Origin of the sequence: Acinetobacter sp. S40, from assembly GCF_016624705.1 — a bacterium.
GTDB lineage: Bacteria > Pseudomonadota > Gammaproteobacteria > Pseudomonadales > Moraxellaceae > Acinetobacter.
Genome location: NZ_JACVTU010000004.1, coordinates 57672 through 173014, shown reverse-complemented (window position 1 = coordinate 173014; position 115343 = coordinate 57672). Strand labels below are relative to the sequence as shown.

101 protein-coding genes and 6 tRNA genes (2 of these 107 cut by a window edge) are annotated in these 115343 nt (G+C 39.0%); 59 read left to right on the top strand and 48 right to left on the bottom strand.

Going from position 1 to position 115343, the window contains the following annotated elements:
• Positions 1 to 993, top strand: the 3' portion of a protein-coding gene (gene ppk1 / locus IAE19_RS08100) for a polyphosphate kinase 1 (RefSeq protein WP_200460431.1). Its footprint begins 1101 nt before the window's first position; only the last 993 of its 2094 coding nucleotides appear in the window; its start codon lies beyond the left edge, outside the window; its stop codon occupies positions 991 to 993.
• A gap of 81 nt (positions 994 to 1074) precedes the next feature.
• On the opposite strand, the gene IAE19_RS08095 is transcribed toward ppk1, so the two are convergent.
• Complete coding sequence (locus IAE19_RS08095) at positions 1075 to 1518, bottom strand: universal stress protein (protein WP_200460430.1); 444 nt, start codon at positions 1516 to 1518, stop codon at positions 1075 to 1077.
• A 290-nt stretch (positions 1519 to 1808) separates the two neighbouring features.
• On the opposite strand from IAE19_RS08095, the gene IAE19_RS08090 reads away from it, so the two are divergent.
• Positions 1809 to 2117 carry an MGMT family protein gene (locus tag IAE19_RS08090; protein ID WP_200460429.1) on the top strand — a complete coding sequence of 103 codons (309 nt, stop codon included), beginning with the start codon at positions 1809 to 1811 and terminating at the stop codon, positions 2115 to 2117.
• A 21-nt stretch (positions 2118 to 2138) separates the two neighbouring features.
• Here IAE19_RS08090 and IAE19_RS08085 read toward each other — a convergent pair whose 3' ends face one another.
• From IAE19_RS08085 to carA, 4 genes are all read right to left on the bottom strand, one after another.
• Positions 2139 to 2573 (bottom strand): universal stress protein, encoded by a 435-nt coding sequence (locus IAE19_RS08085; RefSeq protein ID WP_200460428.1) that lies wholly within the window; start codon positions 2571 to 2573, stop codon positions 2139 to 2141.
• Between the two features lie 149 nt (positions 2574 to 2722).
• The gene (gene greA, locus IAE19_RS08080) at positions 2723 to 3199 is read right to left on the bottom strand and encodes a transcription elongation factor GreA (RefSeq protein WP_200460427.1); all 477 of its coding nucleotides are present in this window, start codon (positions 3197 to 3199) and stop codon (positions 2723 to 2725) included.
• A gap of 181 nt (positions 3200 to 3380) precedes the next feature.
• Positions 3381 to 6614 (bottom strand): carbamoyl-phosphate synthase large subunit, encoded by a 3234-nt coding sequence (carB, locus tag IAE19_RS08075; protein ID WP_200460426.1) that lies wholly within the window; start codon positions 6612 to 6614, stop codon positions 3381 to 3383.
• A gap of 14 nt (positions 6615 to 6628) precedes the next feature.
• Complete coding sequence (carA, locus tag IAE19_RS08070) at positions 6629 to 7783, bottom strand: glutamine-hydrolyzing carbamoyl-phosphate synthase small subunit (RefSeq protein WP_200460425.1); 1155 nt, start codon at positions 7781 to 7783, stop codon at positions 6629 to 6631.
• 319 nt (positions 7784 to 8102) lie between these two features.
• Here carA and IAE19_RS08065 point away from each other — a divergent pair, with 319 nt between their 5' ends.
• Positions 8103 to 8528 carry a hypothetical protein gene (locus tag IAE19_RS08065; protein ID WP_200460424.1) on the top strand — a complete coding sequence of 142 codons (426 nt, stop codon included), beginning with the start codon at positions 8103 to 8105 and terminating at the stop codon, positions 8526 to 8528.
• A 68-nt stretch (positions 8529 to 8596) separates the two neighbouring features.
• On the opposite strand, the gene IAE19_RS08060 is transcribed toward IAE19_RS08065, so the two are convergent.
• Together IAE19_RS08060 and yhbY are read right to left on the bottom strand one after the other, a co-directional pair.
• Positions 8597 to 9133 carry a DOMON-like domain-containing protein gene (locus IAE19_RS08060; protein WP_200460423.1) on the bottom strand — a complete coding sequence of 179 codons (537 nt, stop codon included), beginning with the start codon at positions 9131 to 9133 and terminating at the stop codon, positions 8597 to 8599.
• Between the two features lie 13 nt (positions 9134 to 9146).
• Positions 9147 to 9470 carry a ribosome assembly RNA-binding protein YhbY gene (gene yhbY / locus IAE19_RS08055; protein ID WP_200460422.1) on the bottom strand — a complete coding sequence of 108 codons (324 nt, stop codon included), beginning with the start codon at positions 9468 to 9470 and terminating at the stop codon, positions 9147 to 9149.
• Between the two features lie 220 nt (positions 9471 to 9690).
• On the opposite strand from yhbY, the gene rlmE reads away from it, so the two are divergent.
• From rlmE to IAE19_RS08030, 5 genes are all read left to right on the top strand, one after another.
• Complete coding sequence (gene rlmE, locus IAE19_RS08050) at positions 9691 to 10341, top strand: 23S rRNA (uridine(2552)-2'-O)-methyltransferase RlmE (RefSeq protein WP_200460421.1); 651 nt, start codon at positions 9691 to 9693, stop codon at positions 10339 to 10341.
• 134 nt (positions 10342 to 10475) lie between these two features.
• Positions 10476 to 12371: an ATP-dependent zinc metalloprotease FtsH gene (gene ftsH / locus IAE19_RS08045; protein WP_200460420.1), complete on the top strand. Its 1896-nt coding sequence runs from the start codon at positions 10476 to 10478 to the stop codon at positions 12369 to 12371.
• Positions 12372 to 12504: 133 nt separating this feature from the next.
• The gene (folP, locus tag IAE19_RS08040) at positions 12505 to 13356 is read left to right on the top strand and encodes a dihydropteroate synthase (RefSeq protein ID WP_200460419.1); all 852 of its coding nucleotides are present in this window, start codon (positions 12505 to 12507) and stop codon (positions 13354 to 13356) included.
• Between the two features lie 149 nt (positions 13357 to 13505).
• Entirely contained in the window at positions 13506 to 13703 is a 198-nt protein-coding gene (locus IAE19_RS08035; protein WP_227610959.1) for a hypothetical protein, read from the top strand.
• A gap of 54 nt (positions 13704 to 13757) precedes the next feature.
• Positions 13758 to 14072, top strand: coding sequence for a DUF5713 family protein (locus IAE19_RS08030; protein WP_200460418.1), 315 nt, complete (start codon positions 13758 to 13760; stop codon positions 14070 to 14072).
• 96 nt (positions 14073 to 14168) lie between these two features.
• Here the strand turns inward: IAE19_RS08030 and IAE19_RS08025 are convergent.
• From IAE19_RS08025 to IAE19_RS08010, 4 genes are all read right to left on the bottom strand, one after another.
• Positions 14169 to 14254, bottom strand: a tRNA-Leu gene (locus IAE19_RS08025).
• 91 nt (positions 14255 to 14345) lie between these two features.
• Positions 14346 to 15491: a glycerate kinase gene (locus tag IAE19_RS08020; protein WP_200460417.1), complete on the bottom strand. Its 1146-nt coding sequence runs from the start codon at positions 15489 to 15491 to the stop codon at positions 14346 to 14348.
• Positions 15492 to 15907: 416 nt separating this feature from the next.
• Positions 15908 to 15993 (bottom strand) — tRNA-Leu (locus IAE19_RS08015).
• An 11-nt stretch (positions 15994 to 16004) separates the two neighbouring features.
• Positions 16005 to 16078 (bottom strand) — tRNA-Cys (locus IAE19_RS08010).
• Between the two features lie 153 nt (positions 16079 to 16231).
• On the opposite strand from IAE19_RS08010, the gene folD reads away from it, so the two are divergent.
• Positions 16232 to 17080, top strand: coding sequence for a bifunctional methylenetetrahydrofolate dehydrogenase/methenyltetrahydrofolate cyclohydrolase FolD (gene folD / locus IAE19_RS08005; protein ID WP_200460416.1), 849 nt, complete (start codon positions 16232 to 16234; stop codon positions 17078 to 17080).
• A 1-nt stretch (position 17081) separates the two neighbouring features.
• The gene (locus tag IAE19_RS08000) at positions 17082 to 17750 is read left to right on the top strand and encodes a class I SAM-dependent methyltransferase (RefSeq protein ID WP_200460415.1); all 669 of its coding nucleotides are present in this window, start codon (positions 17082 to 17084) and stop codon (positions 17748 to 17750) included.
• 30 nt (positions 17751 to 17780) lie between these two features.
• Here the strand turns inward: IAE19_RS08000 and IAE19_RS07995 are convergent, their stop codons facing one another.
• Entirely contained in the window at positions 17781 to 18209 is a 429-nt protein-coding gene (locus IAE19_RS07995; RefSeq protein WP_200460414.1) for a hypothetical protein, read from the bottom strand.
• 229 nt (positions 18210 to 18438) lie between these two features.
• On the opposite strand from IAE19_RS07995, the gene glpD reads away from it, so the two are divergent.
• Positions 18439 to 19959 (top strand): glycerol-3-phosphate dehydrogenase, encoded by a 1521-nt coding sequence (gene glpD / locus IAE19_RS07990; protein ID WP_200460413.1) that lies wholly within the window; start codon positions 18439 to 18441, stop codon positions 19957 to 19959.
• Positions 19960 to 20015: 56 nt separating this feature from the next.
• Here glpD and IAE19_RS07985 read toward each other — a convergent pair whose 3' ends face one another.
• Together IAE19_RS07985 and IAE19_RS07980 are read right to left on the bottom strand one after the other, a co-directional pair.
• On the bottom strand, positions 20016 to 20384 hold the full coding sequence (locus IAE19_RS07985) for a hypothetical protein (protein ID WP_200460412.1): 369 nt from the start codon (positions 20382 to 20384) through the stop codon (positions 20016 to 20018).
• Positions 20385 to 20523: 139 nt separating this feature from the next.
• Positions 20524 to 22353 (bottom strand): phosphoenolpyruvate carboxykinase (GTP), encoded by a 1830-nt coding sequence (locus IAE19_RS07980; RefSeq protein ID WP_200460411.1) that lies wholly within the window; start codon positions 22351 to 22353, stop codon positions 20524 to 20526.
• Between the two features lie 396 nt (positions 22354 to 22749).
• On the opposite strand from IAE19_RS07980, the gene IAE19_RS07975 reads away from it, so the two are divergent.
• The 4 genes from IAE19_RS07975 (at position 22750) to groL (ending at position 26612) form a co-directional block, all read left to right on the top strand.
• Positions 22750 to 23685 carry a diacylglycerol/lipid kinase family protein gene (locus tag IAE19_RS07975; protein WP_200460410.1) on the top strand — a complete coding sequence of 312 codons (936 nt, stop codon included), beginning with the start codon at positions 22750 to 22752 and terminating at the stop codon, positions 23683 to 23685.
• Positions 23666 to 24457 (top strand): metallophosphoesterase family protein, encoded by a 792-nt coding sequence (locus IAE19_RS07970; RefSeq protein ID WP_200460409.1) that lies wholly within the window; start codon positions 23666 to 23668, stop codon positions 24455 to 24457. Before IAE19_RS07975 ends, IAE19_RS07970 begins: the two co-directional genes overlap by 20 nt.
• 167 nt (positions 24458 to 24624) lie before the next feature.
• Positions 24625 to 24915 carry a co-chaperone GroES gene (gene groES, locus IAE19_RS07965; protein ID WP_004939735.1) on the top strand — a complete coding sequence of 97 codons (291 nt, stop codon included), beginning with the start codon at positions 24625 to 24627 and terminating at the stop codon, positions 24913 to 24915.
• Between the two features lie 62 nt (positions 24916 to 24977).
• Positions 24978 to 26612, top strand: coding sequence for a chaperonin GroEL (groL, locus tag IAE19_RS07960; protein ID WP_200460408.1), 1635 nt, complete (start codon positions 24978 to 24980; stop codon positions 26610 to 26612).
• 590 nt (positions 26613 to 27202) lie between these two features.
• Here groL and IAE19_RS07955 read toward each other — a convergent pair.
• The 4 genes from IAE19_RS07955 to IAE19_RS07940 form a co-directional block, all read right to left on the bottom strand.
• On the bottom strand, positions 27203 to 29659 hold the full coding sequence (locus tag IAE19_RS07955; RefSeq protein WP_200460407.1) for a TonB-dependent siderophore receptor: 2457 nt from the start codon (positions 29657 to 29659) through the stop codon (positions 27203 to 27205).
• Between the two features lie 128 nt (positions 29660 to 29787).
• Positions 29788 to 30786: a FecR domain-containing protein gene (locus IAE19_RS07950; protein ID WP_200460406.1), complete on the bottom strand. Its 999-nt coding sequence runs from the start codon at positions 30784 to 30786 to the stop codon at positions 29788 to 29790.
• Positions 30787 to 30822: 36 nt separating this feature from the next.
• Positions 30823 to 31311 carry a sigma-70 family RNA polymerase sigma factor gene (locus tag IAE19_RS07945; protein ID WP_200460405.1) on the bottom strand — a complete coding sequence of 163 codons (489 nt, stop codon included), beginning with the start codon at positions 31309 to 31311 and terminating at the stop codon, positions 30823 to 30825.
• Positions 31312 to 31846: 535 nt separating this feature from the next.
• On the bottom strand, positions 31847 to 32227 hold the full coding sequence (locus IAE19_RS07940; protein WP_200460404.1) for a diacylglycerol kinase: 381 nt from the start codon (positions 32225 to 32227) through the stop codon (positions 31847 to 31849).
• Positions 32228 to 32593: 366 nt separating this feature from the next.
• Between IAE19_RS07940 and IAE19_RS07935 the strand changes: the two genes are divergently transcribed.
• The 3 genes from IAE19_RS07935 (at position 32594) to IAE19_RS07925 (ending at position 37924) form a co-directional block, all read left to right on the top strand.
• Positions 32594 to 35692, top strand: a complete 3099-nt coding sequence (locus tag IAE19_RS07935) for an efflux RND transporter permease subunit (protein WP_200460403.1) — start codon at positions 32594 to 32596, stop codon at positions 35690 to 35692.
• Positions 35693 to 35920: 228 nt separating this feature from the next.
• On the top strand, positions 35921 to 37273 hold the full coding sequence (gene mgtE, locus IAE19_RS07930) for a magnesium transporter (protein WP_413784488.1): 1353 nt from the start codon (positions 35921 to 35923) through the stop codon (positions 37271 to 37273).
• 72 nt (positions 37274 to 37345) lie between these two features.
• On the top strand, positions 37346 to 37924 hold the full coding sequence (locus IAE19_RS07925) for a DUF4112 domain-containing protein (protein WP_200460401.1): 579 nt from the start codon (positions 37346 to 37348) through the stop codon (positions 37922 to 37924).
• Positions 37925 to 37991: 67 nt separating this feature from the next.
• On the opposite strand, the gene htpX is transcribed toward IAE19_RS07925, so the two are convergent.
• Together htpX and IAE19_RS07915 are read right to left on the bottom strand one after the other, a co-directional pair.
• Positions 37992 to 38897, bottom strand: a complete 906-nt coding sequence (gene htpX, locus IAE19_RS07920; RefSeq protein WP_200460400.1) for a protease HtpX — start codon at positions 38895 to 38897, stop codon at positions 37992 to 37994.
• A gap of 149 nt (positions 38898 to 39046) precedes the next feature.
• Positions 39047 to 39904 carry a lytic transglycosylase domain-containing protein gene (locus tag IAE19_RS07915; protein WP_200460399.1) on the bottom strand — a complete coding sequence of 286 codons (858 nt, stop codon included), beginning with the start codon at positions 39902 to 39904 and terminating at the stop codon, positions 39047 to 39049.
• Between the two features lie 506 nt (positions 39905 to 40410).
• Here IAE19_RS07915 and ttcA point away from each other — a divergent pair.
• Complete coding sequence (gene ttcA, locus IAE19_RS07910) at positions 40411 to 41316, top strand: tRNA 2-thiocytidine(32) synthetase TtcA (protein WP_200460499.1); 906 nt, start codon at positions 40411 to 40413, stop codon at positions 41314 to 41316.
• 212 nt (positions 41317 to 41528) lie between these two features.
• Positions 41529 to 41912: an SCP2 sterol-binding domain-containing protein gene (locus IAE19_RS07905; protein ID WP_200460398.1), complete on the top strand. Its 384-nt coding sequence runs from the start codon at positions 41529 to 41531 to the stop codon at positions 41910 to 41912.
• A gap of 76 nt (positions 41913 to 41988) precedes the next feature.
• On the opposite strand, the gene IAE19_RS07900 is transcribed toward IAE19_RS07905, so the two are convergent.
• The 3 genes from IAE19_RS07900 to IAE19_RS07890 form a co-directional block, all read right to left on the bottom strand.
• On the bottom strand, positions 41989 to 43101 hold the full coding sequence (locus IAE19_RS07900; RefSeq protein ID WP_200460397.1) for a transglycosylase SLT domain-containing protein: 1113 nt from the start codon (positions 43099 to 43101) through the stop codon (positions 41989 to 41991).
• A 441-nt stretch (positions 43102 to 43542) separates the two neighbouring features.
• Entirely contained in the window at positions 43543 to 44016 is a 474-nt protein-coding gene (gene greB / locus IAE19_RS07895) for a transcription elongation factor GreB (RefSeq protein WP_200460396.1), read from the bottom strand.
• 354 nt (positions 44017 to 44370) lie between these two features.
• Positions 44371 to 44460, bottom strand: a tRNA-Ser gene (locus IAE19_RS07890).
• Positions 44461 to 44794: 334 nt separating this feature from the next.
• On the opposite strand from IAE19_RS07890, the gene modA reads away from it, so the two are divergent.
• The 3 genes from modA to modC are packed head-to-tail and all read left to right on the top strand — an operon-like array spanning position 44795 to position 46891.
• Positions 44795 to 45577, top strand: coding sequence for a molybdate ABC transporter substrate-binding protein (gene modA / locus IAE19_RS07885; protein WP_200460395.1), 783 nt, complete (start codon positions 44795 to 44797; stop codon positions 45575 to 45577).
• Positions 45577 to 46266, top strand: coding sequence for a molybdate ABC transporter permease subunit (gene modB, locus IAE19_RS07880; protein WP_200460394.1), 690 nt, complete (start codon positions 45577 to 45579; stop codon positions 46264 to 46266). The genes modA and modB overlap by 1 nt, the downstream gene beginning before the upstream one ends.
• Before the next feature lie 7 nt (positions 46267 to 46273).
• Entirely contained in the window at positions 46274 to 46891 is a 618-nt protein-coding gene (gene modC / locus IAE19_RS07875) for a molybdenum ABC transporter ATP-binding protein (RefSeq protein ID WP_200460393.1), read from the top strand.
• A gap of 95 nt (positions 46892 to 46986) precedes the next feature.
• Here modC and IAE19_RS07870 read toward each other — a convergent pair whose 3' ends face one another.
• The 5 genes from IAE19_RS07870 to IAE19_RS07850 form a co-directional block, all read right to left on the bottom strand.
• A complete protein-coding gene (locus IAE19_RS07870) occupies positions 46987 to 48165 on the bottom strand; it encodes a thiolase family protein (protein WP_200460392.1) in 1179 nt (392 codons plus the stop codon).
• 55 nt (positions 48166 to 48220) lie between these two features.
• The gene (locus IAE19_RS07865; protein ID WP_200460391.1) at positions 48221 to 49639 is read right to left on the bottom strand and encodes a short-chain fatty acid transporter; all 1419 of its coding nucleotides are present in this window, start codon (positions 49637 to 49639) and stop codon (positions 48221 to 48223) included.
• Positions 49640 to 49754: 115 nt separating this feature from the next.
• The gene (locus IAE19_RS07860; protein ID WP_200460390.1) at positions 49755 to 50396 is read right to left on the bottom strand and encodes a 3-oxoacid CoA-transferase subunit B; all 642 of its coding nucleotides are present in this window, start codon (positions 50394 to 50396) and stop codon (positions 49755 to 49757) included.
• 2 nt (positions 50397 to 50398) lie between these two features.
• Positions 50399 to 51103: a CoA transferase subunit A gene (locus tag IAE19_RS07855; RefSeq protein ID WP_200460389.1), complete on the bottom strand. Its 705-nt coding sequence runs from the start codon at positions 51101 to 51103 to the stop codon at positions 50399 to 50401.
• 160 nt (positions 51104 to 51263) lie between these two features.
• Positions 51264 to 52172 carry a LysR family transcriptional regulator gene (locus IAE19_RS07850; protein WP_200460388.1) on the bottom strand — a complete coding sequence of 303 codons (909 nt, stop codon included), beginning with the start codon at positions 52170 to 52172 and terminating at the stop codon, positions 51264 to 51266.
• 486 nt (positions 52173 to 52658) lie between these two features.
• Between IAE19_RS07850 and IAE19_RS07845 the strand changes: the two genes are divergently transcribed.
• Positions 52659 to 54092 (top strand): GntP family permease, encoded by a 1434-nt coding sequence (locus IAE19_RS07845; RefSeq protein ID WP_200460387.1) that lies wholly within the window; start codon positions 52659 to 52661, stop codon positions 54090 to 54092.
• A gap of 78 nt (positions 54093 to 54170) precedes the next feature.
• On the top strand, positions 54171 to 54956 hold the full coding sequence (locus tag IAE19_RS07840) for a 3-hydroxybutyrate dehydrogenase (protein ID WP_200460386.1): 786 nt from the start codon (positions 54171 to 54173) through the stop codon (positions 54954 to 54956).
• Between the two features lie 74 nt (positions 54957 to 55030).
• Here the strand turns inward: IAE19_RS07840 and IAE19_RS07835 are convergent, their stop codons facing one another.
• Both IAE19_RS07835 and IAE19_RS07830 read right to left on the bottom strand, forming a co-directional pair.
• Positions 55031 to 55504: a YbaN family protein gene (locus IAE19_RS07835; protein ID WP_200460385.1), complete on the bottom strand. Its 474-nt coding sequence runs from the start codon at positions 55502 to 55504 to the stop codon at positions 55031 to 55033.
• 1 nt (position 55505) lies between these two features.
• Positions 55506 to 56117 carry a biliverdin-producing heme oxygenase gene (locus tag IAE19_RS07830; RefSeq protein WP_200460384.1) on the bottom strand — a complete coding sequence of 204 codons (612 nt, stop codon included), beginning with the start codon at positions 56115 to 56117 and terminating at the stop codon, positions 55506 to 55508.
• A 193-nt stretch (positions 56118 to 56310) separates the two neighbouring features.
• On the opposite strand from IAE19_RS07830, the gene IAE19_RS07825 reads away from it, so the two are divergent.
• From IAE19_RS07825 to IAE19_RS07815, 3 genes are all read left to right on the top strand, one after another.
• Positions 56311 to 56856 carry a sigma-70 family RNA polymerase sigma factor gene (locus IAE19_RS07825; protein ID WP_200460498.1) on the top strand — a complete coding sequence of 182 codons (546 nt, stop codon included), beginning with the start codon at positions 56311 to 56313 and terminating at the stop codon, positions 56854 to 56856.
• Positions 56849 to 57838 (top strand): FecR family protein, encoded by a 990-nt coding sequence (locus IAE19_RS07820; protein ID WP_200460383.1) that lies wholly within the window; start codon positions 56849 to 56851, stop codon positions 57836 to 57838. The genes IAE19_RS07825 and IAE19_RS07820 overlap by 8 nt, the downstream gene beginning before the upstream one ends.
• A gap of 116 nt (positions 57839 to 57954) precedes the next feature.
• Positions 57955 to 60558 (top strand): TonB-dependent receptor, encoded by a 2604-nt coding sequence (locus IAE19_RS07815; protein ID WP_200460382.1) that lies wholly within the window; start codon positions 57955 to 57957, stop codon positions 60556 to 60558.
• Between the two features lie 70 nt (positions 60559 to 60628).
• Here IAE19_RS07815 and IAE19_RS07810 read toward each other — a convergent pair whose 3' ends face one another.
• The 6 genes from IAE19_RS07810 to IAE19_RS07785 form a co-directional block, all read right to left on the bottom strand.
• Positions 60629 to 61009 (bottom strand): PaaI family thioesterase, encoded by a 381-nt coding sequence (locus tag IAE19_RS07810; RefSeq protein WP_413784515.1) that lies wholly within the window; start codon positions 61007 to 61009, stop codon positions 60629 to 60631.
• 52 nt (positions 61010 to 61061) lie between these two features.
• Complete coding sequence (locus tag IAE19_RS07805) at positions 61062 to 62312, bottom strand: OprD family porin (protein WP_200460380.1); 1251 nt, start codon at positions 62310 to 62312, stop codon at positions 61062 to 61064.
• 82 nt (positions 62313 to 62394) lie between these two features.
• The gene (locus tag IAE19_RS07800) at positions 62395 to 63534 is read right to left on the bottom strand and encodes an acyl-CoA dehydrogenase family protein (RefSeq protein ID WP_200460379.1); all 1140 of its coding nucleotides are present in this window, start codon (positions 63532 to 63534) and stop codon (positions 62395 to 62397) included.
• Between the two features lie 76 nt (positions 63535 to 63610).
• Positions 63611 to 65497, bottom strand: a complete 1887-nt coding sequence (locus IAE19_RS07795) for a feruloyl-CoA synthase (protein ID WP_200460378.1) — start codon at positions 65495 to 65497, stop codon at positions 63611 to 63613.
• Positions 65498 to 65592: 95 nt separating this feature from the next.
• Complete coding sequence (locus tag IAE19_RS07790) at positions 65593 to 67044, bottom strand: aldehyde dehydrogenase (protein ID WP_200460377.1); 1452 nt, start codon at positions 67042 to 67044, stop codon at positions 65593 to 65595.
• A 35-nt stretch (positions 67045 to 67079) separates the two neighbouring features.
• A complete protein-coding gene (locus tag IAE19_RS07785) occupies positions 67080 to 67919 on the bottom strand; it encodes a p-hydroxycinnamoyl CoA hydratase/lyase (protein WP_200460497.1) in 840 nt (279 codons plus the stop codon).
• Positions 67920 to 68170: 251 nt separating this feature from the next.
• On the opposite strand from IAE19_RS07785, the gene mhpT reads away from it, so the two are divergent.
• On the top strand, positions 68171 to 69397 hold the full coding sequence (gene mhpT, locus IAE19_RS07780; protein WP_200460376.1) for a 3-(3-hydroxy-phenyl)propionate transporter MhpT: 1227 nt from the start codon (positions 68171 to 68173) through the stop codon (positions 69395 to 69397).
• A 60-nt stretch (positions 69398 to 69457) separates the two neighbouring features.
• The gene (locus IAE19_RS07775) at positions 69458 to 69934 is read left to right on the top strand and encodes a MarR family winged helix-turn-helix transcriptional regulator (RefSeq protein WP_200460375.1); all 477 of its coding nucleotides are present in this window, start codon (positions 69458 to 69460) and stop codon (positions 69932 to 69934) included.
• Between the two features lie 7 nt (positions 69935 to 69941).
• On the opposite strand, the gene IAE19_RS07770 is transcribed toward IAE19_RS07775, so the two are convergent.
• Positions 69942 to 70559, bottom strand: coding sequence for a TetR/AcrR family transcriptional regulator (locus IAE19_RS07770; RefSeq protein WP_200460374.1), 618 nt, complete (start codon positions 70557 to 70559; stop codon positions 69942 to 69944).
• Positions 70560 to 70941: 382 nt separating this feature from the next.
• Here IAE19_RS07770 and IAE19_RS07765 point away from each other — a divergent pair, with 382 nt between their 5' ends.
• The 6 genes from IAE19_RS07765 (at position 70942) to epmA (ending at position 77595) form a co-directional block, all read left to right on the top strand.
• Positions 70942 to 71904 (top strand): metal-dependent hydrolase, encoded by a 963-nt coding sequence (locus tag IAE19_RS07765; RefSeq protein ID WP_200460373.1) that lies wholly within the window; start codon positions 70942 to 70944, stop codon positions 71902 to 71904.
• Positions 71905 to 71951: 47 nt separating this feature from the next.
• Positions 71952 to 72779, top strand: coding sequence for an SDR family NAD(P)-dependent oxidoreductase (locus tag IAE19_RS07760; RefSeq protein WP_200460372.1), 828 nt, complete (start codon positions 71952 to 71954; stop codon positions 72777 to 72779).
• Positions 72780 to 72920: 141 nt separating this feature from the next.
• The gene (locus IAE19_RS07755) at positions 72921 to 74456 is read left to right on the top strand and encodes a flavin-containing monooxygenase (RefSeq protein WP_200460371.1); all 1536 of its coding nucleotides are present in this window, start codon (positions 72921 to 72923) and stop codon (positions 74454 to 74456) included.
• 107 nt (positions 74457 to 74563) lie between these two features.
• The gene (locus IAE19_RS07750) at positions 74564 to 75448 is read left to right on the top strand and encodes a class I SAM-dependent methyltransferase (RefSeq protein ID WP_200460370.1); all 885 of its coding nucleotides are present in this window, start codon (positions 74564 to 74566) and stop codon (positions 75446 to 75448) included.
• Between the two features lie 99 nt (positions 75449 to 75547).
• A complete protein-coding gene (locus tag IAE19_RS07745; RefSeq protein ID WP_200460496.1) occupies positions 75548 to 76609 on the top strand; it encodes a 4-phosphoerythronate dehydrogenase in 1062 nt (353 codons plus the stop codon).
• On the top strand, positions 76606 to 77595 hold the full coding sequence (epmA, locus tag IAE19_RS07740; protein ID WP_200460369.1) for an EF-P lysine aminoacylase EpmA: 990 nt from the start codon (positions 76606 to 76608) through the stop codon (positions 77593 to 77595). Before IAE19_RS07745 ends, epmA begins: the two co-directional genes overlap by 4 nt.
• Positions 77596 to 77666: 71 nt before the next feature.
• Here the strand turns inward: epmA and IAE19_RS07735 are convergent, their stop codons facing one another.
• Both IAE19_RS07735 and radA read right to left on the bottom strand, forming a co-directional pair.
• Positions 77667 to 78671 (bottom strand): Tim44 domain-containing protein, encoded by a 1005-nt coding sequence (locus IAE19_RS07735; protein ID WP_200460368.1) that lies wholly within the window; start codon positions 78669 to 78671, stop codon positions 77667 to 77669.
• Between the two features lie 105 nt (positions 78672 to 78776).
• Positions 78777 to 80165: a DNA repair protein RadA gene (gene radA, locus IAE19_RS07730; RefSeq protein ID WP_200460367.1), complete on the bottom strand. Its 1389-nt coding sequence runs from the start codon at positions 80163 to 80165 to the stop codon at positions 78777 to 78779.
• Positions 80166 to 80444: 279 nt separating this feature from the next.
• Here radA and IAE19_RS07725 point away from each other — a divergent pair, with 279 nt between their 5' ends.
• The 10 genes from IAE19_RS07725 to gyrA all read left to right on the top strand — a co-directional run bounded on the left by IAE19_RS07725 (position 80445) and on the right by gyrA (position 91653).
• On the top strand, positions 80445 to 81857 hold the full coding sequence (locus IAE19_RS07725) for an amino acid permease (RefSeq protein ID WP_200460366.1): 1413 nt from the start codon (positions 80445 to 80447) through the stop codon (positions 81855 to 81857).
• A gap of 124 nt (positions 81858 to 81981) precedes the next feature.
• The gene (gene lptM, locus IAE19_RS07720; protein ID WP_200460365.1) at positions 81982 to 82200 is read left to right on the top strand and encodes an LPS translocon maturation chaperone LptM; all 219 of its coding nucleotides are present in this window, start codon (positions 81982 to 81984) and stop codon (positions 82198 to 82200) included.
• Between the two features lie 24 nt (positions 82201 to 82224).
• Positions 82225 to 83475: a diaminopimelate decarboxylase gene (lysA, locus tag IAE19_RS07715; protein WP_200460364.1), complete on the top strand. Its 1251-nt coding sequence runs from the start codon at positions 82225 to 82227 to the stop codon at positions 83473 to 83475.
• A 3-nt stretch (positions 83476 to 83478) separates the two neighbouring features.
• Entirely contained in the window at positions 83479 to 84324 is an 846-nt protein-coding gene (gene dapF, locus IAE19_RS07710; RefSeq protein ID WP_200460363.1) for a diaminopimelate epimerase, read from the top strand.
• Between the two features lie 254 nt (positions 84325 to 84578).
• A complete protein-coding gene (locus tag IAE19_RS16715; RefSeq protein WP_265092539.1) occupies positions 84579 to 84704 on the top strand; it encodes a hypothetical protein in 126 nt (41 codons plus the stop codon).
• 154 nt (positions 84705 to 84858) lie between these two features.
• On the top strand, positions 84859 to 85488 hold the full coding sequence (locus IAE19_RS07705) for an alpha/beta fold hydrolase (RefSeq protein ID WP_200460362.1): 630 nt from the start codon (positions 84859 to 84861) through the stop codon (positions 85486 to 85488).
• Between the two features lie 45 nt (positions 85489 to 85533).
• A complete protein-coding gene (gene xerA / locus IAE19_RS07700) occupies positions 85534 to 86412 on the top strand; it encodes a site-specific tyrosine recombinase/integron integrase (protein ID WP_200460495.1) in 879 nt (292 codons plus the stop codon).
• 427 nt (positions 86413 to 86839) lie between these two features.
• Complete coding sequence (locus tag IAE19_RS07695) at positions 86840 to 87589, top strand: electron transfer flavoprotein subunit beta/FixA family protein (RefSeq protein ID WP_200460361.1); 750 nt, start codon at positions 86840 to 86842, stop codon at positions 87587 to 87589.
• 17 nt (positions 87590 to 87606) lie between these two features.
• On the top strand, positions 87607 to 88545 hold the full coding sequence (locus IAE19_RS07690) for an electron transfer flavoprotein subunit alpha/FixB family protein (protein ID WP_200460360.1): 939 nt from the start codon (positions 87607 to 87609) through the stop codon (positions 88543 to 88545).
• 396 nt (positions 88546 to 88941) lie between these two features.
• Positions 88942 to 91653, top strand: coding sequence for a DNA gyrase subunit A (gene gyrA, locus IAE19_RS07685; protein WP_200460359.1), 2712 nt, complete (start codon positions 88942 to 88944; stop codon positions 91651 to 91653).
• Between the two features lie 84 nt (positions 91654 to 91737).
• Here gyrA and IAE19_RS07680 read toward each other — a convergent pair whose 3' ends face one another.
• On the bottom strand, positions 91738 to 92127 hold the full coding sequence (locus IAE19_RS07680) for a MerR family transcriptional regulator (protein ID WP_200460358.1): 390 nt from the start codon (positions 92125 to 92127) through the stop codon (positions 91738 to 91740).
• A 97-nt stretch (positions 92128 to 92224) separates the two neighbouring features.
• Between IAE19_RS07680 and IAE19_RS07675 the strand changes: the two genes are divergently transcribed.
• A complete protein-coding gene (locus tag IAE19_RS07675) occupies positions 92225 to 95005 on the top strand; it encodes a heavy metal translocating P-type ATPase (RefSeq protein WP_200460357.1) in 2781 nt (926 codons plus the stop codon).
• A gap of 58 nt (positions 95006 to 95063) precedes the next feature.
• Here the strand turns inward: IAE19_RS07675 and IAE19_RS07670 are convergent, their stop codons facing one another.
• Entirely contained in the window at positions 95064 to 96035 is a 972-nt protein-coding gene (locus IAE19_RS07670) for an alpha/beta fold hydrolase (RefSeq protein WP_200460356.1), read from the bottom strand.
• A gap of 519 nt (positions 96036 to 96554) precedes the next feature.
• On the opposite strand from IAE19_RS07670, the gene IAE19_RS07665 reads away from it, so the two are divergent.
• Positions 96555 to 96630 (top strand) — tRNA-Glu (locus IAE19_RS07665).
• A 397-nt stretch (positions 96631 to 97027) separates the two neighbouring features.
• Here IAE19_RS07665 and uraH read toward each other — a convergent pair.
• A complete protein-coding gene (uraH, locus tag IAE19_RS07660; RefSeq protein WP_200460355.1) occupies positions 97028 to 97441 on the bottom strand; it encodes a hydroxyisourate hydrolase in 414 nt (137 codons plus the stop codon).
• Positions 97442 to 97796: 355 nt separating this feature from the next.
• On the opposite strand from uraH, the gene IAE19_RS07655 reads away from it, so the two are divergent.
• Positions 97797 to 100028, top strand: coding sequence for an NADP-dependent isocitrate dehydrogenase (locus tag IAE19_RS07655; RefSeq protein WP_200460354.1), 2232 nt, complete (start codon positions 97797 to 97799; stop codon positions 100026 to 100028).
• Positions 100029 to 100166: 138 nt separating this feature from the next.
• Here the strand turns inward: IAE19_RS07655 and IAE19_RS07650 are convergent, their stop codons facing one another.
• Entirely contained in the window at positions 100167 to 100970 is an 804-nt protein-coding gene (locus tag IAE19_RS07650; RefSeq protein WP_200460353.1) for an rRNA large subunit pseudouridine synthase E, read from the bottom strand.
• Positions 100971 to 101168: 198 nt separating this feature from the next.
• Between IAE19_RS07650 and icd the strand changes: the two genes are divergently transcribed.
• From icd to IAE19_RS07625, 5 genes are all read left to right on the top strand, one after another.
• The gene (gene icd, locus IAE19_RS07645) at positions 101169 to 102425 is read left to right on the top strand and encodes an NADP-dependent isocitrate dehydrogenase (RefSeq protein ID WP_200460352.1); all 1257 of its coding nucleotides are present in this window, start codon (positions 101169 to 101171) and stop codon (positions 102423 to 102425) included.
• Between the two features lie 229 nt (positions 102426 to 102654).
• Positions 102655 to 104046 carry an L-cystine transporter gene (locus IAE19_RS07640; RefSeq protein WP_200460351.1) on the top strand — a complete coding sequence of 464 codons (1392 nt, stop codon included), beginning with the start codon at positions 102655 to 102657 and terminating at the stop codon, positions 104044 to 104046.
• A gap of 138 nt (positions 104047 to 104184) precedes the next feature.
• Positions 104185 to 105417: a voltage-gated chloride channel family protein gene (locus tag IAE19_RS07635; protein ID WP_200460350.1), complete on the top strand. Its 1233-nt coding sequence runs from the start codon at positions 104185 to 104187 to the stop codon at positions 105415 to 105417.
• Positions 105418 to 105583: 166 nt separating this feature from the next.
• Positions 105584 to 108352, top strand: coding sequence for a M16 family metallopeptidase (locus tag IAE19_RS07630; RefSeq protein ID WP_200460349.1), 2769 nt, complete (start codon positions 105584 to 105586; stop codon positions 108350 to 108352).
• A gap of 130 nt (positions 108353 to 108482) precedes the next feature.
• Complete coding sequence (locus IAE19_RS07625) at positions 108483 to 108800, top strand: hypothetical protein (protein ID WP_200460348.1); 318 nt, start codon at positions 108483 to 108485, stop codon at positions 108798 to 108800.
• A 48-nt stretch (positions 108801 to 108848) separates the two neighbouring features.
• Here the strand turns inward: IAE19_RS07625 and IAE19_RS07620 are convergent, their stop codons facing one another.
• Complete coding sequence (locus tag IAE19_RS07620; protein ID WP_200460347.1) at positions 108849 to 109238, bottom strand: DUF3144 domain-containing protein; 390 nt, start codon at positions 109236 to 109238, stop codon at positions 108849 to 108851.
• A gap of 110 nt (positions 109239 to 109348) precedes the next feature.
• Between IAE19_RS07620 and IAE19_RS07615 the strand changes: the two genes are divergently transcribed.
• The gene (locus IAE19_RS07615) at positions 109349 to 109981 is read left to right on the top strand and encodes a hypothetical protein (RefSeq protein ID WP_200460346.1); all 633 of its coding nucleotides are present in this window, start codon (positions 109349 to 109351) and stop codon (positions 109979 to 109981) included.
• Positions 109982 to 110026: 45 nt separating this feature from the next.
• Here IAE19_RS07615 and IAE19_RS07610 read toward each other — a convergent pair whose 3' ends face one another.
• Positions 110027 to 111490, bottom strand: a complete 1464-nt coding sequence (locus IAE19_RS07610; RefSeq protein ID WP_200460345.1) for a CYTH and CHAD domain-containing protein — start codon at positions 111488 to 111490, stop codon at positions 110027 to 110029.
• A 227-nt stretch (positions 111491 to 111717) separates the two neighbouring features.
• On the opposite strand from IAE19_RS07610, the gene IAE19_RS07605 reads away from it, so the two are divergent.
• From IAE19_RS07605 to IAE19_RS07595, 3 genes are all read left to right on the top strand, one after another.
• Complete coding sequence (locus IAE19_RS07605; RefSeq protein ID WP_200460344.1) at positions 111718 to 112101, top strand: DUF962 domain-containing protein; 384 nt, start codon at positions 111718 to 111720, stop codon at positions 112099 to 112101.
• A 368-nt stretch (positions 112102 to 112469) separates the two neighbouring features.
• Positions 112470 to 113240 carry an OmpW/AlkL family protein gene (locus tag IAE19_RS07600; RefSeq protein WP_200460343.1) on the top strand — a complete coding sequence of 257 codons (771 nt, stop codon included), beginning with the start codon at positions 112470 to 112472 and terminating at the stop codon, positions 113238 to 113240.
• 154 nt (positions 113241 to 113394) lie between these two features.
• Positions 113395 to 113571 (top strand): hypothetical protein, encoded by a 177-nt coding sequence (locus IAE19_RS07595; protein ID WP_200460342.1) that lies wholly within the window; start codon positions 113395 to 113397, stop codon positions 113569 to 113571.
• A gap of 23 nt (positions 113572 to 113594) precedes the next feature.
• Here IAE19_RS07595 and IAE19_RS07590 read toward each other — a convergent pair whose 3' ends face one another.
• On the bottom strand, positions 113595 to 114038 hold the full coding sequence (locus IAE19_RS07590; RefSeq protein ID WP_200460494.1) for a DUF2726 domain-containing protein: 444 nt from the start codon (positions 114036 to 114038) through the stop codon (positions 113595 to 113597).
• A gap of 49 nt (positions 114039 to 114087) precedes the next feature.
• A tRNA-Asn gene (locus IAE19_RS07585) sits at positions 114088 to 114163 on the bottom strand.
• A 237-nt stretch (positions 114164 to 114400) separates the two neighbouring features.
• On the opposite strand from IAE19_RS07585, the gene IAE19_RS07580 reads away from it, so the two are divergent.
• Positions 114401 to 114826 carry a hypothetical protein gene (locus IAE19_RS07580; RefSeq protein ID WP_200460341.1) on the top strand — a complete coding sequence of 142 codons (426 nt, stop codon included), beginning with the start codon at positions 114401 to 114403 and terminating at the stop codon, positions 114824 to 114826.
• Positions 114827 to 114903: 77 nt separating this feature from the next.
• Here the strand turns inward: IAE19_RS07580 and IAE19_RS07575 are convergent, their stop codons facing one another.
• Positions 114904 to 115343: the end of a pyridoxal phosphate-dependent aminotransferase gene (locus IAE19_RS07575; protein ID WP_200460340.1), read on the bottom strand. Its footprint extends 793 nt past the window's final position; the window shows 440 of its 1233 coding nt (coding positions 794-1233); the start codon falls outside the window, past its right edge; it ends in the stop codon at positions 114904 to 114906.

Here is a 115343-nt window from a genome sequence, read left to right as displayed (position 1 = left end):
AACTTGCTACGTGAAGCAGCACGTGATCCTCAGGTCCTTGCAATTAAACAGACGTTATACCGTAGTGGCGCGGATTCTGAAATTGTACAGGTTTTGGCAGAAGCTGCACGTAACGGTAAGGAAGTTACAGCCGTCATTGAGCTACGTGCGCGTTTTGATGAAGAATCTAATATCGAAGTGGCTAACTTGCTACAAGAGGCAGGGGCGGTAGTCGTTTATGGTATTGTTGGTTATAAAACTCACGCCAAAATGATTATGGTGGTGCGTCGAGAAAATAATAAACTAGTTCGTTATGTGCATTTGGGTACAGGTAACTATCATGCGGGCAATGCTCGTATATACACTGACTATGGTTTACTGACCACAGATAAAGAACTGTGTGATGATGTGCATCGTATCTTTCAAGAATTGACAGGTATGGGCAAAATGGCAAAATTAAAGAAATTATTACATGCGCCATTTACTTTACATGCACAACTAATCAATTTTATCGACGATGAAATTGCCAATGCCAAAGCTGGAAAATCTGCTCAAATTATTGTCAAAGTTAATGCGCTAACTGAAATGCAATTGATTAATAAATTGTATGAAGCATCACAAGCGGGCGTTAAAATTGATTTGATCATTCGTTCCATTTGCTGTTTACGTCCTGGTTTACCTGGCCTTTCAGAAAATATCCGTGTGCGATCTATTGTTGGTCGCTTTTTAGAACATACGCGTGTGTATTATTTTAGCAATAACGGTGATGCTCGGATTTATTGTTCAAGTGCCGACTGGATGGATCGTAATTTGTTTAATCGTGTGGAAGCGTGTTTTCCCGTTGAAGATCCTGTGTTAAAGAAACGCATCTATCAACAGGGGTTAGTGAATTATCTTAAAGATAATCAACAGGCATGGTTATTACGGGGCGATGGTACATGGGTTCGCGCTCAATTAGCTGAAGGTGAAGAACCGCATAATGCCCAACAGACTCTATTAGAGCTTTTTAAATAGCATTCAATCATTTTTTAAAAAAATTGTATTAAAAAAAGAGAATCGCAGGATTCTCTTTTTTTATTTTTAAATTTTATCGTATTATTCACGGACGACTAAAACAGGTACATGAACTTCACCTAAAACTTTTTGTGCCACGCTACCCAGTACAAGTTTTTTGATTCCTGTGCGTCCATGTGAACCAATGACCACCAGATCTGCATTTAAATCGGTGGCGGCTTTTACAATTTCTTTATAAATTTCCTGTCCTTCCACAACTTTAGTCTTCGCGTCTATTCCTTGATCTGCAAACTTTTGTTTTGCTTCATCTAAAATGCCTTTGATCATGGTTTGACTATGATTTAAAGCATCTTCTTTTTGATTTTGTGCATTAATATATTCAACCCCTATAAATGGATCGATCGTAATGACTAATAAGAGAGTGACTTGGCTAGAATAGGTTTTTGCAAGATTGGCGGCCTGATTAACGGCGGCTAATGATGTTGGTGAACCATCTACAGGAACTAAAATATGTTGGTAGGACATAATAATGTACTCCTTTTTCGTTGTGAACTGTATGAAATATTTATTTAAAGTTATTTAAAATCAGAATGTTGTGAAATTAATACAATTGATCTGATTCATTCAATATTGATATTAAAATGTTGCTAATTCTACATTAGCATAAATTTGTGAATTATGATCTTGTCTAAAACTAAAGTTAAATTTTAATCGGAATTTTACGATGGCTGAGGTTTCGTCGTTTCATTTTAAGTATATGTGATAGTCGGTTTTATAATAAAATTAATGGCATAGTTCCTTAAAAATATATCTGTATGTCAAAAGAACTTTATCTACAAATACTGGAAGTGATTGCTCTGATTCCTTATGGGAAAGTAGCCACCTATGGACAGATTGCACAACTAGCAGGATTGCCTAAACATGCCCGGCTGGTCGGTTATGTACTTAAGCATCTTGATCCAGACAGTGAAATACCGTGGCACCGGGTAATTAACTCGCAAGGAAAAATTAGTACCACGCGACTAAACTTTCAGGGTGAAAATATTCAGCAGGTAAAGCTGCTTGAAGAAGGTGTAGTTGTACTCGATAGAAAAGTTAAATTAAAGAAATATCAGTGGAGTTAATTGTTAAACACTCTTTACTCTTTATTTAACAATTAAAACGGGTATAGAACTTTCATTAAGAACCTTCTGTGCAACGCTACCCAATACAATTTTTTTGATTCCAGTGCGTCCATGAGAACCCATCACAATTAAATCTACATGTAATTCTTGGGCCGCCTGATTAATCGCATCAGCAACCGAGAAACCTTCGAGTAATTGAGTCGATATTTCAAGGGTTGAAGCATATTCGGCCTTAATTGTGGCTAAAGATTCTAAAATATAATTTCTGGCCCGTTCAATATATTCATTGCTTTGTCCAGTTTTAACGTATTCTTCAGCGGTAATTGGATCTAACTGCATCACTTCTACAAGCGTGACTTTGCTGTTTAAATCTTGGGCAAGTTTGAGTGCTTGCTTTAATGCAATAACAGAAGGGGCAGAATCATCAATTGCGATGAGAATATGAGGGTAGCTCATGTGGATTAACCTTATTATAAAAATCATGGATCTAATAGTTTTGTAGCATATATTCAAATCGAATAGGTTATATGATTAATAAAAAGAATTTTTTTTGTAATAAATTACGTTTTAAATATAAAAAAAGCCTCCCTAAGGAGGCCTGATCATTAAATGTATTCTACATTCACGATTTCATATTCAACCTCACCTTGAGGCGTCACAATTTTGGCTTCATCGCCTTCACTTTTTCCTAAAAGACCACGTGCGATAGGTGAGTTCACTGAAATTTTATTTATTTTAAAATCAGCTTCATCGTCACCCACGATTTTATAGGTTTTGCGTTCTTCCGTGTCTAAATTTTCAATGGTCACGGTTACCCCAAAAACAACACGACCATTTTTTTCAAGTTCGTGAATATCAATAACCTGAGCTGCGCCTAATTTACCTTCAATATCTTGAATACGGCCTTCACAAAAACCTTGTTGCTCACGTGCAGCATGATATTCAGCATTTTCTTTCAAATCACCGTGTTCACGTGCTTCAGCAATCGCTTGAGTAATACGTGGACGTTCAACACTTTTCAGTTGGTGTAATTCTTTCTCTAGAGCTTCTTTGCCCTCGGGAGTCATTGGATAACGTTGCATTCTAGTCCCTCTAAATGAAATGGGAGTGAGTATTTATTGATAAATTCATATCTAAATGCATAATAATATTGCATTTTACGCTTTTGGCTCCTGCCGAAAGGTAGCGAAATATCAGTAAACTCTCTTTTAAAAAAAACAAAAAACCCGCCACCGATAAGATGACGGGCTTATCAGTAACGAATTAACCTACAGTTTGTAAATCTTGCAAACGATATACATCCATTGGCAATTGAATTGCAAAGGCTTGGCAAACCGCTTCAGCGCCATTAATCGTAGTGGTGTAATACACTTTGCCCTGTAGGGCAGCACGACGAATCATGGCAGAATCATACTGAGCTTGTTTACCTTCAGTGGTATTGACAATAAGGTGTATTTCACCATTTTTCAAGCGGTCAACAATATGTGGACGGCCTTCAGTTACTTTATTTACACGTTCGCATTCCAAACCTGCATCTTTAAGGACCTGATAAGTTCCACCTGTTGCTACTAGTTTAAAGCCATAATCAACCAGTTTCTTTGCGATATCAGCAATATATTTCTTGTCTGATTCTCGGACCGACAAGAAAGCATGCTTTACTTCGCCTTCTGTTGGTAAGCCCGGTAAACGTTCATTTGAGCCTAATACAGCTTTATAGAATGCTTCGCCAAAGGTTGTACCTACACCCATAACTTCGCCTGTCGATTTCATCTCAGGCCCAAGCATTGGGTCAACACCTTGGAATTTAGCAAACGGGAATACCGCTTCTTTTACTGCAAAGTGAGTCGGGATAATCTCTTTGGTGAAACCTTGCGATTCCAGTGATTGACCCGCCATACAACGCGCAGCAACTTTGGCTAAAGATTCACCGATACATTTAGACACGAAAGGAACAGTACGTGATGCACGTGGGTTGACTTCAAGAATATAAATATCATTGCCCTTCACGGCAAACTGTACATTCATCAAACCCACAACGCCAAGTTCTTTAGCCATTGCAACTGTTTGGCGGCGCATTTCATCTTGAACTTCTTGAGAAAGTGAGTATGGAGGAATCGAGCATGCTGAATCACCTGAGTGAATACCGGCTTGTTCAATATGCTGCATGATTCCACCAATCACCACATCTTTACCGTCAGAGACGCAGTCCACATCAACTTCGGTAGCATCATCAAGGAAACGATCCAGCAGGACAGGAGCTTCGTTAGATGCTTGTACTGCTTCACGAAGATAACGTTTAAGTTCATCTTCGTTATATACGATTTCCATAGCACGACCACCTAATACATAAGATGGACGGACAACGAGTGGATAACCAACTTTAGCTGCTTCAGAAATACCTTCTTCAGCAGACTTCACAATGCTGTTGTTTGGTTGACGAAGCTGTAGACGTTGAATCATTTGCTGGAAACGTTCACGGTCTTCAGCACGGTCAATTGCGTCAGGTGATGTCCCGATAATTGGAGTCCCTGCTTCTTCTAAAGCACGTGCCAATTTCAATGGTGTTTGACCACCGTACTGTACGATCACACCTTTAGGCTTTTCGGTACGTACGATTTCAAGAACATCTTCAAGTGTTACAGGTTCAAAGTATAAACGATCAGAAGTGTCATAGTCAGTTGAAACCGTTTCAGGGTTACAGTTGACCATAATCGTTTCATAGCCATCATCACGCATCGCAAGCGCCGCATGTACACAGCAGTAGTCAAACTCGATCCCTTGACCGATACGGTTCGGGCCACCGCCAATCACCATGATTTTGTCACGGTTTGATGGATTTGCTTCACACTCTTCATCGTAAGTTGAGTACATATATGCAGTTGAAGATTCAAACTCAGCCGCACAAGTATCAACACGTTTATAAACTGGATAAACGCCCAAGTTCCAACGTTGTTTACGGAATTGCTTTTGTGAAATTCCCATTAAGTTGGCAATGCGCAGATCAGATAAGCCTTTGCGCTTAAATGAACGAATATTGTCAGCGTTCAAATCACCAAAACCAAGAGTTTTAACTTGTTCTTCAGTTTTAACAATATCTTCGATTTGAACGAGGAACCAACGGTCAATTTTAGTTGCTTCAAAGACTTCATCCAGCGTGAAGCCGTGACGGAAAGCATCAGCCACATACCAAATACGCTCTGGACCTGGAACTTTCAGTTCTTGTAAAAGTTTTTCTTTTACATTAGTGGCACCAGCTTCAATTTTCTCATCAAAACCACACACGCCTACTTCAAGACCACGAAGTGCTTTTTGCACTGATTCTTGGAAGTTACGGCCAATCGCCATCACTTCACCTACAGATTTCATCTGAGTGGTCAATACAGGTTCAGCTTGTGGGAATTTCTCGAAGTTAAAACGAGGAATTTTAGTGACTACATAATCGATTGATGGTTCAAATGACGCCGGGGTTGTACCGCCAGTAATGTCATTTTTCAGTTCATCAAGGGTGTAACCTACTGCAAGTTTCGCTGCAATTTTGGCAATCGGGAAACCAGTTGCTTTTGATGCAAGAGCAGAGGAACGTGATACACGGGGGTTCATCTCAATGACAACCATTCGGCCGTCTTCAGGATTAATACCAAATTGAACGTTTGAACCGCCTGTTTCTACACCAATTTCACGAAGAACTGCAATCGATGCATTACGCATGATTTGATATTCTTTGTCAGTCAATGTTTGCGCGGGTGCAACAGTGATGGAGTCGCCTGTATGAACACCCATTGGGTCAAAGTTTTCAATGGCGCAGACAATAATACAGTTGTCGTTTTTATCACGCACAACTTCCATCTCGTATTCTTTCCAACCAATTAATGATTCATCGATCAATAATTGGTGAGTCGGAGACAGGTCAAAACCACGTTCACAAATTTCAAGGAATTCTTCACGGTTATACGCGATACCGCCGCCTGAACCACCCATAGTAAAGGATGGGCGGATAATGACAGGAAAACCAAATTTTGCCTGAATATCTAAAGCTTCTTGAATGTTTTCTGCAATCGCAGCTTTTGGACATTCCAAACCAATTTTACGCATTGCGATATCAAATAGCTTACGATCTTCAGCTTTTTCAATCGCTTCTTTAGTCGCGCCAATCAATTCAACGCCGTATTTTTCCAAAACGCCGTTTTCATCAAGTGCTAATGCACAGTTTAATGCTGTTTGACCACCCATAGTCGGGAGGACGGCATCTGGACGTTCTTTTTCAATGATTTGTGCAACCGTTTGCCACGTGATTGGTTCAATATAGGTTGCATCGGCCATTGAAGGGTCAGTCATAATGGTCGCAGGATTCGAGTTGACCAAAATAACGCGGTAACCTTCTTCTCGAAGCGCTTTACACGCTTGTGCACCCGAATAGTCAAACTCACACGCCTGACCAATCACAATGGGACCCGCACCAATAATCAAGATGCTTTTAATATCCGTACGTTTAGGCATTATTCGCTCCTTAATTACTTCTTAGCTGCTTCAATAAGTTCGATGAAATGATCGAACAACGGGGCACAGTCATGTGGACCTGGGCTAGCTTCTGGGTGACCCTGAAAGCTAAATGCTGGTTTGTCCGTACGATGAATTCCTTGGTTTGTACCATCAAACAATGAACGATGTGTCACTTTTAAGTTGGATGGTAAGGTACTTTCATCAACAGCAAAACCGTGGTTTTGGGAGGTAATCATCACGGTACCGTGATGTGGGCTAAGAGGATCAAGGTTTTGTACAGGATGGTTAGCACCATGATGACCATGATTCATTTTCATGGTTTTGGCACCTGAAGCAAGTGCTAAAATTTGATGGCCTAAACAAATACCAAATACTGGTAGATGTGTGGTTTCAACAATAGTTTTTACTGCTTCAATGGCATAGTCACATGCTGCTGGATCACCAGGACCATTTGATAAGAACACGCCATCTGGATTGAGTGCGAGTACTTTTTCAGCAGGGGTTTGTGCTGGAACCACAGTCAGTTTACATCCACGGTCGGCAAGCATACGCAAGATGTTGGTTTTGACACCGTAATCGTATGCAACGACATGATACTTTAATTCAGGTTGACTAAAACCTGTCCCTAATTCCCATGAACCTTCAGTCCACTCAAAACCAGTTGGATCGCAACATTCTTTGGCAAGATCTAGACCATTTAAACCACCAAAGGCACGTGCTTTTGCCAAAGCTTCTTCTTCAGTAATATTTTCACCAGCAAGAATACAGCCATTTTGCGCACCTTTATCTCGCAAAATACGTGTCAATTTACGGGTATCAATATCTGCAATCGCAACGACATTATTGTGTTGTAAGTAGTCGCCTAATGATTGCTCTGCACGGAAATTGCTATGGAGTAGGGGAAGATCACGAATGATTAAGCCATTAGCCCATACTTTATGAATACGTCCAGATTCAGTATCTTCAGTATTGCATCCAGTATTACCAATGTGAGGATAAGTTAATGTCACTAGCTGTTGTGCATAACTTGGGTCGGTCAGAATTTCTTGATAGCCAGTCATGGCTGTATTAAAAACGACTTCACCAGTCGTTGATCCCGTTGCACCAATAGACGTACCTTTAAAGATCGTTCCATCAGCAAGGGCTAAAATGGCGGGGGTGCTCAAACCAAAGCTCCTGAATTAAAACCACAAAAATAGGGCTGTAAAAAAGCGAGTAGACATAAAAAAAGGCCGGCTGTCTTTCAAAAACACGCCCTCCTTTTGGTCTGCTCGCTTATAACTTAACAGCGCATTATACGCATGAAGCCCTCACAAGTCTACGAGTTTTAACTGAAATCCATGCTTATTTCGGCATTTAAAAAAATCATGCTTTTTTATCGGAATTTTGTTGAAAGTAAAAATTGTCTAACAATTTACATGTTGAGTAAATGTTGATCGATTTACACTAGGGACTGTCATAATTCAAAAAGAAGAGGGTAAGCGTATGCCAGCAAAAAAACCATTAAAGGCGGTGGTTGAAGAACATCAACAACAAGTTGAACAGCTATATACTGAAACGACAGCTCAGGTTAAAGAAGTTCTAAATGAAACGCAGGAAAAAATTGAAGCTGAAGCGAAAGAATTGAATCAGACTTTTCAAACTCAATTTTCACATCTTAAAGAAGATGTGTTACAACGTGTCGATGTTATCAAATCTCAATTTAACAATTCACAAGGTGATCTAACTGAACTTGGGGATGTGATTAAAAAAGAGTTTGGAACATTGGTAGAGGATCTAGGCAAAGTTGGTCGTGAAATTAAAGATGATTTGAGTCAAATCACTTTAAAGCACAAAGATACTTTAACAGATGTCCTAAAACGCTCAAAAGAACATGCTGTTGAAGCATGGAATAAAGTACGCGAAGGCTAAACGCTCTAGCAACTGACCAGTAAGAGTACATGACTTTTACTGGTTGTTTTGCAAATAATCTCTAATGCTTAAAAATCATGCAGCCAATCACGTTTATTATGAAAATCAGCAGTAGGACTACTATGTTGCATGGCATAAAAATGCATGCCCTGTGAAGTATTGAGAACTGCGGATAAACCCACATATAGATCTGGCCATTTGAGTTGATACTTCTGCATAAACTCAGCTAAATCTAAACTGACATTCAAACCATAATGGGTTCTTTTAAGTTGATTTAACTCAATGTCATAAGCTGCTAGGGGCGGTAAATTTTCAGGATAACGATATTCTTCAAACTGATAAGCCTGCCATGCTTCAGATGGAGACAAATTAATCTCGCGATAATAATCCTGATTTTTAACCCCAATAAAAATTTCATAACAAGTTTGTTCCCATAAAAAATCACGACGCGGGTGAGCCGCAACCTTTTCAGGCCAAACCATCAAATGATTAGGATCACGTAGCCAATAACCAACATTGAGGGTAAAGGGAGATTGTTGTTCAATCGCTCCGACCAATGAAATTGAGTCAAAACGATCAAAGGACATCAATTCATAACTTGCCATAATGGGAATCGATTTATTTGGCTAAATGTGCGTGACGAACGAGATTGGATAAATTAGGATTCTGTTTGGGTGCTTTTTTATAGAGTAATACAATTTTACCAATTTTCTGAACAGCTTCGGCGCCTGTGGCTTTTGCCAGTTCATCGATCACCTGCGCACGGACTTCGCGATCTTCACCAGCAACTTTTACTTTAATCAATTCATGATCGTTTAAAGCACGGTGAGTTTCTTCGATAACGTTTTCAGTTAAACCTTGTCCACCAATCATGACCACTGGATTTAGTGCATGTCCGATTTGACGTAAACGTTTGCGCTCTTGGATAGATAAAGCCGCCATGAAAACTACCTAAATGTAAAAACAACCTAGTATAACTTGCATCCCGCATCTAAGATAGCAGCAAGACGCAGACAAGCCAGATAAAAATACAAAAATATCCGATCATGAACATTGAAAAAAATATAATCAAAGAGAGCTGTTTAGATACATATGCATACTGCAAAATCTGTATTTTTCACGTACAATGACAGGTCAGAAGTTTTTTAATATTTAGTGAGTTATGGCGACACGCATTACCAATCAGAAGTTATCTAAGAGTAGTCGTGCGTGGATGCGGGAACACCTTGATGATCCTTTTGTTAAAAGAGCCCAAAAGGAGGGATACCGTGCCCGTGCCGCATACAAACTTCTTGAAATTCAGGAAAAATATAAACTGATCAAGCCAGGCATGACAGTGGTTGACCTTGGTGCGGCTCCTGGTAGTTGGTCGCAAATCGCAGGGAAACTGGTTGGAAGTAAAGGTCTGGTCATTGCATCTGATATTTTACCTATGGATGCACTTCCTGATGTTACTTTCCTACAAGGTGACTTTCGCGAAGAAGAAGTCTTCGAAAAATTGTTAAATATTTTAAATGGACGTGTTGTAGACATTGTAATTTCAGATATGGCCCCCAATACATCAGGTAATAGGGCTGTAGATCAACCCCGTCAGATTTATTTATGTGAACTGGCTCTTGATTTCGCCCAGAAAGTACTCGGCCCAAATGGACAATTTGTGGTAAAAGTATTTCAGGGTGCTGGTTTCGATGAATTTCGAAAGCAAGTCGTCGACAGTTTTGATGTATTGAAAACTGCCAAACCAGAAGCTTCCCGTGCGCGTTCTAAAGAAGTATTTTTGATCGGGCAGGGTCGTAAAAAGGCAATGCGATAAAGTTTACTTGCCAAGTCGAGAAAAATTGTGCATTTTGTACAATTTCAACTTGTAGCAAGCATTAGACTTGCTGTTTACTAGGGTCTACCCCGTAATGGGCATGATCAAATTAGATTGATAATGGGAATAAAGCTTTGAGCGATCTCTTCAAGAATGCCGTATTGTGGCTAATAATACTTGGTGTTCTGATTTTGATTTTCAGTAACATCAGTGACCGCAATAAACCATCAGCAATGAATTATTCAGAATTCGTCGCTGCGGTGAATGCTGGTCAAATTAAGCAAGTCACTATTGATGGTTTAAATATTAGTGGTGAAAAAACCAACGGCTCTCATTTTGAGACAGTACGTCCGCAGGTTGAAGACACCGAGCTTTTACCAAGCCTGAACAAAAATAACGTTGTGGTTGAAGGAACAGCACCTCAACGTCAAGGCTTGTTGATGCAACTTCTCATTGCTAGTTTTCCTGTACTTCTCATCATTTTGTTATTCATGTTCTTTATGCGAAATATGGGTGGGGGAGCTGGTGGCAAGAACGGACCAATGAGTTTTGGTAAGTCTAAGGCCAAGATGCTTTCAGAAGACCAGATTAAAGTGACATTTAAGGATGTTGCTGGTTGTGATGAAGCTAAACAAGAAGTAGTTGAAATTGTTGACTTTTTGAAAGATCCTGCCAAATTCAAACGCTTAGGTGCAACTATTCCTCGTGGTGTACTAATGGTAGGACCACCGGGAACAGGTAAGACTTTATTAGCCAAAGCGATTGCGGGTGAAGCTAAAGTTCCATTCTTTAGTATTTCTGGTTCTGACTTTGTTGAAATGTTTGTGGGTGTGGGTGCATCTCGTGTGCGTGACATGTTCGAACAAGCCAAACGTCATGCGCCTTGTATCATCTTTATTGATGAGATTGATGCTGTAGGCCGTCATCGTGGTTCAGGTACAGGCGGTGGGCATGATGAACGCGAGCAGACGTTGAACCAAATGCTGGTTGAAATGGATGGTTTTGAAGGTAATGAGGGCGTGATCGTCATTGCTGCAACCAACCGTGCTGATGTTTTGGATAAAGCCTTATTGCGTCCTGGTCGTTTTGATCGACAAGTTATGGTGGGTTTACCTGATATCAATGGGCGTGAGCAAATTCTCAATGTTCATTTGAAAAAACTTCCTTCGGTTACAGGTGTAGACCTAAAAGTTTTGGCGCGTGGTACACCTGGATTTTCTGGTGCACAATTGGCAAATCTTGTAAATGAAGCAGCTCTTTTTGCAGCTCGTCGTAATAAAAATACGGTGGACATGCATGATTTTGAAGATGCTAAAGACAAGATATATATGGGGCCTGAGCGTAAATCGATGATTCTTCGTGAAGAAGAGCGTCGTGCTACCGCGTACCATGAGTCTGGACATGCGATTGTTGCTGAGACTTTGCCGGGTACCGATCCTGTGCATAAAGTAACGATTATGCCACGTGGATGGGCATTGGGTGTGACTTGGCAGCTACCTGAACAAGACCAGATTAGTCATTATAAAGATAAAATGCTCAATGAAATTTCGATTTTATTTGGTGGTCGTATTGCTGAGGAGATTTTTATCAATCAGCAATCAACGGGTGCTTCAAATGACTTTGAGCGTGCAACTAAAATGGCGCGTGCGATGGTTACCAAATATGGTATGTCGGATAAACTAGGTGTAATGGTTTATGAAGACGAAAATCAAAATGGTTTCTTCGGTAACGTTGGAAGTCGTACTATTTCGGAAGCTACTCAGCAACAGGTTGATCAGGAAGTACGTCGTATTCTTGATGAACAATATAAAGTTGCATGGGATATTCTTGAAAGCAACAAGGATAAAGCTCATGTTATGGTCAAAGCACTTCTGGATTGGGAAACGATTGATCGTGAGCAGGTACGTGACATTATGGAAGGTCGTGAACCACGTCCACCAAAAGTCTATGTTGCTGAAAATCCAGTGGTTGATTTGGATCCGCCTGGTAGTGGTCCCTCAACACCACCTCCATTACCCTCTATGAGTTAATGATCTGATGAATATATAAGAGCTGCTTCGGCAGCTCTTTTTATTTGGATATTATTCAGCTAGACGTTGAGTTAAATCCATCCTTTTATTGGAACATGCTGCTAAACTTTAGTTGGACTTTAGGAGTAAGAAAATGCGTTTAATGCCTTTACCTCAGCGAAAACTCAAGTGCGGCCGGCATCAACTTGATTTATCTCAACCAAAGGTGATGGGCATTTTAAATGTTACTCCTGACTCATTTAGTGATGGTGGTCAGCATAATCAAAAACAGCAAGCCTATGCATATGCTATGCAAATGATTGAAGATGGAGCTTCTATTATTGATATTGGTGGGGAATCTACACGCCCAGGAGCTTCACCAGTTGAGATTAAGGAAGAAATTTGCCGTGTAGTACCAGTGGTTGAACTATTGGCCAAAGAAGATGTCATTTTATCGATTGATACAAGCCAGCCTGAAGTCATCAAAGCCGCTGTTGAAGCTGGAGCACATATCTGGAATGATGTTCGTGCTTTAACTCGTCCAGAGGCCTTGGAGACTGCAACAGCATTAGATATTCCCGTCATGATTATGCATATGCGTGGAGAGCCGACTACGATGAATCAGTTGGATCACTATGTCGATGTAACCTTGGACGTGATGCAGGAATTACGGCAACGAATTGATGATGCACTGCTTGCAGGAGTGAAATCAGAAAATATTATTATTGATCCAGGATTTGGGTTTGCTAAAAATGCCCAACAAAACTTACAACTCTTAAATGAATTCTGGAAACTTAATGAGTTGGGGTATCCTATTTTATCTGCATTATCACGCAAACGTTTTATTGGTGAAGCATTGGGTGGAGCAAATGCTCAGCAACGTGCGGTCGGGAGTGTTACAGCACATTTGTTAAGTATTCAGCAGGGAGCCTCGATTGTGCGTGCACATGATGTCAAAGCAACGGTAGATGCTATTCGGGTTTGGCAGGCAATGCTAGAGGTTTAATAAAAACAAAGCATAATGAGGAATTTTATATATTTCAGAAAAACAATTCAGTTGTTTGAGAAGATGAAGTTTTGAGTGTTTGGAGATAAGGTTGAAAATTTAGCATATGTTAATTTACTGATCAATTCTTCAGTTGATTAGTAATATTTATGATGCAAATTCATCCTTTTGCTTTTATGATTTTTATTGCCTCTATTATTTTGGATATTTTTTTTCTTATTCTAGCGATTTTTTATGCAGATAGACTATTTGTATTTATTGCAATACTATTGCTTGCTGTTGCTTGGCTTATTTATAAAGAATATCAGTTATACCTTGAGCTTCTTGAAGATTGGGGGAGAATTTAATCTCAGGATATGTTATAAGCAGCGCGGAATTTTAATATTGTTAAGTATTTATTCATGTTGAACGATCTTCTTCTCCCTATGTTTGATGATGACTATTATCCCCAGATTTTGGTCGCTGAAATTAAGCAATATATCGTTGATTTCTCCAAAAAAATTCAGGTCTCTGTTAAAGAGGAATCTGAGATTTATCAATTTGCAAATTTGACCTTATTAAAAATTAATGAGATGAAGGCTGAATTTGAAGATCTGGATTCGAGTCTGGATGACACTGCAACTGATTATATTGCTGAAGCAATGATGATGGTTGTACAGAATGCAGGATATATGGATATAGATTTAGAAGAGCTGGTTGCTCGTAGAGAATGGTAATAACCACTCTCTATGTTATTTCTTTTCAATATTTTAGGCATAAAAAAACCAGCGCTTGCTGGATTCTTTATTAACACCATTTTAATTATTTTAAAATGGTGCCCGGGGCCGGACTCGAACCGGCACGCTTTGTGGGCGGGGGATTTTAAATCCCCTGTGTCTACCTATTTCACCACCCGGGCATGACGGCAATAATAGAGGAACTCCCTATTATTGGCAAGAATATCCTGAATTATTTGTAGATTTTTCAGGCAACTACTCCCTATTTAATCATTAGGGATTTAGTGCGCAGATGAGTCTGCCAATATTCTCACAACTTGTGCTAAGGTTTTTTGAACCATTTTCAAGTGCTGTTTCGAGATCGCTGCATTGATTCAGAATCCCAAAAATTGCCGTGATTCCTTCTTGATAAAGTGTTTCGATTCCTTTGCCAAGATATCCAGCGCAAACAAAGACGGGTTTGTTGTATTGTTTGGCAATACGGGCAACTCCAATTGGAGTTTTTCCAAATTTGGTCTGAAAGTCGATGGCACCTTCACCTGTAAAAACATAATCGGCTTGCTGAATAGCTTGTTTTAAATTTGTGTGTTCGATAATGGTTTCTACACCAGATTGAATTTTGGCTGGGGTAAATGCTAAAAGACCAGCAGCGAGGCCACCAGCAGCTCCAGCACCTGCTGTATCTTTAACTTTAATATTGAGCTGTTTTTCAATTAAATCAGCAAAATGGGTGAGATTAGATTCAAGTTTTTCAATCATTTCAGCGTTTGCACCTTTTTGCGGGCCAAAAACTCGTGTGGCTCCTTCATCACCGAGTAAAGGGTTGCTCACATCATTAGCAATGATAATTTCAACGTTTTTCAAGCGAGGATCAAGCTGATTAATGTCGATTGCTTGAATTTGGTCAAGGTAACCGCCTCCAAGATTTACTATTTGTTGATTGTGATCCAGAAATTTTGCCCCTAAAGCAACGGCCATTCCCATACCTGCATCATTAGTAACACTTCCTCCTAGGCCAATAATGATTTGAGTGACACCATGATCAAGTGCGGCACGAATCATTTCACCCGTACCAAATGTTGAAGTCAGTAAAGGATTGCGTTGTTTGGGGGAGAGTAGGTGAATGCCATTGGCCTTAGCCATTTCAATCACGGCAGTTTTTCCGTGATTAATTAAGCCAAAATAAGTCGAAATCTGTTGAGAAGTTAATGGACCTGATACGTTGAGATTGATTCTTTGGCCTTGTTTTGCATCAACCAGTGCATCTACAGTACCTTCACCACCATCCGCCATGGGACACAAAATAAAACGGGCGTCTGGAAATATGCTTTGTAAGCCTGTTTGCATGGCGTGACAGGCTTCAAGTGCTGTCATGCTTTCTTTAAAAGAATCTGGTGCAAGCACAAAGGTTTTGGGCATTTTCAAGACTACTAATTTTAGTGGGTATTCAGAATATAATCGAATTTAAGATAACATTGCTTCAATGTAATATTCAATTTTTTAATTGGGCTGTAAAAGTGAGTACAAATGATAAAGATTGAACAATGATCGATCGAGTAGTCTTTGCTGGGTGTTATGGGTGACTGAGTTTTGTTCTTGGCTTTACTGTGCCTTGTTGATTATGCAGTCTGTTAATACGGCATAAATTTCTTAATTATTGTATTTATCACGGGGAGTGTATGGTGTTATAAACATCGTTTTATCCTCATTTATGATTCGATTTTTATAAAAGTCTAGCGCTGGTTCTAATTATAAGAAAGCTGTTATAAATGCTAGGCATAAAAAAACCAGCGTCTGCTGGATTCTTTATTGACACCATCTTAATCATCTTAAGATGGTGCCCGGGGCCGGACTCGAACCGGCACGCTTTGTGGGCGGGGGATTTTAAATCCCCTGTGTCTACCTATTTCACCACCCGGGCTTGACCAAATTTGGAGGCGGAGGTCGGAATCGAACCGGCGTACACGGAGTTGCAGTCCGCTGCATGACCACTCTGCCACCCCGCCATCATTTGGTGATGCACATATTAGCAAGCTTCACAAAAAAAACAATAGTGATTTCAGCGAATATGCACAGAAAAACAACATCTAAAATAAAATTGGCTCAATTATCATGTATCATTTGCAAAATCGAATTCATATCTACTTTGGAGATGTGCTGTGGCATTGGTTCTTGATGGTCGTGCATTGGCAAAACAAATTGAAGCTGACTTGCTTACACGTGTAGAAGCATTAAAGGCAAAATCTGGACGTACCCCAATTTTGGCTACCATTTTGGTTGGAGATGATGGTGCATCTGCAACGTATGTGCGAATGAAGGGCAATGCTTGTCGCCGCGTAGGAATGGATTCACTCAAAATTGAATTAACGCAAGACACGACTACAGAGCAACTTTTAGCGGAAATTGAAAAACTAAATGCAAATCCAGATGTACATGGAATCTTGTTACAGCATCCTGTGCCTGCTCAAATCGATGAGCGTGCTTGTTTTGATGCTATTTCTCTGGCAAAAGATGTGGACGGTGTGACGTGTTTAGGCTATGGCCGTATGGCAATGGGCGAATCTGCATATGGTTCTGCAACACCCGCGGGAATTATGACTATTCTAAAAGAAAATAAGATCGAAATTGCAGGCAAACATGCGGTTGTGGTTGGTCGCTCAGCAATTTTGGGTAAACCAATGGCAGCGATGCTACTTGAAGCGAATGCTACAGTGACTATTTGTCATTCGCGCACTCAAAACCTCGCTGATTTTGTAAAACAGGCAGACATTATTGTGGGTGCAGTGGGCAAGGCTGAGTTGATTCAAAAAGATTGGATTAAACAGGGCGCGGTTGTGGTTGATGCTGGTTTCCATCCACGTGATGGTGGCGGCGTAGGTGATATTCAATTAGTAGGCATTGAAGAAGTTGCGTCTGCTTATACTCCTGTACCAGGTGGGGTAGGACCAATGACCATTACCACTTTGATTCGTCAAACTGTTGAAGCTGCTGAGAAAGCTTTAGCTTAAGATGAGCTGTTCATTTCAATTTTCAAAAGCGCCTCAGCATTTGCTTGAGGCGCTTCATCATGTCATTCCTCACTGTGAATTAATGGCACAACAGTTGCCTGAAACGCCTATTTCACTTTGGTTGATCCCACCTGTGTTTCCCACTGATCGATTGGATGATGAGGTGATTCGACGCATATGGAATGACACGCCCTATTGGATTTTCTGCTGGGCATCTGGTTTAGCGATGGCACAATGGTTGCTGGCAGAACCAGAACATGTCAAAGATAAAGTGGTCTTGGATTTTGGTGCGGGCTCGGGTGTCGTGGCGATTGCTGCAAAAATGGCTGGTGCTAAACGTGTGATTTGTTGTGATATTGATCCAGTAAGCCTAAATGCCTGTCGTGAGAATGCACTGCTCAATGACGTTGAGCTTGAGTATCTGGATGATTTATACAAGACAGAACAAGTGGATATATTGCTTGCTGCCGATGTGTTATATGACCAATGTAACCGTTTTTTTCTGGATGAGTTTTTAAAGTTTGCATCCGAAGTATGGGTGGCCGATAGCCGGGTCAAAAATTTTAGTCATCCTAAATATATTAAAATTGATGAGCGCAGCGCCACTACATGGCCTGATCTGGATGAGGCTAAAGAGTTTCGTAATGTTAGTTTTTATAAAACGCTGTAATATTTAAATTTACAGCGTTTTCTTTAGATTTTATGAGCAGGTATAGCGTACAACTTTAAGGGTACTTGGTTTGGTATCTAGCGCTTGACGGGTTGCGTAGCCTTCGCTGTTATTTAGGCTAGGAGAATCCATTAATCCTACAGACATTCGTGAATTGCCTACTTGTAAGCCATCAGGAGTTGATTGTGACGCGGCTGGATTTGCAATTTCGTTAATACTTAAAATTGATAATTTATACGTTTGTGTCGTGCCTAAAACTTGTTGGCAGGCGCGTTGTAATTTTCGCTCGTCAAGTTCCTGATTAGAGCGCCCTGCAAGTGTGTAAGCTAGCGTCGCAGACGTTGCTGTTTTATTTTCAACTTGATAGCCTGTATTACCATTGTATTGACGAGGTGTACTCTGACACGCACTTAATGCAATGACACTCCCTGAAATTAAAAATAATACTGTTTTTTTCATGAGGTTGTTCCTTCTAATCGTATTCAAATAAGCAGTCGTGTTTTTTATATTTTAAGCATTTACGCGTTTAAACAAACGATAAAATTGTATTAACTTTAAAACAAATAAAGATACATTAAAAATACACTCATCTGATCTCACTGAAATGCTTTTACTTTGTGTTCAAATTTGCTAACTTCAAATCATCTCGATTAAATACGATGATAATAATAAAAAAGGGGAATCGAATATGACATCTCATTTTAATGATCTTCCTTTTTATGATCTGGCGGTGATAGGAGGAGGGATTAATGGTGTAGGTATCGCCAATGATGCTGCAGGACGAGGATTATCTGTTTTTTTATGTGAAAAAGACGACTTTGCCAGTCATACTTCATCTGCCAGTAGCAAACTGATTCATGGCGGCTTGCGCTATTTAGAACATTTTGAATTTCGTTTAGTTCGTGAAGCACTTGCGGAACGTGAAATATTAATGGCAAAGGCTCCCCACATTATTCGTCCTCTGCGTTTTGTTTTGCCACATCGCCCACATTTACGTCCTGCATGGCTTATTCGGTCAGGATTATTTTTGTATGATTATTTGGGGAAGCGAGAAAAGCTGCCAGCCTCTAAACGTTTGGTATTGGATCATCATGGCCCATTAAAACACGATATTGTTTTAGGATTTGAATATTCAGATTGCGCTGTAGATGATGCGCGATTGGTTATTTTAAATGCCATTCAGGCTCGAGAAAAAGGCGCAGAATTGCAGATAAGGACTGAATGTATTGCTGCGGAAGTGATAGATGGTATCTGGTTATTAACTTTGAGACAGCAACAAACGCAATATCAAATACGAACCAAAGCCTTGATCAATGCAGCAGGGCCGTGGGTTGAACATTTTATAAAAGAGACGTTAAAGCTAAATTCACCTTATAAAATTCGTCAAATTCAGGGAAGTCATCTGATTGTGCCTAAACTTTATGAGGGCGATTATGCCTATATTTTACAAAATGAAGATCGGCGCATTGTATTTACTATTCCTTATCTGCATGAATATACGCTGATTGGAACAACTGACCAAATTTATCAGGGTGATTTAGAGCAAGTTGAAATCACGTCGAATGAAATTGAATATTTACTTGCCGTCGTGAATTTACATTTTGAGCAGAGTATCACCCAAGCCGATATTATTGAAACATTTTCAGGAGTTCGGCCCCTTTGCGATGACGAGTCGGATCAACCTTCAGCGGTAACTCGTGATTATACTCTGGCAATGACTACGTTGAATGGGTCGCCCCCGTTATTATCCATATTTGGTGGCAAGCTTACGACTTACCGGAAGCTTGCCGAAGCTGCGCTGGATGAATTGAGTCCTTATTTTTCAGAAATGCAGACACAATGGACTGAGCACGAGCCCTTACCAGGTGGTGAGCATTTTAAAGGTCTGGATAGCCTGATTCGAGGTATTCAATTACGAATTAAAAATATTCCAACCGAAATTGCAACACGTTGGGCGAGTAGTTACGGTACTCGTGTGTGGCAATTGCTTAGAGGAGTCGATTCTTTGGATGATTTTGGAATATATTTTGAACATAGTCTCTATCAACTTGAAGTGGATTACCTTATCAAAGTCGAGTGGGCGCAATCAGTAGATGATATTTTGTGGCGACGCAGCAAGCTAGGGTTAAAGTTTGATAAGACTCAAGTGATGGTATTAGATAATTATCTTCAAAATGTTTTGGGCAACCAACGAAGCAAGATTGCTTAAAGTGAAAGCGGCATAAAAATTTATTTATGCCACTATAAAACATAATGTATAAAGCGTTAGATCTCTTTGCCGCCGACGTTTTGGCAATTAACATTCGATGTCGTCCATCGCACCGCTGTACCAGTTGCTACAGGGCGGACAACACGCCATGGCCAAAAGCCAAAACGTTGACTCGCATTGTAGTCTACGATAGCGTCGGCATTGAGTTTTTTCGCTGTATTTCCTAATTTGGGATAAAGTTCTTCTACACTTCCATATGTGCCTTTTGCAACTTTTACACGCTTAACAACGACATATTGTTGTGATGGAATTCCATCAATGAGGCATACCCCAAAATGATGGTTTGCTTTTTCAGTTGCTGTTACTGCATGGGACGTGCCACAAAAAATAAATAAAGACAAAGTAGAAAGAATAAACTTTTTCATTGTTTGTTTCTCGTTGGATGTAAAAAAATAAATTTTAAATTATGAGTATTTTAAAGACTTTACTTCGAAATTTCTTAGCATATAACACATACTAAAACAGGCCATTATATGGCCTGTTTTATAGATTTTTGATCTTTATTTAGTGGTTTTTAACCGCATTTAATAACGCTTCTTGACGCTCTTTCAATGCTTGTGGTAAACGATCGCCAAGTTTGTTGAATAACTCAGTATGGCTCTCAATTTCGGTAATCCACTGATCTTTGTCTTGTGCTGTAATCAATTCAAATTCTTCTTTAGAAAAATCTGTACCAGCCCAGTTTAAATCATCGTAAGTTGGAACATAACCAATTGGTGTTTCAACAGCATTGGCACGACCTTCAACACGATCGATCATCCACTCAAGTACACGCATGTTCTGACCAAAACCAGGCCATACAAAGTTGCCTTCAGCATCACGACGGAACCAGTTTACGTTGAAGATTTTTGGCAATTTATTACCAGCAGCTTCAGCCTTTTCACCCACTTGCTGACCTACTTCTAACCAGTGCTGGAAGTAGTCTGCCATGTTGTAACCAGTGAATGGAAGCATTGCAAATGGGTCACGACGTACGACACCTTGCTGACCAACAGCGGCCGCAGTTGTTTCAGACCCCATAGTCGCTGCTTTATATACACCATCGATCCAGTCAAAGGCTTCAGAGACTAAAGGTACAGTATCGGCACGACGACCACCGAAGATGAACGCAGAAATTGGAACACCTGCTGGATTTTCCCAGTCAGCGTCAATTGAAGGACATTGGCCTGCTGATACAGTGAAACGTGCATTAGGATGAGCTGCCTTTTCACCGTTAACGTGTGGTTGGCCTTTCCAGTTGGTTAAATTTGCTGGAACTTCTTTAGATAAGCCTTCCCACCATACTTCACCGTTATCCGTCACAGCAACGTTGGTATAAATGACATCTTTATGCAATGTTGCCATACAGTTCGGGTTGGTCTTGGTATTTGTACCTGGCGCAACGCCGAAGAAACCAGCTTCTGGATTGATTGCATATAAGCGACCATCTTCACCTGGCTTGATCCATGCAATATCATCACCTACAGTTTCAATTTTCCAGCCTTCATAGCCTGCTGGTGGAATCAACATTGCAAAGTTGGTTTTACCACAAGCAGAAGGGAAAGCTGCTGCGATATAGTGTTTTTCACCTTTCGGGTTAGTTACACCTAAAATAAGCATATGTTCAGCTAACCAGCCTTGTTCACGACCCATTGCAGAGGCAATACGAAGCGCTAAACATTTTTTACCCAGTAGTGCGTTGCCGCCGTAACCTGAACCAAATGACCAGATTTCACGAGTTTCTGGATAATGCACAATATATTTTTCAGGGTTACATGGCCATGCAACATCTTTTTCACCATCTGCAAGCGGCGCGCCTACAGTGTGAACACATGGTACGAATTCGCCATCTGTACCCAATACGTCATAAACAGCTTTACCCATACGTGCCATTTTGCGCATGCTTACCGCAACATATGGAGAATCGGTTAGTTCAATACCAATTTGTGCGATGTGGCTACCCAATGGACCCATTGAGAATGGAACCACATACATGGTACGACCTTGCATTGCGCCATCAAACAAACCGTTTAATTTCGCGCGCATCGCTGCCGGTGCTTCCCAGTTATTTGTTGCGCCCGCATCTTCCTGCTTTTCAGAGCAGATAAAGGTACGATCTTCGACACGAGCAACGTCAGAAGGGTCAGAGTTTGCAAGATAAGAACCTGGATGTTTTTCTTGGTTGAGTGCTTGCATTGTGCCGTTTGCGATCATCAGGTCAATAAGACGCTGATATTCTTCTTCGCTACCGTCACACCACTCGATTTTTGCAGGTTTGGTTAATTTTGCAATTTCTTCAACCCATGCAATAAGCTTAGGATGACGAACGAATTCTGGTGCGTTCACTTGGGTCATGGTGAGGCCTATTTAAAAAACGTACTAAAGTACAAATCTAGATGCAGGGATACAGCAAATAGATGAAGTAAAAAAAAGTGGCGCTATTAAAGCATAAATTGATGAAAAAAATAAGACTAAAGACTAAATTAGAGTTTTAGGTCAAAAAACAGGTTAATTTTTTAAAAAACATGCATTTAACTTATTTAAGGTGCCGTTAATATATGTATTAATATGGGTAATATATATTATTTTAATTTAAAATATATTTAAAAATTAATAAGTTAATTTAAAATTAAACTTGAGAATAATTATCGATTAAATAAATGGTCATCATTTAAATTTTACATAAAGCGTATTTTATTTGACTAATTCTTGGACAAAAATAGGAGAAATCATCAGCTTAGAATGATAAAAATGCCGCCACTTCGACCACTATCCATCATTTATAACGAAAAGTCTGGGTTCCATGCAGCCAATAAAGAAGGAGTATATGAGCAAATTATGACGATTTTTACTCATCATGATTTCGAGATTCAAGTGTTTGAGCTCGGTGTCGAAGATAATTTTGATGATTTTATGCAGCAGGTTCTTGCTCGCCATACAGGAGAGGAGCGTGGTGTTGTCGTTGCTGCTGGTGGGGATGGAACTTTAAATGCTGTGGCCTCCAAACTAAAAAATACCGATATTCCAATGGGAATTTTACCCTTAGGCACTTTTAACTACGTGGCTCGTGTTTTGGGTATTCCGCAAGATTTACTTCAGGCAGCGCAGGTGATTGCTACAGGTGTACCACGTTCTGTTCATGTTGCTACAATTAATGATCGTATTTATTTAAATAATGCGAGTTTAGGTTTATATCCTTTATTTATTCAAAAAAGGGAACACTATAACCAACGCTTTGGGCGTTTTATTTTTAATGCCTATACCTCGGGTTTAGATGTGCTTATTCGTGATCATAAAGAGCTTAAATTATCAGTAACAGTGGATAAGCAAGTTTATCCGGTGAAAACACCCTTGATTTTTTTTGGTAATAATCAGTTGCAACTGCAAGAAATGAATTTACACATTGCTGAATGTGTGGCAGAAGGGCGTGTTGCAGGCGTTGTGGTAGCCAAAAGTGATAAATTAAGTTTATTTCGGATGCTCTTTCAATTGATCAAAGGAGATCTTGAGCATGCTAGAGATGTTTATAGCTTTAGTGCCGATCAGGTTATCGTGGAATCAAAAAGTAAAACTTTAACTGTTGCTATTGATGGGGAAATTGAAGAGTTAAGCACGCCATTAAAATTTGGTGTGGTAAAGAATGCTTTAAATATTATGGTACCTGATCATGTTATTGCATCTGTCTGATTTGCATTTTGGTACAGAAAAGCAAGAATGTCTGACTGCAATCCAAAAGTTCTGTCTGGAGCAACAACCAGAACTAATCGTAGTAAGTGGTGATTTAACCCAGAGAGCAAAATTTATTCAGTTTTATAGCTGTCGGCAGTTTTTGGATTCACTTCATATTCCTTATATTGTCGTTCCGGGAAATCATGATATTTCTTTATATAATTTGTGGAATCGTTTTTTTTCTCCATTTGTACGGTATCAATTCTTTTTTGGTGAACTCGAGCCTACTCTGGAAACTGAACATTTTTTTATTGTGGGTGTGAATAGTATTCGTCGACGTTACCATACACGTGGTTATATCTCATTGGAACAAATTCAGCGAACCAATGAAATCCTTAAACATGCACCTGATCAGAAGTTAAAACTGGTCGTTCTACATCAGCCTTTTTATACTCCGCCCGATGATCCACACGGGATTAAAGATTGTCCAGTTTTAGGGCGGATGGCATTAGAAAACTGGAGCAGAAGCGGTTTGTTTGGAGTGTTACATGGACATTTACATAAAACTGCAGTTTACAATTTAACCGAAATTTATCATCTGAAAGTTGATCATCCTGTTTATGATATTCATGCAGGGACAGCGACGTCTTATCGTTTGCATAAAGGGCTGCCTAATAGTTTTAATACAATTTTAAATGATGGCTCTATTCAGCATTACTGGTTCGATGAAAAAGCACAATCTTTTGTTTTGCGCATTGATTCGGTAGTGAAAAACCATAAAGATGCCTGAGTGATTAAAAAAAATACAAAAAATAGCATTTTTTTTGATTTTTCCCCTTGAAGCGTTTTTTTCCATCCCCACAAAAGTGTCATCAAATTCATTTTGATGGTTGCTAAAGGAATAATGACGGCAAGCATCATTTATCAAATCATAGACTTAGTCTGATGGAGTTATTTATGAGCAACATTCGTCCATTACATGACCGTGTAGTAATTCGTCGTGTTGAAGAAGAAACAAAAACGGCTGGCGGAATTTTATTGCCAGGTTCTGCTGCTGAGAAACCCGCTCAAGGTGAAGTTATCGCAGTAGGTAATGGTCAAATCACTGACAACGGCGTACGCGCTTTGGACGTAAAAGTAGGCGATAAAGTGTTATTTGGTACTTATGCAGGTACAACTGTAAAAGTAAATGGCGACGAATTTTTAATCATGAAAGAATCTGACATTTTAGCCGTTCTTGAAGGCTAATTTTTCACTTTAACTCATTGATAAATCAGATCAAGCATAGATAGAAATATTTGGAGTAAATAATGTCAGCTAAAGACGTTAAATTCGGTGATTCAGCGCGTTCAAAAATGATCGCAGGTGTCAACGTTCTTGCAGATGCAGTGAAAGTGACTTTAGGCCCTAAAGGTCGTAACGTAGTAATCGATCGCTCTTTTGGTGCACCGCACATCACTAAAGATGGTGTCACTGTCGCAAAAGAAATCAGCTTAAAAGACAAGTTTGAAAACATGGGTGCGCAGCTTGTACGCGAAGTATCAAGCAAAACTAATGATATTGCGGGTGACGGTACTACAACGGCAACTGTACTTGCTCAAGCTATCTTAAATGAAGGGATCAAATCAGTAACTGCTGGTATGAACCCAATGGATCTTAAACGCGGTATTGATATTGCAGTTCGTGCTGTAGTAGAAAACATCCGTACCACATCTAAACCTGCAGATGACTTTAAAGCGATTGAGCAAGTGGGTTCAATTTCTGCAAACTCTGATGAGACTGTGGGCAAATTGATTGCTCAAGCGATGGAAAAAGTCGGAAAAGAAGGCGTGATCACAGTTGAAGAAGGTTCAGGCTTTGAAGATGCGCTTGATGTTGTTGAGGGCATGCAGTTCGATCGTGGTTATATCTCACCTTATTTTGCTAATAAACAAGATACTTTAACCGCTGAACTTGAAAATCCGTTCATCTTATTGGTTGATAAAAAAATCAGCAATATTCGTGAATTGATCACCACTTTAGAAGCAGTTGCTAAAACAGGTAAACCGCTTTTAATCATTGCCGAAGATGTTGAAGGTGAAGCGCTTGCAACATTGGTTGTCAATAACATGCGCGGTATTATCAAAGTATGTGCAGTTAAAGCACCTGGTTTCGGTGATCGTCGTAAAGCAATGCTTCAAGACATTGCGATCTTGACGGGTGCGACTGTGATTTCTGAAGAAGTGGGCATGTCTTTAGAACAAGCAACACTTCAAGATTTGGGTACTGCGCATAAAGTAACCGTTTCTAAAGAAAACACTGTAATCGTGGATGGTGCTGGTGATGCCAATGCGATTGCTGAACGTGTTCAACAAATTCGCGCGCAAATCGAAGAATCAACGTCTGAATACGACAAAGAAAAACTTCAAGAGCGTGTTGCAAAACTTGCTGGCGGTGTTGCCGTGATCAAAATCGGTGCAGCGACTGAAGTTGAAATGAAAGAGAAGAAAGACCGTGTGGATGATGCTCTTCATGCGACTCGCGCTGCAGTTGAAGAAGGTGTAGTTGCAGGTGGTGGTGTTGCGCTGGTACGTGCAGTTAATGCATTAGAAGGTCTAAAAGGCATAAACGAAGACCAAACAGCAGGTATCAACATTTTACGTCGCGCTATCGAAGCACCACTTCGTCAAATCGTGGCTAATGCGGGTGATGAACCTTCTGTCGTTGTAAATGCGGTTAAAGCAGGTGAAGGTAACTATGGTTACAACGCTGCGACAGGTGTTTATGGCGACATGCTTGAGATGGGTATTCTTGATCCAGCAAAAGTAACTCGTTCTGCTCTTGAACATGCTGCTTCTGTAGCAGGCTTAATGTTGACGACTGAAGCTATGATCACTGACATTCCAGAAGATAAACCAGCAATGCCAGACATGGGTGGCATGGGTGGTATGGGCGGCATGATGTAAACCGCTTATATATAGTTTAAGTTATATTAATTTAATATGATTTAGACTATAAATTTTTAACTTGCTCATAATGTACCCACGTTTGAGTTTGTAAAAAAGGTCACAAATTTTATTTGTGACCTTTTTAATTTGATACTTGGATGCTTAGCTTTCTTAAAATAAGTTAAAATATCGGTAAGATTTTAACTGTTGAATAAATGAATATTTAAATAAATATGCTTGAAGAAAATTAGGTGTTTATAGTTGTGGAATAAAATCTATTCTATTTTAAGTAATAAAAGAGTTTTCAAGAATGCAGGTAAAAGATAGCTATTAAGATAAATTTTTACCTCAAAAAGATAATTTAAAAATAAAAATATTTTCTTGCTCATAAACTACAAAGATAAAATTTTCTAGAATTATATTTTTAACTGAGACAGCCAGTGTTTGAGCATTCTTTACCTTAAACCATATTTTAAGCTACATGGGGTATTTTTTTAATGACCAATGATATAGCTATGGCGCAAACTCCTCACAAGTGAACTAAAAATAAACTAAGTAAAAATCCTCTGTCTATTTAGACAGAGGATAGCTGACATCATTTCATAGAATTAAAATTTGTATTTTAAGCTGAGCATTCCGTTGATGGGTTCTGCATAAGTATATTCATAAGCTGAATATCCAGAGTAATATGCTTTATCAAATAAATTATTGATATTTAGCTGTCCGGTTAGATTTTTAGAAAAGCTGTATGAAGCCATTAAATCAACGGTTGCATAAGCCTCTTGAGTCACTTTTTTAGCTCCGGAACCTTTATAGCCATCACTTTTCCAGTTTAATCCTGCACCTATACTAAAATCGTTAATACTATATTTTGTAAAAATATTGATATTGCTTCTCGGAGCTTTTGTATTAATTTTTTCTCCATCTTGTTTTATCTCAAAATTTACAAATCCTGCACTTAAATCCCAGTTATCAGTCAGTTTTCCAGTTACTTCTAACTCTATTCCCTTAGATGTTACTCCGTCTTTGGCTTCGTAGATATAATTTCCTACTGAATTTTTCTCCCAAGTATTTTCTGCGTAATTATCTTGCTCTACTCTAAATAAAGTGATGCCCGCATTGAGTCTTTGATCAAAATACTCACCTTTGATTCCGATTTCATAATTTTTCCCTAAAATTGGATCTAAGAGTTTATTATCTTTATTTCTTGCATTTTGAGGTTTAAAAATATCAGTATAACTTGCATAAATAGAGTGGTTATTATTGATATCATAAGTTAAACCGATGAATGGTGTAAGTTCATTGTTAAAATCATAATTCGAATAACCATCATATTTGTTCCATACATCATATTCGTAAGTTGTAAGTCTTCCACCAGCAATAATTTTTAAATCCTCAACTATCTCAAATCTACCCGTTAAATAAAAAGCTGTTTGTTTTGCATCAATATTTTCATATTTCGGTTGAGGATTTGGAGTGTCAGATAAAGAAACTTCACTTCCATTTTGTGTGAAGAAATTATTAATTGTATGAGGTGATCCAATCGTTTTTATTTGAGTATCAATTTTTTGTCTATTATATTGAAATCCTGCGATGATTTCATGTTCTCTGTTGAAAAGTTTAAAAGGTATAGAGCCATAAATATCAAAATTATCTTCTTTTATATCTTGAACATTATTGCCAAAATCTTGATATTTTAACCCTGAACCATCTTTATTTAAACTTCCTGTCCATACGTCTATATATCCATAATGATTGTCATTTTTTATATCATTATGGGTATAAATTGCATTTAATAATATGTCATATGCAAAATATTGTTTAATACCTACAAAGTATGAGTATCTTTCCGAATTCCAATATGACCAATCAGATGAATAATTTTTTGATCTGGAAAACTTTGTTTTTGTGCCATCACTATAAAAAGCAGGCAAGTTCGAAGAATCGCCCTCTATTTTTTCTTTTTCATAGCTTGCACCAGCAGATAAGGTTGTATTATCGCTCATATCTGCATCAAAAACGCCATAAACTAAATCATTTTCATCATGTACTCTATCTTTAAACGTATCAGTTTCTTTGTGACTGGTAACTAGTCGCCCTCTAATACTTCCATCCTCATTCAGGGGAGCGGATAGATCTGCCTTGATTTTATAAGTATCCCAAGTGCCAGCACTGGCATCTATACTGCCAGTAAATATTTTTGAATCTGCATGTTTTCTTACTAGGTTTATAGCACCAGCTGGATTTCCTGCACCATTTGTAAGTCCATTTGCACCTTTTACGATTTCGACCCGATCAAATTTATCCATATTATAATTATTCATCGCATAAATACTGGTAGGCATTGGAATGCCATCCATTTGATAGTAATCTAATTCAAATCCTCTTAATGTATAATATGCTCTATTATCTTGAACTCCTTTATCCGCTCCCACACCAGTCACATTTTTCATTAATGTATCAAAATCATCAATTTTTTTATCTTCAATGAGCTGGTTACTAATGACTGTGACCGATTGAGGCGTTTCTCGGATTGATAAATTGAGTTTAGTTGCGGTACGCATTTTTCCTGTAGTGTAAGAACCTGTGCCTTCCGTTGTACTTGAATCTGCATTTACTGTGATCATAGGTAATTGTGTTGTATTGCTATTTTTTGACGTGGTTGCGGTTACATCAATTTTTTTAAGCTGTCCGACATCTCGGGTTTGTTGTGGCGATTGTGGTTTAGCAATAATGGTATAGCCTGTCGCAGTTTTTTGGAGTTGTAAGCCATGTTGTGAAAGTAGAGTATTAAAACCACTTTCTACATTATATGATCCTTTTAAACCTGTACTCTGTTTACGTTCAAGCAATTTGGCATCATAGGTTAGTAAAATGCCTGTCTGCTCCGCAAATTGATTTACCACTTGAGCAAGTGATCCAGCGGAAATCTGAATATTTTGTACAATCGTTGTATTGGCAAATACTGATGCACTATTGATACTACTAGTAAGTACTGTAACAGCTAATAGACTATGTCTGATTGCAATGCTGAGTAAATTCGCTTTAAATTCTATATGCTTCATTTAACTTCCCCATAGGTAAAAATTGTTTTCTTATTACCTATGCCCCCTGAGAATGAAAAACCCCTCACCAAAATTAAAAATATTTTCATTTTTATTTTAAGTGTATGATTTTATTTAAATTAAATTTATTAATTTTCTTTTAAAGAGATTTTTTTCCAGTAATAAAACTCAGATTCAACTTTGATTGGTAATTGTTGCTCAAGAGAATGTAAGACTTTTTCACTGTCCTGCACTGGGAATACGCCAGAAACTTCTAATCCTGCAATGTTGTGATCATAGCGTAATTTACCTCGATGATAACGATCTAGCTCAGTGATAAATTCTGTGAGTGGCATTTTATAGACATTAAGTGTGCCGCTGCTCCAAGAGCTATACTTTGAATGAAGAGGTTCAATCGGTTGAATGGTTTGTTGGTTAAACAAGACTTGCTGATTCGCCAAAAGATTCGTTTTTTCTTTTGATTTCAGGGTGGTGATTTGTACTTCACCTTCCGTCACGGCAACTACGGTATTTTGATCATTTTGCCGAATATCAAAGTGTGTACCAACATCCTGCATCATGCCGTCACGACCTTGAACCAGAAAAGGTCGGTGCTGTGCGTCATGTCCTACCACAATTTGGATTTCGCCTTTGATTAATTCAATTTTGCGTTTTGACGTATTGTAATCAATGTTAATTGCTGTATTAGTATTTAAAATAATCTGTGATCCATCAGCCAAGCGAATCTGTCTTTGTTCACCCACTTCGGTTTTATAGTCAGCTTGCCATTGCTGCCAAAGTTGGTGTTGCTCAGCCTGATACAACCCCAACATGCTTGTGCCAAATACGAGCAACCAAATGATGGACTTTAGGCTATATTGCCAGAGAGATTTGTCCTTCTGTTCAACTGCTACAATTGCCTGATGGAGAAGAGGGTGTTTAATATTGGCAAGTGAGAAACCAAATTGTTCCAGACATTGCCAAGCGTATTGGTGACTTTGATCTTGTTTTAGCCAGTCTTGAAATTCAGAAAGTTCCTGTTCGCTTATGTCATCTGCTTGCAAACGTACAAACCATTCAGTTGCTTGTTGGCTAATCTCTATTGAAATGTGAGATGAATTTTCTGGAAAAATTGATTTATTTGACATAAATCAAGCAATGTCAAAGGAAAAGATTATCATATGCTAAATTAAATCGGCAAAACAACATTGATGTAAAGCCTTAATGAGATAGCGTTGAACAGTTGCAATAGAAATGTTGAGTTGTTTGGCTGCTTGCGCCTGCGTTAAACCTTCTAATTGAGTCAGGAGAAAAGCCTGTTTCACTATTGTCTCCAAGCCACTTAGACGACGATCGAGTTCGACAATCGCATCTAGCAAAATGATCTGGGTTTCTGGATCTGGTGAATATTCTTCCGGAAGACTTGCAATAAATTCCAAGTAACTTTCTTCAATTTTTTGATGGCGATAAAAATTGCTGACCATACCTTTTGCGATTGTTAATAATAATGCACGAGGTTCTAGGGGAGTAATGGATGTTTTTTTGCTTAATAAACGGACAAAAGTATCTTGAGCAATATCTTCGGCGTATTGTCGATTTGGCATCTTTTTTGATAACCAGCGATATAACCATTGATGATGATCTTTATAAAGATGCTCAACAAGATTCATCATAATTGAACTAAAATAATTAAATAATAATTATTCTCAATTTTAACCTTGTTCTCATCGTTGTGCAATTGTATAAAATGAATGTCTTACTTTATAGAAAAAGGTGAGTTAAATCCCATCATTTTGAGATGAAACTTTGAACAGATGAAGAACTAAACATGCTTCATTATTCTATTCTTTAAGACGAGCACGTTAAAAAACTGACTGTAGCGTTAATTTTTTAATCTAAAATTATTTCATAACGAGATATTTGTATTTAATTAAGCGAACTCTTATCAGAAATCAATGTGTGGTCATTTCTTTAAATCAGATTCTATTTGCAACTGTTCACAGGTGGCCCATAGGTAACGTTCGTTCTCGAAAAAGTCGGTTTGATGGACACAATAAGGCAAATTTATTACAAAAAACTCCCTGTGGATGTAGGAATTTTTGTTTAAAAGTTAATCTAATTTTAAGCTTCTATGTTTATTCTAAAAATTAAGAAATCTAGGCTGTAATTTTTCTTTTGCCATACTTATCACAAAAAAGTATGGTTTTTTTATGCCCATAAAATCATAATCCAAGTCAACGCAATTAAACTCAAGGCGACAAATTGAGCAGCGCTACCCATATCCTTGGCATTTTTAGAAAGTTCATGTTTTTCCAGTGAAATACGATCGACAACTGCTTCAATAGCAGAATTAAAAAGCTCAACGATAATGGCAATGAAACCTACACCAATCAATAAAATTCTTTCGATTACACTAAAGTTTAAACTTAAGTTTATGATTAATAAAATAATATTGAGTAATATAATCTGTCTAAATGCTGCTTCCTGAGTAAACGCTGTTTTAAAACCAGCGATGGAGTAGTTGGTGGCATTTAAAATACGTTTTATGCCGTGTTGACCTTTATAGGGAGATGGAACAGTGGTTTTCATGAAAATTTACCATTAATCAGAATATGGTTTAAAGTTTAAAAAAAATTGCTTAAGACAAAATGAGGATCGTGAGAAATTTCTTTGATTGAAAGCAGGAGATTTATGACCTAGCATTATCTCCTTATTTGACACAGTGATGACAGTTTCATTATTTTTTAATGAAGAACAGCCTGAAATTTCGCAGTCTTTATACATAATCTCCATGATTTATCCGTTTTTTTTTAAGTCTGAAAAATTATATTAAAAAAACTTGTATTTAAATAAAGACTCATTGATTATCAATGAATTATTTAAATTGTTAATCATTCCCATTGAACAATTTTTTATTACACATTTTCGCTCCCTTACATTGGAAGTAAAGCGCTCATGCTCTCCAGATTTTTTATTGATCGTCCCATATTTGCCTGTGTGCTCGCCATTATTGTGATGGCGGTGGGTTTATTTTCAGTTTTAAATTTGCCTGTTGAGCGTTATCCAGATATTGCACCACCGCGTATTACTGTTTCAGCGACCTATAGTGGTGCGGATGCACAGGCAGTTGAAGATAGCGTGACACAAGTATTGGAACAGCAAATCAAGGGAATCGATCATTTACTGTATTTTAGTTCAAGTAGTGATGCCAATGGCAGTAGCCGAATTAGCCTATATTTTGCTCAGGGGACTGATCCTGATGAAGCTCAGGTTCAGGTTCAAAATGCAGTTAATGGCGCGATTAATCGACTCCCAGATGATGTTCAGCGCCAAGGAATCACAGTTCGTAAATCCTTAAGTGATTCATTCATGGTGATTGGTCTAGGGGATCGTTCAGGACGTTCAAGTAACATTGATATTTCGGACTATTTAAGCAATAACTTTGAGCTGAATTTGAGCCGGATTGAGGGAGTGGGTGAGGTCAATGTATTTGGCTCACAGTATGCAATGCGTATCTGGCTGGATCCTATTAAGCTTCGTCAATATCAATTGATGGTGAGCGATGTTCGTACCGCACTGGAAAACCAGAATACCCAAGTAGCAGCTGGAGCAATTGGTGAATTACCAGCCAGTAATGATCAATATCTAAATGCCAAAGTTACTTCAGGTTCGCTACTTAAAACGCCTCAAGAATTTGAAAATATTATTCTTAAAGCCAATCAAAATGGCAGTTTCGTTTATCTCAAAGATGTAGCAAGAATTGAGGTAGGTGCAGAAAACTATCAAGTTTTCAACCGACTTAATGGCTATCCCGGTTCTGGTTTATCGATTTCGCTTGCAGTAGGAGCCAACTTGATGCAAACCGCGAAAGCAGTTTATGCAGAGGTGGATACCCTTAAGAAGAATTTACCTGATGGTTATTTTGTCATTTACCCCCGCGATGATACGCCTTTTGTCAAAGAGTCGATTGCACAAGTGGTTTCTACCTTGGTTGAAGCCATTGTACTGGTCGTATTGGTCATGTTTTTGTTCCTACAAAACTGGCGAGCTACCTTGATTCCCGCGATCACCGTGCCTGTGGTGATTCTCGGTACCTTTGCGATATTGTCGGTCTTGGGTATGAGTATTAATACTCTAACTTTGTTTGCCATGGTTCTAGCAATTGGTCTGTTGGTGGATGATGCCATTGTCGTGGTTGAAAATGTCGAACGAATTATGCATGAGCAACATGTAGATGCTAGACAAGCCAGCATTCAGTCTATGCAAGAAATTGGTGGGGCGCTGGTTGGGATTACGTTGGTGCTTACCGCTGTCTTTATTCCAATGTCATTTTTCAGTGGTGCAACAGGCATTATCTACCGTCAGTTTTCCATTACTTTAGTTGCCGCTATGGGTTTATCCTTAATGGTTGCGCTGATTTTAACCCCAGCATTATGTGCTGTTTTACTTAAGCCGCAAAAAAAACAGTTTCGATGGGCACAATGGTTTAATGGTCGTTTGGAAAAATTAAAGACGCATTATCTGGCTCTCTCTAAAAAATCTATCGATTTTAAATATATTTCTGGCGCAGCTTTTGTTGTATTGGTTTTCAGTTTTATTTTGATTTATCGGGCTTTGCCTACCAGTTTTCTCCCTCAGGAAGATCAGGGAGCCTTAATGGTTCAATTCACCTTGCCTGAAGGTACGCCTCTGAGTAAGACTGAAGAAGTAGGAAAACAGATTTCAGATTATTTTCAAAATACTGAGAAAGAAAACACCAATGGAATCATGGTCATCAATGGTCGTAATTTTTCAGGAACAGGGCAAAATCTGGGGCAAGCTTATGTTTCCCTGAAACACTGGGATGATCGTAAAGGACAGAAAAATAGTGCTCAGCAGATCCGTGCTAGAGCCACTAAATATTTTCTAAAAAACAATCAGGCAAGGATTAATGTCCTGATGCCTTCGGTAATTCGCGGGTTAGGTAATTCAGATAAAGTTGATTTCTGGATACAGGATGTGAAGGGTTTAGGGCGTGAGAAATTGATTGCCGCCTTTCAAAATCTTCAACAGAAAAGCGAAACCACACAGCAAGTCACGAATGTCGATAAAAAAAGTAATGACGATCAGGCGGTGTTGAATATCAAGATTGATCATCGAATTGCCATGGCAAATGGGGTGAATGTTAATGATATTAACCAAACCTTATCGACTGCATGGAGTGGAACCTATGTGAATGACTTTATTGATCGTGGACGCATTAAACGCGTTTATTTGCAAGGTGATGCACCATATCGTTCTAAACCCGAAGATTTAAGCTACTGGTTTGTCAAAAATGCACAAGGCCAAATGATTCCGTTTAACCAGTTTAGTTCGGTACAATGGCAGGGCGCGCCGCCTTTATTAGAGCGCTTTATGGGTTATCCATCTATTGAACTTGAAGCTGATGCTGCTAATGGATTTAGTTCAGGTCAGGCTATGCAGCAAATCGGCACAATGGTAGAACAAATGCCAGATATTGGTTTGGCGTGGAGTGGATTATCCTATCAGGAATTACAATCCAGTAATCAGGCGGTCTGGTTATATGTGATCTCAATTGCATTTATCTTTTTATGTTTGGCTGCACTCTATGAGAGCTGGTCTATTCCGACTGTAGTGATGATGGCTATTCCCTTAGGGATTGGTGGAACTATCCTGTTTAGCTACTGGTTTAACTTTGCCAATGATATTTATTTCCAGATAGCCTTACTGACAACGATCGGGTTGTCTTGTAAAAATGCCATTCTGATGGTTGAATTTGCTGCAAATTTACAAGAGCAGGGCGCAAGCGCAATGGATGCAGCGTTGAAATCCGCTGGATTACGCTTACGTCCCATTCTTATGACGTCGCTTGCTTTTGGCGCAGGTGTTGTCCCGCTCATGTTTTCTAGTGGTGCTGGTGCATTAAGTCGTCAGGCCATCGGTTATAGTGTATTTGGCGGAGTTTTATTTGGGACTATTCTAGTTTTAATATTTATTCCCTTTATGTATGTTCTGATCCGGACGGTTTTTAAATATCAGGCTAAAAGAACTTAATTGGATTAAACGTGAATAGCGTAAAGTGAGAAATCTAAATGATATAAATCTCGTGATTAAAAGATTATTTAATTTTTCCGTTACGCTTTTAATATGTATTCAATGATTTAATTCGAGTAAAAATAATATCAAGCCAGACAGAATAGTCTAATGCTTATTCTGAAGTGGCGTACTTTATAAGCATAAACAAATCAATTTTGAAGCGCTGCTTCGATTAAATAAGGGTATATGATGAACGCTCCGCTCTCATTTTTAGTCAATGAGGCGATTCAACGCTTTGATATTGCTCAGGCTCTTGAGTTGGTCGCCGATTTAAAAAAAGCTGATCTTGCCGATCTTTTGGAACAAATGCCAGCGCAATCCAGTTGCCAATTGCTGGAATATTTGCCGCGTCGCGCCAAAGTTTTTGCCAAGATTGATCCTGACTATCAATCCAAACTTGTGCATGAATTTTCAAGAGCAAGTCTCGCTGAAATTATTGCCGAAATGCCCGCAGATAAACGAACGGATTTATTTAAACGCTTGGATTTAAAAGAACAAGAAGCTTTGCTCCCTGCCTTGGCTCAGGCGCAGCGTGAAGATATACGTCGTCTTTCAACTTATCAAGAAGAGACCGCGGGCGCGATCATGACATCGCAATATATTACGTTGAGCCAAGACATGACCGTCACTCAAGCTATGGAAACCTTAAGACGTTTAGCCCCAGATGCTGAAACGATTTACGAATCTTATATTGTTGATGAAAAACGTCGTTTGATTGGTGTTGTGTCATTGCACGAGCTGGTTTTGGCACCTTTACAACAAAAAATTCAAGAATTAATGAGCAGCGATGTGATTAGCGCCTATGTCGATGATGATCAAGATGATGTTGCAAAGAAAATAGCGCGTTATGATTTATTGGCACTTCCTGTTATTGATCATCAAAGAGCGTTGCTAGGGATAGTGACTTATGATGACGCAATGGATGTTGCCAGTGAAGAAGCCAGTGAAGATTTCTTAAAAGTGGGTGGGGTAGAAGCATCGGCACCCAGCTTGAATATTAAAGAGGCGTCGCTGTTTTTACTTTATCGAAAACGGGTGTTCTGGCTGGTTATTCTGGTTTTTGGCAGTTTATTGTCTGGATTGGGAATTGCTCATTTTGAATCGGTAATTGAATCTAATATTGTGCTGGTCTTCTTTTTACCTTTATTAGTCGGGAGTGGGGGGAACGCTGGATCACAATCATCCACTCTGATGGTACGCGCTTTAGCAACGGGTGATGTAGTAATGAAAGACTGGTTTAAATTACTTAGCCGCGAATGTGTGGTGGCTTTGGGGCTAGGGGTCACTATGGCGATTGCAGTGGCGATTTTAGGCTATATTCGTGGTGATGCAATGGTGGCTTTGGTTCTCATTCTGAGCATGATTGGAATCGTGCTCATTGGAAGCATCATTGGAATGAGTTTGCCTTTTATTCTAGATAGGATAGGATTAGACCCTGCTAGCGCTTCTGCACCATTAGTTACCTCAATTTGTGATGCAACTGGCGTCATCATCTATTTATTTATAGCAGCGCAGTTATTGAATAATGTTGCCTTGTAAACAGATGTAGAAAGTCAAAGTAATTAAGCTGAAATAGATTAAAATACATAAAACTGTTTTGATATCGAATGTATGGTACAACAAAAAAAATTAGCACAACATGAAGTCATTCAGCTGGAACGTGATCTGGCCAAGTTTGCCAATGTTATGGATAGTCTGGTTCGTATTCCATTTACCAAACAAGGGATTGGAGCAGATGCTGCGTTGAGTACTATTCCTTTTGCTGGAGATGTAGCAGGCTTTGTATTGACCTGCTATGCGATTTATAAAGCCAAACAAATTGGTGTACCACAGCATAAGCTGAATCCTGTAATTAAACTGGCCGCACTTGATGCAGTCGTCGGTTTTATCCCAGTTGCGGGAACTGTATTCGATGTGTTTATACGACCTAGTCGTAAGGCATTGGATATCGTACATGAGCATATTCGAGAGGAATATCAGATTCAAAGTCAATCACACGTGATTCATCCCTATTTGCATGAACGTTTGGAGCGTAAACAGCAACAGTCAGCATTTTGGCGAAATCCTGTGGTGAGCTGGTTTTGGCTACATTTACCTGATCTCATCGGGCTGCTTTTTATTCTATTTTTTGTGGCTGCTTTGTGGTTAGGTAGTCATTATCTATGGTCATGGTATCAAAGCTATCATTGAGCTGAGTTTTGCAATTAAAAAAGCCAGTCATGATGACTGGCTTTTGCTAGAAAAGAATTTAGTGCAATTAAGGGTAGTTCAATTGTTGTAGCGCTGCTACACGTTGTTCAATGGTCGGGTGGGTATGAAACAACGCTGCAAGACTAAAGCCTTGTTCTTTGCCTTCGGCAATCGCAAATGCTTTCATTTCTTTTGGCATTTGATCTGGAAGTTCAGATTCTGCCTGTAAGCGTAACAATGCGGAAATCATGGCTTGTTTACCTGCTAAACGCGCACCTGCTTCATCAGCACGGTATTCACGTTGACGTGAGAACCATAACACAATCGTTGAAGCTAAAATACCAAACACAATATCCAGTACAATCGTCACGACAAAATAGCCCATGCCAGGTGCTTCGCCATCCTGACGACCAAAAACATTACGATCGACAAAGTCTCCAATTACACGAGCGAAGAACATTACAAATGCGTTGACCACGCCCTGAATTAGAGCAAGCGTCACCATATCACCATTCGCAACATGTCCAATTTCATGGGCCAAAACTGCGCGTAGTTCATCTTTATTCATTCGTTCGAGTAAGCCACTGGATACTGATACGAGTGCGTCATTTTTATTCCAGCCTGTTGCAAAAGCATTGGACTGGTAAGAAGGGAAAATCCCCACTTCTGGCATTTTAATGCCTGCGCGTTGCGAAAGTTCTGCAACAGTTTGCAATAACCATGCTTCAGCCTGATTACGTGGAGCATTGGGGTCAATCAGTTCTGTACCTGTGGTTTTCTTCGCCATCCATTTTGACATGAATAGGGAAATGAGAGAGCCAACCATACCAAACACAAAACAGATGACCAAGAGGTTGCCTAGATTTAAGCCACCCGCGCCATGGTAACTACCGACACCGAAGAGTGACAAAATAATGCCAGCTACAACCAGTACCGCGAGGTTGGTTAGCAAAAACAAACCAATCCGCATCATTGAGTAAATCCTCTTTCAGGGTATTAAAATAAAATAGAACATGATCCTAAAATCATTATGGTAAATATGCGGGGCTTTTCTTAAAAATTCAAGACATATTATTTTATTTAAGGAGTTTTTAAGTTAACTGTTGTAAGTGATCTAAGCCTTTAATTTGAAATATGAATTCTTGCTGAAGCGGTTGCATTATCTGTTACATAAGTCCCAGGCGCGTCAGTAAAACTATTATTGGATACAGAAATAATTTGGCGGTTATATTTTGAAGTACTTTCGTTCTGATTGCTCGGCGGAACTGTGCTGCTGTAATTAGGGGATTGGGCTATGATTTGAGGCGTAGTCGTTGTTGTTGTACTGCTCCCTACGCCTGAGGCATAAAGATTGTTAAAACGACTAGTGACACGTTGCACATAATCCTGAGTTTCTCGAAATGGAGGAATTCCGCCGTATTTATCAACATTCCCTTCACCTGCATTATAAGCTGCTAAAGCGAGTTGGGTATTGCCATTAAAACGCTTGAGTAACCAACTTAAATACTTGACACCTCCAAAAATATTTTCATAAGGATCATATATATTAGAGACATTAAAACGTTTGGCTGTAGCAGGCATTAATTGCATTAACCCTTGTGCTCCAACAGGGGAGCGGGCATTGGTATTAAAACCTGATTCAGTGTGCATGACCGCTTTAATTAAGCCTTCAGAAACACCATGCTGTTGAGCAGCTTGATGAATAATATGATCAAATGCATTTTTATTTTTGCTATAACTGGGTAAAACAGCAGCTTCAGAATTACCCCAGTTGCGATAAGAATGGATGTTACTATCAGGATAATAAGTTGCTTTTATCTTTGTCAGTGAACGATCTGAACTTTTCCGATTTGTGAGCAATGTACCGCCATCCCGATCTTTATAAACATAAATTTGACCAGCATGAACTGACACAGCAAATACAGTTGTAATTACTGACCCCAAAATAAAATGTAAAGAAAAATGCACGCCCTTATTCATTGTATATTATTCGCTGTATCAAAATATGTAACGTCACGTGACCTAGTTTAACAAAAAAAAGTAAATTAACTAGATTTTATGAAAGTTTTTTTAAACCTGTTTGACAAATAAAATCAAGTTATTTTGTCTGAATACTAATCAAAAAAAATTAAAAAAAAATTTTAGAAAAGTGAGCTTGACATAAATAAGTATTTGAAAAATAAATATAAAAATAATTGATTAAAAAATGATCAATTTAAACAAAAGCCTTATTTTCACATTAGAATACTTTGTCAAGTCTAAAGAAATCCACAATTTTATCCACAGGTTTTGTGGAAAACTGTGGAAAAGTCCAAAATATAAGCATCTTGGCGAAATCTTACACAACTAAGCTTAATTTTTCTTTAAGGCAAAATATTATAAATCGCAAAAATGACAAAGCAGAGAAATTAAAAATTCTTTAGGTGCGCTTCATGAATGAATCGGATAAAATTATGCGGTATTTTTTTTATGGGTCACGTGTGTCTATGTACTCGCCAGTTGAGTCCGATCAGGGATTTAAGTTTAAACCTGAGCTGCCAACCAGTTCAGCATATTATCGCTTGCTAAAAAAACTCCGTCGTCAAGTGGGTCACGCTATTCGTGACTTTAAAATGATTGAGGAGGGTGACAAGGTTATGGTATGCGTGTCTGGTGGTAAAGACAGCTATACTTTACTGGACATTTTGTTGCAGTTTAAGCGTATTGCGCCCATCAGTTTTGATATCGTTGCAGTTAATCTGGATCAGAAACAACCCGGTTTTCCTGAAGATGTGCTTCCACGCTATATGGAAGAAAATAATATTCCGTATTATATTTTGGAAAAAGATACTTATACCATCACCAAGCGTTTAACCCCGGAGGGGAAAACTTATTGCGCAGTGTGTTCGCGTTTACGTCGCGGTTCACTCTATGGTTTTGCTCAGGAAATCGGAGCGACCAAAGTTGCACTTGGGCATCATCGTGATGATATTATTGCGACTTTCTTTTTGAACCTGTTTCATGGTGGTAGCTTGAAGGCAATGCCACCAAAACTTTTGTCCTCAGACAAAAAAAATATTTTGATACGTCCTTTGGCTTATGTCGAAGAAAAAGACATTATCAAATATGCGGAAATGCGTCAGTTCCCAATAATCCCATGTAACTTATGTGGTTCTCAGGAAAATTTACAACGAGCCATGCTTAACGAAATGTTACGTGAATGGGACAAACAGTATCCAAAACGTTTACACAGTATTTTTGGTGCACTACAAAATGTATCACCATCACAACTCGCAGATCGAGAATTGTTTGATTTTGAAGTTCTTGATTCTCAACGCGAATTAGACTTTAAAGATCCAGAAGAAATGAAGAAAAAACTGGATGTTGTCAATTTAAGTTTTGCTGCTGAATAAACAATTTCAATGCTAACTCATTTATAAGTTAGCATTTTTTTTACACGTTGATGTCTTGAAATACTCTAAAATGAATGGCGCGTACAAAAAAGGTTAGCTCAAAATAAAAAGAACGTGCTATAACAAGGCACAAGCAAATTGCTTCAAAATGATGTTGTCTATACTGACCTAGTCAACACAAGGAATTGAAAAAATATATTTGAGGATAGAACATGCCTGCATTTTTAACTGATGACTGGTTTTCGACTGTTGACCAATTAACTGCTGAGGCAGGTGACTTAAATTTACCACCTGCGTTAGCAAATCTTGCTATTAATTTGGTGGTTATAGATGCCAGTGGTAATAGTGAATTGGCTTTAGATGGTGGGAAAATTCAAAAAGGTTTGTCATCAAATGCCAAAACCACGTTGAATATGGATGCTGAAACACTTCGTAAAGTCTTCCTTGAGTTTGATATGGCTGCTGCAATGCAAGCATTCATGACAGGTAAAATTAAAGTTCAGGGTGATATGTCTCAGTTAATGGCATTACAAACTGCTAAACCAAGCCAAGAACAAAAAACTTTGTTCAAAAAAGTGCTTGAACATACTGCATAATAATTTAATGCATATAAAAAGCTTAATCCTGAGGGATTAAGCTTTTTTAAAACAAAGATCTACAATAATAATTAACTTAAACATCAATCCAGCGTTCACTAGTTTTGATGTGTTCCACATAAGCGCGAATTCGTGTCACATACTGTACTGCTTGACGATATCGACCATTACTGGCCTTGTTTCGATTTAAATAATCATAAAAATCGACCCAATTGTTGGGATTTTTACCTTGGTTTTGCAAACGCTTTTGAATCTGGCTAACTGCTCCAGGTCCCATATTATAAGCAACCAACGCATACCAGTTACGATCTGGATAGGGAATATGTTGATATTGACTCAACATAAGGTCGTAGTACTTCGCGCCGCCTTGAATGCTTTGCGCAGGATCAACGCGATTAGTCACACCCATGGCACGTGCCGTGTTATTGGTCAGCATCATCAGCCCACGAACGCCTGTTGGCGAAACTGAATTGGGTTTCAAATATGATTCTTGATAACCAATTGCAGCGAGCAATTGCCAATCCAGATCATATTGTTCAGCAGTTTTCTTAAAACTCGCCTTATAAATGGGTAAACGATTATCGAGATCACGCTTAATCATCGGCCATGATTCAGGTGTGACGACATTACGATTATAAAATGAAGCCAATTGCCCAGTAACACCATTTTGTTTACTTTGGCAAATAAATCCACTTGCGGTTTGTGAAAGTGGGTCATCGGCGTATTTAAATACCCAATTAAGCTGAGTATTCAGACCATTCTTTGACAAATTGGCGTCATCACCGCAACTGGCAGAAAATGAAATCAATTGTTTATTTTCGATCGTTTTAAAATTGGCCGTGGTCATTGCAAAGTTTGCTTTACCCTGCGCAACCATATTGAGAGCCGTTGCATTATCTTTAACGGTCTTAAAATTTAGCTTAACATTTAGGCTTTTTGCATATTGCCGCGTTAAGTCATAGCCGAAGCCATGTAAAAATTGACCTTCTTTAAATACAGTTGTGGGAGATTCAACGGTAACAACGGTCAGTGTATTACTATTTACAACATCGTTATATTGATGTGTCTTACCCGCATTAATGCTATGAAATGGCAATAGCAATGTACTCAATGCTAATGCTTTAAATGGGAGAGAAGGAAATAAGGAATCTAGGCCAAGCCTCGACCCAGTGGTTGAATTACTGTGCATGTTGTCTCCGCTACAGATAATTTACGCCCTAAAAATCCAGACAAAATGCTTCCAGATTTTCAACAAGTTGGTAAATCCAAGAGGGGTGGGCAGTCATGACGTCATCCAAAAATGACTCGGGAAAATAATGACTTTGTAGAAAAACTACATAGTTTAAAAAATGACCAAATGAAAGTTAGGGCGAATAATAATCACCTTAAAACTGAATGTCAAATTTTTTGCATAAAAAACATACCAATTAATTTTTAACTCAATGATTTGAAAAGAGAATAAAGTTATACAGTTTATACGTGTTGAAATCGCGAATGCTCTGATAATTATTGTAGCCAATCTGTTGTGTTTCAGTAGAATTTAATCATGTAATCTAACTTAAGGAGTATCTAAAAAGTTGATAAAAGGATTCAATCATTCTAAAGATTTGCGGATGAAATCAGACGGTTATTACTTTGGGTATGAGATATTGATGAGATACCAAACTTTCTTACCTGTCGGAGTATGTACCTGAATTTCGTCGTCTACCGATTTGCCTAAACATGCTTTTGCCATAGGGGATTGAAGGGAAATGTAATCCTTACGCCCGTAAATTTCTTCATCACCTACAATACGAAATTTAATAGTTTCACCCTCATCATTTTCTAATTCAACCCATGCACCAAAATAAGCCTTTCCATCCTGTTCAGGACTATATTCAACTTTATGTGCAATCTCAAAGAGCTTAGTTAAGTATCTAATTCTACGATCAATCTCCCTTAACTTTCTTTTGTTATAGTGATAATCTGCATTTTCTGAACGGTCACCAAGACTTGCTGCCCAAGATACAATACTTGTAATCTCAGGGCGTTCTTTACGAACAAGATGATTTAACTCATCTTGTAAACGTTGATATCCTTCAGCGGTCAATAGTTTTCGATTCATGACAAAATATCCAATGTTTTAAACACTATAACCCATCTTCGGTGTGTAACAATGAGAGGGGCATTTTATTAGAATCTATAGCCATTTGTTTATATTTTTTCTGAAGTGATTTAAAAAAATGAATAAACTTTAACTAAAATTTCAGATATTTTACTCTTGTTTTATAAATAGAATAATTAATTGTTCATCTCGGTCTTACAATAAATTTTCATCTCATTCTATTTAGAAATAAAAAAATCTGTTTGTTTAATAAGAAGCTAAATTTGTTGAAGGAAAGATACGATTACGAATTTTATGGTATTAAAAAGAATAGATAAAAAAAGCCCTTGTATAAACAAGGGCTTTTTAGATATTTGGCGGAAGCGGTGAGATTCGAACTCACGGAGGACTCACACCCTCGTCGGTTTTCAAGACCGGTGCATTAAACCGCTCTGCCACGCTTCCAATGGCGGCTATCATATAAATAAAAGTGTGTTTTGGCAAATTATTTCAGAAGAAAAAGGTTTAAAAGATCAAAATTAAAGCAAAATACTGGTTTTATCGCATTGTTTCTAAGCTTATCGGGTATGAGTATTAGTTCGATGAGTGGACGAAAATTTGGATGGTTTATTTTTTCTTTGAATTTCAATCTATTGAATAAAGATAAATTCATCTATTGTTTTTCTATTTTTACCTAAATTTAGCATTAAAAAAGTAGTTATCTTCGATACTTACAGATTGTACTTTAACAAAATTATCGATATATTTCTGAAAACATATTGAAAAAAAGGCAATCAGCATGGCTATAAAACAATCAAAAAAAATACTCATTTCAACGCTATTAAGTTGTGGTGTGTGGTTGAGCTTTCAAGCCCATGCCGCTAATGATGTAACCGTATATGCAGCGGCTAGCTTGACCAATGCGATCGCTGATTTAGAAAAAGAGTTTGAAAAGCAAACAAAAATAGAAGTGAAAACCTCTTATGCGGGTTCATCGACTTTAGCAAAACAAATTGAAGCGGGTGCACCCGCAGATGTGTTTATTTCAGCCGATGAACAATGGATGAATTATTTACAAAATAAAAAGTTAATCGTTGCTAATCAACGTATTAATTTACTGGGTAATAAACTGGTTCTGATTGCCCCTAAAAATGCCAATATCCATCCTATTAAAATGGAAAAGAGTACTGATCCAAATACAGTTTTCCAAGGGAAATGGTGTACAGGTGATACCAAAAGCGTTCCTGTAGGAAAATATGGGAAACAAGCACTTACTTCACTCGGATGGTGGCAGAAACTTCAACCAAAATTGGTTGAGACCGAAGATGTCAGAGCTGCTTTAAATTTTGTCGCACGGGGTGAATGTCAGTTAGGTATTGTGTATGCAACTGATGCGGCGATTAGTAAAGATGTCAAAATCGTAGGAGTATTTCCAGAAAATACTCATGCGCCGATTATTTACCCATTAGGATTACTTAAAAACACGCCATCTGCGGTAAAATTTTATCAATATTTACAGACGAAACAGGCAAATAAGGTGTTTAGAAATTACGGTTTTACTGTTCTTTTGCCTGCTAAATAATGTTTTTCCCTCTTTCAGCAGAAGAACTTGAGGTTCTCAAGTTATCTTGTCAGGTTGCTGTGTTTAGTTTGCTGGTGAATTTGATTCCTGCATTACTAGTGGGCTGGCTATTGGCACGAAAAGAGTTCTGGGGGAAATCCCTATTTGAAACCTTGGTGTTTTTGCCTTTAGTTTTACCTCCTGTGATTCCTGGCTATTTGCTGTTACAGGTTTTTGGTAACAATGGTGTTTTGGGTCAGTATCTGAATGCTTGGGGCTTCAATTTAGCTTTTAATTGGAAAGGCGCTGTTCTAGCTGCCGCAGTGATGGGGTTTCCTTTATTTGTTCAATCGATTCGACTCGCAATTGAATTGGTGGATCAGCGTTTGGAAATGGCAGCGAAAACATTAGGTGCATCAGGATTAGGGGCTTTTTTTAGTATTACATTGCCTCTGGCAAGTAGTGGCATATTGGTGGGTGCAATTTTATGCTTCTGCCGTAGTCTGGGAGAATTTGGAGCGACGATTACATTTGTGGGAAATATCGCAGGAGAAACGCGTACTCTTCCTTTGGCCATGTATAGTCTAATGCAACAACCTGATACCGAACATCAAGTATGGCGTTTAATTATATTATCTTTAAGTGTCGCATTTTTTGCACTCTGGTTTGCACAATGGTTTCATCGCTACCAGAAAAAGAAACGGGGATAGCGCGCGTATGTTGAACTGTCATTTCCAACTGCAACTTGGTAAGTTCAAACTAACTCAGGCTTTTGAATCTGATGACCGCGTCGTGGGCTTATTTGGTGCATCGGGTTCAGGAAAAACGAGCATTTTACATGCGATTGCAGGACTAAATACACCTCAATCGGGCTGGATCAGGATTCAGAATCAGACTTGGTTTGATCATTCGCAAAAGATTAATTTAACAACGCAGCAACGTCGTATCGGACTAGTTTTTCAGGACGCACAATTGTTTCCGCATATGAGTGTTAAAAAAAATTTGCACTTTGGATTTAATCGGATCACCCCTGAAAAAAGGCATTTTAAAGAAGATTACATCATTGAATTATTAAAATTAGGCCATTTATTAAATCGTGTGCCTGTAAAACTATCGGGAGGAGAAAAACAGCGTGTCGCATTAGGACGTGCGTTATTATATTCCCCGCAACTTTTATTATTAGATGAACCTTTATCCGCATTAGATGCAGCACATAAAGCTGAAATTATTCCTTTCTTTCAAAAAATTAAGCAGGAAATTCATATTCCTATGCTATATGTGAGTCATGATATTGAAGAAATTCAGCAGCTAACAGACAGTATTTGGTATTTGTAACAGCTTTTTCTCATAAATTTTATAGGTTGTAAAAGCAAAAAAGGCAAAAATAAGGTGCTTATTTTTGCCTGAAGGGAAGAAAGCAGTGTGGATGATTAATCCGCGATTTCAATTGCAATTGCGGTCGCTTCACCACCCCCAATACAGAGGGCAGCGATACCTTTGCGTTTGCCTAGTCGTTTTAGAGCATGGATGAGCGTCACGATAATACGTGAACCTGATGAACCAAGAGGATGACCCAAGGCGCAAGCACCGCCATTGATATTAACTTTTTCAGGGTCAAGTTTGAATGCATCAATAGCCGCCATGGTCACCATTGCAAACGCCTCATTAATTTCCCATAAATCGACTTCTTCAGCAGACCAACCGACTTTTTTAAGTAATTTTTCAATCGCACCGACAGGAGCAATGGTAAATTCTTCTGGTAATTGTGAGTTGGTAGTATAGCCTTTGATTTCGGCAAGAATATTTAGTCCGCGCTGTTGGGCTTCTTGTTCAGAAGTCATTACAAGTGCAGATGCGCCATCGCTGATAGAGCTTGAATTCGCCGCAGTAATGGTTCCATCTTTGGCAAAAGCAGGCCGTAATGATGGAATCTTATCAATTTTTGCATTTCCTGGATTTTCATCGGTATCAACTAAGACATCGCCTTTGCGAGTGCTGACTGTAACGGGTGAAATCTCCTGCTTGAAATAACCTTCTTGAATGGCTTTTTGTGCACGTGTCAGAGAGCGAATGGCAAATTCATCCATTTGTTCACGTGTATAGTTTTTCTTATCTGCCATTTCTTGTGCAAAGGAACCCATCGCACGGCCCGTATAGGCATCTTCTAAACCATCCATAAACATATGATCAATCACTTGACCATGTCCCATACGGTAGCCTGTGCGCGCTTTTGGCAATAAATAGGGAGCATTTGTCATGGATTCCATTCCACCGACAATGGCAATCTTAATACTGTCTGCCTTGATACCATCGGCAGCTTGCATAGCAGCTTTCATACCAGAACCGCATACTTTATTAATCGTGGTTGCACCCACATGATCAGGTAAACCCGCTTTACGCATCGCTTGACGAGCAGGGCCTTGCTTGACCCCAGCAGGAAGTACACAGCCCATGATCACTTCATCAATATCATTGACGGGAATATTGGCTTGTTCGACTGCTGTTTGGATAGCAACAGCACCAAGATCAGGTGCAGTTAAACCAGAAAGACTACCTTGAAAGCTGCCCATAGGGGTACGTGTTGCAGCGATAATCACGATTTTTGACATGAAATGATTCCTTCCAAGATGGGTTCAGCCTGATGACTGAGCCCCAAGATAATTGTTAAAATACAGGTGCGGTATAGGTTAAGGTCTGGCCTAATATCCAGAGTAAAAAAAGCACTAAAGGTAAATGAACAACCAATTGAGTTACAGTAAAACCAATCACATCTTTTGGTTTGAGTTTTAAAATACCCAGCATGGGTAACATAAAAAATGGATTGATCAAGTTGGGTAATGCTTCTGCTGAATTATAAATTTGTACAGACCAACCCAGATGATATTTCAAATCGTTTGCTGCCTGCATGACATAAGGTGCTTCAATAATCCATTTCCCGCCACCAGAAGGGACAAAAAAACCTAAAATTGCGGAATAAATGCCCATAACCACAGCAAAGGTATCATGCGAAGCAATAGAAATGAAGAAATGCGCAATATAATGCGAAAGCGATAAATCTTCAGCATTGACTGCCTGAGTCATCATGTAGGCTATACTGCCATAAAGTGGAAATTGAATGAGAACGCCTGAAACAGCAGGAACCGCTTTGCTCACTGCGTTTAGAAAATTACGCGGTGTGCCATGTAAGGCCAGACCTAGCATCAAGAAAATAAAGTTATAGGTATTGAGGCTGGAAATTGCAAGGATAGGGTTAGTTTTGGAAAATTCCAGAATCATCCAGATCAAGCCTAATCCTACGACTAAAATAGTTAATATGGGGGAATTTTCTAGCCAGTCTCCCGGGCGAGTGGATTTGCTTTGCTCCAGTTCCTGTTTTTCCTCTTCCTCAAAGTTTAGATTAAAATCCTGCATGGTTTTGACATTCTGACCTTTCGGAGCAGACAGGAAAGCAATCACGATGGAGACAATGATTAAAATCGCGGTCATCACGATTGATTGCCACAGGAATATGGTTTCAGTAAATGGAATGACCCCCGTTAGATTATAAATTGATTCAGGTAAACTGGACTTATTGGCCTGTAATTGGGCTGCAGATGAACTAATTCCAAGTGCCCATGTTGCACCCATACCAATAATGGCAGCCGCGGCGGCGGCACGATAGTCCATATTTAATTCTTTACGTTTGGCAAGTGCAATCACCAATAGTGCAGTTAAGATGGTGCTAATCGCCCAATTGATCAACGAAATGAGCAAACTGACCGTCGCTACCAAAACAATTGCACTACGTCCTGAGTGTGGGATTCTGGCCATCTTCTGGATCAGTTTTTTCATGGGACGAGATACAGAAACCACGTAGCCCACAATAATCAACATGGTCATTTGTAAGGTAAAAGGGATTAGGCTCCAGAAGCCATTTCCAAAAGAACTAGCGACCTCCTTGACGGGGGCTCCAATGAAAAGAGCGGCAATCGCTACAATAATGACACCTAAAAGGGCAAAAATATAAGAGTCAGGAAACCATTTTTCTGACCAGTTACTAATGCTAATCGCAAATCGTTCTAAAATTGCAGGTTGTTTATTCATTATCAAAATCCATCTGATGTTGAGGGTGATCATTTCATCCCGAAGTGATCACCACTTAATTTCCCGATTAATCGTTAATTAAATTCTCCAAGCAAAGCAGCAATAACTTGAGTTGCTAAACTTCTATTGCCGTAATTAAATTGACACCAGAGGCCGCTTGAATCTGTTCTAAAGTTACATCATCTGCCAATTCAATCAGTTTGATGCCTTCAGAAGTAATGTCCATGACTCCTAAATCAGTAATGACGCGATGTACCACGGCTTGACCTGTGAGTGGCAAACTGCATTTAGATACAATTTTGGGCGTACCATCTTTGGCGCAATGTTCCATTAGCACCACCACACGTTGCACCCCTACCACCAGATCCATAGCGCCACCCATGCCTTTAACTTTTTTGCCAGGGATCATCCAGTTAGCAAGATCTCCTTGTTCAGAGACTTCCATTGCCCCCAAAATGGCAATATTGACATGCCCACCCCGGATCATGGCAAAGGATTCGCTGCTAGAGAAGAATGCAGCACCCGCACGTGCAGTAACGGTTTGTTTGCCCGCATTGATTAAGTCTGCATCCACAGTTTGTTCTGTCGGAAACTCTCCAATGCCTAATAAGCCATTTTCGGATTGAAGCCAGACATCAACATTCTCTGGAATATAATTAGCGACTAATGTAGGTAAGCCAATGCCAAGATTGACATAAAAACCGTCTTGCAATTCTTTGGCGGCACGTTGTGCCATTTGTTCACGTGTCCATGCCATGATTATGCTTCCTGTGCTTTTAGTGTTTTTTGCTCAATACGTTTTTCTGGATGTGCATTGAGTACAATTCGTTGTACATAAATACCTGCAAGATGGATCTCATCGGGATTTAATTCTCCAATTTCGACCACTTGTTCAACCTCTGCAATGGTAATTTTTCCAGCCATTGCACATTCGGTGTTAAAGTTACGTGCTGTTTTGTGAAAAATTAGATTGCCTGCTTTATCGGCTTTATATGCTTTAACTAATGCAATATCAGCAGTCAAAGACCGTTCAAGAATATAAGGTTTACCCTCAAACTCACGTTGTTCCTTGCCTTCCGCGATCAGGGTTCCCACACCTGTTTGAGTATAAAAAGCAGGAATACCCGCGCCGCCCGCACGTAGTTTTTCAGCTAGAGTTCCTTGGGGTGTCAGTTCAACTTCAAGCTCGCCGTTTAGATATTGGCGTTCAAACTCTTTATTTTCACCGACATAAGATGAAATCATTTTCTTAATTTGTTTAGTTTTTAATAAAATGCCTAAACCAAAATCATCTACACCTGCGTTATTGGAAATACAGATTAAACCGTTGACTTGAGTTTCTTTTAAGGCATTGATCAATGCTTCTGGAATACCACATAAACCAAAACCACCCACCGCAAAAGTTTGATTATTTTTTACAATATCCTGTAGTGCAATTGCTGCACTTTCATACAATTTATTCATTGTGATTACTCAACGTCCCTATGTTTTCTTATTATTAACATCTGCAATTTATTTAAGGAAGTTGAAAATTTTAAAGGATTAATGAGGAAAATTAATTAATCAGTAAAAAAGACAAATATACGATGATTTTAAAGCCTGATCATTTCTCATGTAATTTTTGTTATAAATTTTCAAATTTAAGGATTTTTTCGTAAGGGTAGTTTGAAAGTGTCTGAATGAATTCGCTAGAAATATTGGAAAGCTCTGCATCTTTTTTATAAATAATACCAACCGCTTGTTGTACTTCACTATTTTCAATTTCGAGTAAAACATTATGTTCTTTGTCGATTGAATGTTGAAAATGACGCGGAATTGCACTTACCCCAATGCCTAAAGCCACGAAACTTGAAAATGTACTAATCTGATGACATTCAACTTTCAAATCAAGTACTAAACCCAAGCGTGAAGCATTTTGTTCCAGTAAATAACGCACGATTGAGGGATGTTGCAAAGTAATAAATGGATTGGCATATAACTCTTGCCAAGTGATGCTCTTTTTACTAGCCAATGGATGCGTTTTGGGAATGAGAGCTAAAAAATCTTCCTCAAATAAGGCTTTAAATTCCAATTGTTCATTTAAAATCGGTTGAAAACAAATCCCAAGTTCAAAGATGCCATCTAATACATTTTCAATAATTTTTTCATTGGGAATATCATGAATTGAAAAACTCAGATTAGGATGGGCATTTGAAAAAATCTGGATGACTTCGGGTAAAATTGCATGGGTGACAAAGGGCATGGAGGCAATATTTAAAGTCCCACGATTTAACTTAAAGCGTTGTTTTACATCATTTTCCATGTCTTCCCAATTCGCCAATAACTTTCTGGCATATGGAATCAGAGATTTTCCTTCCTGAGTTAGTTCTACGCGTCGAGTATTGCGTTTAAATAGCTTTCCACCCAATTCTTCTTCTAGTGATTTAATACTTAAACTCAAAGCAGATTGACTTAAATGGAGTTCAGCCGATGCGTTGGCATAATTCAATGTACGCGCCAGTGCCAAAAAAGCTTTGAGTTGTTTGAGAGTCATCTATGAATTCCGTGTCAATCAAAAGTTTTTGATTTTAAAGCATAATTATACTGAACTCCGCAACGCGAATGCTTGTTTTTTTGTAAAATTCAAATATGGCAAATCCATTATAAAAATTTATATTTTTAATAGGAATTAAATACATTAAAAATAAAATTGAATTTCGTCTTACGTTATAATTAATGAGTTTTATTTAATAATTAATTTGTTTTTTAAATAAATGAATAAATCATTTTATTTTATTAAAATTCATATATTTCAATAGTTAAATTTTTATTTTCTAAGGTTTTAAATAATCCTCTTGTGTTTCATAAAAATATTGATATTTTAAAATAAATATAAAATCTTATTTGTTGGGTCTATTTAATGACTCATTTTGGACAAGTTGTATTTATTTTTTATTGTTAGGGAAACTGTTATCAAATATTAGGCGAAATATTTGGGTTAAACCTGACCTATATTCTTCATAATGGAGTAAGAAAGAATATGTGGGATCTATTTGTTATTCTACTATCTTTGGGTTTACTGATGTACACCGCTTATCGCGGGTTCTCAGTTATCCTGATGGCACCTTTATGTGCATTATTGGCGGTTTTTTTAATCAATCCAAGTAATGTTTTGCCTTTTTACTCAGGCGTTTTCATGCCGAAAATGGTCAATTTTATCAAGGATTATTTTCTAGTATTTTTACTCGGTGCAATTTTTGGCAAAGTAGTTGAAATGTCAGGGATCGCCGAGTCTATTGCCAAAACTATTGTAAACCTCATCGGCGCGAAAAAAGCAATCTTGACAGTGGTAATACTAGGCGCAATTTTGACATACAGTGGCGTAAGTTTATTCGTGGCTGTATTTGCGATTTATCCGTTTGCCAATCAGCTGTTTCAGCAAGCCAACATTCCTAAACGTTTAATTCCGGGCACCATTGCACTTGGCGCGTTTACTTTTACCATGGATGCGTTACCAGGGACTCCACAAATTCAAAATGTGATACCAACGACTTTCTTTGGAACCAATATTTATGCCGCTCCTTTTTTAGGCATTATTGGTGCAATATTCGTATTGAGTACAGGTTTATTTTATCTTGAATGGCGTCGCCGTGCTGCTGCAAAAGCGGGTGAGGGCTATGCAGGTTTTGACTTAGATTATGCTAAAAACAGTAATGAATTGCCTATAAATGCTGTACAGGAAAATGTGCGTGATAATGGTTCGGTTATTCGCCAGATTCTAGCGTTCGTTCCATTAGTGTTGGTTGCAGTCATGAATAAATATTTATCGACGGCAATTAAAACATGGTATCCAAATGGGTTTGATTTTAATGCGATTGCTCTGGCAAATTATACAGTTGATGTAGCAAAAACTGGTGCAATCTGGGCAGTGGGTTTGGCACTTATTGTTGGGATTATTACGGCAGTCTTATTTGATTATGGGCGTGTGGTGGGACAGTTCAAAGAAGGTGTAAATGCCAGTATTGGTGGATCACTTTTGGCTGTCATGAACACCGCGTCTGAATATGGTTTCGGTGCCATTATCGCAGCATTACCAGGTTTTGCATTAGTCAGCCATGCATTGGGAACTGCATTTACTAACCCTTTGGTCAATGGTGCAGTGACTACAACAGTACTGGCTGGTATTACAGGTTCAGCATCGGGTGGGATGAGTATCGCATTAAGTGCGATGGCAGAACAGTACAATGCCGCTATTTTGGCAGCAGGTATTCCACCTGAAGTAATGCATCGTATTGTGGCGATGGCGTCGGGGGGGATGGACACACTTCCTCATAATGGCGCGGTCATCACTTTACTTGCTGTAACTGGTTTAACACACAAGCAATCTTATAAAGATATCTTTGCAGTAACTATTATTAAAACGATCGCTGTATTTGTAGCAATTGCTGCATTTACATGGTTTGGTATTGTGTAAGGTAGTAAATAATCAAAATCATGGAGTGGATTTCATTTTACAAAAATAAAATTCACTTCATGAGTCAGGAGAAAGAAAGTGACAAAACAACTCGATGGCAAAGTGGCTTTTATTACAGGTTCAGCTAGTGGTATTGGTTTAGAAATTGCGAAAAAATTTGCAGCAGAAGGTGCAAAAGTTGTTATTTCAGATATGAATGCACAAAAATGTGAAGAAACTGCACAACAGTTAAAAAGTGAAGGTTTTACTGCAATCTCCGCTCCTTGTGATGTCACTGATGAACACGCTTATCAAGCTGCGATTGAACTGACTCAAAAGACGTTTGGAACATTGGATATTTTAATTAATAATGCAGGCTTTCAACATGTTGCAGCAATTGAGGAATTTCCTACAGAAGTTTATCAAAAACTGATTGCTGTGATGTTGACAGGTTCATTTATTGGAATCAAACATGCTTTTCCTATTATGAAAGCACAAAAATCTGGTCGTATTATTAATATGGCATCGATAAATGGCTTAATTGGTTTTGCAGGAAAAGCTGGCTACAACAGCGCTAAGCATGGTGTGATTGGCTTAACCAAAGTCGCTGCACTTGAATGCGCACGTGATGGCATTACAGTAAATGCTTTGTGTCCTGGCTATGTGGATACACCGTTGGTTCGTGGACAGATTGCAGATTTGGCTAAAACGCGAAAGGTGAGTGAAACCAGTGCTTTGGAAGATGTTATTTTGGCGATGGTTCCGCAAAAGCGTTTATTAAGTGTTGAAGAAATTGCCGATTATGCCATTTTCCTATGTAGCGACAAAGCTGGCGGTGTCACCGGTCAAGCTGTAGTTATGGATGGTGGCTACACTGCTCAATAGTTTATTTTGGTAAAGAAAAAGACCACGATTTGTGGTCTTTTTTTTTATGATTCGCGATTTCCATTTTATATGCTCTACGGTTCAGGTCGTCGCCAGACCCAGATAAAAACGAGTAACATGCATAGAATACATGCGAGATTAAACCAGAAATGAGGTACATGAAGTATCAATATGCTGCTAGCAAGCGTCATGCTAACAGCCATCATATATTTTGATTTTCTGGAAACCTGACGTTTATCTTGCCAGTTACGAATCATGGGACCAAATAATTTATGTTGGTAAAACCATCTATGTAATCTGGAAGAGCCTTTTCCCGCAAAAAAAGCAGCCAGTAAGACAAATTCAACCGTAGGTAAACCTGGAACAAACAAACCAATCACTCCAATACTGAGACTCAAGCAAGACAGACCTACAAATACAACTCTTAAGATACTAGATTTAGATAAGCGTTCAGAAGGTGTATTCTTAGATGCTGTTAGTTCTATCAGATCACCATGTAAGTGATCTGATCTTGAGGGCAACTTGGGCGGATGGGTTGGCACTGACATCTTACTGATCTGTATTTGCTGTGGTTAATAACGATGCAAAGCGTGAAAAACCATTCATTGCGCCTTGCACGACCTGATCTTGTTCAGTTTGGCTTAAACCTGCATCATCGAGTGCTTGGACAAAGCGTTTCCATACTTTTGCTCTTCCTTCAGGATACGCTGCCAGATTTCGTGCTCCAAATTCTTCGGAAAGTTGGAGTTTAGTTTTTGCTTCTTTAAATAAAAATGCAGCTCCGAGCGTTGATCCTTCCGAAACGTAAATCCAGCCTAGTGCTTCAAGTGCATTGGCATTCTGACTTGCGATATTAAGATCCTTAGGTGAAATTCCTAAATCTTGTAAATCTTTAAATGCAGCGTCTGAGCGACCACGGATATCCAGATCAGGAATAAAATCAATGATTTCTGGATATTTAAATAAATATTCAACATCACGCTGAAAATAATATTGAGCTAGTGTAAATTTTGCATACTGCACCCGACTTGCAAAAACATCGGCTTGAGCCATTAGGTGATGCATACGTTCATGTTCTGTTGCTGTTTCAGTTTTTAAGCGGAGTGATAGTGCTGAACGTATGTTATGTTGAATGTCTGGTTTACCAACGGATTGGTTCATATCGTTACCTAAATAAAGATGTATATTTGTGGAGTAAATAAAGGTCTATATACGCTATGACGAATGAGGATAGAAAAAGACGCAATACAGAATGCAGCTTTTTTATAGAAAATATCGTTCAGAAATAGTTTACAATAATCACATTAATAAATGATAATAATTCTTGTTTATACTATTCATTCAATATTTTGCTATGGATCAATCTTTCTCCCCAATTGCACAGAAACAACTCATTCATGAAATGTATTTGAACCATCATGATTGGCTACAACAATGGCTCAGCTATCGCATTCGTTATCCTTTTAATGCCGCCGATCTGGTGCAAGACACGTTTGTTAAGTTATTACAAACTCGACAAAAATTACTTGGGATTCAAGAACCAAGAGCTTATTTGGTAAATGTCGCCAAAAATGTACTTATTGATAAACATCGACGTTATGTATTAGAACAAAGCTATTTGGAAAGTCTGGCAGTTGAATTACAACTTCAGGAGATTGAATTACCCCATAATCAACTTGAAGAAGTAGTGCAAATTTTAGATTTTTTAACGATCGCTTTAAATGAAAGTCCAGTATTGGCAAGAAAAGCGTTTTTGATGTATTACTTTGAAGGTTTTAATCAAAGTGAAATTGCTGAACTAATTGGTAAATCTTTAAGGACGACGCAAACTTATCTGGCAGATTGTTTAAGTCTATGTCTTGAAGCACGAGAACAGTTACTTGAGTCGGAATATGACTGACCCAAAAAAATTACAAAAAGAATTATCTTTATGGATTATTCGTTTAAATACGGATGATCCGATTGAGCGTGCTCAAGCTCAAGCCGAATTTGAGCATTGGCAACATCAGCATCCAGAATATCAGGACCAATTAGATAAAATCAGTCGCTTTTCTGACGAATTAAAACAACTTCAGGAAACACACCATATTCATAGTCAGACGTTACAACAGTCTCTAAAACACACTCAACAAAGCCAAAAACAGGTAAAAAAGGCATTTGGCCGTGGGGTCATGGGCATTGGATTTATGGGGATATTGAGTGTCCTGACATACCATTATTTTCCCTATGCATATTACACGGCAGATTATAAAACGGCCACGGGCCGTATGCAGTCATTTATACTCGAAGACGGCTCAAAAATTACGCTTGGAGCTAAATCTGCCATCAAATTGCATTTTAATTCACAGTCACGTCGGGTCGAATTGGTTCAGGGCGAGATTTATGTGGATGTCGCAAAAGACAAACATCGCCCCTTTACCGTGCAATCAAAGCAAGCTGACTACAAGGCATTGGGAACACGATTTATTGTGCATCAAAATCGTGAAAACAGCAGTATTAGCATGTTGCATTCAAGTGTTGAAGCGATTGCGAAACAGGTAAATCAGCGTCAGCATGTACATGCTGGCGAAAAGGTACAAGCTGACGCGCATGGCTTTGGACCGATTCAACCGATTGCTATTGGCTCTACTGAATTTGCATGGCAACACAACCAGATTTTAGCCGATAATCTGGCTTTACCTGATTTACTACAACGTTTAAATCGACAGCATAACGCTTATTTTATTTATCGTGCATCTGTCCTTGAGTCATTCAAAGTCAATGGGGTGATTGATGCTCAGCAAGATGTGGAACAAATCTTAAGCTTAATCGTAGCTCAATATCCACAACTAAATATTCAGAAAATAGGACGTCATGTTTTTATTATTCAGCTTAAAAATTAAAAAAAAGCGACAAATTGCGTATTTTTGGATGATGGTGCGTCATATAGGGAAGAACAGCAATTATTTTGCTTATTGGCATAGTTAATGATTATCATTTATATGGGGCTCGCGTTTTAATGCACATTTTATCTTCCCAATATTCTCTCCAAAAAATAGCTTTGGCCGTTTCTCTGGCAATTTCCGTCAGTTGCGTTTCAACCCCTCTATACGCAGCAAGTAGCAACAGTTCTGCTTACTTTCAAGTGGAACGTGGTTCTCTGACTCAGGCTCTAAATAGCGTTGCATTGCAAGCCAATGTTTCATTACTGTTGGATGCAAAGAAGACGAATCGTTATCAAGTAAATGCTATAAAAGGCAATTACACAGTTGAGCAGGCCTTTGCCAGATTGATTGAAAATACGCCTTTTCAACTGATGAAATCATCGGCAGGTTACTTATTGGTGGATAGGAAAGTAGAGAGTGAACAGTCCGCTGAAAAAAATCTTGGTAATTCAACTGTCATTAAAAAAGGTCAAGTGAATTCATCATCAATCCTTAATCAGGATAATCATCAACTGTATCAGATGCCCACCATCTCTATTCAGGCAGAAAATTCAGATACGGTTCAGTTTGGGCAAAGCGTTTTAAATCAGACGGCAATTGATCGTTATCAGGCGAATAATGTTGCACAACTACTGGATACTATGCCTGGCGTAGCTTCGGCTGGCTCTCCTAGACCTGGTGGACAAACGATTAATATTCTAGGCATGAGTGGGGTTGAGGATGTTCCCATTACATTGGATGATTCGGTCAAATCTTTTGATAAATATCGACAAGGGTCAGTCTTTATTGAACCTGAAATTTTAAAGCGGGTAACTGTAGATAAAGGTCCGCATAATGTTGAAGTAGGTAATGGCGGTTTTGGGGGGAAGGTGACATTGGAAACCCGAGATGCACAAGATTTATTAAAAGAGAACAAAAATGTCGGAGCATTTCTAAAGTATTCGCGCTTTAGTAATAACCAGCAAAATACCTATACGGGTGCGGTGTATGGAAAAACTGAACATAATCTTTTGGATGGGTTGTTTTACTATACCAAACGCGATAGTGGGAATGTAGAACGTCCAGATGGAACTTCTTTTTTATATTCTGCTCAGGAACAGGATACATATTTAGCAAAACTAAATATTCGTCCAGATGAAAGCCAAAAAATTTCTTTCAATGCCATGCAAAGTAGTCATACAGGCTGGGAACCTTTTGCGGCAATGCGTGATCAGGATGCTGTTCCGAGTGCCGCAGATATTGCAAAGTATGGCTATGATGAAGCGTGGAAACGCCGTTTAGTTTATCGTGATCAAAAAGATACGAGCTATTCCGCAGGTTATGAGTTTAATCCTCCTGCCAATCCTTATATTAATTTCAAGGCAAATTTTTCTTATTCAAAAACCAAGCAACATGATAAACGTTTGGAAGGAGTTTCATTTTCAGCGGCCAACCTCGGCGATGAAAGCTGGGTTAATTATACCAATACTGCACTAAAACTTTTAAATATCAGTGATATTGATACGGCGTATGGCATCCATAAGCTAAAAATCGGAGCACAATATCAAAAGATGAAACAAAACTCTTTGATGCTGGTTCGCTCTTATCTCAATAATCCTCAATATAATTATGGACTCTATCAACCGAATTATATGCCCGCAGGTGATCAGCAAATGTATAGTGCTTTTGTTGAAGACCAATATCAGATTGGTGCGGTCACTATTACGCCATCTTTGCGTTATGACAATATTATCAATCAGGGTTATGGCAATTTGGCTCCGCGTTATAGCACTGTTGAAGCGGGACATGATTATTCAGAAAAAAGTTACACAGGCTGGTCACCCCGTTTAGCGTTGGCATGGAAACAAGCAGATTACCTCACGTGGTTTGCTAATATAAGCAAAACATGGCGTGCGCCGCGTGTTGATGAGCAATATTATAATGATGGTCCAAGTTCTACAGTATCTGCAACCAGTTTGTATTTACGTCCCGAAAAAATGTTGGCGATACGACTTGGCAATGAAATGAATTTTGATCAGCTTTTGACAGATGATGATCATATGCAGATCCGCCTTAGCTATTATCATAACCGCGGTTCAGACGAAATTTTCCGTAATCGTTCGGTTTTCTGTCAGGCACAAGCCGAGATTATTGCGCAGGGTGGAAGTGCGAATGCCAGTGTTTGTAATGGCCAATATGATCATGGTTTTTACAGAAATATTACTGATTACACCATTAAAGCGTATGAGGCGGAACTATTTTATAATCAACCTACATATTTTGCAGGTTTAACCTATTCTTATGTGCGAGGTCAGCGTGATAATTCTCCTGTTAACCCGTGGTTTAATCAAAAAACATGGATTGAACAGATACCTCCACGCAAGGCGACAGCTACTTTAGGTGTCAATGTTCCTGAGCATTATCTGACTATGGGATGGCGGGGTATTTTTGTAGATGCGCAAACCAGAAGTATTTTAAATACGGATAAATCAATTGGTGCTTCTGGTTTTTCATTGCCTCGTACCAAAGGTTATGCTTTGCACGGTATTTTTATCGATTGGCAGCCCGTCGGTGAAAAAGGCCCGCAGTTGAATTTCTCTATTGATAATCTATTTAACCGTGATTATAAAATGTATCTGGGGGAATATATGACAGGCACTGGGCGCGACTTTAAGTTAAGTATTTCTCAGCGTTTTTAATAGTAGTGAATAAATGGTTTGAGAAAGAAAGCAATAGGTTTTCTTTCTCTTTCGCGGAGCAAGCCGAAACTTAAAGCACCATAAAATTAGCTGTACTTCGCGCCACCATTTTATTGTTTTGCCAAGCTTCACTTTCTATATTCAAAATAGATTTGCCTTGCTTTACAAAGCGGCATTTAGTCTGGATTGTACCCACCTGACAGGGGCGTAAAAAATCCATAGTCAGATTAATCGTGGTCGCAGGTTGTTGATTATTGGCAAAAAATGAAAAAAGTCCCATAACATCATCTAGCATGGCGCAAATCATGCCACCTTCAACCGTACCTCTTGGGTTGGTAAAACTTTCTAGTGCGACATAATCAATTTCAAGTTCTTGTTGATCATTATTCCATTGAATATTATGTCCGCCTAGCAGATGATGAATGGGCGGGAATTTTTTAGAACTATCCATTTTATTTTCCATAGATTAAAGCAGGCTCCAGATGATCTAGAGCCTATCAGCGTTATTTAAATTTCCATGTGTAATCAATATTAATACGAGTTTCGTTCACAGGTTTGATGTTGGCATTAGCGGACATGTTATTGTCGTAGATTGCATAACGTGCGCGAAGTCCCAGATTTTTAAGCCAGCCACTTTGAATGGTATAGCCAAGATCAAAATCAGTTTCACGCTCTTTTAGGTTAGTTCCACCCAAAGTTGGCGCATAAATATTGCGCCCCATGGTATAACGAGTCATAAAGCGTAAACCGGGGACATAATCTTTAAAATCATACTCATAGCGGAAGCTATAAGCTTGTTCTTTGGGGTTGAGAAATTCCCCTGGCCAAGTATCAATCAGTAGACCCGTTTCGCCGCCAGTCAAATAGGGAAATGCAGTTTCTCCGTGATGCTGAAATGTCCCAAAAATAAATTTATGATTTTGATGCTTAAGTTCAAAATGTGCATGGTATAAGTCATTATCGACTAAACCTGCTTTTGCCTCACCTTCATCACGACTCCGATAATAATGTAGATAACTACTCAATCGGGTTGTTGGATTGATATCCCATTTGTATAGAAAACCTGTGGTCCATTGCTCATAAAGATTATTAACATCTAAATAAAACAGGCCTAAGCGTAAATTTGGATTTACATGATAATAACTTCCTGCATAGTAAAGTCCATCGGTTTCAGCACTTTTAAAACGGCCATTCACGGCTGAAATTTTGATATTTTCAAAATTGGTTGAATCGCGATGATTAACCTTATCAATATAAGCAGCCTGTAGTTCAAAGTTTTTTAAGTCTTTGGATTCAAGTGAAATTCCACGATAGGTTTGTGGTAGCAATCGCGCAGGAGAGGCCACTAAAACAGGATTCATCGGTCTTAGTGTTCCTATCTTAAGTTCAGTCTCACTAATTTTAGCTTTACCCGTGACGCCAATTTCGCCATAACTTGAAGCAGGTTCATTAGTGACGGTGTCTCGTGGTAGATTCCCTGTTCCTGCATATTTTGCACTGGCATCCAGCTTAAAACCTGCTGTCGCTAAAATATCCAGACCAAAACCTACTGCTCCTTCGGTATAGCCCGAATTTGCTTTGAAAATAAAGCCTTGAGTCCAGTCTTTTGCTGCTGGATATTTGGAAACCTCCTGATAATCGCGGTCAAAGTAAAAGTTGCGCGTGGTAAGTTCAACGCTACTGTTATCGATAAAATTCCCCGCAAATACAGAATTAGACAGCATAAGCGTGGAGTACATCCATAATTTAGACATGGCATTTCATCCTGAAATATCATTGTTGTTTTAAGCAAGACCTCATAGTTGTCTGTGTCTTGCTCCGTTATTAAAATTTGAGTTATTTTCCCAATAGTTCGCGCGCTACGATTTCTTTCATAATCTCATTGGTTCCGCCGTAAATTTTTTGTACACGGGCATCGACAAAGAAACGTGAAATCGGGTATTCCTGCATGTAACCATAGCCGCCAAAGAGTTGTAGCAACTGGTCAATCACGTCACATTGGGTATCGGTAATAAAACATTTCAACGCAGCGACGTGATTAACACTGAGTTGATGTTGGCTATACAGTTCAGCGCACTGATCTACAAAAGCCTGCGCAGCTTTGGCCTTGATTTGAGCATTGGCTAGTACAAAACGTGTATTTTGCATCTGGCTTAAATGTTGTCCAAAAGCTTTGCGTTGTAATACATAGTCTTTAGTCAGTTGAATAGCCCCTAAAATGGAACCAAGCGCCATCATGGAAATACTTAAACGCTCACGTGGCAATTCCTGCATCAGGTAAGAAAAGCCTTGTCCTTCGTCACCTAAACGTTGTGAGACAGGAACTTTGACCTGATCGAAAAAAAGTTCTGCGGTGTCTTGTGCATGTAAACCAATTTTTTTCAGTGAACGTCCTTTGGTTACTCCCCTTAGATGAGAATCAACTAAAAAGAGTGAGATTCCTTTAGCACGTGCCTGCGGATCAGTTTTTGCTACTAGTACGATTAAATCGGCATGGAGACCGTTAGAAATAAAGGTTTTTGAACCATCAACCAGATAGTCACCACCATTTAAAACGGCTTGAGTACGAATTGCTTGTAAGTCAGATCCTGCATTGGCTTCTGTCATAGCAATCGCAGTGACTACTTCTCCAGTCACCATTTTAGGAAGCCAGTATTTTTTCTGCTCTTCACTGCCAAGATTTTGGATATAAGGAGAGACCAATTCATTTTGGCCGCCAATAGCAACGGCCAGAGAAGTAAATCCCGCCTGTGCAGTTTCCTGAACGAGCATAAGTGAATAATGAATAGGTGCACCGTAGCCGCCATATTCTTCGGGAACATCAACACACAAAAATCCATTTTCACCCAGTTGATTCCAAATATTTCTTGGAATCAGAGCCTCCTGCTCCCAGAGTTCGTAGTAGGGCGCTACATGTTCTTTTAAAAACCGTCGATAATTATCCCGAAATAGTTCAAATTCCGTATCGTGCTGCATATTTCACCTTTTTTAGGGCAAAACTAAGGATAAAGCTCAAAAATAAATCTGAACTTTTTTATTTTATTTCAATCGTTTAGTTGTTTAAGACAGGAATCCGCAGAATCAAAGGATTGTCCGTTTGCTTTTGATAAAGTTCATCAATTAAGTCCGCTCGTCGCTTGGTAATATTACTTTGATTCAGATTACCTTTATCGGTGATTTCTCCTGAATCCAGTTGTGGTGGTTCAGTCATCAAATACAGCATGGATACTCGATTGGAGCTACCCGTCGCATCTTTATTAAAATTCAATAAAAATTGACGGAACCATTGCTGTACCTTTGGATGTTTTAAAATTTCTTGAGTACTGTGGGCTTGTATATTAAGACCAGCATATTGGGCACATGCATCCAGTTTTGGAAAAATGAGGAAACCAATAGCACTCAAATTTGAACCCGTAATACAGACATCCTGAACCAGTAAGTTGCCCTGAATGAGTACTTTATTGCGTAAGGTTCCGACGTTGACAAAAGTACCCGTATTAAGCTTAAAGTCCTCAGCAATGCGGCCGTCATACATTAGTCCCTGAGTTGGATCCGTTGGATCGACCAGACGTACCGCATCACCTGTATGGAAAAAACCTTCGTCATCAAATATGGTGCTTTGCTGATCAGATTTTAAACGCCAATAACCTCGCATTACATGTTGGCCACGCACACAGAATTCTAGTTTGTCACCATGAGGTACTAGTTTGATTTCACAGCCGGGTGCAGGGTAACCAATAAAGCCCGCCATGACACGTGGTCCTGTTGTAAATGCACAGGACGGAGCAGTTTCAGTCATACCTAACCCGCTCATAATCCTGATTTTTTCCCCACAATGCGCCTGAGCAATTTTATCTAGACGATTCCAGCCTGCTTCTGATAAAGCTGCGCCAGCAAAGAATAAAATTTTCACTCGGGCAAAGAAACGATCACGAAGTTCTGCATCTTTCTCTAGGGCTTCGGTCAGCTCCTCCCAACCTTTAGGTACATTAAAATATACAGTAGGGGAGATTTCCTTTAGATTGCGAATGGTTTCATCAAACTTACCTGCAACGGGTTTTCCATCATCAATATAAATAGTGCCCCCGTTATAAAGAGCGATGCCAACATTATGACTTCCGCCAAAGGTATGATGCCAAGATAACCAATCCAGTAATACAGGCGGTGTTTTCTCAAACTCTGGAAAAGTTTGTAATAACATCTGCTGATTTACACACAGCATTAAATGCGTGGTTGGTACAGCTTTAGGTAATTTGGTTGAACCAGAAGTAAACAAAAATTTGGCAATTTGGTGTTCATCAAGTGTTTGATAAAACTCCTGAACATCGGTAACAGGAGTATCGAGTAAAGATTGAAAAGAGGTACATTGCTGTTGTCCCACAATGCCCGTATTCGTGATAATTTCTATATCGGATGTTGCGCACGCTTGGATGGCTTTGGCAAAAGTTTGCCCATCACTCGCATAAACCATGCCCGGCGTGAGAACCTCAAAGATATGTTTGAGCTTGCCAAAATCTTGAGAAATTAAAGAATAAGCAGGGGAAATAGCAGAAAAGGGAACACCCGCTAACATAGCACCCATTGACAGTGTTAGATGCTCAAGATCATTTCCCGATAGAATGAGTAGAGGCCGTTCCTGATTTAAATTGCGTCGGTGTATTGCCTGTGCAATGTGCCATGCACGTTGTAAGGTGTCGGCATAACTTAGTTTGATCCATTGCCCTTCAGCATTGCGTTTAGCTGCGAAAATGTGCTCAGGTTGAGTCTTGGCAAAATGAATCAGCCGATCAGTTAATTTTTGTGGATAAGGTTTTAACTGTTCTTTAGGCTCAATATAAAGTACCTGATCTTGATATCTATAAGTGATATCGTGTGATCCAAGTTTAACCAACCGTTCGCGGTCTTGTGATTGAGTGGCATTCATTTGCATTTCTTTCACTCCGTGGAAAGCGCATTACTGCGCTTGTTTTTGCATCATGCAATTTTTATTAAAAGTTTATTGTTGTCATTTAACCGCTCAAGTTAAATTAACCTTTAGATCGGATAATGACGTGATTGAGTTTGCACAGTAATCCATCTCAACTCGGTAAATTCGGCAATGGAAGCCTTACTTCCAAAACGTCCATAACCGCTGGATTTAGTTCCACCAAATGGCATTTGTGCTTCATCATGCACGGTTGCGCCATTAATGTGACAAATTCCTGAATCAATCTGCTTGGCAACCTCAAACGCTTCAGCAAAATTTTGACTAAAGACCGCCGATGACAAGCCAAATTCACTGTCATTGGCCAGTGCAATGCCTTCTTCAAGGGTATGAAAGCGTTGGACTGTACATACGGGGCCAAACGACTCTTCACGATACAGTAGCATCTCTGGCTGAATGTTGAGCACCAAGGTCGGTTGCATTGTAGTGTCATCAATCTGAATACCCAATGGTAAATCGGCCCCTTTACTTTGAGCATCGTCTAATAAATGCTGAATACGCTCAGCGGCACGTCGACTTTCTAACACACCTAACACATTGTTTTGAACTGTTGGATTACCCGCTTTCAGTGCTTGTGTTTTTGCAATCAGTTTTTCTATAAATTGATCAGCTATACCATCCTGAACCAAAACCCGTTCAGTGGACATGCAGATCTGGCCCTGATTGAAAAAAGCACCAAAGGCAACTGCATTGACTGCTTCATCTAAATGGGCTTCATTTAAAATGATAACTGGCGCTTTACCCCCAAGTTCAAGTAACACAGGTTTTAAATATTTTGCCGCTGTTTCGGCAATAATTTTTCCTACTTTAGTTGAACCCGTAAAATTAATTCGTTTTACTGCAGGGTGCTCAATTAAGCGTTGTACAATTTGAGGTGCGTCTTCTGGTGCATGGGTAATGACATTGACTACGCCATCGCCTAGACCCGCTTCACATAAAATCTGTCCGATTAAACGATGCGTTGCAGGGCAAGCTTCAGATGCTTTTAGTACCACAGTATTACCGCAAGCCAGTGGCATCGCCAAAGCACGAGTCGGCAAAATTACCGGTGCATTCCAAGGTGCAATTCCAACCACCACACCACAAGGAACTCGAATGCCCATCGCCAGATTTCCCGGTACATCAGAAGGAATCAGACTACCGTCAATCTGCGTGGTCATGGCAGCAGCTTCACGGAGCATATTGGCTGCAAGATGCACATTAAACCCATACCATGTTGCAGTTGAACCTGTTTCCTGCATCCCTATCTGAATAAACTGATCACTATGTTGATCCATTAAATCTGCCGCTTTTAATAAACGTAAACGACGCTCAGTTGGGGAAAGTTTTGACCAAACTTGAAAAGCTTGTTGTGCTGATTCGATCGCACGATCAACATCCTCAAGTGTTGCAGCTGCTGCCACACTTGCGACTTGACCATCAATGGGACTAATGCGTTTAAAGCTTGCCCGATTAGATGCATCAAGGGATTGACCGTGAATGAGTAACTGTACATTTTGCATGGGTTGTGTCCTTACATAGCCGATAAAATCAGAAGTTAACCAGTACGCTTATAGCTCTGTAAACCCGGTTTAATCGATTTTTCGTCCAAGAATTGTTTCAATCCTTCCTGACGTCCGCCTTCGGTATCACGATGGATACATTGATCCAGTTTGGCATATAAATAGTCTTCGTTTTGATCCCATGTAAGTTCACGACAACGCTTAAAGCCGTTTTTAGCAGTACGCAGTACGACTGGGTTTTTCTCAAGTAAGCAATTTGCCAGTTCTGTGACTTCTGCTTTAAGTTGGGCCAAAGGAACGCTTTTGTTAATCAGTCCCATTTGTTCGGCTTCTTTCCCACTAAAAGTTTTACCGGTCATGATGTAATACAATGATGCACGGTGACCCACAGTATCTGCCATCGCCTTACTTACAAGATTACCGGGTGGAATGCCCCAGTTAATTTCAGACAAACCAAAAGTCGCCTCATCGGCCGCTATTGCTAGATCACATGCTACTAGTGGAGAAAAGCCACCGCCAAAACACCAACCATTGACCATGGCAATCGTTGGTTTTGAATACATTCTGAGTAATTGCCACTGCCAGCGGCAAGAGTCACGACGAATACGTTCCTGAAAAATTTCGGGTTGTGTATCCACTTCACGAAAGTATTCTTTTAAATCCATTCCCGCAGTCCATGAATCACCTGCACCTGTTAAGACTAAAACTCTGGCATTTTGATCAAGTTCTAGCGTTTCAAGTACATCAATCATCTCGCGGTTGAGGGTCGGACTCATGGCATTTTTCTTTTCAGGACGGTTTAAAGTCACCCATGCAATGCCATTTTCTAATTGTACATCAACGGTTTCCCAACGTTTTTCGTATGTCATGTGTATTCTCCTTAAATGACATTTGTGCTGCTCTGGATTTAATTTAATATCAGTTAAACTTACATTCAAGTGTTTTTTGCAAAATAATTAAATTTTTTTATATTTAATTGAAAATTATAAATAAAAATATTTAATTTAAAATTATTAGTAAAATGGTATTGATTTTTTTATAAGCTTAACTGATATTTTAAGAGTGTTGTAACAACACTACACAATAAAAAATGTCATGGAAATCTGGTCTAAATAAGGAAAGGACTATGGATAAAGTACTACATCCGTCAGGAAGGGCGAAGCTGACGTTACTACTGTGTTTTGCAATTGCAATCTTTGAAGGTTTTGATCTTCAATCAATGGGCGTGGCAGCACCGCGCATGCGCGCAGAGTTTATGCTGGACAATGCACAAATGGCGTGGGCATTTAGTGCAGCCATTATTGGAACTTTGCCGGGTGCCATTATTGGTGGGCGATTGGCTGATATTATTGGCCGTAAGAAGATTTTGATTATTAGCATTTTAATCTTTGGTGTAATGTCTTTACTTACTGCCTACGCCGAAAATTATAGCTTACTTTTACTCATTCGCTTTTTTACAGGTTTGGGCATGGGTGGGGCTTTACCAATGATGATTACTTTGGCTTCAGAAGCTGTTGCTGAAAATCGAAAAGCAACTGCGGTTAGTATTATGTACAGTGGCATTCCTTTTGGCGGTCTACTCACTTCAGTGGTTGCTATGTTATTGGCAGGTGATAGCGAATGGCGACATATTTTTTATGTGGGTGGTATTGCTCCCATTCTATTAATTCCACTACTCATGAAGTATCTACCAGAGTCTAAAAGTTATTTGCAACAAAAGACACAAACACCTACTCCTTTTTTCGAGGTGTTATTTGCCAAAGAAAGACGTATGTCGACTCTTCAAATCTGGGTCAGTTTCTTTTGTACGCTGGTAGTTTTGTATTTCCTATTGAACTGGCTACCGCTGCTGATGGGTGCGCAAGGACTTTCCAAATTAGAAGCCAACTACGTGCAAATGGGTTACAACGTAGGCGGAATTTTTGGATCCATTCTCATGGGTATGTTACTGGATAAGATGCGTATGGGGAGCGTTATTAAATTTATTTACGCGGGTATTTTGGTCGCGCTTTGCTGTTTATCAATTTCTCCAACGGTTGCCTTATTGGCACTTTCTGCTGTGGGGTGTGGTTTATTTATTGTAGGTGGTCAATCTGCACTTTATGGATTGGCTGCAATGTATTATCCCACTGAAATGCGTGGCACTGGGGTCGGGGCTGCTGTTGCAATTGGACGAATCGGTTCATTTGCAGGTCCATTGTTTGCAGGATTTCTGTTATCACTGGGGCAAAGTGCCACGATTGTAATAGGCTCAAGTATCCCTGTGATTTTGATTGCTGCAATTTCAGCCTTACTGCTTGTCAGAAAGCCTAAACAGGCAGTACAGTTAGCACATAGCCAAAGTACCACTTAAGTGAAATAAAAAGTATGGAGCAGGGCTTCATACTTTTTTTAATTCTGATGATAAAAGCCTATGCGAAACTCAAATTCAATTGAAAAAAAACGAGAAGATGAACCTAGACTCAGCTATATGATCGCTCGTGTGGATCGAATCATTAGTAAACATCTCACAGAATGTCTAAAAGATTTAAATATTAGCTTACCTCAATTTACTGCTTTATCGGTTTTGGCAGCTAAACCGAACTTATCTAATGCCAAGCTGGCAGAGCGTTCTTTTATCAAACCTCAATCTGCCAATAAAATTTTACAAGACTTGTTGGCCAATGACTGGATTGAAAAAACACCAGATCCAACTCATGGTCGTCGTATTCTGTTGACGGTGACCCCTAAAGGTCTGGCAAAGTTAGCAGAATGTAATCATGTGGTTGAAAAAGTGGAACGCCAAATGTTGCAGGGCATAGATATTAATTTGGCTTACTTAATTCGCAATAATCTAGAAATTATGGTGAAAAACCTAAGCACAACTCCTGCAATAATAGACGAATCCTAAAGTTGGACTAGCGTTCACTTTTAGCCAGTTCGACGTTGATATAGCTCATAATCATGGTTTTTAAACCTTGCACTAGCTCATCAAAAGTGATGTAGGGATTGGGCAAAATCAAATGTCGGGCAATATTAAAAATTCCACTATTGATACTAACGTATGCGGTCACGGCTAAATTATTGACTTTAAGGTATTTGGGATTATGCATCATGTATTTCATAACGATATTCATCAACTCACGTTCAATCTGGTTGATATATTTGTCATATTTCAGCTCACTGGCATAACGTAAGCAAAGCAAATAACGTTCATTATTTTGGGTCAGTAAGTCGCGAAAAGTATAAAAGATAAGCTCAATAACCGATTCGAGATCCATATTCATAATGATGGGGGTAAGATTCTGAATCATGTCCAAAATCTCCTGCACAAAAGAATGTGCCATTGCATCATAGATTTCTTCTTTGTTTTTAAAGTATTCGTACAATGAGCCAACACTCACCCCTGCAATATCTGCAATATGTCGGGTAGTCGTACCGCTGGTGCCATGTAATGCAACAGAAATAAAACCTGCTTCAATAATGGTGTCAACCGTGACTTTAGCGCGAGTCTGGCGTGGTTTACGTGTGCTCAACGTTGAATCCTTAAAATCCGAATGTTAGTTCAAGTTATCATGTCAGGCCATATTCACCAAATTAAAAAACATAAATCCGAACAGGTGAAATTGTTTATTTAACTTAATTTTTTAGGGAAAAATAAATAAATAATGTCATTTGCTTAAAGTGTCATTATTTATATTATTTTTTGCCAATATATTTATTTATATTTAGTAAAAACAAATAATTATATTTGAATGGTTTTGATAGTGAGGTGAGGAGAGTTAACTCTTTTATGGGGATTTGGAAAATTTAGACCCGAATTGAATCCGAACATGAGATCAGATTAGCATGAAACTGTCCTCGAAGTGTGAACAATATTTCGGTTTACATGATTGAATGCTTTAAGAAGGTGTCGCCATGATTACGACAGTAGTAAAAAAATCAGTCCAAGCTTTCAAATCCACGCCAAAATTTGAATTATCTGATTATTCTCAAAAACAAACCATTCCTATTCGTCATCTGGCGATTGGATTTGAAGGTCAAGAAATTGATATTTCATTTTATATGAATAATCAGTTTGCTACGATTTTTTTCGCCACACTTTCTGTATTTTTGACTTATGGTGAAGATTTGGTGATTGAAACTGCGCGTTTTCATCGTGATATGGTAAAAGATCCAATTTTGAAACAGCGCGTAACTTCACTTATTGGACAAGAAGCCATTCATTCTAAATTACATAATGAATTTAATGATGCTATTGCTCATGAAGCGATTAACTATCCTGTCGCTTTATATCGGTTTTTGGGTGAAAAATTCTTTGAAAATATTTTCTTAAAATTTCCACAACCTTTAAAGCTTTCCATGATGGCTGGAATTGAACATTTTACTGCTGTACTGGCCGAATACATGATGAAGCATGAAAAGAATTTTTATTATTCAGATGATGCTAAAACACGTGCTATGTGGATGTGGCATATGTTGGAAGAGTCAGAACATAAAGATATTGCCTATGATGTTTACCAGTTATTGAATGGCAATTATCCACTACGGGCAGCAGGCTTTTTTATTGCATTTGGTACAATTTTAGGCCTGATCCCATTTTCCACTCTTTTTGTTCCGATGCTACGCAAGCCGAAAGATATGTTGACTCGAAAGTTTTGGAAAGATGCGAGTCGCGGTGTGAGCTTGATTTTCAGTCCAAAAGATGGAGTATTTGGAAGCACGATGGGGCAAATCTTTGATTACTTACGTCCAGATTTTCATCCGGATGATCATGATACAACCGCTTATCTTGAATATTACAAAGATAAACTGCTGTCAGAAGGTGGAGCTATTGCGCCTTATCTGGTTAAAACATTTACGCCACCATTACGTCACTAAGCAAGGATGATGTTCAGTCAATCGGCTGAGTTAAAAGGGAACAGCTTATGAAATTATTGGGTCGTAAAAATAAAAAGCCAAGTCAACAGGCTTATGCGGTTGTAACAGGTGCAGGCAGCGGAATCGGTCGTAGTTTTGCACTAGAACTTGCTCGTCGTGGTGGTACTGTAGTGTGTTCGGATATCAATCTGGATGCAGCTAAAGAAACTGTTAATCTGATCGAACAACTCGGTGCTACTGCATTTTCAGTGCAATGCGATGTGGGCAAGGCGGAACAGGTCGTGAAACTGGCTGAACAGGCCGAAAAGTTAATGCAAAACCCAGTGACGCTGGTAATCAATAATGCGGGCATCGGTTTAGGTGGTAAGTTTGATGAAATGACGATAGAAGATTGGCAATGGTGTATGGATGTCAATTTATGGGGAGTCATTCATGGTTGTCGCACCTTTGTACCGAAGTTTAAACAATTGGGTCATGGCGCCATTATTAATGTTGCATCCGCAGCATCTTATACCGCTGCACCAGAAATGACGGTGTATAACGTCAGCAAGGCAGGGGTTCGGGCATTATCAGAAACACTATCTGCCGAACTTAAAAAGTTTGACATTAAAGTCAATGTTTTATGTCCGACGTTGGTGCCCACCAACATTATTAAAAATGGCAAAGTACCTCACAAAGGAATTCTGGATTATGCACTGACGAATCTGGCGTTTACTACTAGTGATAAAGTGGCAAAGCTGACGCTCGATCGATTGGATCGAAACAAGCTTTACACCATTCCCCAGATTGATGCCAAACTTTTCTGGTTGATGAAACGTGCAGCACCAAATCTATATGCAAAATTTTTAGGGACTTCGTACAGATTAATGAAATAAGCCTGAGAAAATTTAAAGTCGTTTGCCAAATGAGATACCTGTAAACGTGGTTCATAAACTACGATGTATCAACCACATGAATGACCTTGAATAAAAGTAGGCAAATTAACAAGTACAGATAGAAATAGATAGGATATTCTGATGACAGCTCAAGCAAAAAAATTAAACTCAGCTGAAAGCAAAGCCTTACCGCAACACATTTACGATGCTTTTATTGTGGGTGCAGGTATTTCAGGAATTGCAGCTGCGATTCGACTTGATCAGGTGGGTTATACCAATTACAAAATCATTGAAAAAGCCGGGCGCGTAGGTGGCACATGGCGTGAAAATACATATCCGGGTTGTGGCTGCGATGTCCCTTCAGCGCTGTATTCTTATTCTTTTGCTCCAAGTGCTAAGTGGAGTCATTTATTTGCGCGTCAACCTGAAATTTTAAACTACCTAGAAGATGTCAGTCACAAATTTAATGTTCATGAAAAAATTGAATTTGAGACAGAACTGGAAAAAGCAGCGTGGGATAACGAACGTAATGTATGGATACTTGATACCAATAAAGGTCAGTATCTTTCTCGTAGCGTAGTTTTTGCAACGGGTCCAATTACCGAAGCACAAATCCCTAAACTGGATGGAATTGAAACATTTAAAGGTGAAATGTTTCATTCCGCCAAATGGAATCACGCTTATGATTTAACGGGTAAACGTATTGCCGTGATTGGTACGGGCGCCTCTGCCATTCAGTTTGTGCCACAAATTCAACCCTTGGCCAAAGAACTGTTTGTTTTCCAGCGTACGGCACCTTGGGTTGTGCCAAAACCAGATATGGAACTTGGTGAGTTTGGTAAGTCTGTCATTGAAAAATTTCCTGTGATTCAGTCGACGTGGCGTAAAACCGTCGCACAATCACTGAATGCGATTAACTTTGGTTTGCGTAACCCTGCTGTACTAAAGCCTGTAGGGGAATTGTTTAAACAGGTATTAAAATCTCAGGTCAACGATCCAGAATTACTTAAAGCGGTGACGCCTGATTTTACTATTGGCTGTAAACGTTTATTGTTTGCTAACAATTATTATCCTGCCTTACAAGCTGAAAATACCCATTTGATTCCTCATGGTTTGGTCAAAGTCGAAGGCAATACCGTCATTTCTGCCAATGGTGAACGTCATGAAGTTGATGTCATTATTTGGGGAACTGGCTTTGAAGTGTCCCATCCACCGATTGGTCGTCGTGTTTATAATGATAAAGGCGAATGTTTAAATGACCTGTGGAAACATAGTTCTCCAGAAGCTTATTTAGGGACAAATATTGAAAATGTGCCCAATGCTTTCTTGGTACTAGGGCCAAATGTATTGGTTTATGATTCGTTTATTGGTTTAGCGGAAGCACAACTTGACTACATTATTGATGGTTTACAAAAAATCAAAAAACACAATATTGCCAAACTAACCATTAAACCGCAGGTGATACATGCACATAACGAATTGGTACAGAAGCATTTAAAAACGACTGTATTTAACGCGGGTGGTTGTAAGAGCTATTATCTGGATGTTAACGGACGCAATTTTGCAGCATGGCCTTGGTCACTGAAAAAATTAAAACAGCGTTTGAAAACATTGAACTTGCGAGATTATGACGTTAGTTATCAAACTACAGTGAGTGAAAGTAAAGTAGACGCTTAATTTTCTGGTTTATATTCAACACATATAGCAGTCTATTGTTTTTCAATTGACTGCTTTTATTTTGATGCCCGTTTTTATTTGATTTTCAGTTTTCAAAGGAATATGACATGAAACAAGGACAGTCCAGCCGTACTGCCGAAGCCGCTGCGGCATTACGTGCTAATCATTATTTATTCTCTCCTGATCCAATTTTTGCTGATGCTTACGCTTTTGAGATGACCAGCAAAGGCTGGAAAGCTTTATTAAAGTTACCTTTGATGAATAGGCTATTTAACTCACCACCACTTAATCGAACGTTGGGGCTATTGACTGCTCAGGTGGTAGGACGTTCCCGTTATGCCGAAGATCAATTACAACAAGCGATTGAAAAAGGAATCGATCAATATGTGTTGGTTGGAGCAGGGCTAGACTCATTTGCTTTGCGTCAGGCGGCGCGTTATCCGGATTTAAAAATTTTTGAGGTCGATCATCCCGATACTCAGCGTTTAAAAATACAAAAATTAAAACAGCTTGGTGATATTCCTGCAAATGTCGAATTTGTAGCCATTGATTTTGAAAAAGAGTTTTTGGCACACGCTTTATTAAGAAGTGGTTACAGCCAAGACCATCCTGCTTTTTATTCATGGCTGGGTACAACACATTATTTACAACCGGAAACTACCTTACAAACTTTAGAAAGTATTGCTGGTTTTGCAGTGCCTCAAAGTGAAATTGTGCTGGATTATTCGATTGATTTTAAGCAACTACAAGGTATTGAAAAAATTGGTACTCAAGCTGTTGCTCAATTCACAAAAATCTTGAGAGAGCCTTTGAAGGGGCAATTTAATTCATCAGAATTACATCGTTTTGTTGATCAAATGGGCTTTCAGGTACTTGAGGATTTATCAGGTGATGAACTATCGCAACGTTATTTTTATGCCCGTCCAGACCATATCAAACATACAACGGCAACCCATATGTTGCATCTGATACTTGTATCAGGAAGGGAGTAAACACAGATTGATTTAAAAAATGCAATTTATAAAGATGTGACGTAGTCACTTGCCGAGTGACGCGTTATGATGAATACCAGTGAGTTACTGGGACAGCGCATGAATATTATTGCAGATGAAAATCTGGCATTTACTGATTATTTTTTTTCTGAATTTGGCAAAGTTGAACATCGGGGTGGTCGTCATTTACAGCACAAAGATGTCAAAGATGCAGATGCCTTAATTATTCGATCTGTAACTCAAGTAAATCATGCCTTGATTGACCAGACTCCATTAAAGTTTGTGGGGAGTGCGACCATTGGAACAGACCATATGGATATTACTGCACTAGAGCAACAGGGTATTACATGGACCAATGCACCAGGATGTAATGCACAGGCTGTAGCAGAATATGTCATTACCGCTTTATTACATTTAAAACCTGAATTATTACACCAACAAATTACACTGGGTATCGTTGGTCTAGGGAATGTTGGACGTCGTCTGACAACGATGGCGAAATTATTAGACTGGCGTGTAATAGGTTATGACCCTTATGTGCAGCTTGATTATATTGAAAATGTCTCATTTGAAAAATTATTGCAAGATAGCCATGCCATTTCAATCCATGTTCCTTTGACAAAAGCAGGCGATTATCCAACTTATCATTTATTTAATGAACAGAGCCTGCGAGCAATGCCACGAGATACGATTTTGATCAACAGTGCACGTGGGCCTGTGGTGGAAGAACTTGCTTTGATGAATGACATTCAGAAAACAAAACGTCAAGTGGCGCTAGATGTATTTGAACATGAACCATTAATTTCAGCACAATTGCTGGATTTAGTTGGTCTGGTTACACCGCATATTGCAGGTTACAGTTTGGAAGGTAAAGCACGAGGCACCCAAATGGTGTATCAGGCCTTTTGTCAGCATTTTGGTTTTAAAGCCGAGAAACAGTTTGAATCACAACTTCCTCTTTGTGAACCATATTTTAAAGATTTATCATTGAAACAGGTCCTACAACGCTATCTTTCAGACATTTATGATATTCAGCGTGATGATCAAAATTTACGAGCCTGTGTCAAAGAGGGAAAAGTTGATCAACAGGCCTTTGATCGATTAAGAAAAGAATATCCACTGCGTCGTGAATGGGCAGCGCATGGAGGGCCTTTGGCATGAGTCAACTCTCAGGTTTAAATTGTTATCAGCCAACTTGCTCCATGGACGCACTCAAAGCGCGCGCCAGACTATATCAAACGATTCGTGATTTTTTCGATAAACGTGATGTAATGGAGGTTGAAACCCCGATTATTTCTCAGGCTGGGGTGACTGATGTACATCTAGCTTCCGTACGTGCATTACGTTGTATTGAAGGAAAAGAGCGTCTTCAATACTTACAAACTTCGCCAGAGTTTGCCATGAAGCGTCTGCTGGCGAGTGGAAGCGGATCTATTTATCAGATCTGTAAAGTATTTCGTGATGATGAACACGGGCGTAAACATAATAGCGAATTTACCATGCTGGAATGGTATCGTCCTGAGTTTGATTTAAAAGACTTAATGCATGAAACTGCGGATTTATTACAAAGTTGCTTAAGACATCGTTTTGATGATATTCGCCCCATGATTCTAAGTTATAAACATGCATTTCAGGATCGTCTGGAGATTAATCCTTTACAAGCAAGTTTACAGCAATTAAAAAACACCGCTCAACGTGTTGGCTTAACTCTGGACTTAGGTGATGATCGTTTGGCTTACATGGATTTACTCTTTTCACATTTTGTCGAGCCGAGTCTAGGGTTTGACACGCCAGTATTTTTAACTGATTTTCCGCCTGAAATGGCGTCTTTAGCCAAAGTACGAATAGATGAGGATGGAGAGCAAGTTGCTGCACGTTTTGAGCTTTATATCGAAGGTCTGGAATTAGCCAATGCCTATGATGAATTATTGGATGCGCAAACGTTAAGACAGCGTTTTGACGCAGATAATCTTGAACGTAAGCATCAAGGTTTACCCCAAATGCCGCTGGATGAATATTTATTGGCGGCCTTACCGAATATGCCCGCTTGTTCGGGTATTGCTCTTGGGATTGACCGTTTATTGATGATCGCGACACGTCAAATGCGGATTGATCAGGTGATCGCTTTTCCTGCGACAATTGCGTAATATTTCATCTCATCCTCAAAAACCGACCAAAAAATAAGCCGCATCATGGCGGCTTATTTTTAAATATAGAGTTAGTCTTGTTGAATTCCGCCCACTAACCAGTCTTGCTGTGAACCCGCAGGTTTAACAAAATGCCAGATTTCAGAGAATGGCTGTGGCTGGCTATTTAAGTCTTCACTAACCGTACCTGTAAAGCGTACGCTGACCACATACTGACCATTTTCAGTGTTACTATCAATAACCATCGCATTCAGGTTGCTGAATTCAGCCACATCTTGATCTTGATTCGCCATGATATCGTTATACATGGAAGTATAAAGATCTGGAGTTAAATAACGGCGAATCTCTTCAATATTGCTCGCAGAGTTTACCGATTGAATATGATTAAAACGCTGGCGCGCGATACGCAAGAATGTTGCAGGTTCAGTACCATCAGGAAGCTGATTGCCACTGTTGGTATAAGCACTACCAAATGGTGCAGAAGTTGGCGCTGCATTTGAACTGCCACCTACACTTTGTCCGAAGATATTCGTGTTATCACCCGTTGAAGAACGAGTGGTTGTGGTATTTTGTCCAAATGGAGTTGAGCCTCCAGCATTGTTTGGCGCAAATGGATTATTCGCAGCAACTTTTTGTTTATTGCTGAAACGACGGAAAATAAAGAAAGCAATCGCTGCAATCAAGACAATCCAGATCCAGCCAGGAATGCCACTCTTTTTCTCTTCTTGAGCCTGTGCCTGAGCTGCTGCATCCTGTTGTGTTGCCTGCTGTTCAGGTGAAGTTGAATGACGGTCATCCGCCAGCGCATTGGCAGCAACGGCACCCACAGCAGCACCTGCAACACCCGCAGCAACCATTGAACCAACACCAGGACCAGAACGCTGAGGTGTACCAGCAGGTGCTGTTTGCGGTGCAGGAGTCACTTGGCGAGGCTGTTGATAAGACTGGCTTGGGGCTGCTGAACGTGACATACCATGGCTTTTGCCACCACCTGCACGTTTTGCTTCAGCAAGAGGAGCAACCACCAAAGCAGCCATCAAAATACCTGCTAATAAACCACGCTGTCGTACTTCCATCGAAAATTCCTATATAAAATCAATTTACAAATGTATTTATGCAGTCTTTTTTCATGAATTTCAATAATAAAAATATATTTTTTATGTCAAATCATATCGGTTGCTTTAGTTTAACTCTTCACTTAATTGTAGAGCTTCACTCAGTGCCTCATGTAAACGCGCCACTGCAATGACCTGTACGCCATCGATACTTTTTTGTGGTGCATTCCCTCTGGGTAAAATTACATATTTAAAGCCATGTTTTGCTGCTTCTTTGAGACGTTCCTGACCATTTGGAACAGGACGGATTTCACCAGATAGTCCTACTTCGCCAAATACCGCAAGCTGTTGCGGTAAAGCTTTTCCGCGTAAACTAGACGCACAGGCCAGTAGCACCGCTAAATCAGAACCTGTTTCGGTAATTTTTAGTCCACCTACTACATTCACGTAAACATCCTGACCAGAGGTTTGTACACCTCCATGACGATGCATGACCGCAAGTAGCATATTTAAGCGGTTTTGTTCAAGTCCAAGAGCAACCCGCCGTGGTTGACCATGTGCATCATCCACCAATGCCTGTACTTCAACCAAAAGTGGGCGAGTACCTTCACGACTAATCATCACGATAGAACCAGGAATTGCTTCATCATAACGACTTAAAAAAATGGCAGAAGGATTAGCTACTTCACGTAGCCCTTTGTCAGTCATACCAAAAACACCCAGTTCATTCACTGCGCCAAAACGGTTTTTTACTGCGCGAATCATACGGTAGCGTGAATCTGATTGCCCTTCAAAATACAAAACGCAATCTACCATATGTTCAAGTACACGCGGGCCAGCCAAAGCGCCTTCTTTTGTAACGTGACCCACGATAAATAAGGCAGTTCCACTATGTTTGGCAAAGCGAGTCAGTAAGGCAGCTGATTCACGAATTTGTGAAACCCCACCCGGAGCAGATTGCAGGGTTTCCGTATATAGGGTTTGAATTGAATCTAAAATAGCAACAGCAGGCCGCTCCTGTGCCAAAATCTCACAGATCCGTTCTACACAGGTTTCAGCCATGACTTTGAGTTTATTAGCTGGTAAATCTAATCGCTGGGCACGGAGTGCCACCTGAGATAATGATTCTTCACCTGTAACATATAATGCGGAGCTATTACTGCTTGCCATATAAGTTGCGGTTTGCAGCAAAATGGTAGATTTACCAATACCGGGATCACCTCCAATCAGCACCACTGAACCAGTGACCAGCCCGCCACCAAGTACTCGATCAAACTCGCCAATGCCAGTAGCAACACGTGTCTCATGCGAAACAGAGATTTGATTTAATGTCGTGACTGTGGAGGTTTGGCCTGCATAACCGCCCAGTTTAGGTTTGCCGCGATGTGAGGAAGTAGGTTCAAGACGGACTTCGAGCAAACTATTCCATTCACCGCATTCTGAGCATTGACCTGCCCACTTGGGGTGATCTGTACCACATTGTTCACAGCGATAAACAGTTTTAACTTTGCTCATATTCAGTGCATCTTGGAATTAATGAATCAGGGAAATGTAACAATTGAGAACTTTAAACACAAATTTTGTAGGAAAATATCGCCAAAAAATAGTTTGGCACGTAAACTGCAATCTCAGGAAGAAGTTCAATTACAGCTTAAAAATGGAGTAAGTATGTCTAAAAAAGCATCTTATAGGCGTTTTTATCAAGAAAAATGAAGCAATAAGTTAAAAAACTTTTTTGTTTTAAATAGTTTTAGGCTTATTTTAAAAAACAAAATTTGAGAGTTTAAAAAAACAATGTCAAATGAAAATTTTGGTTCACATTCTGGAGAAGGTGAACTCTCACGTAGTTTATCCAATCGTCATTTACAATTGATTGCAATTGGCGGTGCGATTGGTACAGGGTTATTCATGGGGTCGGGCAAAACGATTAGTTTGGCTGGACCCTCTATTTTATTTATTTATATGATCATTGGATTAATGGTTTTTTTCGTCATGCGTGCGCTTGGTGAATTGCTTTTGTCCAATCTTCAATATAAATCATTTATTGATTTTTCAACTGACTTAATTGGCCCTTGGGCAGGTTATTTCGTGGGCTGGACATACTGGTTGTGCTGGATCACGATCGGTATCGCAGATTTGTCTGCCATTATTTATTACTTACAGTTCTTTAATAATGGGCAGCCCTTTAGCCCCACTGAAGGGGCAATGATCAGTGTTGCGGCCATTGTATTCATCATGGGGCTAAACCTCATGACGGTAAAACTCTTTGGTGAGCTTGAGTTCTGGTTTGCCATGATTAAAATTACTGCGATTGTGGTATTGATCGCAGTGGGTTTGTGGATGGTTTTTACAGGATTTACTTCAACAGCAGGTGATATCGCCTCATTTAGTCATTTATGGGCCAATGGTGGTTTCTTCCCGACGGGAGCAGAAGGTTTTCTGGCGGGTTTCCAGATTGCAATTTTTGCCTTTGTTGGTGTGGAGTTGGTTGGTACTACAGCGGCTGAAACCAAAGATCCCGCGCGTAACCTCCCTAAAGCAGTCAATTCGATTCCAATTCGTATCATTATTTTTTATGTATTGGCGTTATTAGTGGTCATGTCTGTGACGCCGTGGAATCATATTAATCCAAATGTCAGTCCCTTTGTAAACCTATTTAGTCAGGCGGGTATTGCGGCTGCGGCAATTATCATGAATCTAGTGGTATTGTCTTCAGTGATGTCATCTATGAACAGCGGTGTCTTCTCGACGAGCCGTATGATGTTTGGCTTATCACGTGAACATCAAGCCCCTAAAGCTTTTGGATCGTTAAATAAAGGTCAGGTTCCTGCCAATGCCCTTTATTTTTCGACAGTGTGTTTGTTGCTAGGCGCTGCTTTACAATATTTTGTGCCGAATACAGTTGAAGCATTTACACTTGCAACAACTTTATCCACCATTTTATTTATCTGTGTTTGGCTGATGATTATCTGGAGCTATATGCGTTACTACAAAACGCGTCCAGAGTTACATGCGGCATCGACATTTAAATTGCCAGGTGGGTTGACTACCTGTTGGGTCGTGATTATTTTCTTTGTAAGCATGATTTATGTCTTGTCACTCGAACCCGATACCATGAAAGCCTTGATGGTCAGTCCAATCTGGTTTGTAATTTTAATTATCGGGTATTTTGGTTTTTATAAACCCCGATTAAAAGCCCATAAATAATTGAAAAAAACGCCAGTCTGTGACTGGCGTTTTTTTACTTCAAAATTAAAGCGCTAAACTTTTTTGCTTTGGTCATGACGATGATCACGGTATACTTGATCGAATTATTTAAATAGGTGGTCAGATGCGTCAGGTCATTTGCTACATCGGTTTATTGTCTGTAGGAACGTTTTTGGTCGGTTGTGGGCAGTCTGGTGCTTTACAGTTACCCTCTGATCCTCATTATGACAAACGTGCCAAATATTTACTTTACTCCTCTAAGGATGCTGAGCATCAAGCACAGCAACATACGACTGAGGTAAAACAAGAGCCTTCAGCTTCAGAACCAACCCCATCACCTTAACGTCTCAAAGATAAGGATACATTCATGAGTTTCTCCCGTATTCAAGGGATATTGCATGCTGAGCAATGTTCACTGCTTCAGCTTGCCGAACAGTTTGGTACACCGTTATATGTTTATTCAAAAGCAGCTTTTGAAAAACATTATCTAGATATGGATCGTGCTTTTGATTTTATCGACCATCAAATCTGCTTTGCGGTAAAGTCAAACTCAAACCTTGCGGTATTGAATGTATTAGCCAAGCTTGGAGCGGGTTTTGATATTGTGACGGGTGGTGAGCTTGCACGTGTGTTGGCGGCGGGTGGTGATCCTGCCAAAATCGTATTTTCTGGTTTAGGTAAATCAGAAGCAGATATTGAAAAGGCATTACAGGTTGGAATTGCTTGTTTTAACGTCGAATCTTATGCGGAACTTGATCGCATTCAAAAAGTCGCAGCAAAACTGGGTAAAAAAGCACCGATATCCTTACGTGTCAATCCAGATGTGAATGCTAAAACTCATCCTTATATTTCAACGGGATTAAAAGAAAATAAATTTGGTATTCCAAGTGATACTGTTTATGAAACTTATCAATATGCGGCTTCTTTAGCGAATCTAGATGTGGTAGGAATAGACTGTCATATTGGTTCACAATTGACAGAAACTAAGCCTTTTGTGGATGCTTTAGATCGTGTGATCATGATGATTACGGAGTTGAAAAAACGGGGTATTGACCTCAAGCATATTGATATTGGTGGTGGTTTAGGCGTTTGCTATAAAGATGAAACACCACCAAGTGTTGAAGAATATGCCGATGCATTGAAACCTGCATTGCAACAGCTTGGTTTAAAAGTGTATATGGAGCCAGGACGTAGTATCAGTGCCAATGCTGGTGTACTGCTCACCAAAATTGATTTACTTAAACCAACGAACCATCGTAATTTCGCGATTATTGATGCAGCCATGAATGACTTGATTCGTCCTTCTTTATATGAAGCATGGATGGATATTCAGTCGGTGGATGCCAATACTGATGCTGAAGCAAAAGTATGGGATATCGTAGGGGCCATTTGCGAGACAGGTGATTTTCTTGGAAAAGACCGTACTTTGGCATTAAAAGACAATGATGTATTGGCGGTGCTTGGTGCCGGTGCCTATGGGTTTGTCATGAGTTCAAACTATAATAGTCGCGGTCGTGCTGCTGAAGTTATGGTCAATGCAGATCAGGTTCATCTGATTCGTGAGCGTGAAACGATTGAATCATTGTGGGATAAAGAACGTTTATTACCTGAGGAGTAAAACATGTTGCTTGAATTTACAAAAATGCATGGCTTAGGTAATGACTTTGTTGTGGTCGATTTGATTAGTCAACGTGCCTATCTTGATACTACTACCATTCAACGTATGGCAGATCGCCATTTCGGGATTGGTTTTGATCAGTTACTCATTGTTGAACCACCCGATTTTCCAAGTGCTGATTTTAAATATCGTATTTTCAATGCGGATGGTTCCGAGGTTGAGCAATGTGGGAACGGCGTTCGTTGTTTTGCCCGTTTTGTGCATGATCGCCAACTTACCAATAAAACCAAAATTAAAGTACAAACTAAAGCGGGTATTGTTGAACCTGAATTAGGGCTAAATGGTTTGGTTCGAGTCAATATGGGGTTTCCAAAGTTTTTACCGAATGAAATTCCGTTTGTCACTGAGGAATTTGAAGCGCTTTATACCCTAGAACTTGCTCATGAACAAAGCTTGAAAATCGATGTTGTCAATATGGGCAATCCCCATGCAGTTACTATCGTGCCAGATATTTTGACCGCGGATGTAGCGACTATAGGGCCACAAGTTGAATCCCATGTTGGTTTCCCGCAACGAGTGAATGCTGGTTTTATGCAAATCCTTGATGAAAAACATGTACGTCTACGTGTTTTCGAGCGTGGAGTGGGTGAAACTTTAGCTTGTGGTACAGGAGCTTGTGCTGCAGCGGTCAGTGGTATGCGCCGTGGTTTACTGGCCAACGAGGTTGAAGTTGAACTGGCAGGCGGCAAACTGCAAATTGCCTGGCGTGAAGGTGAGGTGGTTTGGATGACTGGACCAACTTCAACAGTTTATGACGGTCGTCTGGATTTACGTTATTTTCAGGGCTAAACATAGAAAACTGGTTCCAAAGAACCAGTTTTCTGATTTTAATTTAAGATATAAATTATCGGTCTATTGCTATTAAAAATTTTGTAGCTGTTAATCATGTACTGATGTTTTTATAACAAATAATGTTTTTAATAAAAAATGAAATAGTGGATAAAAACAAATGAATACAAAGGCAAAGGAATAGTATTTAGAGAAACCTACTTCAAAAAGTAGCAGATGAAGCTGCGTATCGTCCTGAATTTCTTGAGGCATTCATGCATAACTCAGCGCGAGATGAAGAACCAGTTTTAGTGGTGGGTTTATTATTGGGTGCAGTTGAGAAAAACCAACTTTATGAAATCAAATTGGGCAGGTTGTTTACGATAGTCTTGGAGAAGTAGTTGATATTTTTATCATTGATCCACAAGAATCTTCAAATTTATCTGGTTATCTGCTTGAGACCGAACCTTTTTATCTGCGTCAAAATAAAAACGAGCTTTCTTTACTCAGTTATTTTCACGAAAATAATGCAAAATAAATGGCTAAAAATAGAAAATGAATTCCGTTAAACATGTAATCTTTCTTCCTGGCGCATCAGGAAGCACTTCATTTTGGTTTCCTTTAATTGAGAAGTTACCCCAAGATATCACTCTACAAATGATGGCTTATCCTGCTTTTGCGAATGAGCCTGCACATCCAGACATCCATAATTTTGACCAATTGCAGCAATATATCCTTGAAAAAATTGATCGCCCATCGGTATTAATCGCTCAATCAATGGGAGGGATTTTTGCTGTAGCAGCAGCTTTGCAGAAAACAGAATTGATACAGGGTTTAGTACTGATTGCTACATCGGGCGGTATTGATCTGAGCAAATTCAAAGTGGCTGATTGGCGACAACATTATGCAAAAGAATTTTTAGATTATCCGGACTGGTTTATCACCACTAATATAAATTATGAGGATCAACTTGCACAGATCCAGCAGAAAACTCTGTTAATCTGGGGGGATCAGGATCTCATCAGTCCTGTTGACGTGGGCCAATATCTAGAGCAGTCATTCAAAGATGCTAAACTGAAGATTATTCAGGGTGGAGAACATGATTTAGCCCATCACTATGCTGAACAGGTGGCAAAAGAAATTATGCTATATTTATATCAGATCGATAAGAATATTTTAACTTAAGCAAGGAGAAATGATGTGATGCTTGATAACCATCAACTTCTTGAAATGTGGCTTAAAGAACGCACTATTCAAAATCAGTCTGAACATACGATTCATGCATATCAACGAGATTTAAATGATTTTTTTGTGTTCTGTGAGAACAAAAAGTTGGGGCTCAATGAGATTGAAGCCTCAGATTTACGAGAATACCTAGCCTTTAAAGTCGAACAGTCAAATTTGAGTAGCAGCAGTATTCAACGCCATTTATCTGCGATTCGTCAGTTTATGAAATGGGCACAACAAAGTAATTATCTCAACATGAATCCAACTGAGGACTTTAAGCTCAAACGTAAAGCACGACCTTTACCCGGCATGATAGATATTGAAACAGTTAATCAAATACTGGACCAGCCGGCACCAGAAAAAGTAAAGGATCAACAACTTTGGCTACGTGATAAAGCCATGTTGGAATTACTTTATTCCAGTGGTCTGCGTTTGGCAGAACTGCAAAGTTTGAAAATGAATGATCTTGATTTTAAACGTCAGCTTTTACGTGTAACGGGTAAAGGCAATAAAACTCGTATCATCCCTTTTGGAAGTAAGGCTAAACAAAGCTTAATAGAATGGCTGAAAATTTATAAGATTTGGAAAGGGAATGTTCTACCAGATAGCCCTGTCTTTGTTTCACAAAAAGGGGGGGCGCTTACACCACGCCAAATTGAATCAAGAGTGAAAATTCAGGCACAACGTGCGCAGGTCAATGTTGACTTGCATCCACATTTATTACGTCATTGCTTTGCGAGTCATATGTTGAGTGCCAGTGGTGATTTACGTTCAGTTCAGGAAATGCTCGGCCATAGCAATCTTAGTACGACCCAGATTTACACACATGTCGATTTTGATTATTTGGCACAAAGTTATGATAAAGCCCATCCTAGAGCCTAGGATTTTCATCTTAAAAAGATGAGTTGAGTTTTATTGTTACATTTCGAATGGCTTAAATATTTAAAAATTAATGGACTGACATTTTTGATCTGATGAGTCAGTAACGGTCAAATATCTAATTTTGTATAAAAGCTAAGCAAAAAAAGTGGCCTATCAGTCAGACTGATGAATTAAATCAAAATAAAACATATTATAAATCAAACATTAATAAAATATAAAAATTGCTGTAATTTCATGGAGAAACCTCCAAGAAAAAAAAGAATGAACTGACCATTTCAGGCTTTTTACGACTTTTTCGCATTGTTGGTGTAATTGTGACTTGACCGAAATGCCAAACACATTGCAAGATAAAGCACCTAAAAAATTCAATATGAAGCGTTAATATAACTCTTCTCAACATTTACTTGCTGAAACAGCCGAGGATTACATGAAGGCTCTTGTTGCTGTAAAACGTGTGGTTGATGCCAACGTTAAAGTTCGCGTTAAGCCGGACAATAGTGGGGTTGACCTTACTAACGTTAAAATGTCAATTAACCCATTCTGTGAAATCGCAGTGGAAGAAGCGGTTCGCCTAAAAGAAAAAGGAACAGTATCTGAAATCGTTGTGGTTTCTGTTGGTCCTAAAGAAGCTCAAGAACAAATCCGTTCTGCAATGGCTTTAGGGGCAGATCGCGGTATCTTGGTTGAAACGACTGATGAAATTGGTGCTTTGGAAGTTGCCAAAATTATTAAAGGTGTCGTAGAACAAGAAAAACCAGAATTGATTCTCCTTGGTAAACAAGCGATTGATGATGATTCAAATCAAGTTGGTCAAATGCTTGCTGCGTTGCTTGGTGCAGGTCAAGGTACTTTTGCTTCAGAAGTAAAAGTCGATGGCGGTAAAGTTCAGGTTACTCGTGAAGTTGACGGTGGTTTACAAACTGTTGAGCTTGCGCTTCCAGCAATCATCACCACAGATCTTCGTTTGAATGAGCCACGCTATGCGGCACTTCCAAACATTATGAAAGCGCGTAAAAAACCGCTTGATACTAAATCGCCTGCGGATTATGGCGTGGCTACAGGTACTAAACTTAAAACAGTTAAAGTTGAACCACCTGCTGAGCGTAAAGCTGGCGTGCAAGTGAAATCTGTTGATGAACTTGTTGAAAAATTGAAAAATGAAGCGAAAGTGATCTAATACAGAAGGATAAAATCATGAGTATTTTAGTAATCGCTGATCACAACAACCAAGCGCTTAACGGTGCGACTTTAAACGTTGTTGCGGCAGCTCAAAAAATCGGTGGTGATATTGCTGTATTGGTTGCTGGTTCTGGTGCTCAAGGCGTAGCGGATGCTGCGGCTAAAGTTGCTGGTGTAAGCAAAGTATTACTTGCAGACAATGCACTTTATGCTAACCAATTGGCTGAAAATGTTGGAAAACTAGTGGCCGATGTTGTGAAAGAAGGTGGCTATAAATATGTTTTAGCTGCTTCCACCACAACAGGTAAAAATATTTTACCACGTGTTGCCGCATTACTTGATGTCAGCATGATCACGGATATTATTTCTGTGGAATCTGCAAATACATTTAAACGCCCAATCTACGCGGGTAACGCGATTGCGACGGTTCAATCTGATGAAGCAGTGATTGTGGGTACTGTACGTGGTACAGCATTTGATCCTGTGGCTGCAGAAGGTGGTTCTGCTGCGGTTGAAACTGTGGGTGAAGCGGCTGATGCTGGCGTTTCTTCTTTCGTAAATGAAGAAATCGTGAAACTTGACCGCCCTGAATTGACTGCTGCACGTATTGTTGTTTCGGGTGGTCGTGGTGTCGGTTCTGGCGAGAACTACCATAAAGTTCTTGATCCATTAGCGGATAAACTAGGTGCTGCACAAGGTGCATCGCGTGCTGCGGTAGATGCTGGTTTTGTTCCAAACGATTTCCAAGTGGGTCAAACTGGTAAGATCGTTGCACCTGATCTCTATGTTGCGGTTGGTATCTCTGGTGCGATTCAGCATTTGGCAGGTATGAAAGACTCTAAAGTAATTGTTGCGATCAACAAAGACGAAGAAGCACCAATCAATAGTGTTGCTGACTACTGGTTAGTAGGCGATTTGAACACTGTTGTACCAGAATTGGTATCTAAGCTTTAATTCTTAGGATTAAGTCTTAGTCAACGCCTTTAAGCAAATCCTGAAGTTAAATACTTTATGATTTGTTTTAAAGGCGTTTTTTATTAGAAGTGATAAAAATAATGTGGTTTTATACCATTTTGCTGTTAAATATTTCACAAATTTTAAAAAAGAATGTGTTCTAAGTATTTGATTTATTCCATTACGAATAGATCTGTGGAACTGTCTGTTTTTTCAGCATAAATTTACTCAAATATTAAGAGATACACTGCATTAATCCATCACATTATCCGCATGATTTATGCTATACTTTTTAGCTATGTTTTTTACTTTTAGTTCAGTCTTTTGGACTAAGTTTTGCGAGATTAATACATAATTTGTGGCTAGCTTTGCTTTGCCGCATAGAAAGGAGTATGCATGAGCGTATCGGAAATCCGACCGATTGCCATTGAAGATGAGCTTAAAAACTCATATCTCGATTATGCAATGAGTGTAATTGTTTCACGTGCATTACCTGATGTGAGAGACGGCCTGAAACCAGTTCACCGTCGTGTGCTCTATGCGATGCATGAGCTAGGTAACGATTATAATAAAGCTTATAAAAAGTCTGCTCGTGTGGTGGGTGATGTGATCGGTAAATATCACCCGCATGGTGATACTGCTGTTTACGATACCATTGTTCGTATGGCTCAGGATTTTAGTCTGCGTTATCTTTTGGTAGATGGTCAGGGTAACTTTGGTTCTGTCGATGGTGATAGCGCTGCTGCAATGCGTTATACCGAAGTTCGTATGACAAGACTAACTCATGAGTTATTAGCGGATCTTGAAAAAGATACGGTTGATTGGGTCGATAACTACGATGGTTCAGAGCGTATTCCCGATGTATTGCCAACACGTGTTCCTAATTTATTAATTAACGGTGCAGCAGGTATTGCGGTCGGTATGGCGACTAATATGGCGCCACACAATTTAAATGAAGTGATTCATGCTTGTCTGGCATATGCAGATAATCCGAATATTTCGATTGAAGGATTGATGGAACATATTACGGGGCCAGATTTTCCGACAGGTGGTATCATTTACGGTAAATCAGGTATTGTAGATGCTTACCGTACAGGTAAAGGCCGTTTACATATTCGTGGTAAATACCATTTTGAAGAAGATGAGAAAACAGGTCGTACGACGATTGTTTTCACAGAAATTCCCTATCAGGTCAACAAGGCACGTGTCATTGAACGTATTGCTGAATTGGTAAAAGAAAAGAAACTGGAAGGAATTTCTGAGCTGCGTGATGAGTCTGATAAAGACGGAATGCGGATTGCGATTGATTTAAAGCGCGGTGAAAATGCTGAAGTTATCGTCAATAATCTGTTCTTAAATACTCAACTCGAAAATTCGTTTAGCATCAATATGGTCTGTCTGGATAACGGACAGCCAAAATTGATGAATTTAAAAGATATTATTGCGGCCTTTATCCGACATCGTCAGGAAGTCGTGACTCGCCGTACCATGTTCGAATTGCGTAAAGCACGTGAGCGTGGTCATATTTTGGAAGGTCTAACTGTTGCCCTTGCCAATATTGATGAAATTATTGAAACCATCAAAACCTCTGCTAACCCTGCAGAAGCACGTGAGCGTTTACAAGCGGGTGAATGGGCGGGTGGTGGCGTAACAGCTTTACTTGAAAAAGCAGGTGCGATCTCAGTACGTCCTGATGAAATCGAAGGTGAAGATCCAAATCGACCATTTGGTTTGTCTGGTGATATTTATCGTTTGTCACCAACACAAGTTGCTGCGATTTTAGAGTTGCGTTTACATCGTTTAACGGGACTTGAACAAGATAAACTTCATGCAGAATATTCTGAGATTCTTGCGCAAATTGCTGAACTCACTGCTATTTTGAATGATTTTAATCTTTTGATGGGTGTTATTCGTGAAGAATTGGCTCAAATTCTTCAGCAATATGGTGATGCTCGTCGTACCGAAATTATTGAATCACGCGTAGATTTCTGCCGTGAAGATTTGATTCCAGAAGAACAGGTCGTATTGACTGTTTCTCAAACTGGTTATGCCAAAACGCAACCATTGTCTGACTACCAAGCACAGCGTCGTGGTGGTCGTGGTAAATCTGCAACCTCTATGAAAGATGACGATATTATTCGGCATCTTGTAGTGGCTTCAAACCATGCAACTGTGTTGTGCTTTACCAATGTGGGTAAAGTTTATCGCCTGAAAGTATTTGAAGTTCCTCAGGCTTCGCGTGGCGCTAAAGGTCGCCCAATGGTGAATTTGTTACCACTGGATGCCAACGAAACAATTACTGCAATTTTACCTTTGACAGAGTTCCTCGAAAATCACTACGTCTTTATGGCAACAGCTTCGGGCACAGTAAAACGAGTTGAACTTGAGCAGTTTGCCAATATTCGTTCAAATGGTTTACGTGCTATTGAACTGAATGACGAAGACACTTTGATTGGCGTTGCCATTACAGATGGTGAGCAGCAAATTATGTTGTTCTCTAATGAAGGTAAGGCGATTCGTTTTGCTGAAACCGATGTTCGTGCGATGGGACGAACTGCTAAAGGTGTACGTGGTATGCGCGTGACACTAGCCGCAACACTGGATGTGGAAGAATCAGACGTTGAAAATGATGATTCAGATGAAAGTGATGATTCAGATTCGAATGTAGTGAGTCGCATTGTATCGTTGGTGGTTGTGCCTGAAACTGGCGAAGTATTATGTGCTAGTGCTAATGGCTACGGTAAACGTACGCCAGTCGATGACTTCCCGACCAAAAAACGTGGTGGGAAAGGGGTCATTGCGATCAAGACTTCAGAGCGTAATGGTGAATTAATCAGTGCGGTTTCAATTGATGAAACGAAAGAACTTATGTTGATTTCTGATGGCGGTACTTTAGTGCGTACTCGTGCAGCTGAAGTCGCGACTACAGGTCGTAATGCACAAGGCGTTCGTTTGATTCGTTTAAGTGATGATGAAACACTCGTTGGTGTAGTTTCCATTGAAGCGGTAGAAGAAGATGATGAGATTCCGCAAGTGATTGAAACGGAATTATCTGAAACTCCACCTGAAGATGCTATCTCTCAAAATGACGATATCAGTGAAGAATAATTAATTTCCTGATTGTTATAATAAAAAAACCTGAGTTTTCGTACTCAGGTTTTTTTATTTTGAAACTGTCATATTTCATCTTTTTTACGGATTTGTCTTTTGCTTTAAATCCATCAAAATAGGGCAACAATCAGTTTCTGTCGATTTACATTCATCAATCCAACTGCTTAGGCGTTGCTTTAGACCCTGTAATTCTTGAATACGCAGATCAATTTTTTCAAGCCGTTGTTCAATGACGTGGCGAACTTGTTCGCGATCATCAAGTTGTAACTGAAGAAGTTCTTTAATCTCAGTCAGTTGTAATCCCGCATCTTTGGCTTTTTGTATAAAACTTAAAGTTTCTTTATCCTGATCATTATAATAACGATAATGATCAATTGTTTCAGGGGTACGCATGAGACCAATACGTTGATAATAACGAATCGTTTCGACATTTAAATTTGCTTGTTTGGCGAGTTTTCCAATGGTCAACATGTGTAATACCTCTTATCTGTATAAATAAAAAGCTTGACTCCGTACCTAGGTACAGAGTTTATCTTAACATAATCCTAAAAAAAATGAGAACATCACTATGACTGAGCAAAAGCAAACCTCATGTTGTTCTGAACCTACTGTACAGTCGAAATCAGTTGTTTTGATTGATCCTGTGTGTGGTATGAAGGTCTCGGAAGATAGTCAGTATTTTGTTGATTTGGATGACGTTCGTTATCTATTTTGTTCAGCCAGTTGTAAACAAAAGTTTGAGCAGAATCCTGAAAAATATTTGGATAAAAGCGCTGGATCTGAGACATCTAGTTGTTGTTCGGATCAAGTTGTAAAAACTAAACAGCCAGAAAAAAGTTGTTGTGATGAAAGTTTAGAAAATAAAACGATGGCATCAGGATGTGGATGTTCCAGTCAAAAACAGTCTAAAGCTGTTTCAAATTGCTGTGGCAATGATTCAAAGCAAATAGATCGAATGACGAAGGTGACTGAAACTCCAGAAATGGCATCATGCTGTGGGGAAAAAACCGTTGAAGCAATTATACCTCAAGCCAAAAGTTGTTGTGGTGGTGGACAGCATCAGCATGTTGATCAGGAAAACTCTCAAACGGAAATAGATCCAGTTTGTGGCATGAAAGTCAGTACAACAAGTCCCTTACATATAAATTATCAGCGTAAAGAATATTACTTCTGTAATCCTTCCTGCCTAGAAAAATTTAAAAACGATCCTGAAACCTATTTGATCCCGCCAGAGGAACGTCCAGTACCAGAAGGTGCAATGGATATTGATTATACCTGCCCAATGGATCCTGAAATTGTGCAAAAAGGCCCTGGAACCTGCCCGATTTGTGGGATGGCTTTGGAGCCTATGCAACCCACACTTGATGAAGGACCGAATCCTGAACTGGTCGATTTTAGTAAACGGTTCTGGACGACTTTGCCTTTAACTTTATTGGTGGTCGTATTAGCAATGGGTTCACATATTCATGCTTTTATTTCACCGCATATACAACCATGGATTGAATTGGTTTTAAGTATTCCTGTTGTTTTATGGGCAGGGTTGCCATTTTTGGAAAGATGCTGGATTTCCTATAAAACCCGTCATTTGAATATGTGGAGCCTGATTGGTGTCGGGGTGCTTGCAGCTTTTATATATAGTGTTATCGCGACTATTTTCCCATCCATGATTCCAATGGAAGCGAAAACAGGGCATGGCGTTGCAGTGTATTATGAAGCGGCTTGTATGATTGTCTCTCTGAGCTTACTTGGGCAAATCATGGAGCTTAAAGCACGAACACAGACGGCGGATTCTCTGAGAGCATTATTACGTTTACAACCGCATACTGCAAAACGTGTACGTAACGATGTGGTTGAAGAAGTGGATATCAGTCAGATTAAAGAAAATGATATTTTACAGATTTCTTCTGGTGAGCAAATTCCGTTAGATGGTGTCGTGACTGAAGGAAAGACTTATGTCGATGAATCGATGATGACTGGTGAACCTTTACCTGTAAAAAAACAAGCAGAAGACAAAGTGATTGGGGGAACGGTCAACCAGCAGGGGAGCATTCGTATTCAAACCACAGCGGTTGGAACGAATACGACATTATCAAAAATGATTCAGGCGGTAGCAGAAGCACAGCGTTCAAAAGCTCCATTGCAACGGATTGCTGATATTGCAGCCAAATACTTTGTAATGGCAGTACTTTCGATTAGCGTGATTACCTTTCTAGTGTGGATGTTATTTGGGCATGCTCAGTTTGATTTGGCCTTAATGTGTGCTGTGGCGGTCTTAATTATTGCTTGTCCTTGTGCATTAGGTCTGGCAACCCCAATGTCGGTCATGGCGACTACAGGCCGTGCTGCGCAAAAAGGAGTGTTATTTAAAGATGCCGAAGCAATTGAAGCATTGAGTAAAGTCAATGTTTTAATTATTGATAAAACAGGAACACTGACAGAAGGAAAACCCAGTTTAAAACACATTCAGTTATTAAATGAAACCCTCGAGCAAAAAACAGTTGAACTTTATATTGCTTCCATTGAGCAATATTCAACTCACCCTATTGCCCAAACCTTAACAAAACTTGTGAAGACAGAAGAATTATTAAAAGTAGATGATTTTGAGGACGTAACGGGCTTTGGGGTAAGGGGACTTGTGAATGGCCAAAGTTATTATATTGGTAGTCAGAAGCTCGTTGATCAGCTTGGATTAAAGCTAGATGCAGCTATTTCACATGAATTGGATCAACGACGTGAGCAAGGCGATGTCATTAGCTTCTTACTTGATGAAAATGCAGTCATTGCTTATATCGTGATTCATGATGCGATTAAAGAAAATGCTAAAGCTGTGATTGATCAATTACATCAAGATGGTATAGAAGTCATTATGGCAACAGGTGATCATGATAAAAATGCGCAAATGGTTGCGGGCCAATTAGGTATTGAACATGCCTATGGTGATTTAGATCCAAAACAAAAATTAGAGATTGTTAAACGTTATCAATCGCAGAACAAAACGGTTGCAATGGCGGGAGATGGTATTAACGATGCACCTGCACTGGCACAGGCAAATGTTGGTATTGCAATGGGTACTGGTACTGACATTGCCAAACAAACTGCTCAGATTACATTGGTAAAAGGTGATATACAGGGCGTAGCTCAAGCGGTGCATATGGCCAAACAAGGCGTAAAAAACATGAAACAGAATCTTGCATTTTCATTTATTTATAATGGATTAGGTGTGCCTGTTGCAGCAGGAATTTTTTATCCACTTACAGGCTGGTTATTAACTCCGATGTTTGCCGCAATTGCCATGTCACTAAGTTCACTTTCTGTCGTACTAAATGCTTTACGACTACGCAAGCTTTAATCATATTGAAAAACGGGAACCGTAATCTGGTTCCCGTTCTATTCGCTGGATTTAAGTTTTATTTGTGTTTATTTAAAAAGACCAAGTATTGCTGCGCGAGAATCTGATCAGCTTCCAGAATGGGCATATGACCTATACCTTTTAAAATCAAAGGTGATTCAGCATTTTTTAGTAAATCTTTTAATTCTTGAGCAGCTTCAACATTGATAATTTTATCCTTGTCTCCCCAAACAATATAAGTGGGTACATCAATAGACTTCGCGGCAATAGCAAAAGTCTCTGGTGTGTAAACCTTAGACATGGCAACCAATTGATCAACCATGCGCTGAGTACTTTTTGACTGAGAAATCATCAACTTTTCCTGCTCGGTTTTTAACTCAGTCGGAATAAAGGGTGGGGTAGCAGTGGCAAGCTGAAATAGTTTGTCAAAATCCCCTGGTTTTTTAACAACCAGCTCGCTTAATAAAGTCGGATTTTTCAAATAAGGTGTATTTGCTGTTTTAAATACACCTGCACTATCAACCAATAATAATGATTTTGTTTCGGTTGGATACTGTGCTGTATATAACAGCGCAATTGCACCACCCATACTATGTCCCGCTATATTGGTTTCTTTTTCAAAATGTCCAGCTTCAGCAAAACGTCTTAATTTTTCAGTTAAATTGGGAATAGATAAGTCAAAGTCATCGGCAACTTTGGTGTCGCCATGTGCAGGCAAATCTGGAATAATCACATGGTAGTCAGGCGTTAAATAACGTGCTACACGGTTCCAGTTATCCCGAGTACCCGCTAATCCATGAATGAGAATGATGGTGGGTTTTGAGGATTGACCCCCTTCACTGTAAACCCATTCGATTTCGCCTACTTTAAGTTTTTTGGTTTGTAATCCCGCCCATGCACGTTCTTGTTGTAGAATATTCTGAATATTAATGCTTGGGGCTGCCATTGTGCTACTGGAGTAGCAAGTGATTATTGTCGTTCCTAAAGTAAGGCTTAGCGCTAAGCATAGATGAGATAACGTCCGTTTCATTGTAATGTGCTCTAGTTTTATTCGTCCTGTCATGGGAGTCTATCTAAAAGCCTGACTTAAAACATTTGCAACAAATACAGCAACAAATAAATAAAAGCCAATACAGTGGAAACATTAAGAAGTTGTGGCATGACAAAGTATAAGACTGTTAGCTGCTTTTAACTTTTATAAAATTCGACTTTATTGTGTCATGAGTCAGTTGCTATTCCACATGTCATGCTTGTACTTTTGATTTTTGATGGAATTTATGTGTTTAAATTGACGTGGTTTTATTAAACCTTCTTTCAAATAGATCGATTTTCTTTATGAGTTTAATCTATATCACTAATATTTAATGTATTTGTATTTAAACTTTGTCTTGTCGGGTTAATCACATTAAAAGTTAAGAAGGAACGATATTGAATGATTTTTTGTCACTTTGATTTAATTTTAAACGTTTAGTCTTTTTATGCATTTTTTCTGATTAAAACTGTTTGACACGCTGCGGAAATCGCCCTAACATACGCCCACCTCTGAAACGTCCCTATCGTCTAGAGGCCTAGGACATCGCCCTTTCACGGCGGTAACCGGGGTTCGAATCCCCGTAGGGACGCCAATTTATTTATACTATTAAATATTACATAACTTATTATTTTCTCAGTTTCAGTTATTATCTTTTAGATCTCACATAATGTAATTCTTATTTATATGGAAATTTATTCTTTATTCTTTATTTTTTACTCGCGTTTAGGCTGAATCTTTATTCGGGTATTTTCATTTTAATAGGCGACATATCCTAGTTACCATGAATACTCACAACTTATTTTCGTATAGATATAGAACATTGAACACCAAAATTAAAACAAAGTCATGGATACAGCGAGATTGATGTAAAAATAATGAGTTAAAAAAGGAATTTATTGTCTTAAACAAATTCCCCGAAGAATTATTTGCCTCAAAGTCTTTTTTTGAATTATTGCATTGAGTTTAAAATTATTAAAAAGTTAAATTGATCAATTACCTCGATAAGTAGAATAGCCATAAGGACTCATAAGTAGAGGAATATGATAGTGATCGACAGTTCCATCAATAACAAAAACGACAGGAACTTCAGGAAAGAAAGAACGCTGATTGTGTTCACGAAACCAATCGCCCGTTTTAAAAGTCACTCTGTAAATACCCTTATCTATAGCTTTATCGCTAGGATAAAGTGCAGTGATTCGCCCATTTTCATCGGTCTTTGCCTGATTAATCTGAACCCATTTTTCACCTTGTTGCGCTTCAAGTACAACATTTATATCTGACGAAGGTAGACCATTTTCTAAATTGAGTACATGTACGCTTAAAGGATTTTGGGCAAATGTAAGCGTCGTCGCTGCTAGACTTAAAGCAAAAAAAATTGTTTTATACACAGGATTTTTAACCATAATTAAACGATGAATTTTATTCTATGGCTTTGTCTTAATAATTTTGATAGAAAATATGTAAAATTAAATCAAAAAAATGTATGAATAGCTATTGAAATAACTGGCTTTGGCCTCATATAAGGGGTGTATTGATGTCTAACGGTTTATTCAAGCTAAAAAAATAACAAACTTAACGCATCAGGGCTGTGAAGATGTGTCCCTATTATTTTCTGGCGAAATGTCGTTATCACTGGATATTACGTTGACTGAAATGCAATGAGAGTCGATACTCTCAGGGTTTTATTTAAGCAAATCGGTTCGTAGGAGAGGGTCACAAGCTCGTTCCTCACAACTCAATCCAAAGCAGGAGATATATATGGCTGGTGGAAAGTCAACAATCATTTACACACTGACCGATGAGGCGCCACTATTAGCGACCTACTCACTGCTTCCAATCATTGAGACTTTTACCAAGCCAGCTGGCATTGAGATTGATAAAAGCGATATCTCTGTGTCTGCACGCGTACTCGCAGAGTTCTCTGAATATTTAAAAGATGAGCAGAAAGTACCCAACAATCTTGCAGAGCTTGGTCGTCTTACACAAGATCCTGATACCAACATTATTAAATTGCCAAATATCAGTGCTTCAGTTGCTCAGTTAACAGCATGCATCAAAGAATTGCAGTCAAAAGGATTCGCAATTCCAGATTATCCTGAAAATCCTGCGAATGAAGAAGAAAAGGCACTTAAAGTACGTTATGGTAAATGCTTGGGTTCAGCAGTAAACCCGGTTTTACGTGAAGGTAATTCTGACCGCCGTGCGCCTGCTGCGGTAAAAAACTATGCCAAAAAACATCCTCATTCGATGAGTGAATGGAAACAGTGGTCTCAAACTCACGTTTCACATATGGAAGAAGGTGACTTCTATCATGGTGAAAAATCATTGACACTTGATCGTGCGCGTAAAGTGAAAATGGAGTTGATTACCAAGAGTGGTGAAAACATCGTGCTTAAGCCAGAAGTTGCTTTGCAAGATGGGGAAATCATTGACTCTATGTTTATGAGCAAAAAAGCACTTTGTGACTTTTATGAGAAACAACTCGAAGACTGTCGTGAAGCGGGTATTTTGTTCTCGTTACATGTTAAAGCGACAATGATGAAGGTTTCACACCCGATTGTATTTGGTCACTGTGTTAAAATTTACTATAAAGATGCATTTGAAAAACACGGTAAATTATTTGACGAGTTAGGCATTAACGTCAATAACGGTATGGCAGGTCTTTACGAAAAAATTGAAACATTGCCGACGTCATTACGCGAAGAAATTATTGAAGATTTACACGCATGTCAGGAACATCGTCCTGCATTAGCAATGGTAGATTCAGCTAAAGGTATTACTAACTTCCATTCGCCAAACGACATTATCGTTGACGCTTCTATGCCTGCAATGATCCGTGCTGGTGGTAAAATGTGGGGTGCTGACGGTAAACAGTACGATGCTAAAGCGGTAATGCCAGAATCGACCTTTGCACGTATTTATCAAGAAATGATTAATTTCTGTAAATGGCATGGTAACTTTGACCCGCGTACAATGGGAACTGTGCCAAACGTGGGTTTGATGGCACAAAAAGCGGAAGAATACGGTTCTCACGACAAAACTTTTGAAATTCCAGAAGCTGGTATTGCCAATATTACGGATATTGAAACGGGCGAAGTATTGCTTTCTCAAAATGTTGAGGAAGGCGATATCTGGCGTATGTGTCAGGTCAAAGATGCACCGATTCGTGATTGGGTAAAACTTGCGGTAACACGTGCACGTAACTCTGGTATGCCTGCAATTTTCTGGCTTGATCCATACCGTCCACACGAAAACGAATTGATCAAAAAAGTTGAGAAATACTTGAAAGATCACGACACGGCTGGACTTGATATCGAGATCATGTCACAAGTCCGTGCAATGCGTTATACGCTTGAGCGTGTGGCACGTGGTTTAGATACTATTTCTGTGACGGGTAATATCTTACGGGATTACCTGACCGACTTGTTCCCAATTATGGAACTTGGAACTTCTGCGAAAATGCTTTCTATCGTTCCGTTAATGGCGGGCGGTGGGATGTATGAAACAGGTGCAGGTGGTTCAGCACCAAAACACGTACAACAGTTAGTTGAAGAAAATCACTTACGTTGGGATTCTTTGGGTGAATTCCTTGCTCTCGCGGTTTCTCTTGAAGAGCTTGGTATTAAGGAAAATAACGAACGAGCTAAGCTACTGGCGAAAACCTTAGATCAAGCGACGGGTAATTTACTAGATAATGGTAAATCACCATCACGTCGTACTGGCGAGATTGATAACCGTGGTAGCCATTTCTATTTGGCATTATATTGGGCTCAAGCACTTGCTACTCAAAATGAAGATGCTGAGTTAAAAGCGAAGTTTGCACCTCTTGCCAAAGCCTTGGCCGACAACGAAGCTAAGATCGTTGCAGAACTTGCAGAAGTTCAAGGTAAACCTGCTGATATCGGTGGTTACTATGCAGTAGATCCAGCGAAAGTGAATGCAGTGATGCGTCCAAGTTCGACATTAAATGCTGCGCTTGAAACGATTTAAGTCAAAACAATATTGGTAATTCTACTAATGCTGTAAAAAAAAACCGATGCAAACGCATCGGTTTTTTTATGCCACAGTATTTTGTGTGATGATATAAAAAAAAGCCCACTTTTGTGAGCTATAAGAATTTTCTAAATCTTAACGGCCATTACGGTTACGGCCACGTGGTGCTTTGGTGTTTGGACGAGTGGTACCATTCGTTTTACGACGCGGCTTCTCATTTTCATCCATTTGCCAGATGCGTTTGGTTCCTGACTTTTTCTTATTCGGGTCTTTTTTATCCCCTTCAGGTTTCTTATGCTGTATAGGTTTTCCACCTGTGCCCCCTGGTTTTTTTACATAAGAACGTGAGCGATACGGTTTATCCTCTGGCACACCTTTAAAGTCAGGATAAAGTAAGGGTTCAATTTCAGCTTGTTCCCCAGGTTGCAGACCCAACCGGACTAAATCAATAGAACCAATTTTGGTGCGAATCAAGCGTAAAGTTGGAAAACCAACGGTTGCAGTCATACGCCTTACTTGACGATTACGACCTTCACAAATCGAAATTTCAACCCATGAGGTTGGAATACTGGCGCGATAACGTACAGGTGGATTACGTTCCCAAAGCCACTCTGGTTCTGAAACTTTTATCGCTGTAGCGGGTAAGGTTAAACCGTCAGCAAGTTCAACACCTTTACGTAATTGTTGTAATGCTTCTTCTGTAATATCGCCATCCAACTGAACCAGATAGGTTTTATATTTTTTATTACTCGGATGGGTAATAAATTGATTTAATCCCCCATGATCGGTCAGAAACATAAGGCCTTCCGAATCTAAATCCAAACGTCCTGCGATGCGTAAATCAGGATCATTGATAAAACTCGAAACAGTCAAATGCGCACTGTCTTCACGAAACTGAGACAAGACATCAAATGGTTTGTTGAATACAACTATTTTCATATAAATAAACTACTTGGGGTTATAGTCATAACCGTTAATAAAAGGTTTTTATTTAATGGAAAAATGTAGTTATTCATCCTTTAAATCTCAAAAAAACCTATGTTGGATTAGACTATCAATGATTAAAAAATAAATTTGAGAGTATGTCCTCTAGGGCATACCTTCTATTCGCCAGCTACATAAAGGAGAACCTGCACAATGGGTTATCAAAAGATCGTGGTTCCTGCGGATGGTGACAAAATTACAGTCAACGCGGATTTGTCACTCAATGTTCCCAACCATCCGATCATTCCTTTCATTGAGGGTGACGGTATTGGTGTGGATATTACACCAGCAATGAAGGCAGTGGTAGATGCTGCTGTGCTAAAAGCGTATGGTGGCAAACGTTCGATCGAATGGATGGAAGTATACTGCGGCGAGAAAGCAAATACCATTTATGGTACGTATATGCCAGAAGAAACTTTTGAAGCATTGCGTGAATATGTGGTGTCAATTAAAGGTCCACTTACTACGCCGGTCGGTGGTGGTATTCGTTCACTCAATGTTGCTTTACGTCAGGAGTTGGATTTATATGTTTGTATCCGTCCAGTTCGGTGGTTTAAGGGAGTGCCTAGTCCAGTTCAGCATCCTGAACAAACCAATATGGTGATTTTTAGGGAAAATTCAGAGGATATCTATGCGGGTATTGAATGGAAGGCAGATTCACCTGAAGCCAAAAAAATGATTAAATTTCTTGAAGAAGAAATGGGAGTTACCAAAATCCGTTTTCCTGAAAGTTGCGGTATTGGGGTTAAACCTGTTTCTAAAGAAGGGTCACAGCGTTTAGTACGTAAGGCGATTCAGTTTGCTATTGATAACGACAAGCCGAATGTCACTTTAGTACATAAAGGCAATATCATGAAATATACCGAAGGGGCCTTTAAAGAATGGGGGTATGAACTGGCAATTGAACGTTTTGGCGGTAAACTGATTGATGATGGCCCATGGGTCAAAATTAAAAATCCTAAAAATGGAAAAGATATTATTATTAAAGACGTAATTGCAGATGCTTTCTTACAGCAAATTTTGCTGCGTCCTACGGATTATTCTGTCATTGCGACATTGAATTTAAATGGTGACTATATTTCTGATGCACTGGCGGCAGAAGTAGGCGGTATTGGTATTGCGCCTGGGGCAAATATTGGGGGCGCAATTGCGGTCTATGAAGCAACACATGGCACAGCGCCTAAATACGCAGGGCAGGACAAGGTTAATCCAGGTTCGATTATTCTTTCTGCGGAAATGATGCTACGTGATATGGGGTGGATAGAAGCTGCAGATTTGATTATTCGAGGGATTTCGGGTGCAATTGCAGCCAAGACCGTAACTTATGACTTTGAGCGTTTAATGCAGGGCGCTACTTTATTACGCTGTTCTGAGTTTGGCCAAGCCATCATTCAACATATGGATGAATAAGTGGGAGAACCTCTCGTGTATGAGAGGTTTATTTTTATCCTCGCAGTTTGTTAAAATTTTGATAAATCATCAGGTTGCCTAATCAATTTATTTAACGTAATCATTTATGATTAAAAATAATAAATATAGACGTTATTGTCTGATCAATTAAATAAAGAGGGGCTGGTTTAATGGCTTATATCTATGCTCCAATATTACTCACGAATTCTATCAATTTTCAGGTGTCTGTATGAACTGGCCCTTACTGATCAATATTATTCTTTTTATTGGGCTACTTATTTTGCTTGCTCAGACCCGAAAGACCCAGTGGAGTCTGGCTAAAAAAGTGCTGAGTGGTTTACTACTTGGAGTACTTTTTGGATTAGGTTTACAACTGGTATATGGTGAATCTAGTTCGATTATTGCCGAGTCAATGCAATGGTTTAATATTGTCGGTAATGGCTACGTAAAGCTATTGCAAATGGTCGTGATGCCTTTGGTTTTCATTTCTATTTTAGGGGCTGTTGCGAAACTTCATAATGCCAGTTCATTAGGTAAAATCAGTTTTTATACAATTGGAATTTTACTGTTTACTACCGCAATAGCAGCTTTTGTTGGGGTTTGTGTTACTCATTTATTTGGCTTAACTGCTGAAGGATTGGTACAAGGAACCCAAGAAACTGCACGTTTAACTGCATTGCACAGTGACTATATGGGTAAGGTGACAGATTTAAATGTACCGCAATTATTATTGTCATTTATCCCAACCAATCCATTTGCAGATTTAACTGGAGCAAACCCAACATCCATCATTAGTGTTGTTATTTTTGCTGCCTTTTTAGGGGTTGCTGCATTAAAGCTTTTGAAAGATGATGAAGAAAAAGGTCAGCGTATTTTACGCGGGATTGAATCTCTACAAGGCTGGATCATGAAGCTTGTGCGTTTGGTCATGACATTAACTCCCTATGGTGTGTTTGCACTCATGACCAAAGTTGTTGCAGGTTCCAACATGGCTGACATTTTAAAGCTAGGTGGCTTTCTAATCGCATCTTATATTGGCCTCATGATTATGTTTGCGGTTCATGCGTTGTTATTATCGCTTTCGGGCATCAATCCGTTACGATTCTTTAAAAAAGTTTGGCCCGTTTTGACTTTCGCATTTACCAGTCGTTCTAGTGCGGCCAGTATTCCTTTGAGCATTGAAGCACAAACACGCCGTTTGGGTATACCAGAATCTATTGCCAGTTTTTCAGCATCCTTTGGGGCCACGATTGGTCAAAATGGTTGTGCAGGCTTATACCCAGCCATGCTTGCAGTTATGGTTGCGCCAACTTTAGGAATTAACACATTTGATCCTTTATGGATCGCCACACTGGTATTTATTGTGACTTTAAGCTCGGTCGGTGTTGCTGGTGTCGGCGGCGGAGCAACCTTTGCTGCACTTATTGTTTTGCCAGCGATGGGTTTGCCAGTGACTTTGGTTGCCTTGTTAATTTCAATTGAACCTTTGATTGATATGGGCCGTACCGCATTGAATGTAAATGGTTCCATGACCGCTGGAACCATTACGAGTCAGTTAATGCATCAGACTGACAAGAACATTTTACAAAGTGATGATGATCCAGAACTCAGCCATGGTTAAAATGATCCTTGGCGAAAGCACGATTTAAGTTATTTAAAGTGGAATAAATCGCTAGAAAGCGTTAAGCTTATTTTCATGTCGTCATGATAATAATAGCGATATATTTCCATTTTAATAAACCAATAGCCTTCAGTATTTATGAAAGTTTTTCCGTCTTCTGAATACACACAGATTTTTCGTTACTCAGCTTACTGGGCGGTTGCTTCTGTGCTGATCGGAGTGATCTCGGGATTATGTTCAAGTCTTATTTTTGTTTGTTTTGATTTAGCCAATCAGACTCGAATTGCTTACCCATGGCTGGTTTATTTTCTACCTTTTATTGGCCTGTTTATGGGCTATCTATTTTATTATTATGGAACGCCTATCGAAAAAGGAACGCATTTGCTGATTGATGAAATTCATCATCCAAGAGCATTTATTCCTAAACGAATGACGCCTTTGATTTTTTTTAGTGCGATTCTAACCCAAATTTTTGGGGGATCTGCTGGACGGGAAGCGCCTGCGGTACAGCTTTCTGGTGCATTGACCGATCATATGACCCAGATGTTTAAAGTACCCGGTGATAATCGCAAGATTTTTTTAATTGCCAGTATCGGTTCAGGTTTTGCGGCTATTTTCGGGTTGCCTCTAGCAGGGGCAATTTATGGCCTAGAAATTACCTCTCTTGGTAAATTACGTTATTCCGCTGTATTTCCTTGCTTTGTCTCAGCGCTTGTGGCGTCACAGATTCCTGAACTCTTTCATATCAGTCATCCGCATCAGTATTATGTAGTTTCCAGTTTTCCTGAACTCAGCTTGACCACGATTGCAAGTTTGATTGTCGCAGGTTTACTATTTGGTTTTATTGCTCGCCTTTTTATTGTTTCTATTTTATTTGTGAGCAAACAGCTGAATCAGCGTATTCGTTTTATGCCACTTAGACCCATGGTTGGTGGTATTTTAATTATGCTCATGACCATTATTGTGGGTCATCAGAAATTTAATGGCCTAGGTATCGGCAGTATTATCTCGTCATTTTATCTTGAGCTGCCTGTAACTGATTTTTTAGGCAAATTAATTTTTACAGCCACTACCTTAGGTTCAGGTTTTAAAGGCGGTGAAATTACCCCATTGTTCTTTGTCGGTACAACCTTTGGAAATGCATTAGGTCAATTTTTACCTTTGCCTATTTCATTGCTTGCGGGTTTAGGTTTAGTGAGCTTATTTGCTGGAGCGAGTAAAGCTCCTTTGACGTCCATTGTTTTGGCGATTGAATTATTTGGTGTGGATATTGCGCAATATGCTGTAATTACCTGTTTGCTGGCTTATCTTTTTTCAGGAAATTGTGGCTTATATACCCATCAGAATCTTAAATTGCGTGATGAAGATTAAAAAAGGTGTGACATTCATTGCATCGGTTTAGTCCGATTATTTGTAAGTTGCAAGTTGATACAGTTGGGCTCTCGTTTCAAAACTTAACTATAAAAAACTTCATGATTCTCATAGTATAGCTGCGTTCAAATAATTCATATTGCTCAATTATTTTTTTGGAATTTTTATGTTAATGCGGTTTAAACAACTTACTATTTCATTGTGTTTTCTTGGCTTGAGTGCAAGTGCTTGGTCACAAACCGTATTGGTTAAAAGTGAAAAGAATATCGAAGAATATAAACTTGATAATGGTTTTCGGGTGGTACTTGCGCCAAACAATAAAGAAAATAAAGTCTTTGTAAATACTATTTATTTTACGGGTTCTTTGAATGATCCGAAAGGTAAGGGTGGACTTGCGCATTTGTTGGAACATTTGGCATTTAAAGGTACTCAGGATGTCAAAGGAGATGAGTTTCAACGTCGACTCGATCAATACACCCTCATGACCAATGCCAGTACGGAATATTATTCTACGCGTTATACCAACATTGTCCGCCCAGAACCGCAAGCTTTAAATGAAATTCTGTATTTAGAATCTCAGCGCATGGACAAATTAGTATTACAAGAAAAATTTGTACCATCTGAAATTGAAATCGTTAAACGTGAGCGCGAAATCCGTATGGATCAGCCATTTTCAGTGCTGATGGATCAAATGTTTAAAGCGGCCTATGGCAATCAATATCTAGGTCGCTTGCCTATAGGCGATTTACCAGAACTTAAATCCATACAGCTCAATGAGGTGAATAAGTTTTATCGGACATGGTATGCACCGAACAATGCAGTGATGGTCATTTCAGGAAAGTTTGATAAAGCAGAAGTATTGAAGAATATTGATAAAAACTTTAGCCCAATTCCTGCTCGTACTATTCCTGCCAGTGTACAAGTGCCAAAACTTGATTCTAGCAAAATCAATCCACGTAGCTTTCTTGTACAAAAGGGAAGTGATTTGGCCAAGTTTCATATTTATATGAATGGACAAAATCAGAAAATCCAGCCTGCATTAGCACTTTCACCATTACTTTACACGATGCAACCAAGTGGTCATTTATATCAAGGTTTGGTTGAAACAGGTTTAAGTACTGCGGTTCAGTCAACCACATGGCTAGATCAGGATTTTAATTTGGTCTTTTTGGGCGCGATTTATGCACCAAACAATGATGAGAAAAAGGTCGAATCTACACTTATTTCTCAGGTAGAAAATGGCAAGGCTTTTAACGACACTGAATTAAAAAGAGTTAAAACTCTGATGCAAAATCAGGCTGATCTGATTATGAATGATTCAACCGCTCTAGGTTCGCGTCTAAGTGATTATATTGTGTCATCTAAAGGGAATTGGGGACAATATTTCAATAATTTGGACGCCGTACAAAAGCTAAATGTGAGTGAAGTCAACCAAACTTTAAACCAGTTTTTAACACCTGAACATCGTATTTCTGGTGATATTAAACCGACGCCAGAAGAACAGAAAAAAGCACTTGAGCAAAAAAAGCAGCAGGAAAAACCGAAAACGTTAGATCAGCAATCCACTGCTGAAGAGCCATTAAAAGATGCCAGTGTGTATAAGCAGGAAGTCAGTCAATATGTAAAATCCTCGGCAGATTATTTACAAAATACTGAGAAAAAGATTCAACGTGGCACACTTAAAAATGGAATGCAATATGCGTTGTTTCCTACTCAAACTCGAGATGATCGTGTGTATGCAACGATTACACTAGACTTTGGTACGGAAAAATCACTATTTGATAAAGGGACTGTTCTGGATTTAACTTCTTATTTGTTACTACGTGGTTCAGATAAATATAGTTTACAGGATGTGGCTGATAAATCGATTGAAGCGGGCGGTGCTGCAACAGCAACCAGTTCGGATAATGGGATGACCATTAATATTCAGGCACGTAAAGATAAGTTTGAGGAATTTTTTAAATTTGTTATTGAGGTGATGAAGCATCCAAGCTTTGAACAAAGCCAGTTTGATTTAATCAAGTCACAAAGTCTTGCCAGTCTTGATCGTCCATATACTGAACCTGAAACAGTAGCTGCATTAAATTTGGCAAGATTAATCGAAATTTATCAACCGGGTGATTTACGTTATCACTTTGAGCCTGAATTTGCCAAGAAACAGTTGAATCAAGCGACTCAGATGCAAGTCAAACAGCTGTATGATCAGTTTTTTGCCATGAATCATGCTCAAATTGCGATCACAGGTGATTATGATGCGAAGAAAATGCAAACCTTTATTGCTCAGTCATTTGGTTCTTGGACAAGTGCGCAACCCTACCAAAAGATTTTATCGGTAGATACAGATTATCCTGCCCAAAAAGTGCATGCATTGTCTGAACAGCGGGAATTTGGTAATTATCAAAGTATTTTGACATTCCCTGTTGGTGTAGATCATCCGGATGCGCCTGCACTCATTGTTTTCACTAATATTTTGGGACAATCACAACTTTCTTCGCGTCTAGGACAAGAGCTTCGTGAAAAAAATGCGCTTGTTTATGGATTTGGTAGTGATTTGCAACTGGATAGCGACACCAATGTCGGCGCATTGACTATTGAAGCGAACTATACTGCAGGGCGAGGGGAGCAAGTTTCTCAAACTGTGCATCATGTCTTAAAAAAGCTATTACAGACTGGGATAACTGAACAAGAACTTGAATCTGCTAAAGCTGATATTTTGAAAAAACGAGTTACTACACTTGAAGATGAGCGCAGTATTCACCGTATGCTCAATAGTCAACTGGAGCGTGGTAAGAATATGCTGGATCGTGGTCAACGTGACCGTGATATTGCCAAACTTAGCAAGGCAGATGTTGATGCTGTGATTAAGAAATATATTAAACTCGATCACTTTGTCGAGGTGATGGCAGATCAATACGGTCAAGTCACTAAAAAATAATAAAATGAGTGTTCTACCAGCTAAAGACTGTTTCGGCAGTCTTTTTTACGAGTCTTGATTTGACTATTCAATAAAAAAAAGTCTATGTTAATATTTTCGAAATTTTAAAGATAAAAAATAAAGGTTAAATATGTCTAATAAAATCAAAAAACTGGTAGTGGTTGTCTCTTTAATGACTTTATTGACCAGTCCAATGATAGTTTTCGCCTATAATGAAACACGTTCAATGCGTAGTCAAAATGGCAGTCTAGTCTATATTGGCGACAGTTATATCAATTTGATGCAAAAAATGCAGCAGGCACCCGTTTCACAGCGCAGTTATGAATGGGAAGAAAATCGAAAAAAATTAAACGCTGTGGATTATATCTATTTGATAGATAACACCTATTATACAGTCACTGTAGTTAATAATACGGTGAAGAAAATTGTCTGGGATCGCAAGATTTAATTGCTAAGTTTTATATACTAAAAATGAAAAAGCCCTAAAGGGCTTTCTTTAATGATCATGATCGTGTTTATGAGTATGAAATTCTTCGTTTTCACGAAAGCGTAAATAGTTATCAAACTGTTCGCAATACTCATCATAATTATCTTCAAGCATCATTTGAAACTGTTGTAACACGTAAGACATAACTTGCTCTTTTGCATCACGCATCTCATTGCCATCTTTAAAATTATTTGCTGCAACCCATGTGTTAAAACGTGCTGTACCAAATAACATGGCTGCACTCACTTGACCTCGAACGGCTTCAGGATCAGGCTTTTCCCCCTTTTTTGGGCGGCAAAACTCATTGGCAAGTTTAATAAAATCATCAGCGCGCTCAAAAAAAACTGCATTTAAAGCTTCTTCTTCAGTGATATCGGTGGCATCAATTTTTTGAGACATAGCTTTTTCCAACACAAACGAATGCACTATTATACGTTAAAGCCTTGCATAAACTAAACCTTTGATCTACTCTCAAAATAGCCTAAGTAAATTTAAAGCAGGTACTATCTATGCAAGATGTCATTGCTATACAGCGTTTAAAAACTGATATTGCTATATTGCGCCAGCATCATTGGCCCCCTGAAAACTTGAACCATGTTGAAGGTTTGCCAATTTATTATGGATTACAAACTGAAGTTGAACACTATTATCGCCAATGGAATGAACTGATTGAAAGGGCGAAAGTACTTTTTCAGCCTTTTATGCAGGATGAAGCATTGGATGCTATTCATTTACCTAGTCATTTGAATTTACCACTTTTCTTCTTTCATGTTGATCGTATTCGGATTAACAAAACTCGGGCAAAAGAATCTAAAACATTTAGAGGTATTGCCAGCTTAATTGAAAAATGTGGCCAATTTGACACAGATCAAATTTTTGCCCTACAACAATGGCTAGAAACTGATGAAACTGCCGCTTTAGTTGCCCATCGTGAATTTATTGATTTAAGAACGTATGTGTTTCAACATGGACAAAGCGACTATACTCGAACTCGGTTTTATGTAAATGGTATTATTTTAGGAGTCGAGCTAGATTTTAAATTGATAGATGCACGTGAGAAACCACGAAAGCAACGCAGTGATAGTTATCACGACCCAATCGCTGACAACGGCGTCTGGAAAATATTTGGTAAAAATCGTTAATTCATACAATAATATTTGATTGTAAAATTCTTCAGACTTTTTTGCTTACCAAAACACTTCAATATCGGCAAATTTTATTAACTCTTGTTCGGATTCCAATAAAAGTTGTTCCTGTTTCGCTTTACTCCAACCTACAGCAAACCAGAATTCAGGTTGTGCTTGAGCCGATTCAATAAAAACACGCTCAGTAATGTGTAGATCGTTATAAAAACCCAATTTTTCCTGAACGACTTGAAGTTGATTCAGATATTTTTTTACTGACTTTTCATCATATAAACTTGCAACAAATTCAATGCAATAGCGTAAACGCTTACATTGTTTACGGGTACGATGTCTTTCTTCAATTTCAAGCTGAGTAAAATGGTCTGCATCCTGAATAATTTTTTTGTGTAAGTGATTCAGTGAGTTCTTAATTTTCTTTTTTAATTTGGAACATTCTTTTTGATGCGATTGTTCATGGTAGCTAAATGCCAAGAGTTGCAGTAATAAACATACTATTTCTGCCTTTTGAAAAAGCAGATGTGTTTGATCATCAATCGTGGCTGATTCAGGTAAAGCTGAAAAAGGTGCATCTGCCTTTAATAACTCAGGAAAGATTTCATCACGTATCACATCTAAATCACGTGTTGTACCCAAAGCTTGAAAAATCTGTGCGAGCTGCTTTTCCCATTGAGGATCAATATCATCTGACCATGACTTAAAGCTTTTAAAAATACTGCGTATACGTCGAATTGCAACACGTGCCTGATGTATATGTTCAGGATTGGCAACGTTATCTGCAATCACTGCGGCATTAGGTAATAGTTGCTGTAACGCATTCCCAATCATTTTACGAATAGCAACATCAGTTGAATCATTTTTATTTAAAATCAATGTCTTTGCTTTAACCGCAGGTGAGGCTTTTTGATGAATGGATAATAAATTTCCTCGTTCTGCTTTACTTCGGACATCCAGCCACAGTTGATATTTTTTGACCCAATCTTGTGTAAAGAAAATGAGTTGTTCTGGGGAGCCTTGTTTTAATTCAAATTCAACTTCACAAATCTTTTCTGATTGCTCGGCAGTGGAAACGGTACCATCATCCAGACAGACCTCTATCTCAGTTTCATTGAAGCTCAAAAGTCGAAAGGTGCGTTGTACATCTGTCTTAAATTGCAGTATCAACTGATCATGTTGTGTACCTAGAACCTGATTTAATAAATTTTTGACAATTTTATTTTCTGAAAACAGATCAAGGTTTAATTCGGGTTCGACCTTACACTGTCCTAAATGAACTTCATTTTCAATACGTTCCAGATGGCTTTTACCTGAAGCTTTAAACGTTTGTACCCAATGATCACCTTCTTGGCGCAAGCGAATAGCCATATGGTTTTGCGCAAGTAATCGATCAGGCGTGTCATAGTATTTGGCTTGTAAGCGAATTTTCTGGGCAGTGTTTGTCTTCAGTGCTTGTAATACACTTTTTTTCTTACCCTCAGGAAGCTGAAATTTTAGTTCAATTTCGACCATGAGCTGACTCCCAAAACTTCTTTAGATTTTAAGGATTTAATTTTGCTTAAGCATACCACTAAAAACGTACCAATGATGACGTGATTTACCGATGATTGGTTCGCCTTATATGTATTTGATTTGTTGTTAAATATTCAATTAATCCTTTCTAATTTGAATTAAAACGAGCTTTTTAAAAATTTAAGTTTCAGGTAAAGTGATGAATAAATAGTCTCAGGATGACGACCATGAATGCGCCAGTCAAATTTCAAAAAAAATCCGCCAGCGATCATAAAATTCAATTACCTATTAAGAATTATCAAGAATTTTATCATTTCTATCTGACGGAACATCGAAATATACTTAGCCGTCGATTACACATTGCAGGTAGCGGTGTAGGGCTTTATTTTTTAAGTAAAGCAGTTCGAAAGCGCAAACCAAAGTATGTAGCATATGGGTTACTTTCAGGCTATGCGTGTGCTTGGGTTGGACATTTTATTTTTGAAAAAAATAAACCTGCAAGTTTTAAACAGCCACTTTATAGCTTCATTTCGGATTGGAAAATGTTTTCAGATGTGGTTCGGGGAAGAATCAGTTTAAAAGATCGTAAGTTCGATAAAATTCGCAGTTAATTTATTTTTCTAAAATTATAACCCGATGGAGTTTTGCAGTAATTACAAAGATATCCCTACATGATAAATCTTTTAAAGATGGAATTTTTATTAGTATTAAATTAAAGCATTGTTAGTTGTTAATTTTAAAAAATGACAATGGCAAGTTGTAATTGATTATTACTTGCCTTTTAAATGTATAAAATTTAACAAAGTAGTTTTATTTTTATAAAAATAATTATAATAAAATTCATACAATTATAAAAAATGAACTTACTAAGTTATAAATCTGTATTGATCTTTTAAGTATTTATTCTAATAATTGTTGGACAATAAGGTTTGGAAGCCTTAGACCTTATCGTATATACGACAAATTGATAGGATTTCCCATGAGAAAATTAACAACAGCACTCCTACCAGTAGCACTATTGGCTACAAGCTTTGCAACGCACGCAGCTACTTCAGACGGTAAAACTTTTAGTGTTTCTGCTGGCTGGTTACATATTATGCCTCAAGGCGAAAAACAGGGTGTATACGGTCAAAATAATTTAACTCAAACTCCAGTTAATGATCCTCATGCCGGTTTTGAAATTGATGATGCAGATACTGGCGCAGTACTTTTTGATTACTATGTAAATGATAATGTATCTTTAGAACTTGTTGCTGGTGTGCCACCTAAAATGGAAATTTTAGGTAAAGGTAGTATTTTAGGCGGGGCTGTTGATCTTTCTAAAGTAGGAAAAGTGGGTGAAGTAGATGCTTATACCCCTGTTCTTCTTGGTAAATATCAATTTGGTACAGTAAATAGCAAATTTCGTCCATTTGTAGGTGCAGGTATCATGTATGCACATTTTGATGGTTTTGAACTTGAATCGACTGTAAATCCTGCTTTAAATGCAGCTGTAGGTGGTGGACAGTTAGGACTATCTGCAACGAATGTAAGTATTGATGATGCTATCGCTCCTGTAGCTACTATTGGCGCAGACTATAACTTTAATAAAGACTGGTTTGCGACAGCTTCGGTAACTTATGCTCACTTAAAGACTAAAGCGACTTTAGATATTAATTCATCTACTTTAAACAGTACACTTATTAAAGGTGAAACGGATATTGAGATTAATCCGATTGTAACTTTTGTTGGTTTGGGCTATAGATTCTAAATTTTATCTCATATCGAAATAAAAAAGACCTCGATTAATCGAGGTCTTTTTTATGGAAAATATAAATATTAAAACAAGCTTAAAAATAATATTATTTAATTATCATTTTTTGTTATATTGAATGCCAATTTTATTATCCGAAAAGAGTATATAAATGTCAGTTGCTCATCATCGTAACGCATTAATTTTCATGGGTATGGGATTATTATTTCTCATATTTATTATAAGTATGGCTTTTCTAGCAGCCAAAAGTGATGTAGAAAATCAGCGTAAATATAAACAACAACATGAAGAAATTGCAAAAAAACATGGGCTATCTGATTCTAAATAAATCAATCTTATACATTTAAGAATTTAAAGAATATCTCTTTGTAATTGACGGATATTTGGAATGTTAGTATATCGAAATATAGAATATCCAGCTTCTTTAAACATCTGATCGCGTAATTGATCTTCTTTAACTTTTTCTAAATGGCTGGGATCATCAAGTTCGATGATTGCGATAACGTCAAGGGCATCATTTAGGATCACGAAATCTGTCACTTTTCGGTTGAATTTATGTCTTACTTTATAGTGATCACTAGTAATCAAAGCGCTAAAAGCAACTTGAGCTAAGATATGATGATCTGGAAAAGCAATTTTTAAGCGACGAAACATTTTTGCTTCAAAAAGAGTAATAGGAGCCCGTGCAAAAAACTGTTGTCTAGAAAAGATAAAAGATTTTAAACAAGTTAAAATAAGAAATAAGCTAGAGATGCAGCCCAAACTTAAAAAAAATATTTGAGATGAACTCAACACATTTCCCTTACTCAAAAGAAAACCCACTCTAATGAGTGGGTTAAAAATTTGGCTCTCCCACCTGGGCTCGAACCAGGGACCTGCGGATTAACAGTCCGTCGCTCTACCGACTGAGCTATGGGAGAATCTGAAAGCGATTATAAGGGGATTTTAATTAGGGTCAAGTCTAATCTGTCATGTTTCTTACATTTTAAGTGTGTATGTTGTTTATTTGAACAAAAACCACGTGTAGCATGAAAACGCTTGTGCTTTGAGCAGTAGGTTGTTATGTTTAAAAGCGTAATAGTGTTTGAATTAAATTCAAACTGTGTGGATTTAACCCAACTTGCCAGCACTAAATGGCTAAATCGGAGGGCAGTGTAATGCCAATTCTTCATATTCAAGATATCTTTTCTCAATTTCAATATTATCAGTCTCTTTATCTGGATATTTTGCATAATCCAGAGTTGTACTACCAACCAGTTTTAGATGCTCATATTCATTTTTCTATTGTTAGTGAAGAAAAAATTTATCTGGGCGATTTATTACAATTGTGGCTGGGCGATAAATGGACAGAGCATCAGGTTAAAGTTTTGAGTGACGTCAATCAAGGTTTATGGACACAACTTAACGAATGCTGGCATAACTCATTGTTTCTTTTTGCTATTGAGAGGAAAGGACTTTTTGCAAAAACATCTGCATTGGCATGGAGTACGGAAGAACAGCAAGTTAAAGAAATTACCTTGGAACAGGCCTTACCTTATTATTGCCATTACTTAAGTCTGGAACGACCTAAGCGTTTTAGTTAATTTTTAGCAAACTAAGATCTTTGTATGTAAAAGAAAAAAACCTATCCGAAGATAGGTTTTTTGATGTTCAAAGCGGATTAAGCTTTTTTCTCAGCTTCAATTGAGGCAATCGCAGCGTCTATTCCATCAATAGATTCGGCTGCTTTTTTAATGCGTGCTAATGCATCTACTAGGACTTCATCTGCTGTAGCATAAGAGATACGCATAAAACCACCTAGCCCAAAAGCATCCCCTGGTACAACTGCAACGCCTGTTTCTTCAAGTAACCATTCTGAAAACTCTGTACAAGATTTTAAACCTTTAGCGCGAATGAGCGGACGAATATTGGCATACGCGTAGAAAGCACCATCTGCAGGTAGACAGCTAATACCATGAATTTCATTTAAACCATTCACCACTAAATCATGACGGCGTTTAAATGCTTCAATCATGGGCTCAAGTACATCTTGCGGGCCATTTAATGCAGCCTCAGCAGCAACTTGTGAAATTGAAGTTGGGTTTGACGTTGATTGAGACT

Excerpts from the sequence above, each read along its gene's own strand:
- IAE19_RS08095 (WP_200460430.1), bottom strand. The coding sequence starts at position 1,518 with ATGTCCTACCAACATATTTTAGTTCCTGTAGATGGTTCACCAACATCA.
- IAE19_RS08090 (WP_200460429.1), top strand. The coding sequence starts at position 1,809 with ATGTCAAAAGAACTTTATCTACAAATACTGGAAGTGATTGCTCTGATT.
- IAE19_RS08085 (WP_200460428.1), bottom strand. The coding sequence starts at position 2,573 with ATGAGCTACCCTCATATTCTCATCGCAATTGATGATTCTGCCCCTTCT.
- greA (WP_200460427.1), bottom strand. The coding sequence starts at position 3,199 with ATGCAACGTTATCCAATGACTCCCGAGGGCAAAGAAGCTCTAGAGAAA.
- carB (WP_200460426.1), bottom strand. The coding sequence starts at position 6,614 with ATGCCTAAACGTACGGATATTAAAAGCATCTTGATTATTGGTGCGGGT.
- IAE19_RS08065 (WP_200460424.1), top strand. The coding sequence starts at position 8,103 with ATGCCAGCAAAAAAACCATTAAAGGCGGTGGTTGAAGAACATCAACAA.
- IAE19_RS08060 (WP_200460423.1), bottom strand. The coding sequence starts at position 9,133 with ATGGCAAGTTATGAATTGATGTCCTTTGATCGTTTTGACTCAATTTCA.
- yhbY (WP_200460422.1), bottom strand. The coding sequence starts at position 9,470 with ATGGCGGCTTTATCTATCCAAGAGCGCAAACGTTTACGTCAAATCGGA.
- rlmE (WP_200460421.1), top strand. The coding sequence starts at position 9,691 with ATGGCGACACGCATTACCAATCAGAAGTTATCTAAGAGTAGTCGTGCG.
- folP (WP_200460419.1), top strand. The coding sequence starts at position 12,505 with ATGCGTTTAATGCCTTTACCTCAGCGAAAACTCAAGTGCGGCCGGCAT.
- IAE19_RS08035 (WP_227610959.1), top strand. The coding sequence starts at position 13,506 with ATGATGCAAATTCATCCTTTTGCTTTTATGATTTTTATTGCCTCTATT.
- IAE19_RS08030 (WP_200460418.1), top strand. The coding sequence starts at position 13,758 with ATGTTGAACGATCTTCTTCTCCCTATGTTTGATGATGACTATTATCCC.
- IAE19_RS08020 (WP_200460417.1), bottom strand. The coding sequence starts at position 15,491 with ATGCCCAAAACCTTTGTGCTTGCACCAGATTCTTTTAAAGAAAGCATG.
- IAE19_RS08000 (WP_200460415.1), top strand. The coding sequence starts at position 17,082 with ATGAGCTGTTCATTTCAATTTTCAAAAGCGCCTCAGCATTTGCTTGAG.
- IAE19_RS07995 (WP_200460414.1), bottom strand. The coding sequence starts at position 18,209 with ATGAAAAAAACAGTATTATTTTTAATTTCAGGGAGTGTCATTGCATTA.
- glpD (WP_200460413.1), top strand. The coding sequence starts at position 18,439 with ATGACATCTCATTTTAATGATCTTCCTTTTTATGATCTGGCGGTGATA.
- IAE19_RS07985 (WP_200460412.1), bottom strand. The coding sequence starts at position 20,384 with ATGAAAAAGTTTATTCTTTCTACTTTGTCTTTATTTATTTTTTGTGGC.
- IAE19_RS07980 (WP_200460411.1), bottom strand. The coding sequence starts at position 22,353 with ATGACCCAAGTGAACGCACCAGAATTCGTTCGTCATCCTAAGCTTATT.
- IAE19_RS07975 (WP_200460410.1), top strand. The coding sequence starts at position 22,750 with ATGCCGCCACTTCGACCACTATCCATCATTTATAACGAAAAGTCTGGG.
- IAE19_RS07970 (WP_200460409.1), top strand. The coding sequence starts at position 23,666 with ATGTTATTGCATCTGTCTGATTTGCATTTTGGTACAGAAAAGCAAGAA.
- groES (WP_004939735.1), top strand. The coding sequence starts at position 24,625 with ATGAGCAACATTCGTCCATTACATGACCGTGTAGTAATTCGTCGTGTT.
- groL (WP_200460408.1), top strand. The coding sequence starts at position 24,978 with ATGTCAGCTAAAGACGTTAAATTCGGTGATTCAGCGCGTTCAAAAATG.
- IAE19_RS07955 (WP_200460407.1), bottom strand. The coding sequence starts at position 29,659 with ATGAAGCATATAGAATTTAAAGCGAATTTACTCAGCATTGCAATCAGA.
- IAE19_RS07950 (WP_200460406.1), bottom strand. The coding sequence starts at position 30,786 with ATGTCAAATAAATCAATTTTTCCAGAAAATTCATCTCACATTTCAATA.
- IAE19_RS07945 (WP_200460405.1), bottom strand. The coding sequence starts at position 31,311 with ATGATGAATCTTGTTGAGCATCTTTATAAAGATCATCATCAATGGTTA.
- IAE19_RS07940 (WP_200460404.1), bottom strand. The coding sequence starts at position 32,227 with ATGAAAACCACTGTTCCATCTCCCTATAAAGGTCAACACGGCATAAAA.
- IAE19_RS07935 (WP_200460403.1), top strand. The coding sequence starts at position 32,594 with ATGCTCTCCAGATTTTTTATTGATCGTCCCATATTTGCCTGTGTGCTC.
- mgtE (WP_413784488.1), top strand. The coding sequence starts at position 35,921 with ATGATGAACGCTCCGCTCTCATTTTTAGTCAATGAGGCGATTCAACGC.
- IAE19_RS07925 (WP_200460401.1), top strand. The coding sequence starts at position 37,346 with ATGGTACAACAAAAAAAATTAGCACAACATGAAGTCATTCAGCTGGAA.
- htpX (WP_200460400.1), bottom strand. The coding sequence starts at position 38,897 with ATGATGCGGATTGGTTTGTTTTTGCTAACCAACCTCGCGGTACTGGTT.
- IAE19_RS07915 (WP_200460399.1), bottom strand. The coding sequence starts at position 39,904 with ATGAATAAGGGCGTGCATTTTTCTTTACATTTTATTTTGGGGTCAGTA.
- ttcA (WP_200460499.1), top strand. The coding sequence starts at position 40,411 with ATGTACTCGCCAGTTGAGTCCGATCAGGGATTTAAGTTTAAACCTGAG.
- IAE19_RS07905 (WP_200460398.1), top strand. The coding sequence starts at position 41,529 with ATGCCTGCATTTTTAACTGATGACTGGTTTTCGACTGTTGACCAATTA.
- IAE19_RS07900 (WP_200460397.1), bottom strand. The coding sequence starts at position 43,101 with ATGCACAGTAATTCAACCACTGGGTCGAGGCTTGGCCTAGATTCCTTA.
- greB (WP_200460396.1), bottom strand. The coding sequence starts at position 44,016 with ATGAATCGAAAACTATTGACCGCTGAAGGATATCAACGTTTACAAGAT.
- modA (WP_200460395.1), top strand. The coding sequence starts at position 44,795 with ATGGCTATAAAACAATCAAAAAAAATACTCATTTCAACGCTATTAAGT.
- modB (WP_200460394.1), top strand. The coding sequence starts at position 45,577 with ATGTTTTTCCCTCTTTCAGCAGAAGAACTTGAGGTTCTCAAGTTATCT.
- modC (WP_200460393.1), top strand. The coding sequence starts at position 46,274 with ATGTTGAACTGTCATTTCCAACTGCAACTTGGTAAGTTCAAACTAACT.
- IAE19_RS07870 (WP_200460392.1), bottom strand. The coding sequence starts at position 48,165 with ATGTCAAAAATCGTGATTATCGCTGCAACACGTACCCCTATGGGCAGC.
- IAE19_RS07865 (WP_200460391.1), bottom strand. The coding sequence starts at position 49,639 with ATGAATAAACAACCTGCAATTTTAGAACGATTTGCGATTAGCATTAGT.
- IAE19_RS07860 (WP_200460390.1), bottom strand. The coding sequence starts at position 50,396 with ATGGCATGGACACGTGAACAAATGGCACAACGTGCCGCCAAAGAATTG.
- IAE19_RS07855 (WP_200460389.1), bottom strand. The coding sequence starts at position 51,103 with ATGAATAAATTGTATGAAAGTGCAGCAATTGCACTACAGGATATTGTA.
- IAE19_RS07850 (WP_200460388.1), bottom strand. The coding sequence starts at position 52,172 with ATGACTCTCAAACAACTCAAAGCTTTTTTGGCACTGGCGCGTACATTG.
- IAE19_RS07845 (WP_200460387.1), top strand. The coding sequence starts at position 52,659 with ATGTGGGATCTATTTGTTATTCTACTATCTTTGGGTTTACTGATGTAC.
- IAE19_RS07835 (WP_200460385.1), bottom strand. The coding sequence starts at position 55,504 with ATGTCAGTGCCAACCCATCCGCCCAAGTTGCCCTCAAGATCAGATCAC.
- IAE19_RS07830 (WP_200460384.1), bottom strand. The coding sequence starts at position 56,117 with ATGAACCAATCCGTTGGTAAACCAGACATTCAACATAACATACGTTCA.
- IAE19_RS07825 (WP_200460498.1), top strand. The coding sequence starts at position 56,311 with ATGGATCAATCTTTCTCCCCAATTGCACAGAAACAACTCATTCATGAA.
- IAE19_RS07820 (WP_200460383.1), top strand. The coding sequence starts at position 56,849 with ATGACTGACCCAAAAAAATTACAAAAAGAATTATCTTTATGGATTATT.
- IAE19_RS07815 (WP_200460382.1), top strand. The coding sequence starts at position 57,955 with ATGCACATTTTATCTTCCCAATATTCTCTCCAAAAAATAGCTTTGGCC.
- IAE19_RS07810 (WP_413784515.1), bottom strand. The coding sequence starts at position 61,009 with ATGGATAGTTCTAAAAAATTCCCGCCCATTCATCATCTGCTAGGCGGA.
- IAE19_RS07805 (WP_200460380.1), bottom strand. The coding sequence starts at position 62,312 with ATGTCTAAATTATGGATGTACTCCACGCTTATGCTGTCTAATTCTGTA.
- IAE19_RS07800 (WP_200460379.1), bottom strand. The coding sequence starts at position 63,534 with ATGCAGCACGATACGGAATTTGAACTATTTCGGGATAATTATCGACGG.
- IAE19_RS07790 (WP_200460377.1), bottom strand. The coding sequence starts at position 67,044 with ATGCAAAATGTACAGTTACTCATTCACGGTCAATCCCTTGATGCATCT.
- mhpT (WP_200460376.1), top strand. The coding sequence starts at position 68,171 with ATGGATAAAGTACTACATCCGTCAGGAAGGGCGAAGCTGACGTTACTA.
- IAE19_RS07775 (WP_200460375.1), top strand. The coding sequence starts at position 69,458 with ATGCGAAACTCAAATTCAATTGAAAAAAAACGAGAAGATGAACCTAGA.
- IAE19_RS07765 (WP_200460373.1), top strand. The coding sequence starts at position 70,942 with ATGATTACGACAGTAGTAAAAAAATCAGTCCAAGCTTTCAAATCCACG.
- IAE19_RS07760 (WP_200460372.1), top strand. The coding sequence starts at position 71,952 with ATGAAATTATTGGGTCGTAAAAATAAAAAGCCAAGTCAACAGGCTTAT.
- IAE19_RS07755 (WP_200460371.1), top strand. The coding sequence starts at position 72,921 with ATGACAGCTCAAGCAAAAAAATTAAACTCAGCTGAAAGCAAAGCCTTA.
- IAE19_RS07750 (WP_200460370.1), top strand. The coding sequence starts at position 74,564 with ATGAAACAAGGACAGTCCAGCCGTACTGCCGAAGCCGCTGCGGCATTA.
- IAE19_RS07745 (WP_200460496.1), top strand. The coding sequence starts at position 75,548 with ATGAATATTATTGCAGATGAAAATCTGGCATTTACTGATTATTTTTTT.
- epmA (WP_200460369.1), top strand. The coding sequence starts at position 76,606 with ATGAGTCAACTCTCAGGTTTAAATTGTTATCAGCCAACTTGCTCCATG.
- IAE19_RS07735 (WP_200460368.1), bottom strand. The coding sequence starts at position 78,671 with ATGGAAGTACGACAGCGTGGTTTATTAGCAGGTATTTTGATGGCTGCT.
- radA (WP_200460367.1), bottom strand. The coding sequence starts at position 80,165 with ATGAGCAAAGTTAAAACTGTTTATCGCTGTGAACAATGTGGTACAGAT.
- IAE19_RS07725 (WP_200460366.1), top strand. The coding sequence starts at position 80,445 with ATGTCAAATGAAAATTTTGGTTCACATTCTGGAGAAGGTGAACTCTCA.
- lptM (WP_200460365.1), top strand. The coding sequence starts at position 81,982 with ATGCGTCAGGTCATTTGCTACATCGGTTTATTGTCTGTAGGAACGTTT.
- lysA (WP_200460364.1), top strand. The coding sequence starts at position 82,225 with ATGAGTTTCTCCCGTATTCAAGGGATATTGCATGCTGAGCAATGTTCA.
- dapF (WP_200460363.1), top strand. The coding sequence starts at position 83,479 with ATGTTGCTTGAATTTACAAAAATGCATGGCTTAGGTAATGACTTTGTT.
- IAE19_RS16715 (WP_265092539.1), top strand. The coding sequence starts at position 84,579 with ATGCATAACTCAGCGCGAGATGAAGAACCAGTTTTAGTGGTGGGTTTA.
- IAE19_RS07705 (WP_200460362.1), top strand. The coding sequence starts at position 84,859 with ATGAATTCCGTTAAACATGTAATCTTTCTTCCTGGCGCATCAGGAAGC.
- xerA (WP_200460495.1), top strand. The coding sequence starts at position 85,534 with ATGTGGCTTAAAGAACGCACTATTCAAAATCAGTCTGAACATACGATT.
- IAE19_RS07695 (WP_200460361.1), top strand. The coding sequence starts at position 86,840 with ATGAAGGCTCTTGTTGCTGTAAAACGTGTGGTTGATGCCAACGTTAAA.
- IAE19_RS07690 (WP_200460360.1), top strand. The coding sequence starts at position 87,607 with ATGAGTATTTTAGTAATCGCTGATCACAACAACCAAGCGCTTAACGGT.
- gyrA (WP_200460359.1), top strand. The coding sequence starts at position 88,942 with ATGAGCGTATCGGAAATCCGACCGATTGCCATTGAAGATGAGCTTAAA.
- IAE19_RS07680 (WP_200460358.1), bottom strand. The coding sequence starts at position 92,127 with ATGTTGACCATTGGAAAACTCGCCAAACAAGCAAATTTAAATGTCGAA.
- IAE19_RS07675 (WP_200460357.1), top strand. The coding sequence starts at position 92,225 with ATGACTGAGCAAAAGCAAACCTCATGTTGTTCTGAACCTACTGTACAG.
- IAE19_RS07670 (WP_200460356.1), bottom strand. The coding sequence starts at position 96,035 with ATGAAACGGACGTTATCTCATCTATGCTTAGCGCTAAGCCTTACTTTA.
- uraH (WP_200460355.1), bottom strand. The coding sequence starts at position 97,441 with ATGGTTAAAAATCCTGTGTATAAAACAATTTTTTTTGCTTTAAGTCTA.
- IAE19_RS07655 (WP_200460354.1), top strand. The coding sequence starts at position 97,797 with ATGGCTGGTGGAAAGTCAACAATCATTTACACACTGACCGATGAGGCG.
- IAE19_RS07650 (WP_200460353.1), bottom strand. The coding sequence starts at position 100,970 with ATGAAAATAGTTGTATTCAACAAACCATTTGATGTCTTGTCTCAGTTT.
- icd (WP_200460352.1), top strand. The coding sequence starts at position 101,169 with ATGGGTTATCAAAAGATCGTGGTTCCTGCGGATGGTGACAAAATTACA.
- IAE19_RS07640 (WP_200460351.1), top strand. The coding sequence starts at position 102,655 with ATGAACTGGCCCTTACTGATCAATATTATTCTTTTTATTGGGCTACTT.
- IAE19_RS07635 (WP_200460350.1), top strand. The coding sequence starts at position 104,185 with ATGAAAGTTTTTCCGTCTTCTGAATACACACAGATTTTTCGTTACTCA.
- IAE19_RS07630 (WP_200460349.1), top strand. The coding sequence starts at position 105,584 with ATGTTAATGCGGTTTAAACAACTTACTATTTCATTGTGTTTTCTTGGC.
- IAE19_RS07625 (WP_200460348.1), top strand. The coding sequence starts at position 108,483 with ATGTCTAATAAAATCAAAAAACTGGTAGTGGTTGTCTCTTTAATGACT.
- IAE19_RS07620 (WP_200460347.1), bottom strand. The coding sequence starts at position 109,238 with ATGTCTCAAAAAATTGATGCCACCGATATCACTGAAGAAGAAGCTTTA.
- IAE19_RS07615 (WP_200460346.1), top strand. The coding sequence starts at position 109,349 with ATGCAAGATGTCATTGCTATACAGCGTTTAAAAACTGATATTGCTATA.
- IAE19_RS07610 (WP_200460345.1), bottom strand. The coding sequence starts at position 111,490 with ATGGTCGAAATTGAACTAAAATTTCAGCTTCCTGAGGGTAAGAAAAAA.
- IAE19_RS07605 (WP_200460344.1), top strand. The coding sequence starts at position 111,718 with ATGAATGCGCCAGTCAAATTTCAAAAAAAATCCGCCAGCGATCATAAA.
- IAE19_RS07600 (WP_200460343.1), top strand. The coding sequence starts at position 112,470 with ATGAGAAAATTAACAACAGCACTCCTACCAGTAGCACTATTGGCTACA.
- IAE19_RS07595 (WP_200460342.1), top strand. The coding sequence starts at position 113,395 with ATGTCAGTTGCTCATCATCGTAACGCATTAATTTTCATGGGTATGGGA.
- IAE19_RS07580 (WP_200460341.1), top strand. The coding sequence starts at position 114,401 with ATGCCAATTCTTCATATTCAAGATATCTTTTCTCAATTTCAATATTAT.